The organism is Sporosarcina sp. E16_8, from assembly GCF_017347095.1.
Classification (GTDB): Bacteria; Bacillota; Bacilli; order Bacillales_A; family Planococcaceae; genus Sporosarcina.
This window is the reverse complement of the sequence record NZ_JADPRZ010000003.1, coordinates 170,982-279,626: the sequence shown is the minus strand read 5'-3', so window position 1 is coordinate 279,626 and position 108,645 is coordinate 170,982. Positions and strand designations below refer to the sequence as shown.

The window sequence follows — 108,645 nt, the reverse complement described above, 5'->3', positions numbered from 1 at the left end:
AAGGGCTCAAAAGTCTGCAAGCTCGTTATGAAACCCTGCGTTATTTATCTTAATTGAACCGCCGTATACCGAACGGTACGTACGGTGGTGTGAGAGGTCGGGAGTTAATCACTCCCTCCTACTCGATTGGTTCTATAAGTGGTAATGGGGAACTCCTCCAAATAAACTCCGGCGCTTTCGCTCGGTTTATGCAGGTATATACATATTTAACGTATATAGGGGAATAATAAAGTCCGATACTGCGGATGAGTTGGAATGAGGAGATTCGACGTCAAGGCCTTGGGGACCTATATGATTGGTAGGCGATGTTATATGCTCGGTCGTTCGTAATATATGATTGGTAGGCGAGATATATGCTCGTTCGTGGGAAGTTTATGATTGGTAGCCGAGGTAATATGCTTGGTTGGTGAAAATGGATATGGTGGTAGTAGTTTCATTTTTGTTCTAACTAGTCATCGATTTGCCATTTGAGAGTTGCGGCTAAGAACGTCGCTACGGCTTTTCTGTTTCTTTTTTGAACAACGACTTGTACAATGGTAGTAGTAGCTAGTTGAAAGGGGTAATCATTTATGGAAGAAAAAGTGACGTTGTTAGTAGTAGACGATGAGGAGAGGATCCGTCGTCTGTTGAATATGTATCTTACTCGTGAAGGGTATGAAGTCGAAGAGGCTGTCGATGGTGCGGATGCACTCGAAAAAGCGCTTGTGAATAATTATGATTGTATTTTACTTGATTTAATGATGCCTGAAAAAGATGGATTAGAAGTATTAGAAGAACTAAGAGAAAAGAAAATTATGACGCCTGTCATGATGCTAACGGCAAAAGGCGAAGAGGCAGACAGAGTAACTGGTTTTGAGTCGGGTGCTGATGATTACATAGTGAAGCCTTTCAGTCCGAGAGAAGTTGTTCTACGGGTTAAAGCAATTCTAAGAAGGTCTGTGACGTTTCCAGGTGCCGCTTCATCATCTACGTCGAAGGACTTGGTCGTCTTCCCTCAATTAACGATAGATCACGATGCACACCGGGTCACAGCTGAAGGAGAAGAAGTGGGGCTGACTCCGAAAGAGTATGAATTGCTCTATTTTCTTGCGAAATCACCTGACAAAGTATTCGATAGAGAGCAGCTGTTAAAAGAAGTGTGGCACTATGAATTTTTCGGCGATCTTCGTACAGTAGATACGCATGTCAAACGACTACGTGAAAAGCTAAGCCGTGTATCTGAACAAGCAGCAAAAATGATTGTTACGGTTTGGGGAGTCGGTTACAAGTTCGAGATTCCTAATGAATAGAATTTGGAATTCAATTGTCGGGAAGCTATGGGCAACCATATTGCTTCTCGTTTCTTTTGTATTGTTTATTGTTACTGCATTGCTCCTCGAATTCCTTGACAACTTCCATACACAACAGGCCGAGGAGTCATTGCGAAGGGAAGCAACGACAATTGGGAAAATTGTTAACGACCATGAAAGTGAATCTTCGATGAAACTGATTATTGATGACATTCTTGACGATGAAACGAATGCGATGATTGTCGATTCTAATGGGGAAGTTACGCATTCATTCAATAACGGATTGAACACAGATAGAATAGAGAGTAAAGTGCTCTACGAATCCATGTTTTACGCAAATCAAAAAAAGAAAACTCCGGTTGTTAAAGAGATGATTTTACCTTCGATCAATGAAGAAAATGTCATGGAGCAATACCTTGTACTCTCCTATCCACTTGAAAAAGGGCAGCAACTTGGCAGCTCGGTTATCATTTATCAAAGCCTTGAAGCCGTCCATAGGACAACAGAAAGCACAACACGTATCGTATTCTTGTCAGCATTTATTGCTTTTATTTTAACGACATTTTTCGCATTTTTCCTGTCAACGAGAATTACTTCCCCTTTACGTGGATTGAGGCAGGCAGCATTTGAATTATCGAAAGGGAATTTCGATACAAGATTGCCTGTTATGCAAAATGATGAAATTGGTCAGCTTGCAACTGCATTTAATCAGATGGGGAGACAGCTTAAATACCATGTTGAACTTATTAATCAGGACAAAGAGCAGCTTTCAAGCATCCTTACATCTATGACTGATGCTGTCATTACATTCAATCGAGATTACACAATCCTGCTAAGTAATCCACAAGCTGAACAGCTATTGCAAAATTGGTATTTTAAAAACGGAGCACAAGAGGGCAATCGCCACATACCGCCGGCGATTTTTCATATGCTTGAGCATGTTATATCGTTTTCCGAAGAAGTCGAAGACGAATTGGAATTAGGCGGGCAGTTCTATGGGATTTCTATCAGTCCATTGTATAGCGGAAATAGTATTCGCGGGGCGGTTGCTGTCTTACGTGATATGACAGATCAGCATAAACTGGAGAAACTTAGATCCGATTTCATCGCAAACGTTTCCCATGAACTTCGGACGCCGATATCTATGCTTCAGGGCTACAGTGAAGCAATTATTGACGGCGTAATAACAAGTGATGAAGAACGCGATGAGATGGTACAGATCATACACGATGAATCGAAAAGAATGGGTAGACTCGTGACGGATCTTCTCAATCTGGCAAGAATGGAATCAGGCCATATGCGACTTTACAAAGATGATCTATCGATGATTCCATTCCTCGACCGGATAGTTAATAAATTCATGCAAGTTGCTCGTGAAGCAAATGTCGATTTGTCTTTCGACTTCACGGAAGATACAGAACTCATTTCGAATGTAGATGAAGACCGTATGGAGCAAGTCTTTACGAATTTAATTGACAATGCAATCCGTCATACGCCTGATGGGGGAAGTGTTAAACTAGGAATACAAAAACAAATTGATATGATTGAAATAACAGTGACAGATACAGGTGTTGGAATTCCACAAGATGATTTGCCATATATCTTTGAACGTTTCTACAAAGCAGATAAAGCGAGAACTAGAGGGAAGGGCGGAACGGGTCTCGGCCTCGCCATTGCCAAAAGTATTATCGACTCACATGGCGGCAAGATTATTGCAACAAGAGGTAACACTGAAGGAACGATTTTCAGTTGCATATTGCCCTTAAAAAAGATGTAACTTAATAGCTTGAAATACGACTAATTGATAGAACGGGGGGATTTCATGAACGACTCCGTTTTCCACCGGCTTTATGAACAGTACCACCAAGATGTGTTCAAGTTTCTTATCTATTTGACAAGAGACCGTGACCACGCTGAGGACCTCATGCAAGAAGTGTATGTGAGGGTACTACGTGCATATGTCGGTTTTGAAGGGAAAAGTTCGGAAAAGACATGGCTTTTTTCAATTGCCAAAAATGTCGCGATTGACCATTTTAGAAAAAATACAGTGCGTAAAAAACATCTTTTCGATAAATTCGACTGGGAAAAGAGTGAGCTCGTATCGACGGGAATCCTCCCTGATGAACTCGTAACACTCAGCGAAGAGATGCAAGAGCTATTACAGGCGCTTAACACGTGCACAGGGGATCAAAAAATGGTCATCATCATGCGTTATTTCCAGGATCTTTCCATAGCTGAAACGGCCGAAATACTTGGCTGGACAGAGGGGAAAGTGAAAACGACACAACATAGGGCAATCAAGGCACTGCAAAAGAAATTGAATGCACTTCCGACAGAAGGGGGGAAACTAAATGACCCACAAAAATTGGAACGACAACAAGATTGAAAAACTCCTAGGTGATATGCCTGACGTATCTGATAATCGTCCAATGTCGGAAATACTGGCACGGCTGAAGGCAGATGAACGGCTGAACGCACCGCGCCGTGAAAAATCGAAGAAGTGGATGCCAGCACTTGTCGCTGTGGCTGCTTTGCTCGTTATTGGCCTGTTGGTGCCTTCTATGCTTGGTCAAAATGAAGTGTCAATGAAAGACCAAAGTGCCGAGAGCAAAATGATGAGTGAAGATTCCGGTTCCCCAGCAAGAGGCGCTAAATTGGAAAATGAATCGATTACTGAAGAAAAAACGGAAATGGGCACAATGGATAGATCCTCTACTATGATGGCATCTGAAACAGGGGAGACACACCATTTTGCTGTCTACTCCGAAGATGTTATCGATAGTACACTATTCCACTTAGGTCTTGCGGGTGATCAAGCTTTAAGTATCCCCGTTACATTTATCATTCCGAATAGTCAAATCGAAGAGGATTTTGGTTTTTTGAAACCAACGAGTTATGATTTGTATGAAAAGTATGCAGATCGTATTGACGAAAGTGCACTTGGTTTTCAAGAGTATCATCCTTATAAAGGCGACATAACCGTTGATAATCTTCTAATTATCCACCAGCTGCCGAAAGACCATGGTTATGACATAGCTTCAGCTTCGATGGAAGTATATCTAAACTCTTTACAAGATACGTTTTACGGCTATCAGGAGGTCCGATTTGAGAACGAGGATGGAACTGCGACCATGTTCTCTGAAGCGGGTCAACCGAGCACGCCGATGATTTTGAAGAGTGGTCGTACTCATATTAATTACTATATGTTTGAACAACAAGATGGACAGCAGTTTTTATCATCGAACTTTTCACAGCCGCAGCCATCGCTAACCGAGGCATTGCAGCAGATGAAAGTAAAACCAAATGATGTTTTTCAACCAGTCATTCCAAGCACTATAGATTTTGAAGTAGAGATAAATGACAAATTGACAACCGTCAAATTTGCCAAACCGCTAGATTTGGACGCAATGGAGCCGGAAAAAGCGATGCAAATGGTTGAGGGAATGCTCCTAACAGCAGCTAGTTTTGGTGAACAGCTTCAATTTGAAGGTGTCGTCCAAGAAGAATGGAACGGTTTTAACTTCAATCAGCCCTTACCGGTGCCGCTTGGATCTAATCCGCTTGAACTATCATTAAAGTGAATCACGTCTGTTGATTAACCATTTATTTGCATAAAATACTGGTGAGAAGGGCTTGATAGTCTCTTTTTTTACTTGACCATTTCCGGTCCGCTTTCGGCTAACTATTCATGACAGATTTACTGAGGGGTCTTAGTGTGGCTAGAAGTGACTTTGTCACTTCTAGCCACACTCTTTTCAGTCATCCTGTTGTGAATAGTTGCCTGTCGCATCCCTACACATCAAGACATCCGGGTAACGGTATAGTAGTCATTCAATCCAAAGTAATCCAAATGCAACTATATACGTAGCACTGTGTAATCAAGTTATTTGCTGGTTACTTTGGTTAATCAACAGACCTGAAAGTGGATAGGTAGCGCTTTGTAAACACTCTTGTTTACAAAGCGTTTTTTTTTGGATACAATAGAGTTGTAACAAAATATTGATTCATCTTCGGGGCAGGGTGTAATTCCCGACCGGCGGTAAAGGAAAGTCACTTTCCAAGCCCGCGAGCTTAACAGCTGATACCGGTGTAAATCCGGAGCCGACAGTATAGTCTGGATGGGAGAAGGTGAAGGTACGGCCATCTTTTTGTGTTGTCTACAAAAAGAGGTGCTTATTTAAATGTGGGTTAAAAGAGAAAGCAATAGTCTCTTTTCTACTCTCTATTTGAGTATACCTTTCCAATCCCTCGAGCTTATTTGCTTTTGGGATTTTTTGTCGACGTATATAGGATGGAACGGCCTTTCCTCTTTTGAAGTGAATCGCAAAAGGAGAGAGGAACAAATGACTAACAAAAAGTTGAGAAAAATGATTCTCATCGCTATGCTAGGGAGTATTGCAACAGTTTTGATGCAGTTTAATTTTCCGTTACCTGCACTACCTGGATTCTTGAAAATTGATTTCAGTGAGATTCCAGCGGTTTTGGCATTAATGACGATGGGCCCTGTGGCAGGTATTGCGGTCGAACTGCTTAAAAATATCATGCATTGGTTCATGTCAGGCAGCCCGACAGGCGTTCCTGTTGGTGAAATTGCAAACTTCGCTACTGGTGTACTTTTCATTATGCCGATTTATTTTATCTTCAATAAATTCAAAACATCTAAAGGATTAGCTGGAGGCCTTATTGCTGGAACTGTCTCGATGGCTATCGGCATGAGTGTCTTGAACTATCTACTTTTTTTACCAATGTATACGTATTTTATGAATTTCCCAGCAATGGCAGGGAATGAGTTAGCTACTTTTATTGTTTTAGGGATTCTACCTTTTAACTTGATAAAAGGAATTATGCTAATGATTATTTCCATGTTGCTTTTCAAGAGCATGAAAAAATGGATTGCTCAACAACGCACCCAATTAGCTTCTTAAAAAAAGTATAACTATAATAGAAAAGGTCGTCCCGGTATTTTCCGGGACGACCTTTTCTGCGTTCTATATATGTTGTAATAAAGAATCCCATTAAATTCGCTACAGCGCTAAGGGATGCCACGAGCCATAAGCTAGGCAGCTCGCGCCAGTCTTATGGCTTTGGCTACCCCTTGAATGCTGCCTTCGCTCATTTTATATAGGTATTCATTTATTCAATGTATATAGTCAATCTTCGTATTTAAGTGCATCGCCATCAAATGGTGCATCAGCGGTTTTGATAGAATCGGTTGGACAGCCATCGAAAGCGTCTTCTAGATCTTCCATCAGTTCTTCTGGAACTTCAGCTGTTCCCATGTTATCATCGAGGATAACGTAAGCAATTCCTTCGTCATCATAATCGTATATATCCGGGGCAGCAGCTCCACACGCACCACACGCTATACATGTATCCTGATCAACGATTGTATATTTAGGCATAGTCTTTCTCTCCTCTTTTCTCCGTACAAACAATTTACTTCACCTTTCATTCTAATGATGTTGACAAGAGTTTTCAACAAAAAACATTTGTTAATCGGAGGAATTCAAAATGAAACTATCTTCAATACTATTAACCATCATAGGCAGAATAGACGGTGAACGTACAATCTATGCAGGACTTCACCTATTACGCGGCAAACGATCGGGACAAACACTGCAAGATGTTGAATATTATGGCCTGAAAGAATTCTTTGGAATAGTACCGAAACTGACAGCTGAACGATTCGATGAGGCGGCTAACCAATTAAGGGATTGGGGTTTCATCTCAACGATGGATGATTCCTTCGTCAAATTGACGGAGCAAGGTCGTATGGAAGCAGGAAAATCACCTACCTATAGATTTAACGGCTGGGATTATAGAGGTCGAGAAATGATCTTTTACGGAAGATTATCGCTCGCTGTGCAGACGGTTTCGAATTTCAAAGCAAAGCACAAGTCGTTCATGCCCGCTCAAAAAGACCGTGATATTCAATCTTTTGTTAAAATGCTACTACATAATCAGCGAATTAGTGATCCTGTATTTGCTGATGGCATCAGCGAGGAAATTCGACTATGTCTTACTCGAAGTGAAATGGATGAAAGACAAAAAATAATTATCACTCATCGCCTAAGTGGTTTCGGTCTGACAGGCTGGACATGGGATCAGTTAGCAGAAAAGTTGAAACTAAATCCATTCGACATCCGTCTATTATTTATAGAAGGCCTACATATGATGCTTGCTGTCATTATACCGTCTTCTGATTTGCCTTTTTTGCGAAAACTAGCTGATAGTGTCAAGGTTTCAACATATTTGACGGATTCATCTGTAAAAACGAAGCGGCTTTTCGATCGTGGCTTTTCTCTAGATGAAATTGTGACGGCGCGCAACTTGAAAAAGAGTACAATTGAAGATCATTTTGTAGAAATGTCTATTAATGACGCAGAATTTCCCCTAACACAGTTTGTTTCTGCGGAAGATGCAGAAGCAGTAGCTGCAAAAGTGAAGGAAATTGGTACCCGTAGACTTCGCTTGCTGAAATCTGAATTCGAAAAGCTCTCCTATTTTCAACTTCGTCTTATTTTAGGCGCGCGGACGGGAGGAGGGAACTAATGGCTATTCACAAATTATTAAAAGAAAGATTCGGTTTTGATCAATTCAGGGCAGGTCAAGAAGATGTCATACGAGACGTGATTGCAGGCAAGGACACAATTGCTATTTTACCTACAGGTATAGGGAAGTCACTTTGCTACCAATTACCTGCCTATGTATTTGAAGGTACAGTCTTAATCGTTTCACCACTCGTCGCGTTGATGGAAGACCAGGTGGCAATCATGAAAAGGAACGGCGAAAAACGGGTTGTTGCGTTAAACTCATTTCTTTCTTATGCTGAGAAAAAAAGGATAATGGGGGAATTAAGCCGCTATAAATTCATTTTCATATCACCTGAAATGTTGTTGCAAAAAAATGTCGCTGCTCATTTACGTAACATTCATTTGTCGTTAATCGTTGTCGATGAGGCTCATTGTATTTCTCAATGGGGATTTGATTTTAGACCGGATTATTTGCGACTAGGTGAATTTTTTGAAGGATTGAATCGACCGGGTATTTTGGCTCTCACGGCAACAGCAGATGATAAAGTAAAGGCTGATATTTGCCGGTATTTGCAACTTCGAATGCCTGCAATTCATCAACATTCGCTGGACCGCCCAAATATTTCTTATTCAATTGTCAAAGTCGATAATGGAAATATGAAAACGGATTGGATTAAGAACCGTATAGTAACAATGGCGGGACCTGGAATCATTTATGTTGCATCGCGCAAGCGGGCGGATGAACTATCTCTCCTTCTTCAGGAGGAAGGTGTTGCTGTGGCAGCTTATCACGCTGGCAAAGAGCAAGAAGATCGAGCGTTCATACAGGAACAATTTATCAATGGTGAAATTAGCTGGATATGTGCTACAAATGCGTTTGGAATGGGTATACATAAAGACGATATCCGTCAAGTGATTCATGAACATGTACCTCAAGCCATTGCGAGTTACATTCAGGAAGTGGGGCGTGCGGGACGTGATGGTGAATTATCGGCAGCGACGTTACTTTTTTCGTCCGATGATGAAGGAAGAACTCGCTTCATCATCCAAGATGATATTCCTCAAGAATGGGAAATCAAGCACTATGAAAGTCTTCTTACAGAGAATTACCCGCCTGCTGAAGCTGCTGAGCTGGCACGAATTAGCGAAACCGGAAAACGTGTCATAGACTACTATATCGAACGGATGCCGATTGAAGATGTCATTTTTAGGATGAATGAATTAATACGTGAAAAAGAGGAACAACTACAGATAATGCTTCGATTAGTTCATTCGGAAAGATGTATTCGAGAAGAGATTTTAGAATTTTACGGTGAGGCATGTGGAATGAAACCGAAGTATTGCTGTTCGGTTTGCGGAACAGCAGATGGTTTAATACTTAATGCACAAAAATCAATCGTTTCGGATAAACGATTGATGGATTGGGAGGAAAGGCTTACAGGGCTTCTTGGATAAAGGGTTCTTTGTCGATATAACGTAATTCAGCAGAAGTACACCTGCTAACCTCGGCGCAAATACACCAAGATGTATTTGATTTTTACGACAAAATTCGTCATAATGAAAGAATAGCACCATGTGATAGGAGAATGTAGCGATGAAAAATGATGATTATAAGACTGACTTTGAAGAGCACAGGAAGGAAATCGGTCTAGACGATGGTCATGACATTAGCAAGCTTCCATCGCGTAGCGAATTGCATAGGAAAGGTCGTAAGCCTAAAAAGAAATCCAGCCATACGATGATTAATGTTATTCTTGGTCTATTCACACTTATTCCGGTACTCATTTTAGTGTATATTATTTCAGATTTTTATACTCCGGGTGATCGTACGTCAGCAAAAGGTGGGGACACCGGCACACTCTTTGAAATGAATAGTGAGAAGCCAGTTGGAAACACTACTGTTGCTGATAAAGACGATGAAAAAAAAGCAACTAGTAAAGAAGAAGAAAAGAGTGCTGAGAAAACTGAACCCGAAGCAAAAGTTGAGGAGAAACCAGTTTCTAAACCTGTCGTGAATGTCAATCCAGCACCAGAAAAGAAACCAGAAGTAAAAGTAGAACCTAAGCCGGAGAAGAAACCGGAAGTAAAACCTGAGCCTAAGCCAGTAGCAAAAACCCATACGGTTGGCAGTAATGAAAACCTTTATCGTATTTCATTGAAATACTATGGTAACGGCGATGGCGTCGACAAGATTAAAAGTGCGAACGGTTTATCATCAAATGAAATCGGGGTTGGACAGACGCTAGTCATACCTTGAGAAATAGCAGTGTGAAAAAAGGCGAAGTGTAGATTCTTTGCCTTTTTCTTATGAATAGTAGGAAAGTGTAGGTTTTCGACACGGAACAGTGTCTAGCTCCTGCGCCTAGCCACTGGACCCGCACGAAGTGGGTTAGGCAGCGGAGAGGGACTTAAGAAGGCATCCCTCTTTGTTGCGATAGGAGGTCGCGATCTCAGGCTGCCTCCCTCTGTCGCTTCAGTCCATAAAATAAAGGCTAAAGTGCGCCTTTATCTTAAGGCCATCCGACGTACAGGACGTTCTAGTGCCAACGTTGCCACAGTACGTGACGAATTTAGTCGGCCACCGTTTTTCGGGTCTACCAAGGCTCTTGGGCTTTACTTAAGAAAGGTGGGCATGGTTACGGTTAATAAAATGATAGGATCATCGGTTTCACTGATGATTGGATTTTTAATATACATGTTTATGAGTGCTAGAAGACGGAATGTGGTTTACCATAACATGGATGTCTCGTCTGGCGGTCAGGTTGACAAAAAAATGTCGGTGTTTTTCATTTCGGATATCCATCGGCGTAAAATCGATGACAAGTTGCTTGAGAAAGTTCAATCTACCCATGAAATCGATATTGTCATCATCGGGGGCGATCTTGCCGAAAGAGGTGTACCCCTAACACGGATAGCTGAAAATATTCGTAAGTTAGCGCAATTGGGACCGCTGTTTTATGTTTGGGGTAATAATGACCGTGAAGTTGGCGAAGTAGAAATGAGAGAGCTTATTACCCGTTATGGCGGGAAAATCCTTGACAACGAGAGTGTCGCTGTTCCCGGGCACGCATGTTGGGGCATAGCTGGAACAGACGATCCATCAAGTCGTAATGTCGATATCGACTCGACTCTCCGTTTTGTTAATCAGTATGACAATATTATTTTGGTCACACATACGCCTTCGCTATTCAGGAAAGTGGAGCAGTTATATGAGCCTCGATTGATGCTTGCGGGGCATACACATGGCGGACAAATTCGAATCGGTAAATACGGTCTGCAGGAAAAAGGAGCGTTCCGATTGAAGAAGGGCAGGGCGAAGCTAATCAGCAATGGATATGGCACGTCTACGTTGCCGCTGAGGCTTGGTGCAGCGCCTGAATGCCACGTCATCGTCGTAAATTATGGAGAAAGTGTATAAAAGGAGTGTTTTAACTAAAATGATACAAAAAGATGTAATTGTTGTAGGGGGAGGTCCGTGTGGACTGTCGGCGGCAATAGAATTGCAAAAACAGGGGCTTGATGTTCTTGTTATCGAAAAAGGAAATATCGTCAATTCGATTTATCATTACCCGACGCATCAGACGTTTTTCAGTTCAAGCATGAAGTTATCTATTGGGGATATTCCATTCATCACGGCTATAGATAGACCGAAGCGTAATGACGCACTTGTTTATTACAGGAAAGTTGCGGAACTGAAAGAAATTCCTATCAATAGTTTTGAAAGGGTAGAGGATGTTACGAAACTAAGTACGGGATTCCATATTTTGACGGATAAAGAAGAGTATTTAGCAACCAATGTGGTAATCGCGACTGGCTACTACGACAATCCAAATAAACTCGGTATTGAAGGAGAGGATCTCCCCAACGTATTCCATTATTTTGAAGAGGCACATCCTTACTTCAGAAAAAAGGTCGTTATTATTGGAGGAAAGAACTCTTCAATCGATGCTGCTCTTGAATTGGAACGTGCTGGTGCGTTGGTTTCAGTTGTTTACCGTGGTTCCGATTATTCACCAAGTGTTAAGCCATGGATTTTACCTGGATTCGATAGCCTCGTTCGAGGTGGTGAAATTGCCATGCATTTTAATGCGGATGTCGTCAAAATTACTGAGGCTTCCGTCTCGATTGAAATTGCGGGGGAATTGTTTGAAATTGAAAATGATTATGTCTTTGCAATGATTGGCTATCATCCGGACCATACTTTCTTAAAAAAGGTTGGCATTTCGATTGAAGAGGAAAGTGGTCGTCCTTATTTCGATGAAGAAACAATGGAAACGAATGTCGAAGGGCTCTTTATTGCAGGTGTTATTGCTGCGGGGAATAATGCCAATGAGATTTTCATCGAAAATGGTAAGTTTCATGGTGAATTAATAGCCCATGAGATTGCATTAAAACAAAATGCCGTGAAATGAAAACAAGCTACTCTTCCACCTGATTCAAGCAGGAGGGAGAGTAGCCTTTTTTGTCGTCTAGGAAATTATGAAATTTTGTACTGTGGATAAGTTGTAACAAAGCGAATTTACGTCTAGACTCCAGCGTCTGGCCTCTGGGCCCATAAAACGTGGGGAGGGATTGAACTTCATCAAACCTACTTGTCGGGGCTGAACAGGCGCTTGCTCTATTGTTCTTAATATAAATAATTTTGGAAAGTTTAGGTTAAAGTTACCATATAAATTATATTGAAATTTATTGCGTAAGGTAGGTAAAATGGTAGAGGAGAGTTAAAAAATAGTGCTGACAAACACTAATTCACACGGAATGGTTGACGAGAAATGGTTTCGATCTTTTATAGTGTGAATAGGGCTGGATGATGAAACATTTATGGTCGAGCATCTTGGTGTATATGCATTTGAAGGAGAATATATCACAGCATTTTCACATCTGGTATCGAAAAAAGTGAAATTGACGTGTATTAATAGGGGGAAACGGAATGAAAATGTTGGCGCATCCGGTGACGGGTCATATAGTCCGTGAAAATGATTATGGAATGATACTCGATTGGCATAGGATCCGATTCATTGAGCTTGAAGATTGTAAGTTAATCGAAGCAAAAGGTGAATATAAAAAGATTGGAAAATGCGAAGGAGAACCATTTGAATCAGTTTTGACACACGAAGATTATTTCGATGGGAAATTCTTCATATATCAGATACATTAAATGCAGAAGGTTGTTAATGTCCTTCTCATTATAACTAAGCAGATTAGTTTAATGGGATCCACTCCATCTGTTTAATTGTATGCTAGCTCATGTATAGTGAGTGTACTTCAACCAATTGGCAGGTTAGTCGAAGTAATTATTGTTGTGTATTCATTTAGATTAAGGTTACAACACTAATGAGAACATATGTTTCTTGGTGGAGCCCTTGCCAATACGCAAACTGGTGAACAATAGATGTCTATAAAAGAAAGGACACAAAATGAAAAATATGAATTTTAGTGAAGTTGTAAACCGTTCTATACAGTTAAGGCAACTCTACCATCGTTTAGAACGACAATATCATGAAAAAGAATGGTCAGTAGAAGAAGATGCGTTAGCTTTCCTAACAGATGCTGGTTTGGTCGGTCGTCTAACAATGTCTCAATAGGGTCGTTGGTCAATAAATGGGGAAACTGAAACAGAACTTGAATATAAGATTGGAGAATGCATATGGTGGCTGATCAATTTGGCTGAACGCATAAATATCGATAGTGGTGTAGCATGGGAAAAATTCTTAGTCAAAACGGAAAAGAAATTAGGGGATTGAACTAATGGTATGTTAGTTCAATAAGAAGTTTACAGGTGGAGAGTAATTGGTCCTCTTCTTTGGCGAATTATCAACTTTATTATTTAACAGGGCCATGAAATAAAAACATAACAACAGAAAAAAGATGTGACCAGAAAAAATGGCTACATCTTTTTTTGATTTACATAAATTTGTTTGATGGTGTTTTTTTGTTATGAAATCACACGAACAAATCTATTTTCATAATAATCTATAGTTGCAGCATTTCCGTGTGTCTAACGATTTTTGGGCGTTAACTCATTCTAATTTTAACAAATCTCTAATTGGTTGAAATTCTTCAACAGAAAGAGGGATCCCGTTCCGATAGCTAATTAGAATAATTTGAAAACTAGTTGATGCTATACTAACGTGATTTTCGACAAATTGCATATCAACATCCTTTTTTCGTCCATGTCGACCGATTACAACTTCATACTGAACACAGTTCAAGCAATAGCTTTAAACGAGCTTTCTGGCCGCTGAGCCCGTGTTCGAAGCGTACGCCCATATCTTTCAGCATCTTTCCTCCGCCCTCGTACGCATAAATATCCTGCGCAATCCCGTTGAAGCATCGGGAAACTAATATAACTGGAAGGCCTTCAGAAAGTAGATGTCTGATTCCAACGACCAAATCAGGTGGGACGTTCCCTTGTCCGAGTCCTTCAAGTACGACTCCGTCATAGCCGAGAGAAGTTATCGAAACAAGCAAGTCGGATTCCATTCCGGCATAGATTTTAAACATGGCTACTTTTTTATTGATGGAGCCAACAGGCAGAAAAGTTCGTGATAATGGTGCATGGTGGAAATGAATGGCTGACTTTGTTACGATGCCGATGGGTCCGTATTGTGGACTTTGGAAGGTAGAGACACTGCTAGAATGTGTTTTAGTCACATTCGTCGCAGTATGAATTTCGTCATTAAGCACGACAAGTACCCCTTTACCATTTGCATCGTCTGATGCGGCAACTCTGACTGCTGACATCAGGTTATAGACGCCGTCCGATCCGATTTCATTGGAAGAACGCATTGCACCTGTTAAAACAATAGGAATATTGAAGTTCGTAGAGAGCTCTAGGAAATACGCTGTCTCTTCAAGCGTGTCAGTGCCATGTGTAATGACAATGCCATCAAAGGAATTATTTTTCATAAGACGGGAAATCAGTGCTTCGAGTTCCAGCATTCGTTCAGGTGTAATATGCGGAGAAGGTAAATTGAAAGCCTCTACTTCTGATATGTTTGCAAATTGCTGAATGTTGTCGATTTCTAATGCGAGAGGATTTGCCGCGCTTAACATAACGCCGCCGGTTTTTGTATCCAGTTCCATTGATATCGTGCCGCCTGTATGAACAAGTAGAATATTTTTCTTCATATGTAGTTCCTCCTTTTTAAGGGAAATCATGGTATAATATAGCGGAATGGGGGCCGGCCGATGTTCATATTATTCACTGTAGCGATTGCGCCGGGATTAGCGCTATTTAGCTATTTTTATTTAAGAAAACAGATTGCAAAAGAACCATCACTTACATTATTCCATACATTCATATACGGCGCTATCATGACTTTTCCGATAATGTTCATTCAACACGTATTTGAAGAGGAAAACATCTTCTCTAACTATTTCATTCGAAATGTTGTTTTTACGAGCGGGCTTGAGGAGTTTTTTAAATGGCTTATCCTATTACTAGCCATTTATAGGCATGTTGAATTTGAAGATGCATATGATGGAATCCTATATGGTGCAAGCGTATCTTTAGGTTTTGCGACGGTTGAAAATATTATCTATCTACTTGCATTTGGAGCGGATACCGCATTTTTACGGGCTTTACTGCCTGTTTCAAGTCATGCTCTATTTGGTGTAGTAATGGGCTATTATATTGGCCGAGCAAAATTTGCTGTAGAATCAAACATCAATATGTATTTGTTTCTAGCATTCCTAGCCCCGTATAGTCTTCACTTTATCTATAATGGAATCCTCACTGTAGACAATCTCTGGCTTTATCTGATTATCCCTTTCATGCTGTTCCTTTGGTGGTTCGGCTTAACTAGAGTTAAATATGCCCATACGTTCGCGATGCAACAATTTAGACGCAAAGCACGAACGAGCACGAAATGATTCAGCTTTTGCTGGATCATTTTTTATTTGTTAATAATATTAATAATTTTGGACAAACTATAGAAAAAGGAGGAATGAAAGTGAAAAAACTGGTAACACGTATGGTAATAATCATCTTGCTCCTTGGATGTGCATATGCAACCTCACCTGTACAAATAAAAGCATTCAGCTCTCAAAATGTCGCACGCGGCGCATTTGGAGACGATGTAATCGAGCTGCAGTCGCGGCTTCAGTATATTGGTTATTATACAGGGAAGATTGATGGGACATTCGGCTATGGAACCTATTGGGCATTGCGCAACTTTCAAGAGAAGTATGGACTTCCGGTAGACGGAATTGCAGGATTGAAGACTCGAAAGAAATTGGTGGATGCGTCACAGTATGATGAGAAATTCGTAAAAGATAATTTGAATAAAGGGAATAAGTTTACGTATTACGGAAGTAAACCGCTTTCATCTCAGGTGGGCCAAGGAGCAGGTAAAACAGAAAATGTTCAATTGCCCGCAAAATATTCGGATCAGGATCTCAAATTGATGGCGAACGCTGTCTATGGTGAGGCAAGAGGAGAACCTTACGAAGGGCAAGTTGCTGTAGCTGCAGTCATATTAAACCGGATTGAACATCCAGATTTCCCGGATACGGTTGGTGGTGTCATCTTCCAACCGCTTGCTTTCACTGCGGTCGCTGACGGGCAAATTTGGCTGACACCGAACGAACGGGCAAAGGAGGCTGTTCTTGATGCTATTAATGGATGGGATCCTTCCGAAAATGCAATTTACTACTTTAATCCAATTACAGCGACAAGCAAATGGATTTGGTCACGACCTCAAATTAAAAAAATAGGATTGCATATTTTCGCCAATTAATCAACACGCGAAAGCATTGAAAACTTGTGATAAAGGAGGGGAGGCGAAAGTTTCCGGAAACAACGAAAGTTTCCGGCGATATTTTGCCAAAATATGAAAAAAATGATTTTTGTATTAGTGTACTCGATAGCGGTACTTTCAATCTTTTCATACGGAAAAGCAGCTGAAAATGAACAACTATCTATCGCATTAAGTGGACAATACGCCAATAAAATGACAGATGCATCAAAGAAACTAGAAGAATTGGATACTGCGGTGAAAAAGACTTTATTGTTTAACGAGGCGGATGGCTCCTCAAAAGCACGCGATGACATTTGGCGTCTGTCATCCGATATTAAAAACTCTGTTTCTTCATTACCGTTGGATCCAAGCTTTTCGACATCGTGGATGAATTATCTTGGACGTCTTGGTAATTATGCAAAAGAAGCTGACCGAGCAGCCGATAACGTCGAATATCACCGGGTTATGGAGCTGGCATCTAAGAACCTTCGTTCAATGGCAGATGAGTGGCAAGTTGCAACTTCCGGCATGGTGAGTGGGAATTTATCGATAGACGGCTGGAAAAAGAGATTGGATGTTGCTGATTCGGGCCATGACTGGACTGGTATGGGTACCAGTGTAAAGCAGTATACGGAGAGTGATTTCCCACTGACGGCAAGTGAGTCCGATTCAATGAAGAAAAAAGATTTGAAAAATATGGCAGATCCAGAAGTGACACGTGAAGAGGCAATAGCTGAATTCAAAAAGATTTTCCCGCATCTGTCTAATGAAACAATCGGTGTAGAAATGAGTCAACCAGGCTCACCTTATCCGTTTTATCACATTCGTTTTGCTGAAGCTGAGTCAGTCGGTTATATTGACATCACGGAAAAAGGAGGTCATATCCTATCATTCCTTACAGAAAGGCCATTTGGTAAGGAAAGCCTTCCCTACGAAGATCTTAAAAAGAAAGCTGAAACGTTTTTGAAGGATGCAGGTTATAAGGACCTTGTTTACGAGGAAGCAAGGGAAAATAATACGGCGTGGCATATGGTGTTTGTCAGGGTAGAACCGGAATATGGGGCGAAAGTATTTTCAGATGTAATCCATTTAAAGATTGCAAAAGATAATGCAGGCATCGTCGGTCTGGATGCATCCGAGTATATTCGTAAGGAGAAGACCTCACGACAGCCGATAACTAAAAAGAATTGGAAAACATTTTTCCACTCGGGCGTCGATATTGTCAAAGAAGAGTATGCATATGTTGAAAATGATCGCTTAGAACAAAGATTAGCACATTATTTGACAGTCACGATAAATGAGAATGAGCAAATAGGCACATATGCTGTAATCGTCGATACGGAGACCTCGGAAGTGATAAAAACCGAGAAATTACAGTAAAATGAAGTGTAAATAGTCATTGGAATTTCCAACCCGTCATGACATAATAGTATTTATGTCTAGTGACACGCGCCGATAGCGCCTGAAGCTAGACCATATGATATAGGGATGGCAGGTGCTATAATATGCTACTTTCGGTTGGGACGATTATTGTTATCGATAAAGATTTTACAAAAGATAGCGAAAAGTTCAAAAGTAAAGTGGTTGATATAGGAGACGGGTTCATAATGATTGACTATCCAACCCATATTGAGACGGGACGGACAGCGTTTTTTATGGATGGCACGCAGTTGCTCGTTACATTCATAGACAGTATGAAAATGTCCTATGCTTTCCGGACTGAAGTGGGCGGCCGGTTTAATAAGGGAATTCCCATGATTAAATTATCTTATCCTGGCGATGAACAGCTTATCAAGATTCAACGACGTGAGTTTGTTCGGGTAGAATCAGCAATCGATATTGCAGTTGAGAAAGATGGACGTTTCACCCAGTATGTGGCGGCAGATCTTAGTGCGGGTGGAGCTGCTCTCACTCTGCTTAACCCCGATACATTCAATGAAGACGAGCTGCTATCGCTGACTATCGTGCTACCTTTCATGAACCGTGATATTAAATATGTTAATGCTGATGCAAGGGTTATTAGGGTTTGGGAGAAAGATGGCAGACATATTGCTTCACTGAAATTCGAGACAATCAATCAGGTTGAGCGTCAATATGTTATCCGATTCTGTTTTGAACGGCAGTTGCAAATGAGAAATGAAAAATAGAATCTAGTAGGGGAAAGTCTGTGTGAATAGGACTTTCCCCTTTTAAATTGTGCGGTTTTTGACAAGCTAACCAAGGCGCTTACGCTTTTCTTGTGATACAATATTGTCTAATTGACTACGGGGGTAGATGAAATGGCATTAGAAATAAGAATCGCAATTGATGGTCCGGCTGCGGCTGGAAAAAGTACAATTGCTAAAATTACAGCTGAAAAATTGGGCTATACGTATATCGACACAGGTGCAATGTATCGTGCACTTACGCATAAAGCGTTAGTTCGCAACATAAATACCAATGATGGAAAAGAACTTGAAAAGTTATTGGTGGAGACGGAAATTGTTCTTAGGCCGTCTATAAACGGCCAAGCGGTCATCGTTGATGGTAAAGACGTAACAGAAGACATCCGTTCACAATTAGTGACGGCTTCTGTATCCTCCGTCGCTACTCATATGGGTGTCCGTCAGCTGATGGTTGATAAACAGCGACAATTAGCCATTGGTGCAGGTGTTGTAATGGATGGGCGCGATATCGGAACAGCTGTCCTGCCGGATGCGGAATTAAAGATTTTCATGACAGCCTCTGTTGAGGAGAGGGCAATGAGACGTCATATAGAAAACGAAAAGCGTGGCTTTACAACATCTCTTGAGCAATTGAAAGCTGAAATTGCTGAACGTGATCGTGCGGATAGTGAAAGAGAAGTATCTCCACTCAGACAAGCGGATGATGCCGTTCTTATCGATACGACTTCGATGTCTATTACAGATGTGGCGGAAAAAATCATTGAACTTGCAGAAAAGAGGATGAACTTATGAACTTATATCCTTTAGGTAAAATTCTCTGCAGTGCAATCTTTTATCCGTTATATCGTATTAAAGTGATTGGTGCGGAGAACTTCCCGAAACAAGGAGGCGTTCTACTTTGCACAAATCACATTGATAATGTCGATCCTCCGGTTGTTGGCAGCACTTGTCCTAGACCTGTTCACTTCATGGCAAAAGAAGAGTTATTCAAAATGCCGTTGCTAAAAAGCATTCTTCCGAAAGTGAATGCATATCCTGTGAAACGAGGTATGAGTGATAGAGAAGCATTCCGGAATACATTGAAAATCCTCAAATCGGGGAAAGTTGTCGGGATGTTTCCGGAAGGGACGAGAAGTAAGACGGGTGAACTTGGTAAAGGGCTTGCAGGTGCTGGCTTCTTCGCGCTTAAGGGTGGCGATGCGGTAGTAGTGCCTTGTGCAATTATAGGGCCTTACAAAGCGTTTAGAAGATTGAAAGTTGTCTATGGCAAACCGCTCGATCTGACGACATATCGTGAAAATAGGACTTCAGCTGAAGACATGACAGAGGTCATCATGAGTGAAATTCAAAAACTTATCGAACAAAATAAATAAGATAAGGGTAATTTTTTGTTATTTTGAATAGATTCGCATAATATAGAAGTAGGATTCTTTATGAAGGAGGACTACATAATGACTGAAGACATTAACTTAGAAACAGCGAACATCCACAATGAAGGTGACCGTGTTACTGGGAAAGTGACTAAAATCGAAGAAAAGTCTGTGACAGTTGAAATTGCGGGAGCGCCATTTGATGGTGTTATTCCAATCAGCGAACTATCGAGCCTTCACATTGAGAAAGCTGAAGATGTAGTTTCAGAAGGTGACGAACTTGAACTGATTATCACAAAAGTGGAAGAAGATAATTATGTCCTTTCAAAACGTAAAGTCGATGCGGAAGATGCTTGGGGTTCTCTTGAAGAGAAATTCAATAATAAAGAAACAATCGAAACGGAAGTAAAAGACGTTGTTAAAGGCGGACTAGTTGTTGACCTTGGCGTACGTGGATTCATTCCGGCATCACTCGTTGAAGATTATTTCGTCGAAACTTTTGAAGAATATAAAGGCCGTATGATGACATTTAAAATTGTTGAAATGGATAAAGGGAAAAATCGTTTAATTCTATCTCATCGCGCAGTTATCCAAGAAGAAAAAGCATCACAAAAAGGTGAGGTTTTGGATAATCTTAAAGAAGGCGAAATACTGGAGGGAACTGTTCAGCGTCTTGCAACATTCGGTGCTTTTATTGATATCGGCGGCATTGATGGACTTGTTCATATCTCTCAACTTTCCCATGAACACATCGAGAAAGTCTCAGACGTTTTAAAAGAGGGCGACAAAGTGAAGGTGAAAATCCTTTCAATCGACCGTGATTCAGAACGGATTTCACTTTCCATCAAGGATACATTAGCTGGTCCTTGGGAAGGAATTGAGGAGAAGGCTCCTAAAGGATCGACGTTTGAAGGGATTGTGAAACGTCTCGTCTCATATGGTGCATTTGTTGAAGTGTTCCCTGGTGTCGAAGGCCTTGTTCATATTTCACGTATTTCCCACCAGCACATCGGCACTCCGCATGAAGTGTTGAAAGAAGGTCAAAAAATTAATGTTAAAGTGCTAGAAGTCAATTCGGATGATAAGCGTTTATCTTTGAGCATTAAAGATCTGATCGAAAAAGAAGACAATAACACTTACGTAAATTATGAGATACCAGAAGAAGCATCAGGTTTTTCACTGGGCGAGGTCATCGGAGATAAGCTGAAGAATTTTTCGACTAGAGACTGAGTAGGGTGAAATGATGTTTTATTTGCTAAATATGACTGGTTTGTTAACGTTGTGAACGAGAATTTGAATGGATGATGATGCCCATTATTGGGTATCATCATCTTTTTTTATTGGGAATTATTATGAATTTAGCCCGTGGGGGTATATGCTCGGTCGTGCGGCGATTATGATTGGGGTGATGTCCAAATCTAATCGTTTCCAAATTACTATGTTTTTTAGAAATTGTCATTGGGGTTGTCTAAATCGTTTCATATAATAATAGGAGTAGGTATTTTCTTGTCGGCGCGATGATTGGATTATTGGTAAGCGGCTTGTAATCCGGCGGCAAGACTTTAGTAAAGAAAGAAGGTGAATAATATGCCATATACAATAATAAACAACTACATTCCGGTGTCCCTCTATCCACTAAAAGCGACGTACCCGATGACACCGGAATACATCACCATCCACAATACGGCCAATGATGCAACGGCAATCAATGAAATTGCTTTTATGACGCGGAATACGACCGCGACGTCGTACCATGTGGCGATCGATGATAAACACGCAGTACAAGCCATTCCGTTTACACGCAATGGTTGGCATGCTGGGGACGGTGAAGGCGCGGGGAACCGTAAATCCATAGGAATCGAAGTCTGTTATTCGGAATCAGGTGGTCCAAGGTATGTGGAAGCGGAAAAAAATGCCATCGACTATATAGCACGCTTACTTAAGCAATATGGGTGGAATATTGATCGCGTGAAATGGCATCGGGATTGGAGTGGTAAAAAATGCCCTCATCGTATCATAGATGAAGGGCGTATGACTACCGTTCGTAATACCATCGCCAAACGCTTGGCAGAATTGAATACCCCGGCGCCACCAAAGGAGGATATACGCATGTTTAATCCGAGCTCTACAGCACTCAAAGTCGCTTACGAAGAATTCTTATCAGATGCCCTTAAAGAAGGATTGATTTCCGACAAATGGTTAACAGACTATAAGGCTGGCAAGTTGTCACTAGATGATGCACTTGCACTAAAAGTCATTATTGATCAGCGCAAGTGAGGTAATTAAGGTAGAAGAAACCAAAAGGCGGCAAATCCCTCAGGGACGGTCGTCTTTTTTATTTGTCATAAACAGAACGTTCGCTCCGTATGCTGGTGGTAAGGGAGGGAATGAGTGTGCGTAATCAATTGGTCAAATCCATGAAGTACAATGAGTCATTGAATATGATTTACATGGCGAAGGACGGTCAAATTAGTAAGCGCAGAATTAGGGTGCTGCAAGTAGGCGAGGTATCGTTTTGTGCATACTGTTTTCTTCGTAATTCCAATCGTGCTTTTAAAATAGACAATGTGCTGGCACTTGTTCCTATTATAGTGGAAGGAAATACGGTGATCTAGTTAAGGTTAAGCATTGAATGCGGTGTCTATACTGGGCGCCGAAGTGGATCTCTTTGTGCTTTTCCGCACCTGAGATTGTTCTGTATGAACTTTGGTAGCCAGTGGGTAGTGCCGCTGGCTGCCACAATTTGAAGGACAAAAATGGCATCAGTAACTGGCACGATGCGTTTTTTTGTCCGTTTGCCCGGAGATAATGATATACTGTCGTAGTGTGACAAAGACAGTGTTTACAGTTGTAAATGTGCCTGTTTAGACGAGTTAATGATTATTGTGTATAATATGCAGAAGATAAGCTGGAAGGATGTTAGATTATGAATAAACCAACTGTAGCGATCGTCGGTAGGCCGAACGTCGGGAAATCGACAATTTTTAACCGAATCGTTGGTGAACGAATTTCAATCGTAGAAGACGTTGCGGGTGTTACACGTGACCGTATTTATAGCTCCGCAGATTGGCTCGCACATGAGTTCAATCTAATTGACACAGGAGGAATAGATATTGGAGACGAGCCTTTTCTTGAGCAAATCCGATTACAAGCAGAGATTGCAATAGATGAAGCAGACGTTATTATTTTCCTTGTGAATGGTCGTGAAGGGGTAACAGATGCTGATGAGCAAGTTGCCAAGATATTGTACAAAACGAAAAAACCTGTCGTACTTGCTGTAAACAAAGTTGATAATCCAGACATGCGGGACATGATTTATGATTTCTATTCCCTTGGATTCGGAGAACCTTACCCGATATCCGGTGCACATGGCCTAGGTTTAGGGGATTTGCTTGATGCAGTAGCGAACGATTTCCCAGAACCAGGCGATGAAGAAATCGAAGAAGATGTCATACGGTTTTCGTTAATAGGGAGACCGAATGTTGGGAAATCATCACTTGTCAATGCGTTTTTAGGTGAGGAACGGGTCATCGTCAGTGACATACCTGGAACAACAATAGATGCTATCGATACGGCTTATGAATATGATGGACAGAAGTATAAGATTATTGATACTGCTGGTATGCGTAAAAAAGGAAAAGTGTATGAAAATGTGGAGAAATATGCTGTTCTTCGTGCACTAAAAGCGATTGACCGCTCCGATGTTGTTCTCATCGTTATCAATGGTGAAGAAGGCATACGTGAGATGGACAAGCGAATCGCTGGCTACGCAGAAGACGCAGGAAAAGGCGTTATGTTTGTTGTCAATAAGTGGGACGCTGTCGAAAAAGATGATAAGACGATGAATAAGTTTATTGCGGACATCCGAGATAATTTCCAATTCCTCGACTACGCTCCGATTTCTTTTGTTTCGGCAAAAACGAAACAGCGTGTTAATACTTTGTTTGAGAAAGTTAAAATTGTTAATGACAACCACGCACTACGTATTCAGTCGAGTGTCTTGAACGAAGTGATTGAAGATGCCGTTGCACGAAACCCGGCGCCTAATAATAAAGGACGTAGATTGCGTATTTATTATGCTACGCAAGTAGCTGTTAAGCCGCCAACTTTCGTCGTCTTTGTGAACGATGTAGAAATCATGCACTTCTCTTATGAACGCTTTTTACAAAACCGTCTTAGGGAGTCATTTGGCTTCGAAGGAACTCCAATCAGGATTATTACTCGGGCAAGAAGCTGATCGACGTTACGGGAGAAAGGATGTCTGTATGACATGAAAAAAGTTACTGTTATCGGAGCCGGAAGCTGGGGAACAGCGATTGCTTTTGTCCTTGCTGAAAATGGTCATGATTGCTTACTTTGGGCGAGGCGTTCAGACCAGTCCGCTGAAATTAACGAAAATCATACAAATAATTCATATTTACCGGGTATTTCGTTACCAACTAATTTGAAAGCAACATCAGATTTGGAAGCAGCGGCGATGCATAGCGATATTGTCATCATCGCCGTTCCCACAAAAGCAATTCGTGATGTCTGTACCGAACTGAATGCAATGGCAATCAGCCCTAAATTGATTGTCCATGTTTCAAAGGGTATTGAACCGGATTCGTTGAAGCGGATCTCCGAAATGATTTCGGAAGAGCTAGATTCCTCGAAAACGACGGCTATTGTCGTTCTATCAGGACCAAGTCATGCTGAAGAAGTTGTTCTGCGTCATCCGACGACAGTAACAGCTGCATCATTCGATTTGGAAGCGGCAGAAAAGATTCAGGATCTATTTATGAACCATTATTTCCGTGTCTATACAAATCCGGATATAGTTGGAGTGGAAATCGGAGCTGCGCTTAAAAATGTAATTGCATTGGCAGCCGGTATTTCTGATGGACTAGGATATGGCGATAACGCCAAAGCTGCGCTTATTACGCGTGGATTAGCGGAGATTTCAAGGCTTGGCGTGAAAATGGGTGCGAATCCACTTACATTTTCGGGTTTGACAGGTCTCGGCGATTTGATAGTAACATGTACGAGTGTTCATTCACGCAATTGGAAAGCGGGCAATATGCTCGGAAAAGGGAATAGTCTAGACGAGGTCGTATCAGGCATGGGTATGGTCATTGAAGGTGTTCGGACAGCTAAAGCGGCGCATCAGCTTGCAGCCCAGCATGGGGTCTCTATGCCGCTCACGGAGGCACTGTACTCCATACTGTTTGAAGGCGTACCGCCAAAACAAGCTGTGGACCAACTTATGAACCGTATGAAGAAGCAGGAAGTTGAAGATCTCTTCGGCAACCGTTGACTTTATAATTCGGAAAAGGTGGAAATCGCCTTCAGATTAAGTTGTCAGCTAGCTCCTGCACTCCTCGCGTATTAAAAAAGCCAGCACGTTGCGTATAAGCGGGGAGGGGGCTTCGGGCTGTGCTTCCTAGTACTCAATGGTCCTTGTCATCTTTCTTTTTGAAAACTGATTATACGAAAGGAGGACTTCCTTTGTCCTCGATGGATAAAATGTGGCTGTCGTTCTATGCAATGGGATTCATGGTTATTTCCATGGGTCTTATTTATGCGAGCCGGAATAAGCTGCAAAATAAAGTATTGAAATTCATATTTGCTATAGTAGCCTATTCTTTACTAATCTTCTCATTTTTAGCGATGATTTATCTCGTGTTTAATGGGCCGACAGGGGGGGCATGATGACTATTTCAGTAAAAAAAATCGGGCTATTCTTCCTATCTTCATTGGTTTTTGTTCTATCGGGATGTATGTACCCATCTGAAAAAACAACTGGACAGGAAATCCCGTATGCTGATCAATTGGAATCAATGCAAAAAGCGGTCGATGCTTATCAGCAAAATACGGGAGGATTATTGCCCATCAAAACACGTGACCTTGAAATCGATATTTACATCAAATATCCCATTGATTTCTCCAAAGTTGTACCAGCTTACACGGAAAAAATGCCTTCGAATGCATATGAAACGGGTGGGATCTATCAATATGTATTAATAGACGTTGAAACAAACCCGACGGTAAAGCTTATTGACTTACGTACAGCGGAACATATTCGTGATTTAAACCTAAGGAAAAACGTCAATGGCAGAGCTCCATTCAAGGAGTCCGTGGGTGATCATGTCTACGCTGTTGATTTTGAAGCAATGGGCTTTAAAGAGCCGCTGACGGTCCCTAGCCCCTATTCAAATGCAATCTTACCGATTGTTATCGGTGGGGATGGCATTTTTTACATTGATTACTCGATTGACTTAAACCGGATGTTGCAAGAAAAGCCCCAGACTGTAAAACCGGGAGAGGATATTCGTTTCCTATTAACGGATAACTATCCCGTTTTACCGGCCTATTCATTACCTTATACGGTGAATGAAGACAACGAACCAATATTCATGAAAAAATCAAATTGAAAAACGTTTCATGCCACGTGCATGAAACGTTTTTTTTTTACATAAACTAATATGCGCATCTAAAGGAGGACGATAGAATGAAAGAGGAATTATATGAAAATCTGGCTAGACGTACAGACGGTGATATATATATCGGTGTCGTCGGTCCTGTTCGTGTAGGGAAATCTACGTTCGTGAAAAGAGTTATGGAAGAAGTCGTTATTCCGAATATGACGGAAGCGTCGGATCGAATTCGTGCGCAGGATGAGCTTCCTCAAAGTTCACCAGGTTCAGTCATCATGACCTCAGAACCGAAATTTGTACCCGCCCAGGGGACTTCGGTATCTGTAGGAGACGGTGAGCTGAAGTTTCAAATCAGGCTTGCAGATTGCGTTGGCTATGTCATTGACGGTGTAAAAGGCTACGAAGATGAGAATGGCCCGAAACTGGTTCACACACCTTGGCATAACGAACCAATACCATTTGAAGAAGCGGCGCGTATTGGTACAGATAAGGTGATTCGTGATCATTCTACGATTGGTATTCTTGTTACGACGGATGGAACAGTAAACAATATTCCGCGGGCAGCAGCCCAAGTTGCGGAAGAGGAAATTGTTAATAAGTTGAAAGATATTGGCAAGCCATTTGTTATTGTTCTGAATTCTAAAATGCCGGCCAATGACAGGACGGTCTCATTAAGACAAGAGCTGCATGAAAAATATGGGGTTCCTGTCATTGCGATTAGTGCAGATCAGTTAAACGCACAGGAAATTCAACTTATTTTAAAAGAAGCATTATACGAATTTCCGATTTCTGATATTGAAATCCAAAAACCAGATTGGATGGAAGTACTCGGAAGCGAACATGAACTGAATGCCAACATCGACAGAGTGATAAATGAAGGATTTTTGGGTGTATCAAAAATTCGCAAGATACAGGAGTTGGCAGAAAGTTTAAAAGACGAAAAATATGTTAAGCATGCAGAAGTCATTGAAGTAGATGCTGGTAAAGGGAAAGCAATCGTGAAAATCTCTATGGATGAACAGGCTTTCCGTGAAATTTGTGAAGGGATTATGGGACAGGAAATCGGTTCGAAAAAAGATTGGTTGTTGTTTGTTCAGGAAGCGGCCAAAGCGAAAAAATCATACGACATGTACTCGGAAGCAATCGATACAGCTAGAAAACAAGGCTATGGAGTTGCTCTTCCAACAATTGAGGATTTCAATCCTTCCGCACCGGAACTCATCAAACAGAACAACTTTTTCGGCGTTCGCATGAAAGCAACAGCACCGTCACTTCACATTATTCGGGTTGATATGGAAGCTGAATTTTCTCCATTAATCGGCTCCGAATTTCATAGTCATCATCTATTAAAAGAATTAAAGAATGCTTATTTGCATGATAGAGAGGCTTTATGGGAAACACAGCTTTTCGGAACACCGCTTCATGAAGTTATGAAGGAAAGCATCCGCTTCAAAACAGCTTCCGTTCCGATGAAAGCAAGAAAACGTCTAAGAGAGACGATTGAACAGATGGTGAACGATGGAAATAAAGGCATGATTACATTTATCGTATAAAGGAAAAAGATCCGTCAAAAGCGGATCTTTTTCCGTTTTTTTAGCTAAAAGTGCATGAAATTAGCGATTACGCGATAATATTGTTGCATCAGGGATTTTCTTGTGATACTCTTTTTACAGTATTAGAAGCTAGCTAATGCCCTTTGAGAGGAGGTGAATGGTGTGAATAAAACAGAATTGATTACCTCTGTAGCTGAAGCAGCAGAACTAACTAAGAAAGATGCTACAAAAGCTGTCGAAGCTGTATTCGATACGATCCAATCTACTCTTGCAAGTGGTGAGAAAGTACAATTGATCGGTTTTGGTAACTTCGAAGTCCGTGAGCGCGCAGCTCGTAAAGGACGTAACCCGCAATCTGGGGAAGAAATCGATATCGCTGCAAGCAAGGTACCAGCTTTCAAAGCAGGTAAGGCGCTTAAAGACGCGGTAAAATAATCCTTAAGTTTACATAGAAGTCCGTCCGTCGTATCTAATTCATTAGATACTTGGGGCGGACTTCTTTCCATTAGCGGTACCAGTTACTGCCACTGCAAGTAGAGTGAACGAACTGTACGGAAATGGGCGAGTATGCTACTATTTTTGTTGGAATAGCTTTATTTCCGATTGGGAGGTTTTGAATGATGAATGTTGTCGATTATGAGAAAATAGAGAAGGCAGTTTCAATGATCCTTGAAGCAGTCGGTGAAGATCCTGAGCGTGAAGGGCTGATAGATACTCCAAAACGTGTCGCAAAGATGTATGCTGAGGTATTTGAAGGTTTGAATAAAGACCCTAAGGATTATTTTAAAACTGTGTTCCATGAAAATCACGATGAAGTTGTACTAGTGAAAGATATACCGTTCTACTCGATGTGTGAACATCATCTTGTTCCTTTTTTTGGGAATGCGCATATTGCATACATACCGCGTGATGGTGTTGTTGCCGGCCTAAGTAAACTGGCAAGAGCTGTCGAAACGACTGCCAGAAGGCCACAACTTCAAGAACGTATCACATCCACAGTTGCGGAAGCGATGATGGAAATGCTAAATCCTATTGGTGTATACGTAGTAATCGAAGCGGAACATCTGTGTATGACAATGCGAGGCATCAAGAAACCAGGTGCGAAGACAGTGACTACGGTTGCGCGTGGTATTTATGAACATGACGATGTGAAACGGGCTGAGATCCTATCACTTATTAAGATGTCTTGAAGCCTTTGCGAGTAACGCCTTTTCTATGATATGATAAGACCATAAAAGAATAGACAGGAGAGGTGAAAATGACACAAACCGACTATATCGTTATAAAAGCGAAAGAAGACGGCGTGAACGTAATCGGTCTGACACGAGGGAACGATACGAAGTTTCATCATACGGAGAAATTAGACCGTGGTGAAGTGATGATCGCACAATTTACTGATCATACGTCAGCGATGAAAATACGTGGCAAAGCTGACGTTCATACCGCATACGGTGTCTTGTCAAGCGAAGGGAAAGACTAATTCGCATTTGACACACTTTTCCGTAGGCGTCTTTGAATGGAGATTCGACGATGGAAACCCAAAAAATTAAACTGCATATCGAAAATTATATAGGTGAAGTAGAGAAAGCAATTAGCGAGCCGATCGTGGATAGGGATGTTGGTCGAATAACAATCGACCCTGTAAAAGCCTTTATTCTCCTGTTACCAATGTTGAACGGGGAAAGGTGGAACAATCGTTTTCATACTGCGTCAATAGCGGTCGGCGCTGTTCATGCTGCTTTTGATGCACATGATTCAATTAATGTGTATGACGCTACCTCAAAGCAACAACAACTTACTGTTTTGTCGGGGGATTATTTCAGCGGAATCCATTATCGGCTACTTGCATCTCTGCCTGAATTTGGTTTCATCCGTTCCTTGTCTGAAACAATCGGACAAATCAACGAGACGAAGACGATTTTTCACGATCAATTACCGGATGGACCTGAAAATTTGATTGAAACAGTTAGAATCATCGAAGCGGGATGTATAACTGATTTTTTATATACATTTGGATTTGCACAATATGTCCCGCTTGCCAGTGCAGCATTATCGCTTCTATGGTTTGACGAGGGGAGCGCTGATTGCAATTCTATTTTGGATAAGCGTTCGCGCCGGACAATGAATGCTGCTGATGCGAATCATGCGATTTTTCAGCTTCATGCTGAAATGCAGATGGCGCTTGAAGCAGCTGATTATCTTCAGCCCTTTTTACAGCGCAAAATTCGTAACCTGGTGACACCGTTAATTGGTAAACTGAATTGAAGAAAAGAGGTATAACTCTTGTCGATATCAAAAGAACAGAAAGTTCACACCGTTTTCGAAAAAATATCCGTTGATTACGATAAAATGAATTCCGTGATCAGTTTCAACCAACATAAGAAATGGCGTGATGACATCATGTCACGTATGAACGTCCATGAAGGCGCTCGTACGCTTGACGTGTGTTGTGGAACTGCCGATTGGACAATCGCCATGGCGGAGGCGACAGGTGCCACTGGGCATGTTACAGGTCTTGACTTTAGTGAAGGTATGTTAGAAGCCGGCCGACCGAAAGTTGCAGCATATCCAACAATTACGCTTGTACAAGGGAATGCGATGGAATTACCTTTCCCTGACGATTCGTTTGATTTTGTTACAATTGGTTTCGGATTGCGTAACGTACCGAATTATTTAACCGTTTTAAAAGAAATGAACCGTGTCTTAAAGCCGGGTGGAATGATTGCATGTCTAGAAACTTCTCAATCTGAACTTCCGGGCTACAGGCAGTTATTCCGATTTTATTTCAAATTCATCATGCCCATTCTTGGGAAAATATTTGCGAAAAGTTATAAAGAATATTCATGGCTTCAAGAATCGGCAGATGATTTTCCAGGGATGAAACAACTTGCTCAGCTATTCACGGAAGCAGACTTCACTGGAGTATCTTTTAAGTCATACAGTGGTGGAGCAGCGGCTGGTCACGTGGGATATAAACAATAAAGACAGCAGGGGAAGGTAATCGTTTTGGAGAAATTGAAGTTATTGTCGCTTTATGGTGATTTCCGGAAGGATCTCGCTTATATAGAAAAGGAACTTGAACGATCCCTCAATTCATCTTCCCCCATCATTCGGCAAGCGTCACTACACCTGCTTCGTGCGGGTGGAAAAAGGATTCGACCTATTTTTGTTATCCTGTCTTCCAAGTTTGGCAACTATTCGTTGGAGGATGTGGCAAAGGTTGCTGTGTCACTTGAGCTTGTCCACATGGCATCTCTTGTTCATGATGATGTTATCGATGATTCAGATATGCGTCGTGGTCTTGAAACAGTGAGGGCACGTTGGGATAACCGAATTGCGATGTATACGGGGGACTTCATTTTTTCACGTGCACTTACATCGATAGGCGAGATTGAAATTCCTGCTGTTCATCAGCTACTTGCAGAGACTATGCTTGAAATTTGTAAAGGTGAAGTCATCCAAATTGATCATCAGCGAAAAACCAATCAGACGATACGGGATTATTTGCGGCGCATTAAACGAAAGACTGCACTTCTCTTATCATCCAGTTGTGAGCTCGGCGCTCTTGTTTCAGGAGCTGACCCTGCGAATGTAAAGAAATTGCGTCGCTTTGGTTATTTTGCGGGCATGGCTTTTCAAATTGTCGATGATATTCTTGACATTACATCGACGGATGAAGAACTTGGAAAACCGGCAGGCAGTGATCTGTTGAATGGTCATCTGACATTGCCCATCCTATACATAAAAGACGATGTTAATTTCCAACCTTATATGAAGCGGTCGTTTGACGGGACCTTAACGGAATCAGATCGTGAAGAAATGTTGACCTATATTCGCGGTACAGAGGCCATTCAGATGGCACAAGCTGTAAGTGATTTGTATTTGCAAAAAGCAATGGATGAAATAAGTGCGCTGCCAGATGGTGATGCAAATGCTAAAAAGGCATTCATGCAAATTTCTGCTTTCATTGGCAGACGTAAGTATTAGTGCTTTAACAGTTGAAAAATCAGGCATCGGATGGTACGATCGAAAAGGAGAAATCCTGATACATATATTAAGAAGGAGTGTTAACTATGGAAAAAACATTTTTAATGGTTAAGCCAGACGGCGTTCAACGTAATCTAATCGGTGAAATCGTGGGTCGTTTCGAAAGTAAAGGTTTCCAACTTGTAGGCGCTAAGCTTATGACAATTTCACAAGAACTTGCTGAGCAACACTACGGCGAACATAAAGAGCGTCCTTTTTTCGGCGAGCTTGTTGATTTCATCACATCAGGTCCTGTATTCGCAATGGTTTGGGAAGGCGAAAATGTCATCTCAGTTGGCCGTCTAATGACTGGCGCAACAAACCCGAAAGAATCTGCACCTGGAACAATCCGCGGTGACTTCGCTGTTACTGTTGGTAAAAATATCATTCACGGTTCAGATGCTCCAGAATCAGCTGTTCGTGAAATTGGTCTTTTCTTCAAGGATGAAGAACTTGTAACTTACGACAAATCAATGAACAACTGGATCAATTAATTACCTTAAACAGCCGTGCGAATTTCGCTCGGCTGTTTTTGTACTTTCGAAATGGGCTCCAATCCGTTATAATAGTAAGAATATATGAACGGGGGAACGCTAATTGCCGGATTATGCTGTATTCATTGGAAACGTTAAGAAAAAGACGGGTATCGATCTGTCACTGTATAAAGAAGCACAGATGAAAAGAAGGCTCACTTCTCTATATGAAAAAAGAGGATACCGTAATTTTATAGATTATTATGAAGCTATACATAATGACAAAGAGCTACTTGAGGAATTCCTTGATCGGATGACCATCAACGTTTCAGAATTCTACCGCAATGCACAGCGATGGGACGTGCTGGAAAAGAAGATTTTCCCCAAGCTCCTTGATCGAAATAAAAAACTGAAGATTTGGAGTGCTGCCTGCTCCACAGGCGAAGAACCCTATTCTATAGCACTTGTTTTATTAACTCATGTGCCACTGCGAGATATATCAATCTTGGCGACAGATCTCGATGTAGGCGTCATTGAACGGGCGAAAGTCGGTTTATACCCTGAAAGAGCTTTGAAGGAAGTGCCTGCCCCAATCGTGAAACAGCACTTTGTCAATGAAGGTCATTTTTATCAGGTGAAGGATGACATCAAACGGACCGTGACTTTTAAACAGCAAAACTTGTTAGAAGACCGGTACGATACGGGATTCGATTTAATTGTCTGCCGCAATGTAATGATTTATTTTACAGAGGAAGCGAAAAATCAGATTTACACCAACTTCTCCAAGTCGCTGAAACAGGGTGGAATTCTTTTTGTGGGTAGTACAGAGCAAATATTCAATCCTTCAAAATACGGATTAGAATCGGAAGATACGTTCTTTTATAGGAAAATTTAAAATATCCGGATAACTTTCCGGATATTTTTAATATAAACATATAGTCAAAAGCATCTTACTTTGGTAGAGTGCTATAAAACGAATGTTAATCCATTCGTCGGAGGAGGAAATTAAATGAGGTACTTCACAGCTGGTGAATCACACGGTCCGCAATTAACAGCAATCATTGAAGGGCTACCTGCCCAAATGGAATTGACTGCTGAAATGATTAATGGGGAACTTTCGAGACGGCAAGGTGGACATGGGCGCGGGAGACGCATGCAAATAGAAAAAGATCAGGTTGTCATTTCATCAGGTGTCAGACACGGTAAAACACTTGGTTCGCCGGTTACGTTGACGGTTGTTAACGATGATTGGAAACATTGGACCTCGATTATGGGGGTAGAGCCCCTTGCAGACGATGTGAAGCCAGAAGATGTAAAACGACAAATAACGCGTCCCAGACCAGGCCATGCAGATCTTGTGGGCGGTATGAAATATGGTCATCGGGATCTGCGAAACGTCTTAGAACGATCGTCCGCGCGTGAGACAACGATGCGTGTGGCAATCGGTGCGGTCGCAAAACAGTTCCTTCGCGAACTCGGTATCGAAACTGTCGCTCATGTAACAGAAATTGGAGGATTCACAACAAATCCAGATACATATGCAGAAAAAGGGACGGAAGAGCTCCGCAACATCATCGAGAATGACCCTGTCTACTGTGCAGACCCTGAGGCTTCGAAACTGATGGTCCAAGCCATTGATGACGCCAAAGGACGTGGTGACACGGTGGGAGGCGTTGTAGAAGTGGTCATTGAAGGATGTCCACCAGGAATTGGGAGCTATGTCCAATTTGATCGGAAGATGGACGGTAAACTCGCAGGAGCGATGATGAGCATCAATGCGTTTAAGGGCGTTGAGATTGGACTAGGATTTGAAATGGCAAAAATGCCAGGCAGTAAAGTGCATGATGAAATAGCTTGGAGCGAAGAACAGGGCTATTTCCGTAAATCAAACCGCTTGGGTGGCCTTGAAGGCGGAATGACGACGGGTATGCCGATTGTTGTCAGGGGCGTTATGAAACCTATCCCGACTTTGTACAAACCACTTGAAAGTGTTGATATTGATACGAAAGAACCGTTTGTTGCAACTATCGAACGCTCGGACCCTTGTGCGGTACCCGCAGCTTCTGTTGTGGCAGAACATGTCATTGCAACTGAAATGGCAAAAGCCATCATGGAAGAATTCCGTTCAGACACGATGAACGGCCTCAAAAAGGACATTGAAGAATATAGACGGTATGTAAAGGGGTTTTAATTATGGGGAAACTTACAGTTACTGTCCGGGACCATCACTATAACGTCCATATAGGTCAAGATACGTACAAACTATTTGCCACAGAATATGCTGAACTTCTAGATACTGTTGACCGAATTGCTATCATTGCGGATGAACGGGTTGCGGCTATCTATTTGCCGATGCTAGAAAAGGCATTGGAGTCTGTAAACTGTGAAATTAGTGTAAAAACAGTCCCTGCCGGAGAAAGCTGTAAAACCTCCGCTGTGTACGTCGATTGCTTATCTTTTTTGTTGAATGAAAAATTCACAAGAGATTCCCTTCTAATCGCTTTTGGTGGAGGCGCATGCGGTGATCTCACTGGTTTCGTCGCTGCGACATTCATGAGGGGGATTAGGTATTTGCAATGCCCTACAACAATCTTGGCGCATGACAGTGCAGTGGGAGGCAAAACGGCAATCAATATGCCAGAAGCGAAAAATATGGTCGGCTCTTTTCATCAGCCAATCGGAGTTCTATTCAACACGGAGCTCTTCGAATCGCTTCCGCCTCGAGAAATCAGATCGGGCATGGCGGAATTGTTGAAACATGCGCTTATTTCAGATGTGGAATGGACGCTCAAGTTATTGTCTACCCCTTCATTTTCTCAACCAAGCATTGAGTGGTTATCGCACGAACTGTTACGGGGAATCGAAGTTAAAGCGAAAATCGTCTCACAAGATGAATTTGAGCATTCAACTCGAAAGTATTTAAACTTCGGTCATACATTCGGCCATGCTGTAGAAGGTGTATGTGGATTCGGTGGTTTAAGCCACGGAGAGTCGGTTATGATCGGCATGGCATACAGTCTTATATTAAGTGAAAGTCATGGCGGGGTTGATGAACCGTTGACAAATCGCTTCATCCAATTTGCAAATACGCATGGCTATACATTCCAACCGGTTCATGACTATGAATTTGATGTATTTATGAATTATATGGAAAAAGATAAAAAGGTCTCTTTCGGTAAGCTGAATTTTGTTTTGCTTGATGGTATCGGAAAACCCTATATAAAAGAACTGTCAAAAACACAATGTGAACAAACATTCGAACAATTGAGGCGGAGGACGAAAGGGGATGGGGCGAAATGATGGTAAGAGGATTAAGGGGAGCAACGACAGTCGAAAATGACGTAGAACAAGCCGTTCTTGAAGCGACGCAAGCATTGGTTGAAGAAATGGCGATAGAGAACAGTATTTTGCCTGGGGATATCATTTCGGTACTTATCTCTACGACAACGGACATCAAATCGACTTTTCCTGCAAAAGCAGTTCGATCGATTGATGGATGGATGTACGTTCCGGTCATGTGTACGCATGAAATGGACGTTCCGGGGGCAATGCCATTATGCATCAGAGCACTTATGCATGTGAATACTGATATTCCGCAACGTTATGTTAAACATATTTATCAAAAAAACGCAGTTAAGTTACGACCGGATTTACAAAAGTAACTCATATCTATTGACCGGAGGGAATTTTATGAACTGGAAAAAAGCGCTTGATAGTATGCAACCTTATAAACCAGGCAGATCGATTGATGAAGCAAAACGTATATACGGTCTGAATGATGTTGTAAAACTTGCTTCAAATGAAAATCCGTATGGCTGTGCACCATCCGTCAGAGACTATTTGACATCAGCAGCAATCCAGCATGAAATGTATCCGGACGGCTATGCGGGTGGATTACGTAAGAAGCTTGCAGAGAAACATGGAGTTGACGAAACATCATTGTTATTCGGAAATGGCTCAGATGAGATCATTATGATTATTTCAAGGGCGCTCCTTGGTAAAGGAGTAAATACGGTTATGGCGGCACCGACATTCCCGCAATATGCCCATAATGCGAGAATCGAAGGGGCCGAAATCCGTGAAGTACCATTGAAGGATGGACAACATGATTTGGAAGGATTCTTGGGAGCTATCAATGGCGATACGGCTGTTGTTTGGCTGTGCAATCCGAATAATCCGACCGGGAATTTGATTCCTAGTGATGCTTTAAAGAGTTTCCTTGAACAAGTTTCAGAAAATAGCCTAGTCGTTCTTGACGAAGCATATTTCGAATACATTACTGACTCTGAGCATATCGACTCAATTTCATTGCTAGAAGAATTCCCAAATATCATTATTTTGCGGACGTTTTCCAAAGCATACGGATTGGCGGCCTTTAGAGTTGGCTATGCCGTTGGTCATCCGAAGGTCATTTCTAATCTCAATAAAGTGCGAAGCCCGTTCAATAATAACTCACTAGGTTTAGTAGTAGCGGAAAAAGCGCTTGGAAATGAAGCATTCATCGAACAATGCCGTAACCTGAATCATGAACAAAGGCAACGGTTTACACAGTACGCTTCTGACAACAACCTGCATTTATTTGATTCTGAAACGAATTTTGTATTAATTGCAGTGCCAACTGATGCAGATGATGCTTCAGAAAAGCTTTTGCAACAGGGATTCATCGTTAGAAGTGGCAATGCACTTGGAACTCCGGGCTATATAAGGGTGACGATTGGGTCTGAAGCTCAGACTAGCAACTTCTTCAAGGCATTTGATACATTGTTGCAATCCAGGGGTTCAGCCGTATGAAACCGAATGTCGCGATAATTGGACTTGGACTGATTGGTGGTTCGCTCGGGCTTGCCTTGAAACGTAACCCTGATCTGCAAGTAATAGGGTACGACCGATCCTTCAGTACGTTGGAGCAAGCATTCCGTAGGGGAATCATTGATACAATTGCCACGTCCATTGAGAACGCATGTGAACATGCGGATGTCATCATTTTTGCCACGCCGGTCAATACGACGGTTGCAATGATGCATCAAGCAGTCAACTGGAAATTAAGAGCTGACGTCATTATGACGGATACGGGCAGTACAAAAGGTCCAATCATGGATGCCGCAAGACAATTGCTTGAACGTGGAATTACGTTTATTGGTGGCCATCCAATGGCGGGCTCTCATAAAAGTGGGGTAACTGCTGCTAAAGAGCATCTATTTGAAAATGCGTATTACATATTAACACCAGATTCACAAACAGACAGCGCAAAGGTCGAGCAGCTCCGCATTCTACTCGGTCCAACGAAAGGTAAAATTGTCGTGCTCGATTCTGAAGAACATGATCGGATGACGGCAATCGTTAGCCATTTTCCGCATCTTGTCGCTTCTTCCCTCGTTGGAAGGCTGTCAGCACAACAAGAAGAGCAACCGTTTGTTAAAAAACTTGCGGCAGGCGGATTTCGCGACTTGACTCGAATTGCATCTGCAGATCCAATCATGTGGCGTGATATTACGACGCAGAACAGGGAAGAGTTGTTAAAGCAGCTTGACGGATGGCTTGAAGAGATGGAAAATGTTCGAAATATGCTAAAATCGAATGACCCCGACGAAATATATGATTATTTTGCAGGGGCGAAACAGTTTCGAGACGACTTACCGATTACGTCTCAAGGTGCATTCTATATGACATTTGATTTGCATATTGATATCCCGGATCACCCTGGTATCATTTCGGAAATCACAAAAATACTCGCGGATGAACGAATCAGTTTAACGAATATCCGAATCGTTGAGACGCGGACAGATGTCTTTGGAATTCTTGTTATAAGCTTCCAAACTACTGATGACCGGGAACGAGCAAAATCCGCACTTTCCAAAACAATGAATTTTAGTATGTACATAGTTTGAATGGGGGGCTTTTCTTGGTGGAGACGAAACTAGTGGAGTTCAATAAACCAAAATTGAAGGGTAATGTGGTAGTTCCAGGTGATAAATCGATATCGCACCGGGCTGTGATGCTCGGTTCCATCGCTGAAGGTAAAACGCAAATTACCGGATTCTTGGACGGAGAAGATTGCCTGCGAACAATTGATATTTTTCGACAACTCGGCGTATCAATTGAAAGGGATGGCACTAACGTATCAGTAGATAGCCCTGGAATGCAAGGATGGCAAACGCCTTCTGAGGATCTTTATGCAGGTAATTCAGGGACGACAGCACGTCTAATGCTTGGAATACTCGCAGGCTCAACTATCAAGTCCGTTTTGACAGGAGATGAATCGCTGTCAAAGCGTCCAATGAATAGAGTTACACTACCCTTGTCGTCCATGGGGGCTTCTGTAGTAGGAGAACCAGATGGCAATCTACTACCGCTTACCATTACGGGTGGACCGCTTTCTGCAATAGAATACGACATGCCTGTTGCCAGCGCTCAAGTAAAATCGGCTATTCTGTTTGCTGGTTTGAATGCGGAAGGGACAACTGTTATTAGTGAGAAGACAGTTTCGCGCGATCATACTGAACGTATGCTACTTCAATTTGGAGCAGAAGTTCAGGTGGATGGAACTAACGTTAGTGTCAAGGGCGGAAATATGCTCCGGGGCAAGAATGTGTTAGTGCCAGGTGATATTTCATCAGCTGCCTTCTTCATGGCTGCAGCTGCAATGATTAAGGGAAGTTCTGTTACGTTTACGAATGTCGGGCTTAATCCTACAAGGACAGGGATATTGGATGTGCTTACGAATATGGGTGCATGTGTTGAAATCCTTGAAGAAGTTAACGGAGCCGGCGAACCGTATGGTACTGTAAAAGTATCCTACGAAGGATTGCATGGTACTGAAATCAGCGGTGACTTAATACCAAGGCTCATCGATGAGCTGCCTGTTATCGCTTTGCTCGCAACGCAGGCAGAAGGAACAACAGTTATCAAAGACGCCGGGGAACTACGGGTCAAAGAGACAGATAGAATTGCCGCAGTAACATCAGAGTTGAAAAAGTTGGGAGCAAATATCGAAGCGACGGACGATGGGATGATCATTCATGGACCTACGGAACTCTCAGGTGGCACACTTGATTCTTACGGTGATCATAGATTAGGCATGATGGCGGCAATTGCAGCACTTGTCGCGTTAGATCCAATTCAAATTGAAGATCCGTCGTGCATAGCTATTTCATATCCAGGATTTTTCAGGGACTTGGAAAAGCTCGTTGTTTCGATAAATGTAAAACGATAACAGCTTGATGTATACATTTTGAAAGTTCAGGTGAAAATATGGGACAGTTAGAAGAAATTGAACGAACTATTTTAGAAGGTGATGTAGAAGTACTCACCGGTGTCATTGATCAGTTAACGGGGTCGACCGATTTTGATTTGCTCTATGAAGCGGCAGATTTATTTGCTAGTTACGGATTCATGGGAGAGGCTGATCGTCTTTTTGAAACGCTGCGACTTCATTTACCAGATGAGGCCCAGTTGAAAATTGATCGTGCCGGTACATTACTTGAGCTTGGGGAAGAGGATGAAGCGCTTCTTCTTCTCACCGATGTGGGTCCGGAAGACGAGGAGTATGTTCAAGCGCTTTTAGCGTTAGCGGATTATTACCAGATGTCCGGAATGGCAGAAGCAGCTCTTTCGAAGATTAAGGAAGCTCATGAACTTGTACCGGAAGAGCCCGTCATTCGGTTTGCGTATGCGGAATTGCTCCTTGATTCTGGGAAGTACGGAGAGGCTACACGGATGTATCTTGATTTGAATGATGAAACGGATGAAATCGGCGGCATTCGCATTGTTTCTAGGCTTGCGGAAACATATAGCGCAGGTGCTGCTTATGAAGAAGCAATACCTTACTACGAAGAAATGCTACAAGATAATACCTTGCCAGATACACTTTTCGGGGCGGCATTTGCCTACTTCCAAAGTGGCAATGCAGAAAGAGCGGTCACATTGCTCGACGATTTAATTGAAATGGATCCAGATTATTTTTCTGCCTATATGCTGGCAGGACAGTCTTTGTCAGTATTAGGTGAGGACCAAAGAGCTTACGACATGTTCAAAGACGGAATCCGCAGAGACGAATTTGATAAGGAACTGCAATTGACCGCTGGGAAATCAGCATTGAAATTAGGTATTCCAGAAAAAGCGGAAGAACATTTGAAAGAAGCATTGGCACTCGATCCCGAATACATTGATGCACTTATTACGCTTGCGTCGCTGTACAATGAGAGAGAACAAAGCCCTGAATTGCTCGATCTACTTACGTACTCACAAGATAATCAAGTCGACATTCCTTTATTGGATGCGTTTATGGCCTATGCGTACGAACGTGAAGAACAATATGACGATGCATACACATCCTATGGTAAGGCATATATTGGGATGAAGGATGACCACGATTTTCTTGGGAACTTCGCCAAATTCCTGCTTGAAGAAGGAAAACGTGATGAAGCCCTCAAAATAGTCAAAGAATTGGTTGAGATTGATCCTGACGATGAGAATTGGAGAGCTTTTCTGGAAGCACAAAATGACGAGGAGGTGTGACATGACGGCCATGGTTCCTGTCGCTGCTAAAAAGGACTTTGTGCGATGGTTCTTAAAGCGCTACAAATTGAAGCGCCGTGAATGTGTGTGGATTTTAAATTACCTTCTTAGCCATGAACAACTACTACAAAACGTTCACTTTACGGATGAAGCACATTACTGTCCAAGGGCAATGGTGATGTCAACGACTGGTTCAGAGAGCATTCCGTTCCGCTTTTATAAAGGGAACTTAATGACCGCTGATGCCGAGAAATCGTTCCATGATTTAAGACTTCATCCAGATGATAAGATGTATATACAACTTAATTTTTCGAACAGCCATACTTGTCCGGAATATGCAAGTGTTCGGGAGGAAAACCCTTTTCTTCCGGATTATTTACAAGTAAGCGAGGGTGACCGAGAAATTGCCGAGAAATTGCTTGAGGAAAGTGCTGCTTTGATGACCGTTGATATGCTTATGAAAAGAGTAGATGAAGCCCTTGACACAAATGACAAGGAACGGTTTATCGCATTATCTGCACTGTTGAATGACATGAAGGTATCGAAGAACTAACGACTCCCCCAATTTGGTGGAGTCCTTTACTGATTTTTCAAGGAGGTAATTTTGCAATGAACTGGACTGCACAAGATATGGATACATATTTGCAACAGATAGAATATATCGATACACTTATTGTACCCTTACTTAAAGTAGAGACAACGCCGGGGGATATGAAAAGAAGTGCGTCATCTTCAGAGTTTCTGATGCATCTTACGATGTTCATTGAAACGCAATTCAAAGGGCGTATGATGCTGATGCCACCATTTGCTTATACGACGTCAACGGATTTGACGGAGATGGCTGCAACGCTATCCCGCGACCTCTCGGTAGCCCCATTTAAACACGTTTTCTTCTTGACGACTGACTCTGCCTGGACAAGCATTAAAGTAGATGGTGAAGTAATCTGGCTGCCGTCGATTCCGCTTGAAAACATGGATCCACAATTAAGAAAAACCATTATTGAGGATCAACTTCGACAAGCCTTACCACGCTTCATGGAAAAGTGGTCGGAGCAATAAAATTCGATATTTGTTCACAAACTTTCATCGGTTCGGAAAGCAGGATTGAATTTCCTTTAGTATTGATATATCATAGATATGTCCTAGTATTACAATTAGCAAAAGAATGTCCGTTGGACTGACCTTTAAGTAAGAGGAGGGAAAATAATGAGCAAGAAAGTGTCAAGACGCCAATTCATGAGTTATACACTTATGGGTGTTGGTGGATTCATGGCTTCAGGTATGTTGATGCCGATGGTCCGTTTTGCAATCGACCCTGTCTTGCAGAAGAAAGATGAAGGAGACTACATCCTAACTCCGCAAAAATTCGATGAGCTTACGGAAATGCCGGTTCGTGTCGATTTCACTATCAAAGATCGCAAAGATGCCTGGTATAAATCTGACGTGTCAAACACTGCTTGGGTTTATAGAGAAGGCGATACGGTCATCGCGCTTTCTCCTGTTTGTAAACACCTTGGTTGTACGGTGAACTGGGGCGGCGATGAAAACCATTCAGACCAATTTTTCTGTCCATGTCACGCAGGACGTTATATGAAAAATGGTGAGAACGTAAAAGGAACACCACCGCTCGGACCGCTTGACGAATTTGACGTGAAAGTCGAAGACGGATTCGTGTATCTTGGAAAAACAAAACCGAACACATTAGTTTAAAAATGTAAGGGGGTACGACCGAAGTGCTAAATAAAATTTATGATTGGGTTGACGAACGGTTGGATATCACCCCGATTTGGCGGGATATCGCTGACCACGAAGTACCTGAGCACGTAAACCCTGCACATCACTTTTCTGCATTCATCTATTGTTTCGGAGGACTGACATTCTTTATTACTGTCATCCAGATTCTTTCTGGTATGTTCCTTACAATGTATTACACACCGGACATTGAAAATGCATGGAAATCCGTTTATTACCTTCAAAATGAAGTAGCATTCGGTGAAATTGTGCGTGGGATGCACCACTGGGGAGCGTCACTTGTTATCGTTATGATGTTCCTACATACGCTGCGTGTATTCTTTACAGGCTCTTATAAGAAACCACGTGAACTTAACTGGGTTGTCGGGGTAATGATCTTCGGCGTCATGCTCGGCCTTGGTTTCACTGGATATCTATTACCATGGGACATGAAAGCATTGTTCGCTACGAAAGTAGGAATTGAAATTGCGGCTTCAGTTCCGTTCATCGGTGAATCAATTAAAGTGCTCCTTGCAGGAGACTCAACGATTCTTGGTGCACAAACATTAACACGATTCTTTGCGATTCATGTATTCTTCTTACCGGCTGCTTTGCTTGGGTTGCTTGCAGCACACTTTATCATGATCAGAAGACAAGGTATTTCAGGACCGCTATAAGATTTAATGCAGTCCAACGATTTTAAAAAGGAGGGGACATTATGCAACGCGGAAAAGGGATGAAATTTGTCGGAGATTCGCGCATTAAGGCTAATAACAAGATGCCGAACGTCCCGAAAGATTACTCAGAATATCCGGGTAAAACGGAAGCCTTCTGGCCTAACTTCCTCTTGAAAGAATGGCTGATTGGTGCCGTTTTCCTTATTGGATATTTAATATTGACAGTTGCTCATCCGTCCCCGCTTGAACGTCAGGCGGACCCGACGGATACGATGTATATGCCGGTTCCAGACTGGTATTTCCTATCTATGTATCAATTGTTGAAGTATCAGTTCGCTTCGGGACCGTTTAATATTATTGGTGCTATTATCATGCCGGGTCTAGCATTCGGCGCATTGATGCTTGTTCCATTTATGGATACTACAAAGGAACGCCGTCCGTTTAAACGTCCGCTTCCTACTGCATTCATGCTTCTTTCATTCGCAGCTTTGTTCTACCTGACTTGGGAATCATACGTGAACCATGACTGGGATAAACAGAAAATACAAGGTGCGATTGTTGAAGAAGTTGAATTCGACACAGAATCTGAAGGCTATCAAATCTACGCTGGGGCGAGCTGTATTGGTTGTCACGGTGATGCATTCCAGGGTGGATTAGGTAAGCCGTTAGTAAATACAGGTCTTACTGCTGATGAAATCGTGACAATTGCGCACGATGGACAAGGCGACATGCCTCCTGGAACTTGGGAAGGCTCAGATGAAGATTTACAAATACTTGCCGAGTTTATTGAAGGCTTGAAAAACTAGTAACAAAAAAGAGTCAGGAAACTGACTCTTTTTTTATTACTTTGGAAATAAAATAGTTCTAGGCATATGGATAATCTACGAAAGACGATATTCCACGTCCAGACTCCAGCGCTTTTCGGGGCTGAACAGGCGTTTTAACTTTTGTTGATACATATTACGTTACTTTGGAGAGGTGCCCATGGGTTTATTTATACAGAAGATTTGGCTCGTCCTATCTCATAAATCATTTCTTTGGATTCTGTTATTTATTAACTTGAGCGGCACGGTATTCGGCTATGATTGGTATATGTGGCAACTTAAAATCACGGAGCCAAAGTTTTGGGTTTTTGTGCCGGATAGTCCCACGGCAAGCCTGTTTTTCACGCTTGCCATCATCGGCTGGCTAATCGGTAGGAACTTTAAGCTAATTGAAGCGCTCGCGCTTATAACGCTTGTTAAATACGGTTTATGGGCTGTCGTTATGAATCTCCTGACGCTTGCCGAGACAGGTTCAATTGGATGGATGGGTTGGATGCTTATCGGCTCCCATTTTGCGATGGCGCTTCAGGCAGTATTGTACAGCCCATTGTATAGGTTTTCACTTATCCATATTGTGATTGCGGCAGTTTGGACACTGCATAATGATGTCATCGATTATGTTTATGGCCAAATGCCGATTTATCTGGATTTGATGAAACATATGGATCATATCGGTTACTTCACATTTTGGTTATCCATCGCCTGCATTTTGCTTGCTTATTGGGTATGGAAGAAGAGATCGAACACTGTCATATGGTAATAGTAAATAGTTGCGGATGAAGTGAGACCGTTATAGAATTAGTCATATAGAGAAAAGAGAGGAAGTTGACTATGTTCTGGATTTACTTAGCAGCAATTATAGCATTGCCACTTTACGCTCAATTCAAAGTGAAAAGCACATACAAAAAGTATTCTAAAGTGCGTTCTACATCTGGAATGACAGGTGCGGAGGTCGCGCGTCTTATCCTTGATCAAAATGGATTACAAAATGTGCAAGTAGTTGAAAGTCAAGGGTTTCTGACTGATCACTATAATCCGCTTACGAAGATTATTGCATTATCCACACATAATTTCCGTGAGGCATCTGTCGCAGGAACAGCAATTGCGGCACACGAAGTCGGTCATGCTATACAGGATAAGGAAGCCTATTCATTTCTGCGTTTCCGTCACCGTTTAGCACCAGTCGCGAGTATTACTTCCAATGCATCTTGGGTTTTCATTATGATTGGTATCATTTTCTCAAGCATGAATTCCTTGCTTGGAATCGGTATCGCGCTGCTAGCAGTCGGAGTTCTGTTTCAAGTAGTTACTTTGCCGGTTGAATTTAACGCATCTACACGTGCGATGAATCAGATTGTTACACTTGGTATTATTCGCAATGAAGAAGAAAAAAGCGCGAAAAAAGTATTGAGCGCAGCGGCGATGACTTACGTTGCAGCAACTGCTGTTGCAGTACTTGAACTGGTTCGTCTTATCCTGATTTTTAGGGGCAGGGACTAAGTAGATTAAAAAAATCCGTCCTCAGAATTTTGAGAGATGGATTTTTTTTCGGGTATATTTAATAGAAAAGAAAGTCACACGTGTTGAGTAAGCAACAGCGACCAGAAAACAACTAAATCAAACACTAGGCGCTCCGCGTATAGTTTCTATAGATCTTTTTCGGTAATCGTATGATTGTCGTTCATCCGTCGCTCGCCAAAGGCAATGCTACACGGGGAGCTAAAGCTTTATGTGACGAGAAAATAGTTGGCTTCTTATCTAGAAAAAGGCCGAAAAAGATACAATTATGGCTGCTAACTCCTTCTTTATAATTTTTCTTTTTTAATTTAAGGAAGTGTTAATTTCTATAGGCTATTTCATGATAACGAGTTTGGTTTTGCTAAAAGTAAGTAAGGAACACATTGTAGAAAATGAAAAAGTGCCCGAAATTGTATCTTCGGGCACTAGTAAATACTGTGAAAAGTCCTCTATTCTTTTTTTAAAAACAACTGCAGTTTTCCCTTGAACGTTGTGGGCACGCGATAGGCAACTACTAACAATAGGATTACCAAGTAGGAATGAACTGCAGTTCCACCCTTGTCCCTCGGAATAATTGTTGGCTGAACAGAGAGACGAAAAGATACTAGTCCAATTGAAGACTTTTGCGCCTACCTGACCAGTATCTTATACAAGAAAATGGTCAATCAACAGACGTGAAAGAAAGTGTAAAATCTTCATCTAAAGCAGGGACTAAGACGGCGGCTTCAGCTTTACTTATCGCTCAAGCGGCCGTTTTTGTTCATCCAGCGTAAAGCCTTCCCCCATGACGTCGTGAACATCGGTGAGTGAAACGAAGGCGTGCGGATCGACTGACGTGATGATGTTTTTCAAACGGACAATTTCATTTCTTCCGACGACACAATAGAGAATTTCGCGATCAGATTTTGTGAAATGACCGTAGCCTCTGAAGACGGTGACGCCGCGGTCCATTTCTTGTGTGATTTTAGTAGCGATCGCGTCTTGCGAATCAGAGATAATGAAAGCGCCCCTAGCTGCGTATGCACCCTCTTGAACGAAGTCGATGACACGGGCACCAACAAACAGCGCAACAAGCGTGTACATCATCGAGCGGTGGTCAAGATAGACAGCCCATGAAACGAGAATGACAAGCGCATCGAATAGAAACATTGTTTTTCCCATACTCCATCCGATGTATTTGTGGGCCAAACGTGCGATAATATCTACACCGCCAGTTGTTCCACCGTATCTAAAGATGATACCGAGCCCAATGCCAATAAATACTCCTGCGAACAAGGCAACAAGGAACATATCGTCTTTTAGATGGATATCGATTTGATAAATCATGAAGACTTTAAGGAAGACAGAAACAGCAACTGTGCCGATGACTGTATAGACAAACACTTTTTTACCTAACAGCTTCCAACCAATAATAAACATTGGAATGTTTAAAATAAGGTTCATAATTGCTGGATCCCATTTGAAAGCGAACAGGAGAATCAGCGTTATTCCTGTAAAACCACCTTCGGCAAGTTCGTTTTGAATATTAAAATGGACGAGACCGAAACTGAAAATTGCAGCACCGAGAATAATGAAAAAAATATTTTTGAATTTGATCCCGTCGAGCATGTAGCGCACACCTTTCTTTTTAGAGCAATAGAACTATTATCAGCTATAATATTTATTTTGACAATAGTGTTATTAATTTATACGATGGTAAAGGGAGTTGACACAAATGGAGCAATCGCAGACGATGGAAAAGCTACAACAAGAAGTAGATTTGTACATAAATAGTTTTATAGAAGGTTACTTCCCCCCGATGGAACTGATTGCCAGGTTGACTGAAGAGCTTGGAGAATTGTCGAGAGAAGTACAGCATGTATATGGCATGAAAAAGAAGAAATCGAGCGAAGCGATAAAATCACTGGAAGAAGAAACAGGAGATCTGCTATTTGTTCTTGTGTGTTTCGCCAATTCACAGGGAATTAGTTTGGAAAAGGCACTTTTAACCGTTCTTGATAAATTCAAGGAACGCGATGCTGACCGCTGGACAAAAAAGGAGGAAATGATATGACGATAAAAGTTGCAATTGCAGGAGCACGTGGCCGATTGGGGAGCGCGGCGTTAACTGCAATTATGAAAGCCCCAAATATGGAAATGGTTGCTGTTCTCGATTATAAGTATGAAGGGCAGTATTTACACGGAACTGAAGTAAATGACAATCCAGCCGGAATTCCGATTTATACATCCTTAGAAAGGTTGGCTGCCGCCAACAAGCCAGATGTACTTCTTGACGTCACAGATCCAGATGCCGTTTTCAAAAATGTACATGATGCCATCACACTTGGAATCCGACCTGTCGTAGGAACATCTGGGCTTTCTAAGGATAATATTGCACTTTTAACAGATTTAGCAGCTAAAAACCAGATTGGCGGTATCATTGCACCTAACTTCTCAATCGGAGCGGTATTGATGATGAAGTTTTCGGCCATTGCAGCGCGTTACTTAGGTGATATTGAAATACTGGAAATGCATCATGATAACAAAGTAGATGCTCCGTCAGGAACGGCTGTAAAAACAGTTGAAATGATTAGCGAGGTCAGGGACTCACATAAACAAGGACATCCAGATGAAAAAGAACATCAAGCAGGTGCACGTGGAGCGGATTTCGAAGGTATGAAAATACATAGCATCCGATTGCCGGGTCTACTTGCACATCAGCAAGTGCTTCTTGGCGGTGAAGGTGAATTGTTAAGTATTCGCCATGATTCCTTCGATCGAAAATCATTTGCGCCAGGAATTCTCATGGCAATACACAATGTCATGGAGAGGCAAGACCTTGTTTACGGACTTGAAAATATCATTGATTAATATTGGAAACTTATTACTGTAAATCGAGAGGGGTCTTGTGATTGGAAAAATTGAAAGTCGGTGTAATTTGCTACCCATCACTCGGAGGCTCCGGAGTAGTAGCAACCGAACTTGGAAAAATGATGGCAGATAAGGGCCATGAGATGCATTACATTACATCGAGTAAGCCGTTCAGGTTTCTGGACGCACACCCAAACATACAATTCCATGAAGTGAAAATCGATGGCTACGCGGTGTTTAAATATCCGCCTTATGATATTGCCCTTGCCAACCGTATTGCGGAAGTGATTGAAACAGAAAAACTCGATCTTCTTCATGTCCATTATGCTGTACCTCACGCGGTGTCGGCGGCACTTGGTAAAGACATGGCTAATTCCACGATTGGCGTCATCACGACGTTACATGGAACAGATGTAACTATTCTTGGACATGATCCGGGGTTGCGTAACACAGTGCGTTATGGAATCGATAAATCTACGATTACGACAGCTGTGTCCGAATCGCTTCGGCTCGAGACGTTGGAATTGATTGAACCGAAAAAAGACCTAGTAACTATTTATAATTTCATAGATGAAAATAAATACCGTCCGGTCGATCCCGGAACACTGAAAAGTGATTTTGGAATTGAGCCGAATGAAAAAGTGATTATTCATATTTCGAATTTCAGGAAAGTGAAACGAATTCCTGATATTATTGAAAGTTTCAGAGGCGTATTGAAAGAAGTCGATGCAATACTACTTCTTGTCGGGGATGGGCCTGAAAAAATGGAAATGGAAGCGCTTGTTAATGAATTAGGTTTGCAGGACCAAGTTATTTTTACTGGAAAACGGGACGACCTACCTGAACTTCTGGCCATCAGCGATGTCATGTTTCATTTGTCAGAAAAAGAGGCGTTTGGCCTTGTTTTACTGGAAGCGCTCGCTTGCGGATTACCTTCGGTTGCGACAGATGTCGGTGGAATTCCGGAAGTGATTGAAGATGGTGTCAATGGTTTTCTTGTCCAAGTTGGTGACGTAAATGCGGCAACGGAAAAAGCCTTGCTATTACTAAACGACGATTGCTTACATGCTACATTCAGCGAAAATGGTCTGGCAACTGCGGCAGACAAGTTTCATTCATCAACAATCGTTGATCAATATGAAAAACTTTATTATGAAGTGGCGGGCAATAAATGAAGACATCATTCGGAACTGCGCCGAGCCGCGAAGTTATCCGTACCCTTGAAAATGCGGGATATGAAGCTGTTTTTGTCGGAGGTGCGGTACGAGATTACCTATTAGGGAAAATGGCGACGGATATCGACATTGCAACTTCTGCGGAACCTGAAGAAGTAAAAGTAGTATTTCCTATAACTGTGGATATTGGTACAGCACATGGTACTGTCCTTGTGTTGAAGGATGGTGAACCGATTGAAGTGACTACTTACCGAACGGAGGGAACGTATACAGATCATCGTCGACCGGATGAAGTGCGTTTCGTCAAATCCTTAGAGGAAGATTTGCGGCGACGAGATTTCACGATAAATGCGCTTGCCATGACAAAAGATGGTGAGCTAATCGATTTGTTCGGTGGTAAAGCGGATATGGCTGATCGAATCATTAGGGCTGTAGGTAATGCAGCAGATCGGTTTAACGAAGATGCTCTCAGAATGTTCAGAGCTATCCGTTTTACGGCTGTCCTTGGCTTTGATATAGAGGAACAGACATTTAAAGCGATTCGTGATAATGCTGAGCAAATTCGTTACATATCCGTAGAACGACTAAAAGCTGAAATGGATAAATTATTTGCAGGAGATAATCCCGCGAAAGCGTTCTGCAGCATACAAAATACAGGACTAAATTTACATCTGCCTCTTTTTCCAACAGACATCGAAAAACTCAACCGGACTGTGCCATTCGAATCAGCGGTGGAAGGTTGGGCTTGTTTTATGATTGCAGGCAACTTTTCATCGTCGGATGTTGCTAGGGCGTATAAATTGTCGAACGTCGAAAGAACATTTCTATCAACCGTAAAAGATGCGTACGCAAATCGAATGAACCGTCAATTTACACTTGATGATTATTATAACTACGATCTGGCTGCTTTAATTACAACAGAAAAGATATTCCAATCAATTCACAATATTGGAGAAGCAATGTCGTCCACAGAAATTAAACAAATAAAACAATCACTACCGATTCAGTCCTTAGCAGATTTATCTGTGGACGGGAAAAAACTGATGGAGTGGACGAGTCAAAAGGGCGGCAGATGGATCGGTGAATGGCTAGGGGAAATCGGAAAAGCTGTCCTGCATGGGACATGTAAAAACGATCCAAACGACATAAAGGACTGGTTTCTATATGAATTCAATCGTGAAAAATGAATTATTGAAAAGACTGTTCGAAGCAGAAGGCGAACCCGTCTCAGGACAAGAAATTGCTGATCAATTCGGGTTATCAAGAACTGCCATTTGGAAATATGTAAAAGAACTCGAAAAAGATGGCTACGTGATTGGGACGATCCGAAAAAAGGGGTATTATCTCATCGAATCACCAGACCGGGTGAACGAAGCAAATGTACAGAAATATTTAACGACAAAAAATTATGGGCGGCACATCCATTATTTCGAAACGTGTAAGTCTACGCAGTTCATCGCGCATGATGAAGAACAAAACGGCGCGGCAGATGGAACTGTTGTTATAGCAGAAGAACAAACTGCTGGAAGAGGTCGTATGGCGCGTCCATGGAGCTCTACAGCGGGTAAAGGGATTTGGATGAGCGTTATTACACGTCCAACACTAACGCCGCAACAAGCTCCACAGATGACGTTAGTTGCAGCGGTCGCCGTAACACGTGCCATTCAAGAAATGACAGGAATCGATCCTGATATAAAATGGCCGAATGACATCCTGGTTAAAGGAAAAAAAGTGACAGGGATTTTAACGGAGCTTCAAGCAGACCCTGATCAAGTAAAGGCAGTCATTCTAGGAATTGGCATGAATGTTAATCAGGACGAATCAGATTTTCCAAAGGAACTGCATGGCATAGCTACATCACTTAAAATGTTAACGGGGGAGCATATCGATCGTTCACAATTGATTGCAAAAACGCTTGGATTTCTCGAAATATATACTGACCTCTATGTAAAACATGGTTTTGGTCCAATCAAGATGCTATGGGAAGGCTACTCCAATACGACTGGGAAGCGTATTCGGGCAGTTTTGCTCAATGAAACAATTGTGGGGACAGCGCTCGGTATTTCTGAAGAAGGTGTACTGGAGCTTAAGCTTGATGACGGAACAATCCGAGGCATCTATTCGGCAGACATCGAACTTTCAAATTGATCCCGTAAAAGCCCGAATGGTTAATCTTCAATCTGTGAGGGATGAAGAAACCCCCCTCTGATTGAAGATTAACTTTATCGCTATACATGTAACTTTCAATTTGTTATAGTAGTTTCGAAGGGCGGTATCTAGTGTGAACTGCACCTGTTAGAAACTTAGGTAAACTTAAAATTCAATATGATCTGCCTTGATCTTTACTAAAAGACAGGGACGGAGGAAACCATCACAAGATGATACAACCCTTCTGTCCATTTTTTTGGCGCAGAAGGGTTTTTATATCCGGTTTCTTCTCAAAAGAGAGGGGAATAATAAAATGAAAAGCACAGTTGATTTTATCAAAATGAAAAAGGCCAACGAGAAGATTGTTATGCTGACGGCTTATGATTATCCGTCTGCAAAACTTGCAGAAGAGGCGGGAGTCGATATTATTCTCGTTGGAGACTCACTCGGCATGGTCGTTCTTGGCTATGATTCGACAATCGCGGTTACGACGGATGACATGATTCATCATGGTAGCGCGACTAGAAGAGGGGCGAAGGAGACGTTTCTTGTTGTTGATATGCCGTTCGGCTCTTATCATGGCAGCGTAGACAGAACGTTAACTGATGCTGTCCGTATTTTTCAACAAACAGGTGCTAATGCATTAAAGCTTGAAGGAGCAGGGAATGTGGTCGATACGATTCGTCTGCTAACTGGAACGGGAATTCCGATTGTGGCACATCTTGGTCTATTGCCTCAGTCTGCATCCGTTGCAGGCGGTTATAAAGTACAAGGGAAGACGGCTGAAGCAGCTCAGCAACTTATTGATGATGCACGTGCATGTGAAGCTGCTGGAGCATTTATGATTGTCTTGGAATGTATTCCTTATCAGCTCGGGGAACAGGTCGCTGCCTCAGTATCGATACCGATTATTGGTATTGGTGCAGGAGCAGAGACGGACGGTCAAGTGCTTGTTTACCACGACACTGTGAAGTATGGCAGTCATCACGTTCCGAAATTTGTTGAGGCGTTCGCGGATGTCGGAACAGTTATCCATGAAGGCTTAAAAAAATATGTGGCGTCAGTGAAAGATGGTTCATTCCCAGCAGAACGTCATCGTTTTACCATGAAAGAGGAAGAATTAACGGCGTTATACGGAGGCAAAACGGATGGCAATTGAAATGGCGGTCGTTCACTCGATTGAGACGCTACAAGGTATGATTGACCGTACTAAACGCGAAGGTCGTACAGTCGGTTTCGTGCCAACGATGGGGTTTTTACATGAAGGTCATCTGACGCTTGTGAAGCAGGCAAGAGAGCACAATGATATCGTTGTTATGAGCATTTTTGTCAATCCTGCACAATTCGGTCCTGGAGAAGATTTTGAAGCCTATCCGCGTGATACAGAACGTGATGCAAGTCTGGCTAATGAGGCAGGGGTCGACATTTTGTTCATGCCGTCGCCGGAAGAAATGTACCCGCAAGACGGTGGCATCCGCATCTTGCCAGGGCCTCAGTCAAAAGTGCTTTGCGGAGCATCTCGTCCCGGTCATTTTGATGGTGTTCTGAAAGTTGTCTTGAAACTATTTAATATCGTTGACCCAGACCGTTCGTATTTTGGTATGAAAGACGCGCAGCAACTGGCGATTATTGAGACATTTGTTCGTGACTATAACTTGAGAACGTCAATTGAGCGGGTTCCTATTGTACGCGAGCAAGATGGCCTTGCGAAGAGTTCTAGAAATGTCAATCTTACCGAGATGGAACGTGCGGAGGCGCCAGTTATCAAGCAAGCACTTAAAAAAGGTGTTTTGTTGTTTAATGAGGGTGTCTCGGCCGATGAAATTGAACGGGAAATCACAGCTTTCATTACGGGAAATAGTTCGGGTATAATGGATTATGTTTCGCTGCTATCTTATCCAGCGCTTACAGAATACGATGGTTCTTCAGACGATGCGATTCTTGCATGCGCTGTGAAATTCGGGAAAACAAGGTTAATAGATAATACAATTATGTCAACAAAGGATGGTTATCATGTTCAGAATGATGATGAACAGTAAATTACACCGTGCAACTGTAACAGAGGCTGATTTAAACTATGTAGGCAGCATTACGATTGACGCTGATCTCCTCGACGCGGCAGGTATGTTGCCAAATGAGAAAGTGCACGTAGTTAATAACAACAACGGTTCACGCTTTGAAACGTATATAATTGCAGGGGAACGCGGGAGCGGTGTTATATGCGTCAATGGGGCGGCGGCGCGTCTTGTGCAGCGTGGCGATATCATTATCATCCTCTCTTACGTCTATTTGACGGATGAAGAAGCGCGTACGCATGAACCAACCGTGCTTATCATGGATGAAAAAAACGGTGTGAAAGAAGTTATTCGTGAAAAGCAAGGCATGACTATTTAATTTAAGGGGCTCATTTTGAATCGCTACGCATGATTCCGAATGAGCCTTTTATAATTTTTTACCAATCTATATAGGCTTTGTACCGACTCTAAAGCCTGAATGTGATACAATTTGCAGTAGTATGTTAAACAGGAAGTTGATGATTGAATGCACAACAAAACGTATGCAGTCGTCGATCTTGAAACAACCGGCCATTCACCGGCTAAAGGGGATCGGATGATTCAAATCGCGATTGTGTTTATAAAAGATGGGGAAATTGGAGAAAAGTACGTCCGCTTTGTAAATCCAGGACAAAAAATCCCAACTTTCATCCGTCAATTGACGGCTATTTCCGAAGAAGATGTGAAAGATGCACCATTTTTTGATGAAATCGCAGCAGAAGTCGCCCACCTATTGGAGGGGACGGTATTTATAGCACATAACACTGATTTCGACTTGTCTTTCCTCCAAAGTGAGTTTGCAAGATGCGGAGTTGGTAAGTGGATAGGGAAGAAAATCGACACGGTAGAATTGTCTAAAATCATAATCCCATCCGCTCCAAGTTACAGGCTACAAGACATTACTGAAGAGCTAGGGATACCGCTGGGATCTGCTCATCGTGCTGATGATGATGCAGAGGCGACTGCAAAACTGTTTCTCATTTGTATGGCTAAATTGCATACATTACCAGAGGATACGTTGAATCTTCTACACCGTAGATCATTTCGGTTGAAATCTGATCTTTCGACACTTTTCTACGAGGCGCTAAAAATGGCAAGGACGAAAAAAACAAGCGCGAATTATTCGTTTTTCCGCGGAATCCCCTATCGAAACATGCCGATTACGGGGGATAACCACTTTGACCACCCCGCGTATCCAGTTGGCAATCAGGAGAAAACAGTTCAATTGAAAAAAGCCTATCCTGATTTCGAACGAAGGGAATCGCAGTTTGGATTTATGGATACAGTGTGGCAAGCAATGTCCGGACAATCTGAAATTATTGCTGAAGTGCCAACTGGAATCGGGAAAACCATGGCTTATCTCTTGCCGGCAGCTATTCATTCAATCGCGGCGGGAAAACCTGTGGTCATTAGCACATATACCAATCATCTTGCTGATAAAATCATGGATGAAGAACTACGTAAAGCACGAATAATACTTGGGTTCGATGTAACGGCAACCATATTGAAAGGTAGAGAACAATACATTTCACTTGGTAAATTCGAGGAACTGCTACGAATTGCTGATGAGTCGTACGATGAAACATTTGCCATCATGCAAACCCTTGTCTGGCTTACGGAAACCGTGTCAGGTGATTTAGAGGAACTGAATGTATCAGGTGGAGGACAGCTGTTTGTTGACCGAATTCGAAAGCGGTCCAATTTGCTAGCACATGATGAACAAGTCGCAGATTATCATTACAAGTTGCTCGAAAGATGTGGCCATTCGAATTTAATCATTACAAACCATTCAATGCTCCTTTCTGATATGAATAGAGAGCAAAAGATTTTCAATTCACTCGCTGGGCTCATTGTAGATGAGGCACATCAATTTGTTCAAGCGGCAACATTTATGAATGAAACCGTATTTTCCTACACGAATTGGAAGTATGTCATGGGGCAGATTGCATCTGATGCGACAGGACAACTGTTGCATCAGGTTGATCAGCTCAATAGTCAATTCGGAACAGATCAATTACGCAGAAGAGCACAGCTGGATTCAGCATTCGTTAAGTTTTTGACATTGTTTGATTACGCAGTAGCTAACTTGACAGCATTTAACCCTGTAAAGCGTAAGAAGCAACAGGGAAACAGGATCATTTTTTCGTTAGCTGAACTGAACTATGGAAGAATTGATTTTTCAAAAGTTGCTGAAGCGATGTCGGATTATATTCGTCAAGCTGAATCGTTCACAAGTGGTTTAGCAATTCACGTTGACAATATGACGGGGAATGAGCAGGCAATTCTTTCAGAATGGAATTTTTGGGTCCGTGAAATGACCATAAAAGCGGGCGAATGGGTTGAAGTCTTTGTAGATGATAATTCGGATGACTACACGGTTTGGATGGAAAAAGATATGCGGAGTATTCCAGGAAGCCTAACCGTGATCAAACGTTCACTAGATGGATCTAAACTGATTCGTGCGTTCATTGACAGGCTTAAGGATGAAAAAACGGGTATTGTGTGGACGTCTGGGACTCTTGCTATTCCAGAGAATGATCGTTTCATTGCAAGACAACTAGGTATCGCAGATTCAATACCACTATTAACATTTGATGCGCCTGCCCATTTCTATGAGGGAGCGGAAGTATTCATTGTTAACGATATGCCTGACATCCAGCAAGTCAGTCAATCGGATTATATTGAGGCCGTCACAGACGCAGTCGTCCAGACAGTCATGGCGACTGGTGGTAGGCTCTTCGTCTTGTTTACTTCACAAGATATGCTTAGAAAAACCTATGACCTAATATCAGAAAGTCAGCAGCTAGAGGATTATGCGTTGTTTGCGCAAGGAATCAGTTCAGGTAGTCGGATAAGATTATTGAAGTCTTTCAGGCAGTTTACAAATTCCGTCCTATTTGGAACGAACAGTTTTTGGGAAGGTGTAGACGTACCTGGGGATGCGTTGGCTGCAGTTATCGTCGTCAGGTTGCCGTTTTCATCTCCAGAAGAGCCGGTTTACAAGGCGAAAGCGGCTAAGCTGACGGCTTCAGGGCTAAATCCATTCACTGAGTACGCCTTACCAGAAGCGGTTATGCGATTACGGCAAGGTTTCGGCAGACTCATTCGTTCATCTTCAGATAAGGGTTTTTTCATTATATTGGATAGGCGGATTGAAACAAAGTCGTATGGCCAGCGCTTCTTAGAGGCATTTCCAAATGTGCCTGTGAAAAAAGTGTCACTCGAACATATGGTTAATGAACTCGAAAATTGCTATAATGAATAGGTATCTTAATGGAAGCGAGTCATAATGATTCGGAAAAAACATTTTTACGACGTACAGGACGTGAAGAGTTATGCTGAATTGGATCAAATTCATTGTCGTCTTCCTTTTAATGTTAACTTCAGTCATCACGGTCGCGGTTTTAGTTAATGCCGAAAAACCTTTTTCCGCTGCTAAAAAGACAGCAATCGATACTGCGATTCAATCAGGACAGGTCACTTCGGTAAGTTCTGCTGATGTCTTCAATGGGACAGTTCCGACTGTAACGGTATTCGGTGTTGACGGGGATGGCAAAGAAAAAGCGGTTTTTGTTGATGGGAAATCGAAAGATGGTTTTAAAGAAGTGAAGTTAACGGATGGGATTTCGGCAGAAAAGGCTGTTGCAAACGTCAAAAAGGAACTGGATGTAAAAAAAATTCTTCATGTCAAGCTAGGGCTAGAGGAAGAAGGACCTGTTTGGGAAGTTGCTTTTAAAAGTGATAACGGAAAACTAAATTATGTTTATGTGTTTTTCGAGAACGGTCAATGGTGGAAACGAATATTGAATCTCTAAGGGAGCGATACAATTGACGAAATCATTAGCATCCAGGGTGAATACTCTTTCACCATCAACGACGCTTGCCATAACGGCAAAAGCGAAAGAAATGAAAGAATCAGGTATAGATATAATTGGTCTTGGTGCGGGAGAGCCTGATTATAATACGCCTACTAACATTATTGAAGCTGCCTATAAATCAATGATAGAAGGCAAGACGAAATATACGCCTGCAGGTGGTCTGCCAGCACTAAAAGACGCCATCATTCAAAAGTTACAAAAAGACCAGGAATTAGACTATTCTAGAAAAGAAATTATGATTGGGATTGGTGCAAAGCATGTACTATATACTTTGTTTCAAGTCATGCTCAATCCGAACGATGAAGTTATCATCCCATCACCTTACTGGGTCAGCTATCCAGAACAAGTAAAGTTAGCAGGCGGAGTTCCCGTACATATCGAAGGAACCGCAGCAGCCAAGTTTAAAGTGACAGCGCAGCAAATTCGTGACGCGGTTACACCTGAAACAAAAGCGGTCATCATCAATTCGCCGGGGAATCCGACTGGTATGATCTACTCAAGAGAAGAATTGCAGCAAATTGCCGACGTTTGTCAAGAAAAGGACATCTGGATTATTTCGGATGAAATTTACGAGAAGCTTGTATATGGCAGGGAAAAACATGTATCCATTGCACAGCTTTCCGATGACGCAAAAAAACGGACATTACTCATTAATGGCGTATCCAAATCACATTCAATGACTGGCTGGAGGATTGGTTATGTTGCGGGTGATTCAGAAATTGTTAACGCAATGACAGATCTTGCAAGTCACTCGACGTCAAATCCGACGACAACATCCCAGTATGCGACAATCGAGGCCTATACCGGGCCGCAAGATGCAGTTGAAACGATGCGTAAAGCGTTTGAGTCTCGTTTGGAACAGGTCTATCCGCAACTATCTGCTATTCCTGGATTTAACGTGATTAAGCCGCAAGGCGCTTTCTATCTTCTTCCGGATGTATCAGAAGCTGCTAAGAAAACGGGGTTTGCGAATGTTGATGATTTTGCTGCAGCATTATTGACGACAGCAAATGTGGCTGTTATTCCTGGATCTGGTTTTGGTTCTCCAGATACCATTCGGTTGTCTTATGCAACATCAATCGAATTAATTGAAGAAGCAATTCGACGTATTCATGCATTTGTAGAAGAAAATTGGAAAGAATAAGAAAAGCGTAAGGCACAACCTGGAGCTAGACATCTTTTCTTGTCGTAAAACTTATACTTTCATGTCTTTTAAAAAATAGAGAAGTTTAACTTTCGGAGGTTATTATGAAAACAATCATGATACATGAAATGCCAAACCACGCAGGTGAAACAGTTCGTATCGGTGGCTGGCTTGCCAATAAACGCTCTAGCGGAAAAATTGCTTTCCTGCAGCTGCGTGATGGTTCAGGATTCGTCCAAGGAGTCGTAGTTAAAGAAGTTGTAGGCGAAGATATTTTTGCAAAAGCCAAATCAATGACACAAGAAAGCTCGCTTTATATTACAGCAGAAGTAACTGTAGATGAGCGCTCAACATTTGGTTATGAACTACAAGTCAAAGAGATTGAAGTCATTCATGAAGCAATCGATTATCCAATCACGCCAAAAGAACACGGCACAGAGTTTTTGATGGATCACCGTCATCTATGGCTCCGGTCGCGTAAACAGCATGCGGTTATGAAAATCCGCGACGAAGTGATTCGTGCAACGTATGAATTTTTCCACATGAACGGCTTTGTTAAAGTAGATCCTCCCATTTTGACAGGTTCTTCTCCAGAAGGGACATCTGAACTGTTCAAAACGAAGTATTTTGATGAGGACGCATTCCTTTCGCAATCCGGTCAGCTTTACATGGAAGCTGCAGCTATGGCACTTGGAAAAGTGTTCTCTTTTGGACCGACATTCCGTGCGGAAAAATCAAAAACACGCCGTCACTTGATTGAGTTTTGGATGATTGAACCAGAAATGGCTTTCGTCGAGTTTGAAGAAAGTCTGGTCATTCAGGAACAGTTTGTGACGCATGTTATTCAATCAGTACTACAAAACTGTCCAATTGAACTAGAAAGACTTGATCGCGATTTGTCTAAGCTTGAAAAAATCCAAGCACCATTCCCACGTATTTCATACGACGATGCTATCAAATTCCTGAATGAAAATGGCTTTGATGACATTAAATGGGGAGAAGATTTCGGAGCGCCACACGAAACGGCAATTGCTGAAAGTTATGATATGCCAGTATTCATCACTCATTATCCAATCGGCATCAAACCGTTCTACATGCAACCACATCCAACAAGGGACGACGTTGTCTTATGTGCAGATTTGATTGCACCTGAAGGTTACGGAGAAATCATTGGTGGATCTGAGCGTGTTCATGACTATGAGCTGATGAAACAACGAATCAAAGAGCATAATCTTGATGAATCTGCTTATGAATGGTATTTGGACCTTAGTAAATACGGGGCAGTACCGCATTCAGGATTTGGACTTGGACTTGAACGTACGGTCGCTTGGATTTCCGGTGTAGAGCACGTACGTGAAACGATTCCGTTCCCACGTCTTTTAAACAGATTGTACCCTTAATACCTAAGTAGAAGAGAGGAGTTCGGACATGCAACACGAAGAACGGCTCCGAATTTGGATTGAGCAGGGGAATGTGAACATTTCCCAGCTCTTTTTTCACAATTATAAAAGTCTTGGGATCAAAGATTTGGATGCAATGCTGATCATGCATATGACAGCATACAAATCTGAGGGTAATCATTTTCCAACCCCGAGCGAGTTTGCAAGTCGTATGGATTTAACTGAAAATGAAGTGTCCATGGTTTTACAACGTTTAATGCAACATGGTTTACTCCGAATTGGTCAAAGTGAGGATCAAAAAGGGGTTTTACATGAAAACTTTTCATTGCAGCCTCTATGGGATCGATTAGTCGACCATATTGCGTCTTCAAAGAATGAGGCTGAGGAAGAGACCCATAAGAACGCGGAAGGGGAAATTTTTTCGCTGTTCGAACAAGAATTTGGACGCTTTCTATCACCAATGGAGTGCGAATCAATCACGATGTGGCTAGATGATGATGGACATACAGTCGAAATTATTCGCGCAGCATTAAAAGAGGCTGTCATAGCACAAAAATTAAGTCTCCGGTATATCGATCGGATTCTTTTTGAGTGGAAAAAGAAAAATGTTAAGACTTTGTCTGATGTTGAACGTCAAACAAAGTCATTCCGGACAGTCGGGGCACATCCGTCACAGCAACCAGAAAAAACTGTGTCGGTAAAGCGTGTACCTTTCTATAATTGGCTGGAAGAACGGGATTAGGTGGGAGTACATGCTGACAAAAAAACAGTGGGAATTTTGCCTTGAACAATTTGGCAAAATGTTTCCGGATGCACATTGTGAACTGGTGCACGACAATCCTTTTGAATTGACAATAGCGACGCTACTATCTGCCCAATGTACAGATGTTCTCGTTAATCGAGTGACGGCGGAGCTGTTTAAAAAATATAAAACACCTGAAGATTATCTAGCGGTTGATGTCGAGGAACTACAGACGGACATCAGGTCGATTGGGTTATTCCGCAATAAGGCAAAAAACATTCAAGCCCTAAGTCAAATGCTTATTGATAATTTTGATGGGGAAGTGCCGGCTAATAGAGACGTTATGATGACATTGCCAGGCGTCGGCCGTAAAACGGCGAATGTTGTCGTATCGAATGCATTTGGCGTACCCGCCATTGCCATCGATACACATCTAGAGCGTGTAGCGAAGCGACTTGGTATGAACAGGTGGAAAGACTCAGTGTTAGCTGTTGAAGAAAAAATCATGCGCTGGACACCAATAGAAAAATGGACAGATACGCATCACCAAATCATTTTTTTCGGGAGATACCATTGTAAAGCGCAAAACCCTGGATGTAATGTCTGTCCACTCCTGCCATTATGCAGGGAAGGGAAGAAAAGGATGAAAGCAAATGCCAAGTGAATTGAACCGTATCAATAAAGAGCTACTAGCACCTTATTTTGATCAATGGGGAACAGTACGCGACCAGGTTGAAGCTTTTTATGACCAAAAAGATCATCAAGCAGTTGAGTTGATGAATGTGGCAATAGAAAATTATAGTGAATTACTTGAGCACGGTGGGAAAGAGTTTGATGACCGTAGAGGAAAGACTGTTTATATATTGATGCCGCTGAATGGCGAAGAACGTTTTGAATTTGTGAAAGATAGGATATCGAGCCATTACGCATATATTCAACTGGATGCACTCTTTACAGAAACAAAAAAGAAAGTTGCAAGACTTTCGATACAGAAGAAATGAAGAGTGCAAGTGCCAGGAGCTTTACATGATAAAAAAGCAGAATCCCGAATGCCAATCAGGCATCCGGGATTCTGCTTTTTAGATTATGGAAAGGGAATCACGGGGGCCCACTAGTACCATCATCAGTTGTGGTTCCATCTGATTCGGTGCCTGTTTCTGGTGGTACCGTGGTGCCGGTACCGTCATCAGGAGTAGTGCCGTCGTTACCGTCGTTACCATTGTTACCGTCGTTACCATTGTTACCATTGTTGCCGTTGTTGCCGTTGTTACCATTGTTACCATCGTTCCAGTCTCCGCTATCAGGATTTTCAGTATCAATTTCTTCATCAGGTATTGGGACTTCATCAACAACATCTTCAATCTGAACGGTTGTAGTTGCTGGACTGCTTACCAGGTCGTCAAGTTTGGCAACGACTGAGAACGTGTAAGTCCGGCCTGCTTCGGCGCCTGCGAAAGTAACTGACATGTCAGAAGTTGTTGTCATTTCTTGCATATCGCCGCCATCAACGCCTACTAATACGGTGAACTCTGCAGTGCCTACTATAGCTTCTGAAACTGGAGCGTTATGGGACCAGTTCAAATCAATTGAGTTCGTTTCTGCATTATAGTGGGCAGCCAAACTATTTGGTGCTTCAAGTTCAATAATTTCCTCTTCAGCGACTTCCACTGGGGCAGTCCCTTTGACGAATAGTTCTGTGCGCTTCCTGTTACTTGGTGTCGTCCGACTTGCTAAAAGAAGTGGATTTGAACCGTATTCAATCGTCGCTTCCTCTACGGAGCCAGGTTTTTGGAATCGAGAGGTATCTTTTCCTGCAGAAATATCACTCATAACCATACGGAACAGATTCTGAGGGACATATCTCCCTTTATCGAAAGTGGTGATAGGAGTTGCATATTTCTCATAACCGCCCCATACGGCAATTGTATAATCTGTCGTATAGCCGGCAAACCATGAATCGGGAACGTCTGAATTTTTCAAGCCATTTTTCGAAATTATTTCAGATGGATAGTTTGTTGTTCCAGTTTTCCCGGCAATATCCAGACCTGAAATAGCTGCTTTTGTTCCTGTTCCGGCTGTTAATACATCGCGCAAAATATCCGTTACCATATAGGCGGTCGAATCTTTCATGACCGTATTAGAATCGGGTATCATTTTACGATCTGTACCATCCCTGAAAATAATTTTCTTAATAGTATGCGGTTTTGTGTAATTTCCACCATTACCAAATGCAGAATAGGCTCCTGCAATCTGAAGAGTAGAAAAATCATATTCTCCGCCGCCAAGTGCGTTGGAAGAATTCAATTTGTCAAATGGAAGTCCGAGTCCTTTGGCAAAAGCACCTGCCTTTCCAGTACCGACTTCTTCAAATACTTTTACTGCAGGAATGTTTCGAGATTTATATAATGCTTCCCGAATAGTCATTGTCCCTTGGTATTTGCCATCAACGTTTCGAATTGCTTTGTTTGTTCCTTTATAGTTGTAAGGCTCATCTACGACTGTATTTCCGGTTGACCAGCTAAAGTTCTCGATGGCTGGGCCGTAGGAGAGAACCGGTTTAATCACCGATCCGGGTTGACGTTTTTGGTCTGTAGCAAAGTTCCAGTCAGTTCCAGAGTAATTACGTCCTCCACCGACTGCAACGATTGCACCGGTTTTCGTATCAAGGACAGTCATTCCGGCTTGCATTTTTTCAGATTCATATAACTCGTCGGTGTTTAATGCTTTTTCTACAGATTGCTGAGCTGCAGGATCCAAATTCGTTTGAATTTTTACGCCTTCAGACAGCAGGTGTGACATACCGGCATCTTCCAATTCGGAGAGCACGAGATCGACGTAAGCCGGGTATTTTGTGTTGCTAACCTGTCTTTTATCGTCAGCGAGTAATGTTCCTGTGACTGGCATCGCTTTTGCTGCTTCCATTTCAACTTTAGTGATTTTTTTATGCTGGTACATGAGCCCAAGAACGATATTGCGTCGTTTTTTAGCACGTGCCGGATTTTTATAAGGATTATAACCGTTTGGACTTTGCGGAAGTCCTGCCAACATAGCGACTTCGTGTAATTCAAGTTCATTTAGATTTTTGCCGTAAAAATATTTGGAAGCTGTTCCAAATCCATAGTTATTTCCGGACATCAGAATCTTATTAAAGTACATTTCAAAAATTTCTTCTTTTTCATATTTGCGTTCAAGCTGGAAAGCGAGCCATGCTTCTTGCGCCTTCCTTTTTAACGTTTTCTCTTCAGACAGGAATGAGTTCTTAATGACCTGTTGGGTAAGCGTACTCGCTCCTTGAGAACCGAATCCACTTCTGAAATTCGCGATGACTGCACCGCCAAGCCTCCAAAAATCCATCCCGTGGTGGGAATAGAAACGGACGTCTTCAGTTGCAAGTATTGCATTTTGCATCGGGTCCGGGATTTCGGCGTAGGGGACGAATTCTCTTTTTTCAGCGCCTGATTTCATGAAGGCATCGCCGTTGATATCAAGAAAATCAGATGATAAGGGGTCTTTCAATAGGTTTTCATCGAGATCAGGTGCAGAACTTGCATAAAAAGCGAACAAGCCCGCGCCGCCAATCAGTATGGCAACTCCCATGGCGACGATTGCCAGAACTATCTTCTTAATGATGCCTTTTCCCTTATTCGTCTTTTTAGCCTTTTTCTTTGTGCGTTCCGCTTCAATTGATTTTCGCCGTCCAGCTCTTGAATTTATATTATCGCTCATACTTCTTCCTGCCTTTCAATTGCATTGTTTGATGTCGTTGTCATGATAGACACCGCTTTTAAATAATCGAGCCTTGGATTGAATCGTGGTAGAATCTCCAAAGACATGGCCTCAAACTCTATAAGTGTGATCGATTTTCTTCCGCCTGTCTTCATTCTTTCCCAATATTTCTCAAAACCACCATAGGGGACGATGAAATAGCGGTCAAGCGAAGTGAATTTGACAATAAAGAAAACGACTCCACCTTGCTTTGACACAGATTGCATATGTTCCACCTGATGGTCATGAATATTTTGTAACGGAAAAGATGTCGCACTCTTTGTTTCTTTTGCTTCGAAATCAATATATTTCCCTTGCCATACCCCATTAAAGTCAGTTGTAGACGGCGTCCGAAAATAGGCTTCTGTAATGACAGCGGCACTTCTTGCCGGATAATTCACGTTTACGACTTGGATTGGAACGGGTTTTTTATGGATGACAGCGATGCCGCGACTCAAATAGAACTCATTCGTTTCATTCAATTCATCTTCCAATGACTTGCCTCGGTTACTGAATGATAGATCGACTTTTTTTTGAATGCTATTTCTTTGAACAGCTACATATTTTTTGCCATTCGGATAGCGTATTGTCATAGGTACCACCTCGCATCTCACTATCATACCATAAGCATTGGACGGATTAGGGATGGGAAAGTTGCAATCCGTTGTCCAGATATTGAACAAGCTTAATTGTATTCAATAAATCGGAAATGCTTAATTATCATGTAGGGCGTTAGAATGTGGAAATATAGATGATGATAGATAGTCTGCACGTAATAAATGGAGTGTTCTTCCAACGCCGCTTTGTCGCTTGGTGATGGCATCACGTAATAAGCTCAACAAGTAGGAGGGATTGAACTGTATCCCTCCTACTTTTCGGGGCTAAACGGCGTCTTGCGCTTTTGTTCACGTCTAGACTCCAGACGCCAGCCCCTCGAGTCGCTTCAGAATTGATGACAAAGGCAAAGAGCGCCTTTACCATCAATTCCTATAGCAGGGAGGGATTGAACTGTATCCCTCCTACTTTTCGGGGCTAAACGGTGTCTTGCGCTTTTGTTCTTGGAAAGATGACCTGTTCCTACAGTCTAATACCTCACCCAGCTTAACCCAGTAGTACCTTCACCTGCGTGTACACCTACACAGACACTGAGAGGGAGTACTTGCACTTTTAAGTTTGGAAATTCCTGCAATAGCTCTTCTTTCCAGCTTTCAGCGTCATTTGGATTGTTACAGTGGATCACGGCGATTTCCGGAACGGTGCTTTTTTTCATGTCACTGCGCAGCAAATCAGTCACATTTTTTTTAGCTCGTTTATTGGCACGAACTTTTTCTTTCATCACGGGTTTTCCATCATCAAACGAGATGATGACTTTAATATTTAGCAAATTACTTAAAAATGCTTGTGTTCCAGAGACACGTCCGCTTTTATGGAGCTGATTCAGATTTGCAGGTATAAAGGATAATTTGGAATCTTCTGTTATTTTTTTGATGGCTGCAACGACTTCTTCAACGTCATGCCCATTGTTTAGTAGTTCATTGCCAATTTCAATCATTTTGATCATCGGATAGGATCCGATTTTCGAATCAATAGGATAAACCTTGAAATCTACCATTTGCGCAGCCGTCTGCGAGCTGTCAAACGTACCGGATAAGCCACTAGAAACATGCAAGGCAATTGCGCAATCATATCCTTGTTGCTGTAGTTTTTCGTAAAGGGTGACCATTTCGCCAATAGCAGGTTGGGAGGTTTTGGGATGAGTTTTTGCAACACGTAATTTGTCATAAAACTCTTCCTGTGTCATATCGACTGTTTCTCTAAAAACACCATCTGCAAATACGACACTCAACGGTAAAATATGTACGTTATGTTTTCGGATAAAAGATTCGTCTAGCTGTGCAGCCGTATCAGTAATCCATGCGATTTTCATAGTCATTAAAAAGTTCTCCCTTTATGATGCGAATTTTAGCGTTAACACAAGCTATCTATTATCGCTAATGTACACTACAGGTGAAAGGAGCACTAGTATTAGTTGTCATATAAAGACGGAAATTTAATTTTGGTGACATAATTTGAACATAATTACAAGTCTCAATGACTTTATAATGAAGGATAGTCATTCCGAGGAATATACGTTCCTATGAATTTGGTACATCCCGGTCATATCTGCTAAAATAAAAGAAACGTCCGGAAAGGGTGTATTATTATGAACCTACAACAAAAGACTGAAACGCTACTTGCTGTTTGTAAGGAATGTTTCGAGCGCCATGCGCAGATGAGAGAACTTGATCGGGAACCCGATTTTTTCATAGAAGTTAAACCATATGCAGATCAATATCATACGTTGCTCGATGAATGGACTGAGGAAGTGTCTGAATTCATCAAGACAGCCAAGCCGAAATATGTTCATCCAATTCAAATTGAAACACTGACTGACTCCATGAAGCAATTCATCGTTCAGTCATTTTACCAAAAGACGGGCAAAAAACGTTTTGTCCTATCGATTAATTCTGCTGAATATACATTGAAAACAATTATGGACGCACTACGTCTTGAGCAAGAAGGCAATGTACGATGATAAAGAAAATGGCGGTTCACGAAGTGTTAGAAAAACTGCGTACTGACCCTTCATTTTCCGACAATGTCATCCATACTAAAACGATTGCCGGGAAAGAGGCAATTTACGCTGAATTTCCTGAAAAACTCCATCCATCGATTATTAAAGCACTTGCATCAAAAGGAATTGATAAATTATATAGCCATCAAAGAGAAGCGTTCGACTTGGCGTCATCCGGAAATTCATTTACTGCCGTTACACCGACAGCTTCCGGAAAATCCCTTTGCTATCATTTACCCGTTATGCAAAGCATCCTCGAAGATGATACATCGAGAGCCATTTATTTGTTTCCAACAAAAGCGCTTGCCCAAGATCAGCTAGCAGATCTCCATGAGCTGATTGAAGCGAGTGGGGAAACAATCCTCAGTTATACATACGACGGGGATACTGCGCCTGGGTTACGCTCTAAGGTTAGAAAGTCCGGTCATATCGTGCTAACAAATCCCGATATGCTCCATTCTGGCATTCTGCCGCATCATACAAAATGGGTGTCGTTATTCGAGAACTTAAAATACATTATCATCGATGAATTGCATACGTACAAGGGTGTTTTCGGCAGTCATGTTGCACATGTGCTGCGAAGGTTGAAACGAATCTGCAATTATTATGGCAGTGATCCAGTGTTCATCTGCACATCTGCGACAATTGCAAATCCGCAAGAACTAGCGGAGTCATTGATAAATGCGGACATGCAAGTAATCGTCAATAATGGAGCACCAGCAGGAAAGAAACATTTTGTCTTCTATAATCCACCTGTCGTCCATCCGACATTTGGTATCCGAAGAAGTGCCGTTCTTGAAGTGCGAGATATCGCCGCGCTTTTATACCGGGAAGGCATTCAAACGATTATTTTTGCGAAAAGTCGGGTGCGGGTTGAAATGCTTGTCACGTATATGAAAGCATTGACGAAGAAGAAACTATTTGATGAAACAGTTATGGGGTATAGGGGAGGTTATCTACCTTCAGAACGCCGGAAAATTGAAAAAGGGCTTCGAGATGGAGCCATCCGTACGGTAGTCAGTACGAATGCACTCGAACTTGGCATTGATATTGGGCAACTGCAAGCGTGTATTATGACGGGCTACCCGGGAAATATTGCGAGTGCATTTCAACAGGCAGGGCGTGCAGGAAGGCGGCAGGATGAGGCTCTTATTATTTACGTCGCCCAGTCTTTGGCTCTCGATCAATATATTATTGAACACCCTGATTATCTTCTCGGCCAATCACCCGAAGAAGCACGGATTCATCCGGATAATATGTTCATCTTAATGGATCATCTAAAATGTGCTTCTTTTGAGCTGCCATTTACTTCGACAGAAACATACGGTGAATTCGAAGTACAGGACCTACTTGCATTCCTTGAAAGTGAAGGGGTTTTGATTAAGACAACAGACAAATGGCATTGGATGACAGACAGTTTTCCGGCAAGTGAAGTAAGTCTTCGCTCCGCATCACAGGAAAATGTCATCATTATTGATAAAACCTATCCGAAAGAAACAAAGGTCATAGGGGAGATGGATCGTTTCAGTGCGATGACGCTTCTCCACGAAGAGGCAATTTATATTCATCAAGGAACTCAGTTCCAAGTCGAGCAATTGGATTGGGTTGAAAAGAAAGCCTATGTCACAGAAGTCGACGTAGATTACTTCACAGATGCTAATCTTGCAGTGGAACTGAAAGTAATGAATGAAGATATTGCTGAACAGTTCGGAGCTAACAAGGCCGCTTATGGTGATATTGCTGTACTTGCAATCCCGACGATATTTAAGAAAATCAAATTCGATACACATGATAATATCGGTTCAGGTCCGATTTCATTACCTGCGGAAGAATTGCATACGTCTTCTACATGGTACACATTCGATATACCTGAAGGATGGACGGGCGCCGGACTGACGGATGCGATGACGGGTGCAGCTTATGCAATCCAATCATTTATCCCGTTATTCGTCCGTTGCGATAAAACGGACATCCATGTTATTCCGCAAGTTAAAGCTGTTCATACTGGCAAGCCGACTATTTTCATTTACGACAGTTACCCAGGCGGGATAGGTCTGAGTGAAAAGATCTTCGAACGGTGGGACGAGCTGTTGCAGAAAGCAGCCGATCATGTGTCCACCTGTCGCTGTGAGTCGGGTTGTCCGGTTTGTATCGGTGCGCAAGAGGCTGGTATGGGCATGAAAAAGGATGTCGGATCCCTTCTTCAGACACTAGCGGGAGGGGAACGCAATGTCATATGAACAGAAGCTGATGCAAATGAAGAAGTTGCTGAAAAAAACTACTACTAAAGTGGTAGCTGAAGATGTGCCCAAAGCTCTAAAACCCGTTGCAAAAGTACCTTCCTATGAACAACAGTGGCTTGATGCCGGTTTAACGAAAGCCGTGAATAAACACGGCATTGTCTATAAACGGATTGTTGAATACGACACTGACCATCAGCATGGAAACATTGTTCTATCGGGTTTGAAGTCAACAATCGATAAATGGAAGAAGTCCGGTGAAGTGCATCCACTGTCGCCGGACTTTTCAAAACCACTTGTTTTCTTTGATACAGAAACGACAGGTTTAAAAGGTGCAGGCACTCTGATATTTCTGATGGGTTTCATTGAGCAGACGGCATCGTCTTTTAAAATGACACAGTATGTCCTTCCGGGTCCTGATCACGAAGCGGCCTTCTTATATGAATCGGGGTTATGGGAAAAGCTGTCGACACTCGTTACGTATAATGGTAAAAGTTTTGATATCCCCATGGTGGAAACGCGGTGGACGATGAACCGTAAAGAGTTGCCGCCACTTCTCAAGCATACCCAAATCGATTTGCTGCACGGTTCTAGGCGCATATGGAAAGGTGAGATGGCAACGTTTAGACTTCCTGCAATTGAGGAGGAACAACTCGGTTTTTTCCGGGAAGGAGATATCCCGGGGCATATGGCGCCAATCATCTACCAAGACGCAGTGAAAAATGGTCGCGCGGAACTATTAATGAAAGTACTCGTCCATAATGAATGGGATATCCTTTCATTGGTCGCACTTTATATACGGTCAACAGATCTGCTATTGAAGAATGATGTCCGAGAATCGGCCGTTACCCATACGAATATTGGAAAGTGGTTTAGCGATTTAAAGTCGTATGACCGTAGTAAACAAATCTTTGAAAGTGTAATTGCCGAGTATGGGATCAATCACCCGGCGACACATTTCCACTTTGGGTTCATCTTGAAAAAAGAACAGTCTTACAATGACGCGGTCTCTTCATTCAAGATAGCTGCAACAGGTCTTACCGGGCGTGAGCGAATTATTGCATTAGAGGAATTAGCGAAGCTTTACGAGCATAAGCTGAAAGAGTTAAACAAGGCACTAGACTCTACTGAAGAGGCGATTAGGCTCTTGAAGGTGGATTCTTACTTAACAGCAAGTTTTCGGATACGTTCGCAAAATGATTTCTTGAAAAGGGAAATAAGAATAACCAGAAAACTATTTCCCGGGCAAGCGCACAAATCGACAAAAAACGGCTGAAAATTGGCTTTAGTAAGACAAGCTCGGATAACATATGGTATAATCAAACGTATGTAAACAGAGACGGAAGGGCGATTTTTCATGGACATTAAATTAGAAACAAAAACGATTCTTGAGAAGGAATTCAAAACGGGCCTTCGCGGCTATAATCAGGAAGAAGTAGATCTCTTTCTTGATGATATTATTCATGACTATGAAGCTTTTAAAAAGACGATTACAGAATTGCGTACTGAAAATGAACGCATGCAAAGAGAACTTGAATCTGTACAAAAACGCCCTGCAGCAGGAAGTGTTGGGACGACGAACTTTGATATATTGAAGCGTATTTCAAATCTAGAAAAGCATGTTTTCGGAAGTAAGCTCTTCGATCAAGAATAATATATTGTAAATGAAACATAAGTACGGTATACTAAAAATATCATAGTGGAATTTAGGTAATCGCTGCAACATCCTATGTTGTAGAGGAAAGTCCATGCTCACACGGATCTGAGATGACTGTAGTGTTCGTGCTCGGCGAAAGAATAAGCCGTGGCTTCGCGTATAACGCGTTGACGGCGGGAATAAATCCTAAGTCTTCGGATATGGATGAGGTTCCCTGAACAGTGCCACAGTGACGTAGCTGGCTCGGAAACGGGTCAGATGGAACGCGGTAAACCCCACGAGTGAGAAACCCAAACTATGGTAGGGGCACTCTTCCGAAGGAAATGAACTGAAGGAAGAGACAGGTGTAAACCTGTAGATAGATGATTACCACCCTTAGTACGAGGCGCAAGCCGTTTGAGTACACGGGAACAAAACATGGCTTATCGAATTTCCTATGGTATTATTTTTAAATTGATTGCTCTCCAATAAGATGGGGAGCTTTTCTTTTTGAAAATTAAAGTGTGAAAAAAACATGGTTTTATTGGCAATGCTATAAATAGTTAACCCTTGATGAATTCATAGAAATGATTGATGGTATAGAATTGGAGTTGGAAATGCATGACTGAATTTAAATTAGTAGCAACATCTGCAATGGGGCTTGAATCGCTTGTGGCAGATGAAGTAAAAGCACTTGGTTTTAAAACGACTTCGGAAAATGGGAAGATTTATTTTCAGGGCGATGAATTGGCGATTGCAAAAACGAATCTATGGCTCCGAGTAGCGGACCGTGTTCGTATTGTTGCGGGTGAATTCGAAGCTACGACGTTCGATGATTTATTTGAACAGACAAAAGCGATTCCATGGGAACGTTTTTTGCCAGTTGATGCAGAGTTTCCAGTTGCAGGTAAATCAGTGAAATCTACTTTGTACAGTGTACCTGATTGCCAAGCAATTGTAAAAAAAGCGATTGTTGAACGCTTGAAAATTGCTTATAAGCGTGTTGGTTTTTTTGATGAATCAGGTCCTTTATTTAAATTAGAAGTATCGATTTTAAAAGATAAAGTAACATTGACGATCGATTCAAGCGGAACGGGACTACATAAACGCGGATACCGTCTCGCGCAAGGGGATGCACCGTTGAAAGAGACGCTTGCAGCAGCACTTGTGAAAGTGTCACGTTGGAATCCAAATCGTCCTTTCGTTGACCCGTTTTGTGGTTCAGGTACAATCGCAATTGAAGCTGCGATGATCGGGCAAAACATTGCTCCCGGATACAATCGTGAATTCTTAAGTGAAGAGTGGCCATGGATCAATAAAAATATTTGGGATCAAGTTCGCGAAGAAGCGGAAGACCTCGCGAAATACGACCAACCACTTGATATTTCAGGATTTGATTATGATCCACGAATGATTAAAGTGGCACAAGAGAATGCGGCGGGAGCTGGATTCATGGATTTAATCAAGTTTCAAACATGTGACGTACGGGACTTGACTTTAGAGGGCTTGAACGGAGTTATGGTTGGGAATCCTCCATACGGTGAACGACTTGGTGAGGTAGAAGAAGCTGAAGAAATTACGCAGGAACTTGGCCGAATAATGAGAAACTATCCGTCATGGTCTGTTTATATGTTGTCTTCATTGGAAAATTATGAAAAAATGTACGGACATAGAGCGACGAAAAAAAGGAAATTATTCAATGGTTTTATTCGAACTGATTTGTATCAGTATTGGGGCCAACGTCAATAATTGATAGAATGCGGAAGAGGGAAACTCCTCTTCCTTTTGCATGTAATAAGGAAGGGGTAAACGATGAGTAGCAAGATGCCATTCCCATTATCAAAAGATAAAACGTTCTATGAGTCAATGAACGACTGGATAGGGGATACGTTATACGATGAATTGACTGAAAAAGGATTTGAATGTCGTGATGAACAAATCTATATGGCGTTCCAAATCGAACAAGCACTGAAAGAAAAGAAAGTCCTTTTTGCGGAAGCTGGTGTAGGGACAGGTAAAACAATTGCTTATCTACTTCCTGCAATCGCCTATGCTCGCTATACTGGAAAACCGGCTCTCATTTCATGTGCGGATGAGACACTTATCGACCAACTTGTAAAAGAAGATGGGGATATCCGGAAAATTAGTGAAGCACTCGGTCTTAATATCGATGTACGCCTTGCAAAATCACGTGACCAATATTTATGCTTGAAACGTTTGGAAGAAGCGGGTAATACGATTGACGAAGATTATGTTGATGTTGTGGCAGATGAACTTCCTGAATTTGTTTATGGCGCCGCTTCATTGCAATCAATTGTTCCATACGGCGAACGTTCGGATTATCCGAACTTAAGCGATGAAGAGTGGAAAACTGTGAACTTCAATCCAATCCAGCAATGTGCTGCGTGTGATGTCCGTAATCGATGTGGGCAGACCCTTCACCGAAATCATTACCGTGAATCTGTAGAGCTCGTTATTTGTTCACATGATTTTTATATGGAGCATATCTGGACAAAAGAATCACGTAAAAGACAAGGACAGTTACCTTTATTACCGGAACCATCAATGATTGTCTTTGATGAAGGCCATCTTCTTGAGTATTCAGCTCAGCGTGCTTTGACATATGAGGTACAAAACAGTACCTTGCTAAATCTGCTTGAACGAATTATGGTCGATGGAATAAGAGAGTCGACACTTCAACTGATGGAGCGCCTAATTGATTCGCATGAAGCATTTTTCAAATTGCTCGACGCGCTTGCGGATAAAACGGAAAATGAACGGAAAGCGATTGAGAAGACGCCTGAACTTCTGGGAATAGGAAGAGAAGTTGTCAAAATCTCGAATGCGCTTCTTGAAGAATTTGTTTTTGAGGGTGAACTCTATATCATTCCGGCATATGATTTGAGAATGGTCGAGGAATATCTCGATCAATACATTTACTCAATGGACCTCTTTACCTCTCAAAATGATGCTGTCGATTGGCTTGAGGGGCGTGAAGGCGAATCCACACTGGTTATCATGCCACGTCTAGTGACAGATATTTTAAGAGAGAAACTGTTTTCATCCAATATACCAATCGTCTTTTCATCCGCTACATTATCAGTTGGCGAAACGTTTACTTATTTAGCAGACGGTCTTGGTATCCAAGATTACCTGTCTTTCTCTGTGGAATCACCATTTGATTATGATGAAGTGATGGAAGTATTTGCGACGGATGTAGAGGCCGGTGGGAAAGCAAAACGAGCGCTTGAACTTTTAGAAGACGGAGGTCAAACGCTGATTCTCTTCAAGTCAGAACGAGCGATGAATCATTTCAAAGAGCGTGTTCCTGCCGAGTGGCAGGACCGTATCGCTTTCGAAGGTGAACGAGAATTATCTTCTATCGTACGTGACTTTCAACAGAAGAAAATACCTGTTCTATGCTCTTATCATTTATGGGAAGGGCTCGACATTCCTCAAGATGCATTAACGCGTGTCATTATTTACGATTTGCCATTACCACCATCGGATCCTTTGTTCGACGCGAGACGCCAGCATGCCAAGGATCCATTCCGTGAAGTAGACTTACCGTTTATGCTGCTAAGACTACGCCAAGGTGCAGGACGGCTCATACGGACTTCTGCTGATTCTGGAACGGTACATTTATTGCTTGAAGGTAAAGAACAGGAAATGAAAGCTGAAATCGAAGGTATTTTCCCTGTGAAAATGAAAATGACGGTTTAACTATAATGTTTAAGGCTCTCCTGGTATTTGGAGAGCCTTTTCATATATCTTTTTGGAAATACTTCCATTTAGTTTCACCGTGGTTATGAATTTCTTGTGGAAATAATTGAGCATTGAAGAAAGGGTTGCTTAATTCTTGTGAACGTTGTTAAGCTTCGTGAGAATGTTCCCTAGTGTTTAAAATTCTTCTATACATGCCAAAGCTGAGTTACATTTTAATTATACAAATACATAATGAAATCATCGTTAGTATCAATCGTAGCCAATAAAATATCACGAACGTCCACATTCATTATCTCTAATTTGTTTTTCAGCCATGTAGTGTCTTTAGCAGATTTTTGTAATCCTTCCAAGTCAATTTTGCCTTCTTTAATAATAATGCTAGGAATAGAAAATCGTTCTGTTTTTAAGTGTAAGTCTTTGGGTGTTACTGGCCGTAGTTGCGGAGATAAGAAAAATGAAATGGTACCATCCGGCTCCCAGAGGGCTAGAGAGATTTTATGGACCTCTTCGATTTTTTCTTTTCTTGCTTCTGACAATAGGTGATCGACAGTAATTCTTGCCTTACCTAATCCTTTATACATAATTTCACCGTTTTTTATCAGAGGAAAAGGAGATGGTTCAATCCATTTTCTAAACAGGCTCACTTTCAAGCTGACATATACACCAATTGAATATAAAATAACCAAAACCGCTGTCGTAAGTAAGGACCCTTTCATGCCTAATTGTTCGTCAGATAATGGGTGTGCAAGGATATTACCTAAAATTAAAGCCATTGTGAAATCGAGCAGTCGTAACTGGGCAATGGATCGACGTCCCATAAGTTTGGCTGCGAAAAGTAAAAAGAAATAAGAAATAATTGCACGTAGAACCCACTGGATAGTTGTAAGTGATTCCTGCCCATGAAAAAAATCCATATATATCCATACCCCATTTCTGGTCTAATTCTTCTCGTAATTATTATTTCCCAAAAGATAATTATTATGAGTCAGAATGAGGCTTACAAAAATAGAGTGAGTCATGCATATGTATTATGGGTTTCTACATTAACTAACTTTATTATTTCGATACATTTTAATCACCAAAATAAAACTGAACTCCTTTAGGAAACTATATGAGTTGCCCGAATTATGTTAAAGTAAAGACCAATATAGTTAATGAGGAGGAATAGATTTGTCTACAGAAGAGAAATTCATAGCGTTGCTAAAGAAAATGAGTGCATACTCAGAAGCCGTTTCAATCATGTATTGGGATATGAGAACAGGAGCACCGAAAAAAGGAATTCCAGCAAGATCGGAAGCAGTCGGTACGTTATCAACAGAACTATTTAAAATGAGTGTCTCAGAGGAAATGGGTAGCTATCTCGTGGAACTTGGCAATAGGAAAGACACACTTAACCCGATTTTGTTGAAAACAGTTGAAGAAATGAATAAGCAATACGACCTAAGCAAAAAAATTCCGGCGGAGGAATACCGTGAATTTGTCGTTCTGACATCTCAATCGGAATCAGCATGGGAGGAAGCAAAAGAACAAGCTGATTTTGACACGTTTCTTCCGTATCTTGAGAAAATTGTTGCAATGACTAAAAAGTTCATCGGCTATTGGGGCGAGAAAGACGGCAATGCGTACAATACATTGCTCGATCAATACGAACCGGGGATGACAACAGTTATCATTGATGAGGTATTCGGCCAATTAAAAGAAACAATCGTGCCGCTCGTGAAGAAAATTTCGGAATCAGCTATACAACCTGATACATCATTTTTATTCAAAAAATTTCCGAAAGAAAATCAGAAAGCATTTAGCCATGCTATATTGACGCAACTTGGCTATGATTTTGATGCAGGCCGTTTGGATGAAACTGTGCATCCATTTGCAACAGGGATCAATATTGGCGACGTTCGAATTACGACTAAATACGATGAAAACGATTTCCGTTCCGCCGTTTTTGGAACAATTCATGAATGTGGACATGCACTTTACGAGCAAAATATTGATCTAGAACTTGAAGGGTTACCTGTTGCAGATGGTACTTCGATGGGGATTCACGAATCGCAGTCATTGTTCTATGAACAGTTTGTCGGACATAATGAAAACTTTTGGACATACAATTTTGATTTATTAAAGAGTCAATCACCAGAACAATTCGAGGGCGTAACGCTTGAAGATTTCCTTCGTGCGATCAATGTGTCAAAACCATCGCTTATACGGATTGAAGCAGACGAACTGACATATCCGCTTCACATTATGATTCGTTATGAAATCGAAAAAGGGATTTTTAACGGTGATTACGAAGTGAAAGACCTGCCCGAAATTTGGAATGATAAATATGAGGAATACCTAGGTGTCCGTCCAAAAAATAACGGCGAAGGTGTTTTACAAGACGTTCACTGGGCCGGCGGATCTTTCGGTTACTTCCCGTCATACGCACTTGGCTATATGTACGCGGCACAATTGAAGGCGGCAATGTTAAAAGACCTACCTAATTTCGACGAGCTTTGTGGGAATGGTGATTTTGGGCCGATTCTTGACTGGTTAACGGAACATGTTCACAAATATGGCAAGATGAAACAGCCCCTTGAAATTATTAAAGATACGACGGGCGAAGGCTTGAATGCTAAATACTTAGCGGATTACTTGTCTGAAAAATATACAAAATTATATAACCTATAATAATTGAAAACAGTCCCGTCAACCCCCAAGAATCCGGGGAAGGGACTGTTTTTAATGAACTTTAATTTTCATCGACGGTTAACAGAACAGTTAACATTCCTCCACCATCAATCTTGACGGGTAATATAAATGCCTGTTTGAAGCCGTAAAATTTCGTTGCCCCTGTCATAACAGTAGGAGGGGAAATATCGAGTATAAGGCCGTCTTTTTCCAGTATCATACATAAGTTTCCAGCAACCATATTGCCAAGTTCACCTGTAAATGATTCAATCATTTCGCCTTCGATTGACATACCAAACATAGCTTGGCCAATCGTATTAATGGCGTCTAAAGATGCATCAATAATGAGTCTTCCTTTTATACCGCCAACAAGGCCAATCAAGACGCTTATCTCTTTTTGTTCAAAGGGTTGAACTGTAATCGACGGAGGAAGAACGTCCAATTTGACCGGAATAACAGTTGTCAGTGAAGAAATTGTCCCATTTAATATCATTTGTACATTCTTCGATGTGCTCATTTAAGCTTCCGCCTTTCTGAAATATAACGATAGGTCAATTATATCATGACAAAAGGTAGAATAAACAAAAAACGACAAAATATGCACAGGAAAATTTGTTGATAATTCGAACGCCGATAAATGGTATGATAAAAAGAGTAATTGATGAAGGGGTCGAAAGATAAATGCCAGAAATAGATAACCTATTACAACATGCCGCTACATACGGACTAGTTTTCAAAAAAAATGATGATGAAGACCGCTTTAAGAAAACGGCGTTATTCGCCAAAAAACTCATAGACAAAGAATATACGATTGGATTTGCGGGTCATTTTTCTGCAGGTAAATCGTCGATGATCAATGCGCTAACAGGTCACGATTTGCTGCCGTCAAGCCCGATACCGACGAGCGCTAACATTGTAAAAGTGCGGAAAACTGAAACAGATTTTGCTATAATTCATCATACGGACGGTACCGCAGTGAAATACGGCGGGCACGGATTTCCGGCTGCTGTTAAGTCGTTTAGTAAGGATGGTGCTGCCGTTTCGCTAGTTGAAATTGGTCATACGGAATCGAAATTACCGGAAGGAATCACTGTTATGGATACGCCTGGTGTGGATTCAACGGACGATGCCCACCGTCTGTCAACAGAATCCGCACTGCATCTCGCGGATCTCGTCTTCTACACGATGGATTACAATCATGTGCAATCAGAGTTGAATTTCCGTTTCACGAAAGAATTGATGCGTTACAACGATAACGTCTATTTGATTATCAACCAAATTGATAAACACCGTGACAGCGAGTTGTCGTTTGTGGACTTCAAAAAATCGGTTGAGGATTCATTTAAAATGTGGGGTGTCGTGCCTAAAGGTATTTTTTATACGTCATTGAAGGATTTAACGCACCCTCATAATGATTTTAGTGATGTTAAAGCGATTGTTGACGGTTCAATGGAAAACTGGGAAGAGCGATTCGTCGATAACGCCGAGATGACGTTAGCCAAACTGAAAGATGAGCATAGCCAATTTTTATCTGATGAAATTGCTGAACGGAAAAATACGTTTTCCGAAATTGTTTCTGAAGATGAATGGACGAAGCAAGATGAACTTGTAGAAGAGGCTTTAGAATCAAAAAAAATGCTGAAACTTCTCTCGGGGGATACGTTTTCTTCGACATTTGAAAAGGAACGAAATGACCTATTGCAGGGTGCGGCAATTACACCATATGAAACACGTGAACTGCTGAAAAACTATTTGGAATCACTGTCGTCTAGATTTAAGGTGGGTATTTTATTCGGTGCGAAAAAGACGGCGGAAGAAAAGGCGCGGCGCAAAGATGCACTTGCTGACAATATGGGCAAACTTGTGCATGCTCAAATTGAGGTCCATCTAAAGACACTGATGAAAAAGTCGCTGAAAGAAGCGGGTATCTTAACGGATGAGCGATCACTTATGATTGATGAAATCAACTTAACGATCCCATTTGCTGATATAGAAAAAGAATTTAATGTATCTGATATCATAACTGGGGACACCGTTCTCAACTATTCTGAACGCATGAGAACAACGATTCAAGCTGCATTTCGGCGAATGACCGAGGATTGGAAACATGCGATGTCCCAAATTGCATTAGCAGCGGGGAATGACAACACCGGAATTCTTGAGCAAAAAGTGTACCGATTGGATGAGAAATTGCATGCAATCCAACAGGTCGGTGAAGTGGAAGTCCAATTGGCGAATATCGAACATGTTAGTGCGGGCTCGACTATGGAAGTCGATGCACTTCTTCAACAGTGGAAAGTACAGAAAACGCTACAATTAGTTGAATTCAACGATGTGAAAGAAGTGCTTATTCCAGAGGATAATCTAGATCATACGGCAGAAATCGAACAAGTTCAACGAGAAGTAATTACTTCAGATTCGGATTCAGTGGTTAAGCACGCAATTCATATCGCGAATTCGGTTGAATCGATTCCGGGTTTTCTGGAAACAGCAGACTATCTTCGTAAAAAAGCTGACAGACTGGATGGACAAGAATTCACTGTTGCGCTATTCGGTGCGTTTAGCGCAGGGAAATCATCTTTTTCCAATGCATTAATTGGCGAAAACGTCTTACCGGTTTCTCCAAACCCAACTACTGCAGCCATCAATCGAATACGTCCGATTTCAGTAGGAAAAGAAGATAAAACGGCCGATATTCTATTGAAAACAGAAGAGCGGATGGTGGAAGATGTTTCCCGCTCCTTTGAAGCACTTGGTGTCGTCGCGGCATCATTGACTGATGCTTACCAAAAAGCAGATGATGCACTAAATACAGAATTAACGGATGAAAGCATGCATATTCATAAAGCATTTATTGCCGCATTTAAAAGAGGATACCCTCTTTATCGTGAAGCACTTGGCACAATTATTAAAGTGGAGCAGGAAGAATTCGTTAAATTTGTTGCCGAAGAAGACCGAAGTTGTTTCGTCGAATCAATCGACTTCTACTATGATTGCGAATTAACTAGAAAAGGAATCACTCTGGTGGATACACCTGGAGCTGACTCGATTAATGCGCGTCATACCGATGTTGCATTTGAATATATCCGAAATGCAGATGCGATTCTTTTCATCACGTATTATAATCATGCGTTTGCGAGGGCAGACAGGGAGTTCTTAGTTCAGCTTGGTCGGGTGAAGGATGCATTCGAGCTTGATAAGATGTTTTTTGTTGTCAATGCAATTGACCTTGCATCTGATGTGGAAGAAGCGGAAGCAGTCAAAACGTTCGTTGGGGATGAACTTCGGAAATTTGGTATCCGTAATCCTAGAGTTCATGGCATTTCAAGTTTACAGGCACTCGAAGCCAAAGTTGATAATCGGATGGATCCGTTTATGGCACCTTTTGAAGAAGAATTTCATCATTTCCTCGAAAACGATCTGAAAGGACTTGCTGTTCAGGCGCTCGAAGAAGAGGCATTAAAAACGATTGAACGACTTTCATCACTTATTAGCCGGACAGAAACGAATCGAACACGTAAGGCGGAAAGATTGGACGAATTGAACAAACTTGAAGGGGAAGTGCGTCAGCATTTCGCACATAAATTTACGCAAGTGCTAACAAAAGCGACTCATGATGAATTAAGCGAACTTGTCTATTACATTTTACAACGTGTATTTCTACGTTTCGGTGATTTCTTTAAAGAGGCGTACAGTCCATCTGTTTTCGTTAACAATTCAGCAGACCGGGCATTGAAGGGCGCACTTGCTGAAACTGTGCAGATGATTGGATTTGATTTGACCCAAGAGCTTAAAGTGACGAATTTGCGGATGCTGAACTTTATGAAAAAGCAGTTGACTAATCGGCAGCGTTTAGAAATTTCAGGATTAACTGACAAGGATAGCTCCATTGCGCCTTCGCCATATGAACCGGAAGACGCTGACATGTTGTCTTTCGGAACTCCATACACTGATTCGAATAACTATGGAAGTGTCAACAGATTGTTCAAAAACCAAAAGGCCTTCTTCGAAAAGGGAGAGCGCGAAGTATTGAAAGCTCGATTGGAAGAATTGTTGAAGGCAGATGCGTCAATTTATCTTGGGCTTGAAAAAGAACTTCTTGAAAAGTGGGCAGACCGTTGGATTGACAGTGAAGCGGAAGGGCTCAGACAGCACTTGCTAAAAGAGAGTTTGAATCAGATTGCCTCTGAGCGAACACTTCTTCAAGGGACGGAACAACTAAGCGAATGGCGTACAGTGTATGAGAAACTACAGACTGAGGAGTGGGTTTGATTGGCTAAAGTTTTTGTTTCGATAAAAGATATTGATCATGCCCAATTCAAATGGGTAGATACACGTTTTTCATTGCAGGATGCGGATGAAGGCAAGCAGAAATACACAAAAAGCCATGTAACAGGTGCAGTTTACTGGGATCTTGAACGCGATTTGTCCGACATGACGAAATCGGAAGGGAGACACCCAATGCCTGATAAATCGGCATTAATAGAGCTGTTCAGAACGAGTGGATTCTCAATTGATGACCAAATAATTGTTTATGATGACGGTGGAAGCCCTTTTGCGACTCGTGCGTGGTGGTTATTGCAATATGCTGGATTTAAAAGTTCATTTATCGCACTTGAAGGATTCGAGGCAATGACAGAAGCGGGTTTCCCTGTAGATAATCGCACAACGGGGCCCCAGCGGACTTTAGTATCTCCCCAGTGGGATGAAACTATCTATGCCCCTAGGCAATTCGTGGAAGAAACAGTAGCCGGAAAAACAGCGAGTGTCCTGCTAGATGCCCGCTCAGCGGAGCGTTACCGGGGAGACAATGAACCAATCGACCCGATTGCCGGACGAATTCCGGGAGCGCTGAACTTTGACTGGGAACAACTGAGAAAAGAAGGCATCTTCAATTTGGATGTTGCTGTAAAAGAGCAATTGCACACTGTTGTTAAACCTGCAGCTGAGGTAACGGTTTATTGTGGTAGCGGCGTGACGGCAGCACCACTATATGCTTTGCTCAAGCACAACGGTTATGAAACTGCCCGTCTGTATGTCGGAAGTTATAGCGACTGGATTTCACAAAAAGAGGGCATAGTCGAAAAAGATTGACTAGACTAATTAGAATAACATCCAGGAGGCTTACAAATGCATTATGCACTGCTTGGTGACATACATTCCTCTAAAGAGGATTTAGAAAAAGTACTCGCGGATATCTTGGAGAAGTGCCCGGAAGCAGTCCGTGTTGGAACGGGCGATCTGTTTGAATGCATAATTAGTAAAAGGGATATTACGAATCAGAAGTTTACAAAACTTGAAGAGGTTATGATCATTCCGGATGGGTTTAACGAGCTGTTAACGTTTATATCAGTTAGTGGAAATCAGGAAGACCGGATTTTGATGATTACCGAAACGGATGATCCGCTTCGAGGAAAATTGGGAACGATGCCGGAAACGCTTGACATTTCAACAGCTAAAATAATCCATGGTCATCAGTGGATATGGGGTGGTGAACCATGGGCGCTCATTCATGCGGAAGTGAATGAATCTCTAGTGTTTTATGGACATAGTCACACGTCCAAACTGTCCCGAAATAGCGTAATTGAAGAAATTGAATTTGGAATTCCATATGATGTAAGTGGTGACAAGGTCCTCGTGAATGTAGGGGCGGTCGTCATAGATCGAGAATGGGTGCTGTATGATTTGCAAGCGAATACCGTTACTTTTATGAAAGTCTAACCAAAAAGACTGAACAGGCAATTCCTTGTTCAGTCTTTTTTGTGAATAGCTTCTCGTGCAAGTGCGTCTGCAGCCCGGTTTTCTACATCGGGAATCCATTTAATGAAAAAGAAGTCAAACGTGTTTGCGATATCAAGAATTTTTCTCAGGTATTCTTTATGCGATTCATTTTTCACGAATTGCTTTTCAACCGCCATGACAACGATTTGGGAATCCGAACGGGCAGACACCATGCCAGTTGTCAGTTTAGACGTCTCTTCCATACCGCGCAAAAGCGCTTGAAATTCAGCAGTATGATTATCTGTCGGTTCAATTTTTTCGGATAATCTCAACATATGACCTTCACCTTTTATGAAAATGCCGATACCGCTTTTCCCGGGATTACCTGCACTTGCACCGTCTACGTACAACTCAATCATTTATTTACACCTCGATTTAATTGGATTGTTGCACCAGTGTTCAGATAGTATTAGAATGAATGAGTCGTGTAATTTGGAGGTAATCGTTATGAATAAAACAATCATTATGAATGAAATCGATGGAATTCTGGATGCCTATTGCGATGGCTGCTTCCTGAAAACACAACTGTCAAAAGACAAAGGGAAGTCGGGATCACATAAGTTTTGTATTACCGTGTGTACAATCGGGGAACAACTTCGGTTTTTAGGTCAGGAAATGAATAAAACCACAAAATAATATCCCGCTGGAAACTGCGTCAGCGGGATTTTGTGTTCGATCATTCATCTCCAAGTTTTAAGACATTCGCTGCCTGAGGACCGCGATTCCCTTCGATGATTTCGAAGGAAACGGATTGTCCTTCATCAAGCGTTTTAAAGCCTTCAGATAGAATACCGGTAAAGTGGACAAACACATCTTCCCCGTCATCCGCTTCGATGAAACCATAGCCTTTATCATTACTGAACCATTTGACTTTTCCCTGGTACATGTACATTCCTCCTCGGCGATTCGATGTCCCATCCATTAGGTGCATGGATGCATTAACTATACATGAATCGACATTGTGCGTCAACGATATGCCTAAATATTCAGACGCCTTTTACCAAAAAAAAACTTATTTATAGGAGTGATTATATGATGAAAACGATTGAAAAATGCACGCAGATAGTCGTTGATATATACAATAAGTTCGATGCAAGTCATGATTTCGCTCATATCGAACGGGTTATGAAAAATGCGGAGGGGATTTTGGCCAAAGTGCCTTCAGCGAATGTGGAAGTTGTCCGTCTTGCTGTCTTGTTACACGATATCGAGGATGCTAAATATAAATCAGATGACAATCCATCCGTGCTAGAAATTTTACAGGCGATTGGTGTTGATGATGAATTAGCTGGGAAAGTGTTTGCGTGTATTGACAGCGTGTCGTTCAGTGGGGGTAATGCGTTGGGCATCACGTCCATCGAAGGAGCGATTGTTCGCGATGCAGACCGGCTTGATGCAATTGGTGCCATTGGGATTGCACGCACATTTGCGTTTGGTGGTGCAAGGGGAAGGAAGCTGTACGATACAGACGAGATGGTTCGTGATAATATGTCTGAAACAGAATACCGTAGCAAAGAAACGGCTTCAGTTACGCATTTTCATGAAAAGTTGTTGCTGTTAAAAGAGTTGATGGTGACAGAGGAAGGAAAGCGACTCGCGGAGCAGCGACATGACTATATGGTAGGTTTTTTGAAGCAGTTAGATCTTGAAATCAGTTCTCATATCGGTTGAATGAATCCATTAAATATGGCTTTGGCTCGTACCTCGGTGTCAGTAACTGGCACCGAGTCCAGGCTCTATAAATTGTGGAGTATATTTGTGTCAAGCAATCTTTTCATAGTATCATAATGATATTGGATATCTGATGATTCGGTTACTTTTTAGCATCAAAGTAAATTATATGCGTAAAATAGATTACATTAAGGCGGGGGAGCCAATGTTCAAAATCAAGGACGGTCAGCTATTCAAAGTTATCAAAGTAATGCTTCCGCTCATGTTACTAATTTTAGCCATCTATGAAATTCAGCAAACAGCACGTAGCGTGGACTTAGGGATACTTCAGAATGAAGTGAGTCAACTCCATCCATGGAGACTTGCACTAATAGTACTTGTTTCCTTTTTCGCTGTCACACCTATGTTTTTCTATGATATTGTCTTGGTGAAGTTACTGGGAATTAAAATGAAAACAAGGAAATTAATGCGGCATTCATTTATTGCTAATACGTACTCAAATCTTATTGGATTTGGTGGACTTGCGGGTTTGATGCTCCGCAGTTATTTCTATTCGAAACATAAAGAGGAGAAGGAGGGGGTGTTAAAAAGCATTGCCTCCGTCACGCTCTTCTATTTAACGGGAATTTCACTGTTAGCATGGATTGTCCCCATCTTTTTTTTGGACTTTCCGCTTCTTAGGGAAACAAAGTGGCTATTTATTGCAATAATTATTGTCAGTTTATATGTTCCGTTTTTTGTGGGTATTTATTTGATCCGTTATAAAAAAGTAAATGCTTCCCTGTTGAATGGTAAAGTTGCTGTGCAGCTGATAGCAACATCAGTAGTCGAATGGATTGCTGTTTTTCTAGTGATTTGGTTTTTGACCTTTATGTTGAATATTCCAATTGAACTTTCGTCATTAATTCCAATTTTTTTGATTGCATCTTGCGCAGGGATAGTAAGCATGATCCCGGGTGGAATTGGTTCATTTGACCTTGTTTTTCTGTGGGGCACCCAAAGCGCAGGAATTTCTGATGAAAAAGTGCTCTTCTTACTTATTTTATATCGAATGGGTTACTTTGTTCTGCCGTTTCTATTCTCCTCTCTCTTATTCATACAAGAATATTGGGAACGGTGGAATCATTCATGGGATGATTTACCGAATAATGTTTTTCGAAAAATTAGTCATACGCTGTTAACGATTTTGGTATTTGTATCTGGAATTGTGTTACTGCTTTCTGCATCCGTTCCTGGCATTTTGAATCGATTGAAAATTGCACAAGATTTTTTGTCTTTACCAATTATCAACATATCACACCAGTTGACTGTCGCAGCCGGTTTCATTCTCTTAGGGCTGTGCAGAGGGATTAAATATAAAGTTAAAAGGACGTATAAGCTCGCAATTATTGTCCTAATAAGTGCAGCTCTATTTTCAGTTTTTAAAGGATTTGATTATGAAGAAGCCATCTTTTTACTCATTGTAACGGTTTTGCTAGTTGCGTCAAAAAGCCAGTTTTACCGAGAGAGTTATGTTTTAACATGGGGTATAGCTCTTTTTGACCTAGCTGTCGTGACAATAATTACTACGATGTATGTATTCATCGGCTATTTGAACTTACCCTCCTCAAAAATTCATATCCCAACTGCATTGCGTGACTATATCATAACGGATTACCGGGACTTATTTTACAGTGCGATTATTGGAATACTTATAGCTTTTGTCATTTTATTCATTGGACATATGATTCGCAAGCCGAAGATGATGGAAATGGAATCATCTATTCATCAAGAACAGAAGATAAAAGATCATCTTGAGCGCTATTCAGGGACTGAGTTTTCTCATCTAATCTTTTTACATGACAAATATGTATTCTGGAATCAAGACAATACAGTTCTATTTTCGTATCAAGCGTATGCAGATAAAATTGTTGTGCTTGGCAATCCGGTTGGATTAGAAAGTAGTTTTTCGTCTGCAGTCGAAGAGTTTCTGGGAACGGCAGATCAATACGGATATACACCGGTCTTTTATGAAATCAACAATAGAATCCTTCCTTCTTTACATGAGCATGGATTTGGCTTTTTTAAGCTTGGAGAGGAAGCGCTTGTCGATTTGAATAGTTTCACATTTACAGGAAAGAAGATGAAAGGATTTAGGGCTGTTAAAAATAAATTTGAAAGAGAGAACTTTTCAGTTGAATTAGTAAATCCACCTTTTTCGTCAGAAATGATAAATGAATTAGAAGAAGTATCAATGAAGTGGCTACAGGGAAGGGCAGAGAAGGGATTTTCTCTTGGCTTTTTCAATGAACGATATCTAAACACTTCACGTGTCGCTATTTTAAGGGATGAAGAGGGGATTATAGGCTTCGCAAGCTTGATGCCAATGTATGATAACGATGAACGGATTTCCGTGGATCTTATGCGTTTCAAGCCAGGTTCTCCGTCTGGAACAATGGATTTCATATTCCTATCCTTATTCGAATGGGCAAAAGGAGAGGGGTATAGCGTATTTAATATAGGAATGTCGCCGTTATCGAATGTCGGTCAATCAAAGTATTCCTTTTTAAGCGAAAAAATTGCAGCTCAAATATTTTTACATGGCCAATACTTTTACCATTTCAAAGGACTAAAAAATTTCAAGTTGAAGTATGCGGATTTTTGGGAATCGAAATACGTCGCCTACCGTAAAAAGTCCTCCTTGCCGTTTACGATAGCACAAATTACGTTGTTGATTAGTAAAAAGAGAACTTGAAGTACGTTTGTTTATTGATGTCTTACGGGGAATAGGTAGAAGCCTAAGCCCAAATAATTCCTTTATATTTTGTAGATAGTACGTTTGTAAAGGGACGATTAAATTGACGAATTCAAGAGATTTTAACAGTGGTTACGGTGGGCAACATGGCCACCCGGGTCACGGCGGATATCTAGGTTATCCCATTTATGGGTATTACTAACAAACAACTCTTTAGGAACAGCGGGACTAATTTGTTTAGAAAAACGAACATATGAATACGAGTATAAACTGGGCGAAGGCACCTAGCCAGGGGTAGCAGAAGCCCTAATACTGGCAACATATTTACGCAAAATAAAACTACCTGACACCAATATCCGGTGTCAGGTAGTTTCATTGTTTTATCTAAATTCTACTTGGCTAGGTCAGCTTAAAATTCAAGTTGTTTTGCAATATAATCTTTCACTTCTGAAATTGGCATACGGGTTTGTTCCATTGAATCGCGGTGACGAACTGTCACTTGACGATCTTCTTCAGAATCAAAGTCATACGTAATACAGAACGGTGTTCCGATTTCATCTTGACGGCGGTAACGTCTGCCGATAGACTGTGCGTCATCATATTGGACGTTGAAATGTTTACGCAGTTCCGCGTAGACTTCATCCGCACCCTCTGCTAGTTTCTTCGATAGTGGTAGAACCGCAGCCTTTACCGGAGCAAGCGCGGGGTGGAAACGAAGAACAGTACGCTTGTCGTCACCTTCTAGCTCTTCTTCAGCAAATGCATCACAAAGGAATGCAAGTGTTACACGGTCCGCACCAAGTGAAGGTTCGATACAATAAGGTACAAATTTCTCGTTTGTGATAGGGTCCAGGTAGTGGAAATCCTCACCTGAATGCTCCATATGGCGGTTCAAATCGAAATCAGTCCGGTTCGCAATGCCCCATAATTCACCCCAGCCGAATGGGAATTTGTACTCGATGTCAACAGTCCCTTTCGAGTAATGGGAAAGTTCGTCTTCATCGTGTTCACGTAAGCGCATATTGTCTTCTGTCAAACCAAGGTTCAATAACCATTGCTTCGAAAATTCACGCCAGAAAGCGTACCATTCCATGTCTTCGCCAGGCTTACAGAAGAATTCAAGTTCCATCTGTTCAAACTCGCGTGTACGGAATGTGAAATTTCCAGGTGTAATTTCATTACGGAAACTTTTCCCGATTTGTCCGATACCAAAAGGCATTTTCTTTCTCATTGAACGCTGTACGTTTTTGAAGTTTACGAAGATACCTTGTGCTGTTTCAGGACGAAGGAAAATTTCATTCGCTGATGAATCGGTCACACCTTGTGATGTTTTAAACATCAAGTTAAACTGGCGAATATCTGTATAGTCCATAGCGCTACAAGTAGGGCAGACAACGTTATGTTCATTGATAAGTTCTGCCATTTTATCGAAAGATAGGCCATCGACAACCATTTCGATACCTTTTGCATCGAGTGCATCTTCAATTAGTTTGTCTGCACGATGACGTGTATTACATTTTTTACAGTCAATCATCGGATCGTTGAAGTTACCGATATGACCTGAAGCTTCCCATACTTTCGGATTCATGAGGATAGCTGCGTCAAGACCGACATTATACGGCGATTCTTGAATGAATTTCTGCCACCAAGCTTTTTTGATATTGTTCTTCAATTCGATACCAAGCGGACCATAATCCCATGTATTCGCGAGACCTCCGTAGATATCAGAGCCTGGAAAAACAAAACCTCTTTGCTTTGCTAAGTTAACGACTTGTTCCATTGACATAATAAATCCCTCCAATTTTTAATCAAATACGCCTTGGCGGATTTGTGTCCAGATTTTGAATTGAGCTTGTGCCCGCAGGACGCGGGTATGCAACCTTTGCCGCAGGATGCGGCGAACTTAGGTTGCCTTTCCATTCCCCTCAAAATCTGTGACATCCGCCGGAGGCTTTAATTTGTTTCAGCGGGGGCCTTATGCTGAAATAAATTAAAAAGCACCCATCCCTGGACATATGTCCAGGGACGAGTGCATGATTACCCGCGGTTCCACCCTAATTGGCTGTTTGAACAGCCCTCTTTAACAGTACATTAGCTCCAGGTTGCCGTTTCATGTCGATACGGGCTTTCACTATCCCCGCTCGCTTCCATTTGACATTACTCATAGACCTATCTTCGCTTATTCAATTCTCCCTTAGTTTAGCATGGTTCCGCTTTCTTCGCAATAGCGCGCGTCTTCGTATATAATAATCAAGGATAAACAATTGAACGCTTAGGGCGGTGACATATATGGAACTGAATAAGCGTCAGACGGAGATCTTTGAAATCGTAAAAGCAGATGGCCCAATCACTGGCGAACAGATCGCGGAGCGGCTCAAGCTAGCGAGGGCTACAATCCGTCCTGACTTAGCTATTTTAACTATGGCTGGCTTTTTGGATGCAAGACCTCGAGTAGGCTATTTTTACTCGGGAAAAAGACCTGCCCAATCGGTTGCTGACAGTATGACCGGTATGAGAGTACGTGACTTCCAGTCAATTCCGGTCGTTGTGGAAGAAAACATTTCGGTTTATGATGCGATTTGCCAGATGTTCCTGGAAGACGTTGGAACATTATTCGTCGTCGATCAATCTTCATTTCTTACTGGGGTCCTTTCTAGAAAAGACTTACTAAGGACGAGTCTTGGGAACAATGAATTGGAGAAAATTCCGGTCCATGTGATTATGACGAGAATGCCAAATATTACGTATTGTGAAAAGCAAGATACGCTTCTTCACGCGGCGAAGAAAATGATAGACAAACAAATCGATTCGCTACCTGTTGTCATTGACAATGGGGGGGGACTTGAAGTTGTTGGCAGGGTTACAAAAACCAATATTACCGCAGCCTTCCTTTCACTTGCGGATGATCACGAATTATGAGGGGGATACTATGAGAAAGCTAACTTTGTTCATCGTTTCCGACTCAGTCGGGGAAACTGCCGACCTTGTCGCAAAAGCAGCGGCAAGCCAATTCAGGCAAGGGTTAGAAACTATATTAATTAAAAGATTTTCACATGTAGAAGACGAATCGCAACTTGATGAAATAGTCTATTTAGCGAAACAGCAAAATGCAATCATCATCTATACGCTTGTAAAAAGCGCAATGTGTCAAAAACTACAACAAGAATGTCAAACTAAAGAAATTCAGTGCATCGATCTTCTTGGTCCTATTATCGAACAAATTGGCATGAAACTTGGTGAAAAGCCATTGGAAGAACCAGGACTAGTACGGCAACTTGATGAAGATTACTTCGAAAAAATTGAAGCAATTGAATTCGCCGTTAAATATGATGATGGCAGGGATCCACGGGGTATTTTGAGAGCGGATATTGTTCTAGTTGGCGTTTCACGAACGTCGAAAACACCATTATCGCAATACCTTGCGCATAAACGCTACAAAGTGGCGAATGTTCCACTAGTACCCGAAGTGGAGCCACCGGAAGAACTATATATGATTGACCCCGCTAAATGTTATGGACTTGTCATCTCACCAGAAAAATTAAACTTTATCCGCAGAGAACGTCTCATCGCACTTGGTTTAAAAGATGATGCAAATTATGCGCGAGTTGAACGGATTGAAGCCGAAATTACGCATTTTAATAATGTCGTCTCGAAAATCGGTTGCAATGTTATCGATGTAACAAACAGGGCCGTAGAGGAAACGGCAAATGTTATATTAAGTGAAATTACGAATCGTCATCCTTAAGCAGGAAGTGGTAAATACCGTTAATCTCGAGGTTAACGGCTATTTAAAACGAAGAAACAGGGATGTAGAAGGACCGACCGCTACTACGGGTTGGTTCTTCTTTTGCGGATGAAGAAAAAATATTGAATATGAGGTTTATATGGAGATAAAGCTTTGCTTTTAGTGTAGTATGAAAGATTCCGAGCATAATCGAAAATAATTTGTCGAAAATGAAGGATTTTTGAATACTATCTCGAATTTAATCATGATAGAGTGGTTGGTGACAGGATGACGAGAATACCAGAAGAGACTATAGAAGCCGTCCGATCAAAGACTGATATTGTAGATTTAATTGGAGAATATGTGCAACTTACAAAAAGAGGGAAGAACTGGTTTGGGCTTTGCCCGTTTCACGATGAGAGCTCACCTTCATTCTCTGTTACCGAAGATAAACAACTCTTTCATTGTTTCGGTTGTGGCGCTAGTGGAAATGCAATTACCTTCATTATGGATATTGAAAATAGTCCCTTCACCGAAGCGGTTGTAAAACTCGCTGAACGAACAGGTATTGAAATCGATGCCGCAGTGAGTGAGGGGTCTGGAGTAAAGCCGCACAACGAATTTAAATCTATGATTGAAGCGCATGCACTTGCTGCAAACTTTTATAGTCATCTACTCTTGAATACTGTAGAAGGTGAAGAGGCACTCGAATATCTTGAAAAAAGAGGGTTTACAAGAGAGAGTATCGAAAAATATGGAATCGGGTGGTCGCTTAATGATAATGAAGCGCTATCGAGTCTCCTAAAGCGAAAGAGTTTCGATATGAGGGATATGGAACGAGCTGGACTTTGCATCATGAAAGACGATGGTACAGGCTATTTTGACAGATTTCGAGCACGTATCATGTTCCCGCTTCATGACGACAATGGAAACGTTGTAGCATTCTCTGGAAGAATACTTTCCAGTTCAAAACAGGAAGCTAAATACCTAAATAGTCCTGAAACCCCGATATTCGAAAAAAGTCATATTCTGTACAATTTTCACAATGCACGTCTTAACGTCCGGAAAACGGGTAAAGTAATACTGTTTGAAGGATTTATGGACACGATAACGGCTGATCGTGCGGGTGTGGTGAATAGTGTTGCTGTAATGGGCACATCTTTATCAGATACACATTTACTGAAATTAAAAAGAATTGCTAAAGATCTTATCATTTGCTGTGACGGAGATAATGCTGGATGGGAAGCAGCAAAACGATTCGCAGACATGGCCACTCAAAAAGGGTTGGATGTTAAAATCGCGTTGTTGCCTGGAAAGATGGACCCCGACGATTACATCACAGAGCACGGCGGTGATGCATTTCGCGAAAAGGTTATCGGTAATCCCCATTCATACATGTCATTCATAATGGCATATGCGAAGCGATCAAAGAACTTATCTTATGAAAACGATGTGTTGCAATATATCCATGAAGTATTGGAAGAATTAGCGAAACGTTCATCGCCAGTAGAGCGGGATCTTTATTTTCGGCAGCTTTCAACAGTGACGGGTGTGTCAATCGAAGCCATTAATCAGCAGTTTATAAAAATGGCCGGTAATCATGCGAAGAAAGCAAAAGCAGAACCGAAGCATGGGGAAGCTATGCGTCCCCAACCTGCTGTTCCAATCAGAAAGAAGACGGGTACAGAGCGTGCAGAGCGATTGTTGCTCTTTCACCTGCTAAGTGATGGGGAATTGTTTGATCGAATACGATTGGACAAGCAAAACTTATTTGTTCGAGAAGACTATGTTGCCATCTTCATTCGGCTCGCGGGGTTTTATGAACAACATGGAATACCTGATTTTCACAGGTTTGCGGAATCGTTGGAAGACCGAGAACTTAGGAAAATCGTCTTAGAATCTGCAATGGTGGAAAGGGATCCTGAACACGCAGCGGAAGAAATTGCTGATTGTATCAGTCACCTTGAAAAATATAAAGTTAGTTTGACAATCCATGCAAAGATTCATGAATCGAAAGAAGCAGAAAAAATAAATGATCATACCCGGGCGCTGGAGCTGGCCAGGGAAATTATACAGCTCCGGAAATCATTGACGACGTTGTAGTCGTCTTCCGGTGTACTTAGGAGGAACGGGTAAGATGAGTAAAAAAGAGCAAGCAGAAGATATGGAAATTGAAATGACTGTTGAAGAAGTGAAGGCAAACCTGTTGGAGGCCGGAAAGAAAACAGGTGAACTTACGCTCGATGAGGTAACTGAAAAGTTATCTGTATTTGAAATGGAACCTGAACAGTTCGAAGAATTCCTTGATTTGATTGAAGTACAAGGAATTGAAATGGATCGCAAAGCCGATGAAGAAGCCGGCGATGAGGGCAAAGTAGTAGCAGAAGAAAAGTTCGATTTAAATGACCTCAGTGTCCCGCCAGGTGTTAAAATCAACGATCCGGTGAGAATGTACTTGAAAGAAATTGGTCGTGTTGATTTACTGACAGGTGCGGAGGAAGTTGAACTTGCAATTCGTATTTTGGATGGCGATGAAGAGGCGAAAAAGCGGCTTGCAGAAGCCAACTTGCGTCTAGTCGTTAGTATTGCAAAACGGTATGTTGGACGTGGCATGCTGTTCCTTGACTTAATTCAGGAAGGGAACATGGGGCTCATTAAGGCAGTCGAGAAATTCGATCATACGAAAGGCTTCAAATTCAGTACGTACGCAACGTGGTGGATACGTCAGGCAATCACTCGTGCAATCGCGGACCAAGCCCGTACAATTCGGATTCCTGTTCATATGGTCGAAACCATCAATAAATTGATCCGTGTTCAGCGTCAATTGCTACAGGATCTTGGTCGTGAACCTTCTCCAGAAGAAATTGGAGAAGAGATGGATTTAACTGCTGAGAAAGTACGTGAAATCCTGAAAATCGCACAAGAGCCTGTTTCACTCGAAACGCCAATTGGGGAAGAAGACGATTCTCATCTAGGGGATTTCATAGAAGACTCCGAGGCTCAATCACCATCTGATCATGCAGCGTATGAGTTATTGAAAGAACAATTAGAAGACGTACTCGATACGTTGACAGACAGAGAAGAAAACGTACTTCGTCTACGATTTGGTCTGGATGATGGTCGTACAAGAACGCTTGAAGAAGTAGGTAAAGTATTCGGCGTTACCCGTGAACGAATTCGTCAAATCGAGGCAAAAGCATTACGCAAACTACGCCACCCATCTAGAAGTAAACGACTAAAAGACTTTCTTGAATAAAAAAGGCATCGGCATAATTTGTGCCGATGCTTTTTTCCCTGTTAAAAAACTGAGCTGTTAATTGGCGCTCTCTGATTTACCTTACACTTTTCAAGGAGTGATTATTGCTTATGAATCCACAGCGAAAACGGATGATTATTTCGGAAATAAAATATTGGAAACAGAATAAATTGTTGCCTGAGCATTACTGTGATTTCCTTATCACTCTCTATACCCAGGGGGGGGATGAAAAGGTAGTGAAGTCTACCGAGGCGATTCTTGTCAAGGAAAAAAAGAAATTGAATCGGATTATTAGTATGTTTTCTATACTAGCGGTAATTGTTAGTGGGGCCATGTTTGTGTTTGTCCAATACCCAGAATTGACAATCACCTTGGCGGCTGTTGTTTCGTTCTTATTTCTCTTATTGACGATAAGTAAATCGATTATTAAAATTGGTGTTGCACCTGTTTTATACATATTGGCCTCATTGATGTTGCTGTTAATGTCATTAAAGTTATGGGTCATCTTCTTCGAAGGACACACAATGTTACTAATCGGATTACTTATATTGAACTGTGCGCTCTGGCTATTTGCAGGACGCATGCTTAAATTGCAGTATTTCACAATCTCAGGTTCGGCAGGACTACTATTAATCATCGTATTTCTATTTGTTTCGTTCTGAATTCTCCTATTCTTTTAATAATAGTTGTGAAAACGATAGACAATTCGTTATAATTGAAATTGTAAGCGTTCACAACAAAGGGGATGAAGATGTTGAATTTCGATTTGACTGAAGAACAACAGATGATTAAAAAAATGATTAGGGAATTCGCAGATGAAGTTGTTGCACCAGGTGCAATCGACCGCGACCGGACAAAAGAGTTTCCAGTAGAGGTGTTTAAACAGCTATCCGAAATGGGAATGATGGGTTTACCGTTTTCCGAGGAATATGGGGGCGGAGGAGCCGACACAATAAGTTTCGCAATTGTTACGGAAGAACTGAGCCGTGCATGTGCGTCAACGGGAATTACATATTCGGCGCATATTTCATTGGGGGGAGCACCGCTTAACCTATTTGGCACTGAAGAACAGAAACATACGTATTTGACGCCAATTTGTACTGGGGAATCGTTTGGAGCGTTTGGATTGACAGAATCGAATGCGGGTTCGGATGCGGGGGGAACGCAAACGACAGCAAAAGTAGATGGGAACGATTACGTCATCAACGGTTCTAAAGTGTTTATCACAAATGCGAGCTATGCCAAGCACCTTGCAATTACCGCTATCACTGGGACTGAAGGCGGAAAGAAAGAAGTCAGTGCAATTATCGTACCGACTGATGCAGAAGGCTTCACGGTTATTGATAACTATGAAAAAATGGGCCTTAATGCTTCTAATACAACAGAACTCGTGCTTGACAACGTTCGCGTACCGAAAGAGAACCTGCTAGGGACTCAAGGTAACGGTTTCAGACAGTTCCTAGTAACGTTAGACGGTGGGCGTATCGGAATCGGTGCTATGGCGGTAGGAATCGCTCAGGCGGCATTTGACCGTGCACTCCGCTACTCTAAAGAACGGAAGCAATTCGGTAAAACGCTTTCTGAATTCCAAATAACACAATTTAAGCTGGCGGATATGGCGATGAAAATTGAGCTTGCGCGCAATATGGTCCATAAAGCAGCGTGGCTGAAAGATCAAGGGCGTCCATTCTCAAAAGAAGCTTCCATGTGTAAACTATATGCATCGGAAATTGCTATGGAAGTAGCAAGTGAAGCAATTCAGATTCATGGTGGATATGGCTATATGAAAGAATATGAAGTCGAACGCTATATGAGGGATGCCAAGCTTCTTGAAATTGGAGAAGGGACTTCGGAAGTCCAAAGAATGGTCATTGCCAGACTAATTGGGTGTTAAAGAAAAAAATGTGTACACCTGTAGCGAGCTAACAATAAAATGTTTGTCGAAATTGTCACAAACACCGAAAAGATCATCGATAACTCTTTCAGTTTCCCATTGAATACAGTACAATAATAGTTGTGTACTGTATTCATTACAGAATAGATCCTGATAAAGGAGGGTAATTCAATGGGTAAAAATCCAATAATTCCTTATATCCTTATTTTTGCGCTTGGAATCGGTCTTATTTTCTTCATGTCCCTTTATGGGCTTGAACAGAAAAATGAAATCGCTGAACAAGGCGAAGAGGGAAAAACTGAAGAAGCTCCAAGTTCTGCGGAATTTGATGCTGAAGCAGTTGCTCAAGGGAAATGTATAGGCTGTCACGGTGGAGACCTTACGGGCGGAATGGGACCAGCATTAGCTGGAACTACTCTATCTAAGGATGAAATTAAAGGTATCATTTTAAATGGTGCTGGTGGCGGAATGCCAGCAGGACTCGTTAAAGATGATGCCGAGTTAGATGCTATGGCAGACTATATTTTATCACTTAAATAATCCGCAATTAGGAAGAGCTGTCAGTTAACAGAGCATTTCTGTCGACTGATGGCTTTTTCTATTTTCTAAGTTGAGCAATTGGGTACTTATATAAACAAAGCGAAGGTGCCATTCCCTTGCGCCGTAGCGAAATGAATGGGTTTCTTTATTTCAACATATATAGTGTAAAGTGCAAAATAAGACAAAATCCAATATAATTAAAGTATTGAAAGGCGGCGTTAAATTGAATTCCGAACGATTATCTAACAGATTAAAGACAGTTGCTTCTTTCGTTGACGAGGGTGCAGTCGTTGCAGATATCGGCAGTGACCACGCTTATTTGCCATGTTTCCTCATCCGTACAAAAAAAGTAGAGAAGGCAATTGCAGGAGAAGTAGCCAAAGGGCCTTATGAATCTGCGGTTAAAAATGTACGCCGTGAAGGTTTTTCAGAGGTAATTACTGTACGTATGGCAGATGGTTTGTTTGCTATTGAAGATAATGATGCTGTCGATACGGTGACGATCGCGGGGATGGGCGGACCGCTTATCGCGACTATTTTGGAAAGTGGCAAAGAGCGTCTATCTCAAGTGAAGCGAATCATTACGCAACCGAATATCTATTCAAGGGCAATCCGTGAATGGGCCATTTCAAACGCGTGGGTAATAATAAATGAACAAATTTTGAAAGAAGACGGCAAAATATATGAGATTATCGTGATGGAAAAAGGACAAGCATCGTATGGCGAACTGGAATTGATGGCGGGACCTTTGTTGTTAACTGCAAAAAACGAGGTATTCATTGAAAAGTGGGAAAGTGAATTGTCGGAATGGAATCGGGTACTTGATTCTCTTGGAAAAACAACTGAAACAGCTGCAATAATAACGAAAAAAGAACAGTTGACACGTCATATTGAGTTAGTTGGAAAGGTGTTGGCAACGTGAAAATAGTGAATGGCCATGAAATTATTACGCTATTTGAAAAGTGGTCTCCAAAACGTTTTGCAATGGATGGTGATCCAGTCGGACTTCATATCGGGCAATTGAATCAAACTGTAGAAAATGTGCTTGTTACATTGGATGTAAATGAAGAGGTGATTGATGAGGCAATCCGATATGGTGCCAACCTTATCATCGCGCACCATCCGCCAATTTTTAGACCATTGAAAAGTCTATTGACGGACACGCCGCAAGGGAGCATGATCGAAAAATGCATTAAAAATGATATTGCTGTCTATGCGGCACATACAAACCTTGACGTTGCTCCGGGTGGCGTGAATGATATGCTCGCTGAAAAACTAGGTTTAGTTGACACGGAAATAGTTGAGTCGACGTATTCTGAGCCGCTATATAAACTGATTGTATTCAGCCCTTTAACACATGCGGATGAAGTTAGACAAGCGCTAGATATAGCTGGCGCTGGTGCAATTGGCGATTACGTCGGATGCAGTTTTAGCACATCAGGTATCGGGCGTTTCACGCCCGTTGAGGGAGCTGAGCCGTTTATAGGTGAAGTCGGCAAAGGTGAGGAAGTTGAAGAGATAAAAATCGAAGTGATTCTCCCGGGACCTATTCGCAGTAAGGTGATAAAAGCGATGCTAAAAGCCCATCCATACGAGGAGCCTGCGTTTGATATAGTTGCACTTGAGCAACAGTCAAACGAATATGGTCTAGGCCGTATTGGGAAACTTCGGGAAAAGACGACACTTGGACAATTCGCTGAACTTGTAAAAGAAACTTTCGATGTTCCAGCGCTTCGATTTGTTGGCGATCCAGACAAGGAGATTCAAAAAGTTGCGGTGTTAGGCGGAGATGGTAATAAATATATAGGGTCTGCTAAACGAAGTGGAGCGGATGTTCTAGTAACAGGTGATTTGTATTACCACGTTGCCCATGATGCACAAGCAATGGGGATTGCTATCATCGACCCGGGTCACAACATTGAGAAGGTTATGATTCAAGGTGTTGCGGACTATATGCAGGCAGCTTGCGCGCAGGCCGGCTATAATGTGTCGTTTATCGAATCGGAAATCATCACGGAACCGTTTACTTTTATTTGATGACTTATGAGAACAAAAGCGCAAGCGCCTGTTCAGTTCCTACAATTCTGAAGTGACGGAGAAAGGTAAATTAGGATTGCGACATCCTGTCGCAATAAGGAGGGATGAAATTCAATCCCTCCCCACTGCATGACTCACGTCGTATGGGACCAGAAGCTAGGTGTAAAATCTTTACGTTACAACTTATCTACATTACGAGAATTTATAATTTCCTATTTGACGAAAAAACCAGCCTCTATAATGAGAGGCTGGTTCATATAAAAGATAAGAATATGTTTTTCGACCCAGAACAATGTTTAGCTCCAGGCGTCTTAAGTTATTCTCAAGTGGTTGTATAGGGTTCAATTCGTTCCACAGGTGTAGGGTTTTTAATCTTCGGCAGGATTTTTTCCAAAAGGAATTTCCGCTCTGGAAGATGTGTAGAAGGATCTTCTGGATTAAACTTCTCTAGGAATGCAACCACTTCACGGACGATCAATGTTGGTGTCGAAGCACCCGCCGTGACAGATACAGTTTCGATACCTTCCAACCACTTGACGTCCAGTTCGGAAACATCCGAAATCCGGTACGATGGAGTGTTGGCGATTTCGACAGATACTTGTGTCAGGCGGTTCGAGTTGTTACTCTTCGGATCACCTACGACGATAAGAAGGTCTGATTCTCCTGCTTGTTGTGCGACTGCTTCCTGCCTTACTTGAGTGGCAAGGCAAATTTCCTTATGAACTTCGATATGTGGATATTTCAGTTTGAGAGCGTCCATAATGTGAACAACATCCCATTGGCTCATTGTAGTTTGGTTTGTGACGAGCAGTTTAGCATTCTGTACGGTGAGTTTTTCGACATCCTCAATCGTTTCTATCAAATGTACTGCGTTAGGAGCTACGCCGATTGCACCTTCTGGCTCTGGATGATGTTTTTTCCCAATGTAAATAATGTCGTAGCCTTCTGCAGTCTTTTCCCCAATCAGGTCGTGGGTTACAGTTACATCGGGACATGTTGCGTCAATCGATACAAGACCTTTTCGTTTCGCAAGTTCCCGCACTTCAGGTGAAACACCATGTGCTGTGAAGATAACTGTGCCCGTTTCAACTTTTTCAAGAATCTCTAGACGATTTTCGCCATCAATTGTAATGATGCCATCTTCTTCAAACGCATCTGTTACATGTTTGTTATGGACAATCATTCCCAATATATAAATGGGTCTCGGCAATGTTTTGTCGAGTGCCGCATTTCTAGCGATGATCATTGCATCGACAACCCCGTAGCAATAACCTCTAGGGGTAATCTTTAATACTTTCATGCCTTTTCACTCCTCTAATAGGATCTATCATCTATTATAACGGAGTTGGACGGCGGATTCAAAATTATCGAATGGGTGGCTGGAAGATGCGAGGGGCTGATAGGCCAGATGCAACATTAGCAACCGACCGTGCGGCTCCTATCCCTCCGCCTACTGGTAAACTAGCGGCACCGGCTACTGGAAGTGATTGAAAGCCTTTGTACAATCGCCACATTGCAGGCAAGTTTTGAACCATTGGCGCGAATTGTTGGACCATGGGTGCGAATTGCTGGGCCGTGTTTAAGAATTGGTTTGCCGTTTGCATATACGATTCCATTTTTGATGGAATTGGCTGCTCTCCTTGACCACCCATAGGCCCGCCTTGTGGATTGTTTTGCGGGCCATTCATTGGAGCACCTAATGGATTATTCTGTGGACCATTCATGAATGGGTGCATAGGTGCCTGCAATTGCTCCATTTGAGGAGGAGGTCCGAAGTTCATTTGTCCCATGGAAGCCGGTGGCGGCTGTTGTCGCGCGAATGGATAAAAGGATTCATATCTCATAATTATCTCCTTTCAATTAATCAGAATGGACTTTCACATAGTATACTATGCGAAAATCGCATACGGCGGAACGAAATCGTGTTATAATAGGTGTACATTAGGAGGGTTACAAATGTCTAAATTTACAGACTATCAATTTAAACCGTTTTTACGGGAAGCAATCGGGAGGCTCGGCTTTGAAAATCCGACACCGATCCAAAAGGAAATCATACCGCTTATCCTGAAAGGTACGAATGCAATCGGACAAGCACATACAGGAACGGGTAAATCTCACAGTTTCCTTATACCGATTTTACAACGTACTGATGCAGCTGTTGATGAACTGCAAGCGGTTATCACAGCTCCGACAAGAGAGTTGGCGACGCAACTGTACAATGAACTTGCGAAGATGACAGAAGGCACAGATGTGCGAAGTTCACTGCTCATAGGTGGTACGGACAAGCAACGGTCTATCGGGAAATTAAAATCGAATCCACATATTATTGTTGGAACACCAGGACGAATTAGCGATATGTCCGAAAATGGGGCACTTGTTATTCATACCGCGAAAATTTTGGTGATAGATGAAGCGGATCTAGCATTCGACATGGGCTTTATCGAAGATATCGATAAGTTCGCAGCAAAAATGCCTGCTAAACTTGAAATGTACGTATTTTCAGCGACGATTCCGGAAAAGCTAAAACCATTCCTAACTAAATACATGGAATCACCTGTTCATGTGAAAATTGGTGAACGTAGACCATTGACGGAAGGGATGCACTATTCCCTTGTTCCTGTTCGCAGTATGAGTAAAAAGAAAAAGTTGTTGCAAGTAATGGAAGGTATCAATCCTTATTTGGCAATCATCTTTATGAATACAAGACAAAATGCTGAAGGACTTGCAACTTTCCTTGCAGAAAGCGGCTTTAAAGTCGGAAGAATTCACGGAGATTTAACACCGCGTGAGCGAACACGGATGATGAAACAAGTCCGTGATCTAGAATTCCAATATATCGTAGCGACAGACCTTGCAGCACGCGGAATTGATATTCCAGGTGTCAGTCACGTTATTAACTTCGAACTTCCAGATGACCTTGAATTTTTCATTCACCGCGTGGGACGTACTGCACGTGCTGGGCTTAAGGGAACGGCAATTACATTGTATGAGCCTTCTGAAGACGATAAAGTAGTCAGAATTGAAAAGATGGGTATTCCTTTTGTCCATGAAGAAGTGAAAAATGGTGAGTGGGTTGAAGTAAAAGAGCGCCATTCAAGACGAAATCGAGTAAAAGAAGTAGATGATATTGACCGTAAAGCAATTTCATTCGTTCCAAAACCGTCAAAAGTAAAACCAGGCTACAAAAAGAAAATGGCTCAGCAGGTAGAGAGCTTTAAAAAGAGAGAAAGGAGACTGAAACGTAAAAAATGACAAATGATAAGCCATTATTGCTTGGCTCCCACGTTTCGATGAGCGGCAGCAAAATGCTGCTAGGCTCAAGTGAGGAAGCTGCAAGTTACGGAGCAACTACATTCATGATTTATACCGGCGCACCCCAGAACACACGGAGGAAGCCGATTGAGGAACTGAATATAGCAGCAGGCCATTTGAATATGGAGGACAATGGACAGTCGAATATCGTCGTCCATGCACCGTATATTATTAACATTGCTAATACGTTTAAGCCTGAGACATTCAGACTTGGTGTCGACTTTCTGCAAAGTGAGATTGAACGCACAGCTGCACTTGGCATTGACCAGATTGTACTTCATCCAGGCGCACATGTTGGCGCGGGTGTTGATCTAGGAATTGCAAAAATCATCGAAGGACTAAATGAAGTGCTTTCCCAGGACTATCCAGTTCGCATTGCTCTCGAAACGATGGCAGGGAAAGGGACTGAATGCGGTCGTAACTTTGATGAAATTGCGGCAATTATCGACGGTGTCACACATAACGAACGTTTATCGGTTTGTTTCGATACTTGTCACGTTCATGATGCGGGCTATGATATAGTCGGTGATTTTGAAGGTGTACTAAACGAGTTCGATAAAATTGTGGGAATGGACAGAATATCTGTTATTCATGTCAATGATAGTAAGAATGAGCGCGGTGCAATGAAGGACCGCCATGAGAATATAGGTTTCGGTCATATCGGCTTTGAACCACTTTCTTATATTGTTCATCATGAGGCATTCCAATCGATTCCTAAAATACTTGAAACACCTTTTGTAGGTTTGGATCCAAAGAAGAAATCGGCACCTTATAAATTTGAAATAGAAATGTTTAAAGCAAAATCTTTTCAACCGGAAAAGATTGATCTGTTAAGAATTTAATAAGGAAATCCCGCCTGCAAGGTATATGTGCAGGCGGGATTTTTACGTAAACAGGCGCTTACGAGTTCTTATTTAATGGAGTCTAAATACTTCTTGAAAAGGACGTCAGTTTTTTTATCACCAATAGCTCCACGGATTTTAGTGATAAAGGTTTCAGGAATACCCGTAAAAAGCCAATGGAAAGAAATTTCATCAAGCAATGGACGTAGTGCTCTTATTTCTGTTTTTGAAAAGTCAATTCCGTATTGCTTGGCAATGATTATCGCTTCATCATCGCTTTTCGATTTGACTTCATTCACTAGTTGCGCGAAATCCACTGATAATTCCCTCTTTCTTAAATGGTTGTATCCACTCGTGTCATGGTTTATAATTTGACGAGTGAATCGGAATGATTCCTGTTTCAAGGAAAGGATAGTAAAATGACAACTAATCTTATTCAATTGGACGATGTAAGTTTCAAATATGAACAGTCAATCGCCCTTGATCATATTTCTCTCGAGGTAGGAGAGGGTGAGTTTTGGGCACTAATAGGGCCGAATGGTTCTGGTAAATCAACACTCATCAATATTATTCTTGGTCTCTTACAACCAACCAGTGGCTCGGTAAAACTTTTTGGTTCGGATATAGAATCATTTAAGCATCGGGAACGAATTGGCTATGTTTCACAGAAATCCAATGCGTTTAACTCGGGTTTCCCAGCAACCGTTCTTGAAGTTGTACGGAGCGGATTGACTAGGAAAGTAGGAATGTTCAAAAGCTTTTCGAAAAAAGATGAGCAGCGAACGCTGGAAGCGCTTAGCATCGTCGGTATGGACAGTTTCGCAAAACGGAATATGGGGGAGCTCTCTGGTGGCCAGCAGCAGCGTGTGTTCATAGCAAGAGCACTTGCAGGAGAACCAGAACTACTTATTATGGATGAACCGACAGTTGGTATTGACCAGCAAAATGTCGCGTCGTTTTATTCTATGCTGAATACATTAAATCGTGAGCATGGAATTGCAATCTTGCTTGTAACACATGAAATTGACCTCGTTACTGATCTAGCAACCCATGTGGCTTGTTTGAACCGAACGATTCATTTTCACGGTAAACAATCTGATTATAAAAAGATGGAAGATGATGACGTTTCTAGATGGTATGGACACCCTGTTCGCCGCGTCCACCAGCACAAGGATGAGGTGGAACAATGATTAATGATATTTTATCGTATGAGTTTCTGCAAAATGCATTTCTTTCCGGCTTAATCATCGGTATCATAGCACCTTTACTAGGCTTGTTTATCGTCGTCAGACGTCTTTCTCTTATCGCAGATGCGCTCAGTCATGTTGCACTTGCCGGAATCGCTGGAAGCCTCTATTTAAGCCAGCAAGTACTCTTCTTTGCTGCGCTGAACCCAGTTTACCTTGGGATTGCATCCGCTGTAGGCGGGTCACTGCTGATTGAAAAGTTGCGGGGGGCATATCGTCATTATGAAGAACTTGCAATTCCGGTTATTTTGTCGGCAGGCATTGGCCTTGGTGCTATTTTCATCTCCTTATCGGAAGGCTTCGGCTCTGATCTGATTGGCTATTTATTCGGCTCGGTGTCAGCGGTTAGCAGACAGGATCTTTTAGTGGTTATCGTCATTGCAATCATTGTTATCGCCTATATCCGATTTCTCTATAAAGAACTATTTGCCTTGTCATTCGACGCGGAGTATGCTAAAGTTTCTGGAATTAATTCGCGCTATATCCAGATGGTGTTCATGATCATTGTAGCGCTTGTCATTGGGGCATCTATGCGGATTGTCGGTATTTTGCTTGTGTCGTCACTTATGACGATTCCGGTAGCGGCAGCTATCCAACTTGCGAAGAGTTTTAAGAGTGCAATGATCTATTCTATTATCTTTGGCGAGTTAGCAGTTATCATTGGGCTTGTTTCTGCCTATCATATGGATATTGCTCCGGGAGGAACGATTGTCATCACATCGATAGTTATTTTGTTAGTGGTGCTCGCTTGGAAGAAAATACAGGGCGGACGTAATGCTCGTATAGTGAAGGGGGAGTTGGTATGACACTCGATGAGGCATGGCGGATTCTTCAGGAAAATCAATTTAAACGGACGAAAAATAGAGATACAATTTTACAGTTTTTTTCGAATAAAGACCGGTATTTAACAGCTCTTGAAGTAAAGAATTTCATGGCAGACGATAATCCGGGAATAAGTTTCGATACAATTTATCGAAACTTGACGACGTTTTCTGAACTCGGCATTCTGGAAGAAACTGATTTGAACGGGGAACGCAATTTCCGGATGCAGTGTGATCCCGGCGTCCACCACCATCATTTCATCTGTACAGCATGTGGCAAGACGCGCAGCATTCCACATTGTCCAATGGAAATGATTACTGTCAATTTACCGGACTATGAAGTGGAAGGACATAAATTCGAAATCTACGGAAAATGTCCACTATGCGTGGAAAAATGAAAAACGGTGTGGAACTCTATCATAAGAGTTTCACACCGTTTTTTGACTTAGAATAGTGTTTAGTTCAATGCGTCAGCCGCTCGGAGGCCCACTCAACATTGCCTCTACTTAGGCTGAAGGTTCTCCTCGAAGGCTATCCAGCTAAGTGGCAAGAAGCACCACGTCACTGGATCGACTTATGCCTGTCGCGGGTCTTGAGGATGTAGGTCATGCAGTGGGGAGGGATTGAACTACATCCCTCCTTGTAGCCTTCCTTTGCTGGCGCTACTTAAGCTGCGTTCCTTTTAGACGTATTCCGCTATTCTTAGTTAAATGAAGGTTCTTCTATAGGAAATAAATTTTTGATCAAATTATTCGCTTCTTGCCAATCGTAGACACGAATGACGCCTTTAGGAATCGGTTTCCGGTTATAGGGTGTGTCAAATAGTATGACAGGAATGTTGAGTTCTTCATGGATTTCAACCGCGTTGTCATGCTTGTCTTCAAAGAATGCATGAACACCGAACTTTTTCGCCGTTTCAATTTTATAATGACTTCCGACAAGTTCGATATGATCATATGGGATTTCCTGTTGTTTGAACCAGTCTAGTGTGGAGTTATAGACATGATGGCCACGTGCAGAAATGTAATACAGTTCAAACTGTGTTTGCCAGTTGGTTAATGTTTCTTTTGCATATTGTTGTGCGGGAGAAGATTTGTAAATATGCGCCTCCGCACTTCTATACCACTCGTAGAAGGCCTTTTCATCTACCATAAATGCTTTTGTTAAGTCGTATTCTTTAATATCATCAAGGACAAGATTGCACCCGAATTGCTCATTGATGTGCGGCAATAGAGAAGTGGGGCATGTTACTGTACCGTCAATGTCGATGCCGAAGCGGAGGTTTCTCATTCCGCTGTCTCACCCTGCAGGAGAAGTTCTTCTTGTCTTTTCTTTTCGAAATATTCTTCCGCAAGTTTGTCGATTTCGATTTTTAACTCTTCAACCATCGTTGCTTCCGGTACTTTGCGAACAGTTTTCCCTTTCATGAAGAGAAGACCTTCGCCACGTGCGCCTGCAATTCCGATATCCGCTTCACGTGCTTCGCCGGGACCGTTGACCGCGCAGCCGAGCACCGCAACTTTTAGTGGGGCTTTAATATGTGAAATATATTCTTCGATTTCATTTGCAATCGTAATAAGGTCAATTTCAATCCGTCCGCATGTTGGACAAGAAATGAGTGTAGCTGCGTTAGAAGAAAGGGCGAATATTTTCAGTAACTCGCGTGCCACTTTAACTTCTTGGACAGGATCAGCACTCAGAGATACGCGCATCGTGTTGCCGATGCCTGCTGATAAAAGGGTGCCGAGACCTGCCGAGCTCTTAATAGACCCTGAAAACAATGTCCCAGACTCTGTAATGCCGAGGTGTAATGGATAATCGAATGCTGCCGCGGCTTTTTGATACGCTTCGACTGCTAAATTTACATCGGAAGCTTTCAATGACACGATGATGTCATGAAAATCGAGGTCTTCCAATATTTTAATGTGATGCAGAGCACTCTCTACCATTCCGTCGGCAGTCGGATAGCCGTATTTTTCAAGAATTTTTTTCTCAAGTGAGCCAGCGTTGACACCAATTCGAATCGGAATGCCTTTTGCTTTCGCTGCATTGACGACAGCTTCGACTTTCGCCTGTCTTCCTATATTACCAGGGTTAATCCGAATTTTGTCTGCCCCTTGTTCAATAGCGATCAAAGCCAGTTTATAGTCGAAATGGATATCGACAACAAGAGGGATATTGATACGCTTTTTGATTTCACCAATGGAATAGGCAGCGCGCTCATCTGGACACGCAACACGGACAATTTGGCATCCGGCATCTTCTAGGCGCAAGATTTCTGCGACCGTTGCTTCGACGTCATGTGTCTTAGTCGTTGTCATACTTTGGATGAAAAGTTCGTTACTTCCGCCGATTGTTAGGTTACCAACTCGGACAGGACGTGTGTTTTTTCTGTTTATCATAGCATTCATTTATATTCGCTCCTTAGTCGGCCTTAGCCTCATAACTATAACTATTTTAGCAATCTTCATAGCAAAAAGACAAGGGACAACCCTTATCGATTAGACTCTATGCATTTTTCAGTTTGCAAAAGGGTAAGCGGAAGTACGATTTTCTCGCCTCCGATAATCTGTTGATTTTGAAGATGTGGGTTCAGCGAATAGAATGAAGACAATCTATCAATGAAGCTAGATTCGGGATCGGGATACAGTGCGAACAGTGTTTCAATAGTATCTCCATCAACTGTTGTGACAGGTATCGTCTTCACTTGTTCTTCTTCACATGTAGGCTGTTCTTGAGCAAAAGAAGCAAGCGGGATTGTGCCTTCCATTAAATCGAGTCGGATGAAATGAACGGTTACGAATAATAAGGCTGCGAGTAGTAGTATTCTCATGGAAATTCCCCCTTTCGCCACTATATGCACGAAAAGGGGAAGTATTCATCGAGGTATTCTTGGATAGTACTTAGCTGCAGC

108 protein-coding genes, 1 other RNA gene and 1 riboswitch (1 of these 110 cut by a window edge) are annotated in these 108,645 nt (G+C 41.9%); of the genes, 91 read left to right on the top strand and 18 right to left on the bottom strand.

Features of this window, described 5'->3' with window-relative positions; all coding sequences use genetic code 11:
* The first annotated feature begins 569 nt into the window (after positions 1-569).
* From I2484_RS04775 to I2484_RS04755, 5 genes are all read left to right on the top strand, one after another.
* The gene (locus I2484_RS04775; protein ID WP_207149882.1) at positions 570-1,289 is read left to right on the top strand and encodes a response regulator transcription factor; all 720 of its coding nucleotides are present in this window, start codon (positions 570-572) and stop codon (positions 1,287-1,289) included.
* A complete protein-coding gene (locus I2484_RS04770) occupies positions 1,282-3,066 on the top strand; it encodes an ATP-binding protein (protein WP_207149881.1) in 1,785 nt (594 codons plus the stop codon). The genes I2484_RS04775 and I2484_RS04770 overlap by 8 nt, the downstream gene beginning before the upstream one ends.
* Before the next feature lie 45 nt (positions 3,067-3,111).
* Entirely contained in the window at positions 3,112-3,675 is a 564-nt protein-coding gene (gene sigX, locus I2484_RS04765) for an RNA polymerase sigma factor SigX (RefSeq protein ID WP_207149880.1), read from the top strand.
* Entirely contained in the window at positions 3,641-4,870 is a 1,230-nt protein-coding gene (locus I2484_RS04760) for a hypothetical protein (protein WP_207149879.1), read from the top strand. Before sigX ends, I2484_RS04760 begins: the two co-directional genes overlap by 35 nt.
* Positions 4,871-5,291: 421 nt before the next feature.
* A riboswitch (FMN riboswitch) is annotated at positions 5,292-5,423 on the top strand.
* 209 nt (positions 5,424-5,632) lie between these two features.
* Positions 5,633-6,214, top strand: a complete 582-nt coding sequence (locus I2484_RS04755) for an ECF transporter S component (protein WP_207149878.1) — start codon at positions 5,633-5,635, stop codon at positions 6,212-6,214.
* A gap of 225 nt (positions 6,215-6,439) precedes the next feature.
* On the opposite strand, the gene I2484_RS04750 is transcribed toward I2484_RS04755, so the two are convergent.
* The gene (locus I2484_RS04750; RefSeq protein ID WP_067210431.1) at positions 6,440-6,691 is read right to left on the bottom strand and encodes a ferredoxin; all 252 of its coding nucleotides are present in this window, start codon (positions 6,689-6,691) and stop codon (positions 6,440-6,442) included.
* Between the two features lie 109 nt (positions 6,692-6,800).
* Between I2484_RS04750 and I2484_RS04745 the strand changes: the two genes are divergently transcribed.
* From I2484_RS04745 to I2484_RS21360, 7 genes are all read left to right on the top strand, one after another.
* A complete protein-coding gene (locus tag I2484_RS04745) occupies positions 6,801-7,841 on the top strand; it encodes a YpbB family protein (RefSeq protein WP_207149877.1) in 1,041 nt (346 codons plus the stop codon).
* Positions 7,841-9,277, top strand: a complete 1,437-nt coding sequence (locus I2484_RS04740; protein ID WP_207149876.1) for a RecQ family ATP-dependent DNA helicase — start codon at positions 7,841-7,843, stop codon at positions 9,275-9,277. Before I2484_RS04745 ends, I2484_RS04740 begins: the two co-directional genes overlap by 1 nt.
* A 139-nt stretch (positions 9,278-9,416) precedes the next feature.
* Positions 9,417-10,079, top strand: a complete 663-nt coding sequence (locus I2484_RS04735; protein WP_207149875.1) for a LysM peptidoglycan-binding domain-containing protein — start codon at positions 9,417-9,419, stop codon at positions 10,077-10,079.
* Between the two features lie 375 nt (positions 10,080-10,454).
* Entirely contained in the window at positions 10,455-11,240 is a 786-nt protein-coding gene (locus I2484_RS04730; RefSeq protein ID WP_207149874.1) for a metallophosphoesterase, read from the top strand.
* 19 nt (positions 11,241-11,259) lie between these two features.
* Positions 11,260-12,234 carry a YpdA family putative bacillithiol disulfide reductase gene (locus I2484_RS04725; protein WP_207149873.1) on the top strand — a complete coding sequence of 325 codons (975 nt, stop codon included), beginning with the start codon at positions 11,260-11,262 and terminating at the stop codon, positions 12,232-12,234.
* A gap of 518 nt (positions 12,235-12,752) precedes the next feature.
* Entirely contained in the window at positions 12,753-12,980 is a 228-nt protein-coding gene (locus I2484_RS04720; protein WP_207149872.1) for a hypothetical protein, read from the top strand.
* Positions 12,981-13,239: 259 nt separating this feature from the next.
* Complete coding sequence (locus I2484_RS21360) at positions 13,240-13,407, top strand: nucleoside triphosphate pyrophosphohydrolase family protein (RefSeq protein WP_255551088.1); 168 nt, start codon at positions 13,240-13,242, stop codon at positions 13,405-13,407.
* A gap of 607 nt (positions 13,408-14,014) precedes the next feature.
* On the opposite strand, the gene I2484_RS04710 is transcribed toward I2484_RS21360, so the two are convergent.
* On the bottom strand, positions 14,015-14,953 hold the full coding sequence (locus I2484_RS04710; protein WP_207149871.1) for an asparaginase: 939 nt from the start codon (positions 14,951-14,953) through the stop codon (positions 14,015-14,017).
* 60 nt (positions 14,954-15,013) lie between these two features.
* Between I2484_RS04710 and prsW the strand changes: the two genes are divergently transcribed.
* The 36 genes from prsW (at position 15,014) to I2484_RS04530 (ending at position 45,812) form a co-directional block, all read left to right on the top strand.
* Positions 15,014-15,697, top strand: a complete 684-nt coding sequence (gene prsW / locus I2484_RS04705; RefSeq protein WP_207149870.1) for a glutamic-type intramembrane protease PrsW — start codon at positions 15,014-15,016, stop codon at positions 15,695-15,697.
* Between the two features lie 74 nt (positions 15,698-15,771).
* Positions 15,772-16,563 (top strand): spore cortex-lytic enzyme, encoded by a 792-nt coding sequence (sleB, locus tag I2484_RS04700; protein ID WP_207149869.1) that lies wholly within the window; start codon positions 15,772-15,774, stop codon positions 16,561-16,563.
* A gap of 93 nt (positions 16,564-16,656) precedes the next feature.
* Positions 16,657-17,943, top strand: a complete 1,287-nt coding sequence (locus tag I2484_RS04695; protein WP_207149868.1) for a PepSY1/2 domain-containing protein — start codon at positions 16,657-16,659, stop codon at positions 17,941-17,943.
* Positions 17,944-18,068: 125 nt separating this feature from the next.
* Positions 18,069-18,710 carry a flagellar brake protein gene (locus tag I2484_RS04690; protein WP_207149867.1) on the top strand — a complete coding sequence of 214 codons (642 nt, stop codon included), beginning with the start codon at positions 18,069-18,071 and terminating at the stop codon, positions 18,708-18,710.
* 132 nt (positions 18,711-18,842) lie between these two features.
* Positions 18,843-19,520 (top strand): (d)CMP kinase, encoded by a 678-nt coding sequence (gene cmk / locus I2484_RS04685; protein WP_207149866.1) that lies wholly within the window; start codon positions 18,843-18,845, stop codon positions 19,518-19,520.
* Positions 19,517-20,101 (top strand): lysophospholipid acyltransferase family protein, encoded by a 585-nt coding sequence (locus I2484_RS04680; RefSeq protein WP_207149865.1) that lies wholly within the window; start codon positions 19,517-19,519, stop codon positions 20,099-20,101. The genes cmk and I2484_RS04680 overlap by 4 nt, the downstream gene beginning before the upstream one ends.
* Before the next feature lie 78 nt (positions 20,102-20,179).
* A complete protein-coding gene (gene rpsA, locus I2484_RS04675) occupies positions 20,180-21,328 on the top strand; it encodes a 30S ribosomal protein S1 (protein WP_207149864.1) in 1,149 nt (382 codons plus the stop codon).
* Between the two features lie 357 nt (positions 21,329-21,685).
* Positions 21,686-22,375 (top strand): peptidoglycan recognition protein family protein, encoded by a 690-nt coding sequence (locus I2484_RS04670; protein WP_207149863.1) that lies wholly within the window; start codon positions 21,686-21,688, stop codon positions 22,373-22,375.
* Positions 22,376-22,491: 116 nt separating this feature from the next.
* Positions 22,492-22,713: a transcriptional regulator gene (locus I2484_RS04665; protein ID WP_207149862.1), complete on the top strand. Its 222-nt coding sequence runs from the start codon at positions 22,492-22,494 to the stop codon at positions 22,711-22,713.
* Positions 22,714-23,024: 311 nt separating this feature from the next.
* Positions 23,025-24,335, top strand: coding sequence for a ribosome biogenesis GTPase Der (der, locus tag I2484_RS04660; RefSeq protein WP_207149861.1), 1,311 nt, complete (start codon positions 23,025-23,027; stop codon positions 24,333-24,335).
* Between the two features lie 33 nt (positions 24,336-24,368).
* Positions 24,369-25,391 carry an NAD(P)H-dependent glycerol-3-phosphate dehydrogenase gene (locus tag I2484_RS04655; RefSeq protein WP_207149860.1) on the top strand — a complete coding sequence of 341 codons (1,023 nt, stop codon included), beginning with the start codon at positions 24,369-24,371 and terminating at the stop codon, positions 25,389-25,391.
* Positions 25,392-25,591: 200 nt separating this feature from the next.
* Positions 25,592-25,786 carry a DUF2768 domain-containing protein gene (locus I2484_RS04650; RefSeq protein WP_481886374.1) on the top strand — a complete coding sequence of 65 codons (195 nt, stop codon included), beginning with the start codon at positions 25,592-25,594 and terminating at the stop codon, positions 25,784-25,786.
* Positions 25,786-26,508 (top strand): hypothetical protein, encoded by a 723-nt coding sequence (locus tag I2484_RS04645; RefSeq protein ID WP_207149858.1) that lies wholly within the window; start codon positions 25,786-25,788, stop codon positions 26,506-26,508. The genes I2484_RS04650 and I2484_RS04645 overlap by 1 nt, the downstream gene beginning before the upstream one ends.
* A 77-nt stretch (positions 26,509-26,585) precedes the next feature.
* Positions 26,586-28,064 (top strand): stage IV sporulation protein A, encoded by a 1,479-nt coding sequence (gene spoIVA / locus I2484_RS04640; RefSeq protein ID WP_207149857.1) that lies wholly within the window; start codon positions 26,586-26,588, stop codon positions 28,062-28,064.
* Between the two features lie 162 nt (positions 28,065-28,226).
* Positions 28,227-28,499: an HU family DNA-binding protein gene (locus I2484_RS04635; RefSeq protein WP_067210384.1), complete on the top strand. Its 273-nt coding sequence runs from the start codon at positions 28,227-28,229 to the stop codon at positions 28,497-28,499.
* A 185-nt stretch (positions 28,500-28,684) separates the two neighbouring features.
* Positions 28,685-29,254, top strand: a complete 570-nt coding sequence (folE, locus tag I2484_RS04630; protein WP_207149901.1) for a GTP cyclohydrolase I FolE — start codon at positions 28,685-28,687, stop codon at positions 29,252-29,254.
* 68 nt (positions 29,255-29,322) lie between these two features.
* Positions 29,323-29,544: a trp RNA-binding attenuation protein MtrB gene (gene mtrB / locus I2484_RS04625; protein WP_067210381.1), complete on the top strand. Its 222-nt coding sequence runs from the start codon at positions 29,323-29,325 to the stop codon at positions 29,542-29,544.
* Between the two features lie 50 nt (positions 29,545-29,594).
* A complete protein-coding gene (locus I2484_RS04620) occupies positions 29,595-30,329 on the top strand; it encodes a heptaprenyl diphosphate synthase component 1 (RefSeq protein WP_207149856.1) in 735 nt (244 codons plus the stop codon).
* Between the two features lie 18 nt (positions 30,330-30,347).
* The gene (locus tag I2484_RS04615; RefSeq protein ID WP_207149855.1) at positions 30,348-31,046 is read left to right on the top strand and encodes a demethylmenaquinone methyltransferase; all 699 of its coding nucleotides are present in this window, start codon (positions 30,348-30,350) and stop codon (positions 31,044-31,046) included.
* A 24-nt stretch (positions 31,047-31,070) separates the two neighbouring features.
* Positions 31,071-32,051 carry a polyprenyl synthetase family protein gene (locus I2484_RS04610; protein ID WP_207149854.1) on the top strand — a complete coding sequence of 327 codons (981 nt, stop codon included), beginning with the start codon at positions 31,071-31,073 and terminating at the stop codon, positions 32,049-32,051.
* 86 nt (positions 32,052-32,137) lie between these two features.
* A complete protein-coding gene (gene ndk / locus I2484_RS04605) occupies positions 32,138-32,584 on the top strand; it encodes a nucleoside-diphosphate kinase (protein WP_207149853.1) in 447 nt (148 codons plus the stop codon).
* 103 nt (positions 32,585-32,687) lie between these two features.
* The gene (locus tag I2484_RS04600) at positions 32,688-33,458 is read left to right on the top strand and encodes a CheR family methyltransferase (RefSeq protein WP_207149852.1); all 771 of its coding nucleotides are present in this window, start codon (positions 32,688-32,690) and stop codon (positions 33,456-33,458) included.
* A gap of 114 nt (positions 33,459-33,572) precedes the next feature.
* Complete coding sequence (gene aroC / locus I2484_RS04595; protein ID WP_207149851.1) at positions 33,573-34,754, top strand: chorismate synthase; 1,182 nt, start codon at positions 33,573-33,575, stop codon at positions 34,752-34,754.
* 2 nt (positions 34,755-34,756) lie between these two features.
* Positions 34,757-35,863 carry a 3-dehydroquinate synthase gene (aroB, locus tag I2484_RS04590; RefSeq protein WP_207149850.1) on the top strand — a complete coding sequence of 369 codons (1,107 nt, stop codon included), beginning with the start codon at positions 34,757-34,759 and terminating at the stop codon, positions 35,861-35,863.
* A complete protein-coding gene (aroH, locus tag I2484_RS04585) occupies positions 35,863-36,225 on the top strand; it encodes a chorismate mutase (protein ID WP_207149900.1) in 363 nt (120 codons plus the stop codon). Before aroB ends, aroH begins: the two co-directional genes overlap by 1 nt.
* Positions 36,226-36,253: 28 nt before the next feature.
* Positions 36,254-37,354 carry a histidinol-phosphate transaminase gene (gene hisC / locus I2484_RS04580; RefSeq protein ID WP_207149849.1) on the top strand — a complete coding sequence of 367 codons (1,101 nt, stop codon included), beginning with the start codon at positions 36,254-36,256 and terminating at the stop codon, positions 37,352-37,354.
* On the top strand, positions 37,351-38,451 hold the full coding sequence (locus tag I2484_RS04575) for a prephenate dehydrogenase (RefSeq protein WP_207149848.1): 1,101 nt from the start codon (positions 37,351-37,353) through the stop codon (positions 38,449-38,451). The genes hisC and I2484_RS04575 overlap by 4 nt, the downstream gene beginning before the upstream one ends.
* Positions 38,452-38,468: 17 nt before the next feature.
* The gene (aroA, locus tag I2484_RS04570; protein WP_207149847.1) at positions 38,469-39,776 is read left to right on the top strand and encodes a 3-phosphoshikimate 1-carboxyvinyltransferase; all 1,308 of its coding nucleotides are present in this window, start codon (positions 38,469-38,471) and stop codon (positions 39,774-39,776) included.
* 38 nt (positions 39,777-39,814) lie between these two features.
* Entirely contained in the window at positions 39,815-41,080 is a 1,266-nt protein-coding gene (locus I2484_RS04565) for a tetratricopeptide repeat protein (RefSeq protein ID WP_207149846.1), read from the top strand.
* 1 nt (position 41,081) lies between these two features.
* Positions 41,082-41,633 carry a ReoY family proteolytic degradation factor gene (locus I2484_RS04560; RefSeq protein ID WP_207149845.1) on the top strand — a complete coding sequence of 184 codons (552 nt, stop codon included), beginning with the start codon at positions 41,082-41,084 and terminating at the stop codon, positions 41,631-41,633.
* A 56-nt stretch (positions 41,634-41,689) separates the two neighbouring features.
* Complete coding sequence (locus I2484_RS04555) at positions 41,690-42,139, top strand: DUF2487 family protein (protein ID WP_207149844.1); 450 nt, start codon at positions 41,690-41,692, stop codon at positions 42,137-42,139.
* Between the two features lie 144 nt (positions 42,140-42,283).
* Positions 42,284-42,790 carry a QcrA and Rieske domain-containing protein gene (locus I2484_RS04550; protein ID WP_346014154.1) on the top strand — a complete coding sequence of 169 codons (507 nt, stop codon included), beginning with the start codon at positions 42,284-42,286 and terminating at the stop codon, positions 42,788-42,790.
* A gap of 23 nt (positions 42,791-42,813) precedes the next feature.
* Positions 42,814-43,488, top strand: a complete 675-nt coding sequence (gene qcrB / locus I2484_RS04545; protein WP_186671094.1) for a menaquinol-cytochrome c reductase cytochrome b subunit — start codon at positions 42,814-42,816, stop codon at positions 43,486-43,488.
* A 41-nt stretch (positions 43,489-43,529) separates the two neighbouring features.
* Positions 43,530-44,294: a menaquinol-cytochrome c reductase cytochrome b/c subunit gene (locus tag I2484_RS04540; RefSeq protein ID WP_207149842.1), complete on the top strand. Its 765-nt coding sequence runs from the start codon at positions 43,530-43,532 to the stop codon at positions 44,292-44,294.
* A gap of 178 nt (positions 44,295-44,472) precedes the next feature.
* Positions 44,473-45,072, top strand: a complete 600-nt coding sequence (lhaT, locus tag I2484_RS04535; protein WP_207149841.1) for a lipoprotein heptaprenylglyceryl N-acetyltransferase LhaT — start codon at positions 44,473-44,475, stop codon at positions 45,070-45,072.
* 71 nt (positions 45,073-45,143) lie between these two features.
* A complete protein-coding gene (locus tag I2484_RS04530; RefSeq protein WP_207149840.1) occupies positions 45,144-45,812 on the top strand; it encodes a zinc metallopeptidase in 669 nt (222 codons plus the stop codon).
* A 753-nt stretch (positions 45,813-46,565) separates the two neighbouring features.
* Here the strand turns inward: I2484_RS04530 and I2484_RS04525 are convergent.
* Positions 46,566-47,438 (bottom strand): YitT family protein, encoded by an 873-nt coding sequence (locus tag I2484_RS04525; protein ID WP_207149839.1) that lies wholly within the window; start codon positions 47,436-47,438, stop codon positions 46,566-46,568.
* A 106-nt stretch (positions 47,439-47,544) separates the two neighbouring features.
* Between I2484_RS04525 and I2484_RS04520 the strand changes: the two genes are divergently transcribed.
* From I2484_RS04520 to I2484_RS04450, 15 genes are all read left to right on the top strand, one after another.
* On the top strand, positions 47,545-47,883 hold the full coding sequence (locus I2484_RS04520) for a nucleotide pyrophosphohydrolase (protein ID WP_207149838.1): 339 nt from the start codon (positions 47,545-47,547) through the stop codon (positions 47,881-47,883).
* Positions 47,880-48,680 (top strand): 4-hydroxy-tetrahydrodipicolinate reductase, encoded by an 801-nt coding sequence (gene dapB / locus I2484_RS04515; RefSeq protein ID WP_207149837.1) that lies wholly within the window; start codon positions 47,880-47,882, stop codon positions 48,678-48,680. Before I2484_RS04520 ends, dapB begins: the two co-directional genes overlap by 4 nt.
* Positions 48,681-48,721: 41 nt before the next feature.
* Positions 48,722-49,855 (top strand): N-acetyl-alpha-D-glucosaminyl L-malate synthase BshA, encoded by a 1,134-nt coding sequence (gene bshA, locus I2484_RS04510; protein WP_207149836.1) that lies wholly within the window; start codon positions 48,722-48,724, stop codon positions 49,853-49,855.
* Positions 49,852-51,042 (top strand): CCA tRNA nucleotidyltransferase, encoded by a 1,191-nt coding sequence (locus I2484_RS04505; RefSeq protein ID WP_207149835.1) that lies wholly within the window; start codon positions 49,852-49,854, stop codon positions 51,040-51,042. Before bshA ends, I2484_RS04505 begins: the two co-directional genes overlap by 4 nt.
* Positions 51,020-52,003, top strand: a complete 984-nt coding sequence (locus I2484_RS04500; protein WP_207149834.1) for a biotin--[acetyl-CoA-carboxylase] ligase — start codon at positions 51,020-51,022, stop codon at positions 52,001-52,003. Before I2484_RS04505 ends, I2484_RS04500 begins: the two co-directional genes overlap by 23 nt.
* A gap of 313 nt (positions 52,004-52,316) precedes the next feature.
* Positions 52,317-53,162 carry a 3-methyl-2-oxobutanoate hydroxymethyltransferase gene (gene panB, locus I2484_RS04495; protein WP_207149833.1) on the top strand — a complete coding sequence of 282 codons (846 nt, stop codon included), beginning with the start codon at positions 52,317-52,319 and terminating at the stop codon, positions 53,160-53,162.
* A 1-nt stretch (position 53,163) separates the two neighbouring features.
* Complete coding sequence (gene panC, locus I2484_RS04490) at positions 53,164-54,042, top strand: pantoate--beta-alanine ligase (RefSeq protein WP_207149899.1); 879 nt, start codon at positions 53,164-53,166, stop codon at positions 54,040-54,042.
* The gene (panD, locus tag I2484_RS04485; RefSeq protein WP_207149832.1) at positions 54,017-54,397 is read left to right on the top strand and encodes an aspartate 1-decarboxylase; all 381 of its coding nucleotides are present in this window, start codon (positions 54,017-54,019) and stop codon (positions 54,395-54,397) included. Before panC ends, panD begins: the two co-directional genes overlap by 26 nt.
* A gap of 147 nt (positions 54,398-54,544) precedes the next feature.
* Entirely contained in the window at positions 54,545-57,322 is a 2,778-nt protein-coding gene (dinG, locus tag I2484_RS04480) for an ATP-dependent DNA helicase DinG (RefSeq protein ID WP_207149831.1), read from the top strand.
* 70 nt (positions 57,323-57,392) lie between these two features.
* Positions 57,393-57,872, top strand: coding sequence for a cell wall elongation regulator TseB-like domain-containing protein (locus tag I2484_RS04475; RefSeq protein ID WP_207149830.1), 480 nt, complete (start codon positions 57,393-57,395; stop codon positions 57,870-57,872).
* Positions 57,873-57,885: 13 nt separating this feature from the next.
* On the top strand, positions 57,886-59,079 hold the full coding sequence (locus I2484_RS04470) for a pyridoxal phosphate-dependent aminotransferase (protein WP_255551075.1): 1,194 nt from the start codon (positions 57,886-57,888) through the stop codon (positions 59,077-59,079).
* A gap of 104 nt (positions 59,080-59,183) precedes the next feature.
* On the top strand, positions 59,184-60,479 hold the full coding sequence (gene asnS, locus I2484_RS04465; protein ID WP_207149829.1) for an asparagine--tRNA ligase: 1,296 nt from the start codon (positions 59,184-59,186) through the stop codon (positions 60,477-60,479).
* 28 nt (positions 60,480-60,507) lie between these two features.
* Positions 60,508-61,221 (top strand): DnaD domain-containing protein, encoded by a 714-nt coding sequence (locus I2484_RS04460; RefSeq protein ID WP_207149828.1) that lies wholly within the window; start codon positions 60,508-60,510, stop codon positions 61,219-61,221.
* 10 nt (positions 61,222-61,231) lie between these two features.
* On the top strand, positions 61,232-61,885 hold the full coding sequence (nth, locus tag I2484_RS04455) for an endonuclease III (protein ID WP_207149827.1): 654 nt from the start codon (positions 61,232-61,234) through the stop codon (positions 61,883-61,885).
* Entirely contained in the window at positions 61,875-62,222 is a 348-nt protein-coding gene (locus I2484_RS04450; RefSeq protein ID WP_207149826.1) for a YpoC family protein, read from the top strand. Before nth ends, I2484_RS04450 begins: the two co-directional genes overlap by 11 nt.
* Positions 62,223-62,319: 97 nt before the next feature.
* On the opposite strand, the gene I2484_RS04445 is transcribed toward I2484_RS04450, so the two are convergent.
* From I2484_RS04445 to I2484_RS04435, 3 genes are all read right to left on the bottom strand, one after another.
* Complete coding sequence (locus I2484_RS04445) at positions 62,320-64,947, bottom strand: penicillin-binding protein 1A (RefSeq protein ID WP_207149825.1); 2,628 nt, start codon at positions 64,945-64,947, stop codon at positions 62,320-62,322.
* Positions 64,944-65,579 carry a Holliday junction resolvase RecU gene (gene recU / locus I2484_RS04440; protein WP_207149824.1) on the bottom strand — a complete coding sequence of 212 codons (636 nt, stop codon included), beginning with the start codon at positions 65,577-65,579 and terminating at the stop codon, positions 64,944-64,946. Before recU ends, I2484_RS04445 begins: the two co-directional genes overlap by 4 nt.
* A 491-nt stretch (positions 65,580-66,070) precedes the next feature.
* Complete coding sequence (locus I2484_RS04435) at positions 66,071-66,919, bottom strand: DegV family protein (protein WP_207149823.1); 849 nt, start codon at positions 66,917-66,919, stop codon at positions 66,071-66,073.
* 270 nt (positions 66,920-67,189) lie between these two features.
* On the opposite strand from I2484_RS04435, the gene I2484_RS04430 reads away from it, so the two are divergent.
* The 7 genes from I2484_RS04430 (at position 67,190) to I2484_RS04400 (ending at position 75,199) form a co-directional block, all read left to right on the top strand.
* Positions 67,190-67,561: a YppE family protein gene (locus I2484_RS04430; RefSeq protein ID WP_207149822.1), complete on the top strand. Its 372-nt coding sequence runs from the start codon at positions 67,190-67,192 to the stop codon at positions 67,559-67,561.
* Positions 67,558-69,840 (top strand): DEAD/DEAH box helicase, encoded by a 2,283-nt coding sequence (locus I2484_RS04425; protein ID WP_207149821.1) that lies wholly within the window; start codon positions 67,558-67,560, stop codon positions 69,838-69,840. Before I2484_RS04430 ends, I2484_RS04425 begins: the two co-directional genes overlap by 4 nt.
* Positions 69,830-71,116: a ribonuclease H-like domain-containing protein gene (locus I2484_RS04420; protein ID WP_207149820.1), complete on the top strand. Its 1,287-nt coding sequence runs from the start codon at positions 69,830-69,832 to the stop codon at positions 71,114-71,116. Before I2484_RS04425 ends, I2484_RS04420 begins: the two co-directional genes overlap by 11 nt.
* A gap of 81 nt (positions 71,117-71,197) precedes the next feature.
* On the top strand, positions 71,198-71,494 hold the full coding sequence (gene gpsB, locus I2484_RS04415; protein ID WP_207149819.1) for a cell division regulator GpsB: 297 nt from the start codon (positions 71,198-71,200) through the stop codon (positions 71,492-71,494).
* Positions 71,495-71,542: 48 nt separating this feature from the next.
* An RNA gene (rnpB, locus tag I2484_RS04410) (RNase P RNA component class B) lies at positions 71,543-71,927 on the top strand.
* Between the two features lie 170 nt (positions 71,928-72,097).
* A complete protein-coding gene (locus tag I2484_RS04405) occupies positions 72,098-73,225 on the top strand; it encodes a THUMP domain-containing class I SAM-dependent RNA methyltransferase (protein ID WP_207149818.1) in 1,128 nt (375 codons plus the stop codon).
* Positions 73,226-73,288: 63 nt separating this feature from the next.
* A complete protein-coding gene (locus I2484_RS04400) occupies positions 73,289-75,199 on the top strand; it encodes an ATP-dependent DNA helicase (RefSeq protein WP_207149817.1) in 1,911 nt (636 codons plus the stop codon).
* A gap of 215 nt (positions 75,200-75,414) precedes the next feature.
* Here I2484_RS04400 and I2484_RS04395 read toward each other — a convergent pair whose 3' ends face one another.
* A complete protein-coding gene (locus I2484_RS04395) occupies positions 75,415-76,116 on the bottom strand; it encodes a DUF421 domain-containing protein (protein ID WP_207149816.1) in 702 nt (233 codons plus the stop codon).
* Positions 76,117-76,372: 256 nt separating this feature from the next.
* Between I2484_RS04395 and I2484_RS04390 the strand changes: the two genes are divergently transcribed.
* On the top strand, positions 76,373-77,872 hold the full coding sequence (locus I2484_RS04390) for a carboxypeptidase M32 (RefSeq protein WP_255551072.1): 1,500 nt from the start codon (positions 76,373-76,375) through the stop codon (positions 77,870-77,872).
* A gap of 61 nt (positions 77,873-77,933) precedes the next feature.
* Here the strand turns inward: I2484_RS04390 and I2484_RS04385 are convergent, their stop codons facing one another.
* On the bottom strand, positions 77,934-78,389 hold the full coding sequence (locus I2484_RS04385; RefSeq protein ID WP_207149815.1) for a chemotaxis protein CheX: 456 nt from the start codon (positions 78,387-78,389) through the stop codon (positions 77,934-77,936).
* Between the two features lie 164 nt (positions 78,390-78,553).
* Here I2484_RS04385 and I2484_RS04380 point away from each other — a divergent pair, with 164 nt between their 5' ends.
* From I2484_RS04380 to I2484_RS04370, 3 genes are read left to right on the top strand one after another with little or no spacing between them, the layout of a single operon-like run.
* On the top strand, positions 78,554-82,144 hold the full coding sequence (locus I2484_RS04380; RefSeq protein WP_207149814.1) for a dynamin family protein: 3,591 nt from the start codon (positions 78,554-78,556) through the stop codon (positions 82,142-82,144).
* On the top strand, positions 82,145-82,966 hold the full coding sequence (locus I2484_RS04375) for a sulfurtransferase (RefSeq protein ID WP_207149813.1): 822 nt from the start codon (positions 82,145-82,147) through the stop codon (positions 82,964-82,966).
* A gap of 36 nt (positions 82,967-83,002) precedes the next feature.
* A complete protein-coding gene (locus tag I2484_RS04370; protein WP_207149812.1) occupies positions 83,003-83,593 on the top strand; it encodes a metallophosphoesterase family protein in 591 nt (196 codons plus the stop codon).
* Between the two features lie 29 nt (positions 83,594-83,622).
* On the opposite strand, the gene I2484_RS04365 is transcribed toward I2484_RS04370, so the two are convergent.
* On the bottom strand, positions 83,623-84,012 hold the full coding sequence (locus I2484_RS04365; RefSeq protein WP_207149811.1) for a ribonuclease HI family protein: 390 nt from the start codon (positions 84,010-84,012) through the stop codon (positions 83,623-83,625).
* Positions 84,013-84,100: 88 nt separating this feature from the next.
* Here I2484_RS04365 and I2484_RS04360 point away from each other — a divergent pair, with 88 nt between their 5' ends.
* Entirely contained in the window at positions 84,101-84,289 is a 189-nt protein-coding gene (locus I2484_RS04360) for a zinc-finger domain-containing protein (protein ID WP_207149810.1), read from the top strand.
* A 40-nt stretch (positions 84,290-84,329) separates the two neighbouring features.
* Here the strand turns inward: I2484_RS04360 and I2484_RS04355 are convergent, their stop codons facing one another.
* On the bottom strand, positions 84,330-84,539 hold the full coding sequence (locus I2484_RS04355; protein WP_067210265.1) for a cold-shock protein: 210 nt from the start codon (positions 84,537-84,539) through the stop codon (positions 84,330-84,332).
* 149 nt (positions 84,540-84,688) lie between these two features.
* Between I2484_RS04355 and I2484_RS04350 the strand changes: the two genes are divergently transcribed.
* Both I2484_RS04350 and mprF read left to right on the top strand, forming a co-directional pair.
* Positions 84,689-85,324, top strand: a complete 636-nt coding sequence (locus tag I2484_RS04350) for an HD domain-containing protein (protein WP_207149896.1) — start codon at positions 84,689-84,691, stop codon at positions 85,322-85,324.
* A 205-nt stretch (positions 85,325-85,529) separates the two neighbouring features.
* Positions 85,530-88,058, top strand: coding sequence for a bifunctional lysylphosphatidylglycerol flippase/synthetase MprF (mprF, locus tag I2484_RS04345; protein ID WP_207149809.1), 2,529 nt, complete (start codon positions 85,530-85,532; stop codon positions 88,056-88,058).
* A gap of 409 nt (positions 88,059-88,467) precedes the next feature.
* On the opposite strand, the gene I2484_RS04340 is transcribed toward mprF, so the two are convergent.
* Positions 88,468-89,847: a glycine--tRNA ligase gene (locus tag I2484_RS04340; RefSeq protein WP_207149895.1), complete on the bottom strand. Its 1,380-nt coding sequence runs from the start codon at positions 89,845-89,847 to the stop codon at positions 88,468-88,470.
* 500 nt (positions 89,848-90,347) lie between these two features.
* Here I2484_RS04340 and ccpN point away from each other — a divergent pair, with 500 nt between their 5' ends.
* The 9 genes from ccpN to I2484_RS04295 all read left to right on the top strand — a co-directional run bounded on the left by ccpN (position 90,348) and on the right by I2484_RS04295 (position 99,509).
* Complete coding sequence (gene ccpN / locus I2484_RS04335) at positions 90,348-90,977, top strand: transcriptional regulator CcpN (RefSeq protein WP_218627915.1); 630 nt, start codon at positions 90,348-90,350, stop codon at positions 90,975-90,977.
* Positions 90,978-90,987: 10 nt separating this feature from the next.
* Positions 90,988-91,803, top strand: a complete 816-nt coding sequence (locus I2484_RS04330) for a pyruvate, water dikinase regulatory protein (RefSeq protein WP_207149807.1) — start codon at positions 90,988-90,990, stop codon at positions 91,801-91,803.
* 267 nt (positions 91,804-92,070) lie between these two features.
* Positions 92,071-93,885, top strand: a complete 1,815-nt coding sequence (gene dnaG, locus I2484_RS04325) for a DNA primase (RefSeq protein WP_207149806.1) — start codon at positions 92,071-92,073, stop codon at positions 93,883-93,885.
* A gap of 34 nt (positions 93,886-93,919) precedes the next feature.
* Positions 93,920-95,038 (top strand): RNA polymerase sigma factor RpoD, encoded by a 1,119-nt coding sequence (gene rpoD, locus I2484_RS04320; protein WP_207149805.1) that lies wholly within the window; start codon positions 93,920-93,922, stop codon positions 95,036-95,038.
* 110 nt (positions 95,039-95,148) lie between these two features.
* Complete coding sequence (locus tag I2484_RS04315; protein WP_207149804.1) at positions 95,149-95,700, top strand: hypothetical protein; 552 nt, start codon at positions 95,149-95,151, stop codon at positions 95,698-95,700.
* A 92-nt stretch (positions 95,701-95,792) separates the two neighbouring features.
* On the top strand, positions 95,793-96,932 hold the full coding sequence (locus I2484_RS04310) for an acyl-CoA dehydrogenase family protein (RefSeq protein ID WP_207149894.1): 1,140 nt from the start codon (positions 95,793-95,795) through the stop codon (positions 96,930-96,932).
* A 171-nt stretch (positions 96,933-97,103) separates the two neighbouring features.
* Positions 97,104-97,472 carry a cytochrome c550 gene (gene cccA / locus I2484_RS04305; protein WP_207149803.1) on the top strand — a complete coding sequence of 123 codons (369 nt, stop codon included), beginning with the start codon at positions 97,104-97,106 and terminating at the stop codon, positions 97,470-97,472.
* 223 nt (positions 97,473-97,695) lie between these two features.
* Positions 97,696-98,394 (top strand): tRNA (adenine(22)-N(1))-methyltransferase, encoded by a 699-nt coding sequence (locus I2484_RS04300; RefSeq protein ID WP_207149802.1) that lies wholly within the window; start codon positions 97,696-97,698, stop codon positions 98,392-98,394.
* Positions 98,391-99,509, top strand: coding sequence for a Nif3-like dinuclear metal center hexameric protein (locus tag I2484_RS04295; protein ID WP_207149801.1), 1,119 nt, complete (start codon positions 98,391-98,393; stop codon positions 99,507-99,509). The genes I2484_RS04300 and I2484_RS04295 overlap by 4 nt, the downstream gene beginning before the upstream one ends.
* Positions 99,510-99,831: 322 nt before the next feature.
* Here the strand turns inward: I2484_RS04295 and I2484_RS04290 are convergent, their stop codons facing one another.
* Both I2484_RS04290 and vrrA read right to left on the bottom strand, forming a co-directional pair.
* The gene (locus tag I2484_RS04290; RefSeq protein ID WP_207149800.1) at positions 99,832-100,809 is read right to left on the bottom strand and encodes a 4-hydroxy-3-methylbut-2-enyl diphosphate reductase; all 978 of its coding nucleotides are present in this window, start codon (positions 100,807-100,809) and stop codon (positions 99,832-99,834) included.
* A gap of 64 nt (positions 100,810-100,873) precedes the next feature.
* Positions 100,874-101,353, bottom strand: coding sequence for a VrrA/YqfQ family protein (gene vrrA / locus I2484_RS04285; protein ID WP_207149799.1), 480 nt, complete (start codon positions 101,351-101,353; stop codon positions 100,874-100,876).
* Positions 101,354-101,465: 112 nt separating this feature from the next.
* Between vrrA and I2484_RS04280 the strand changes: the two genes are divergently transcribed.
* Entirely contained in the window at positions 101,466-102,761 is a 1,296-nt protein-coding gene (locus I2484_RS04280; RefSeq protein ID WP_207149798.1) for a DEAD/DEAH box helicase, read from the top strand.
* Positions 102,758-103,663, top strand: coding sequence for a deoxyribonuclease IV (locus tag I2484_RS04275; RefSeq protein ID WP_207149797.1), 906 nt, complete (start codon positions 102,758-102,760; stop codon positions 103,661-103,663). Before I2484_RS04280 ends, I2484_RS04275 begins: the two co-directional genes overlap by 4 nt.
* Positions 103,664-103,731: 68 nt before the next feature.
* Here the strand turns inward: I2484_RS04275 and I2484_RS04270 are convergent, their stop codons facing one another.
* Positions 103,732-103,980, bottom strand: coding sequence for a hypothetical protein (locus I2484_RS04270; RefSeq protein ID WP_207149796.1), 249 nt, complete (start codon positions 103,978-103,980; stop codon positions 103,732-103,734).
* Between the two features lie 102 nt (positions 103,981-104,082).
* Between I2484_RS04270 and I2484_RS04265 the strand changes: the two genes are divergently transcribed.
* From I2484_RS04265 to I2484_RS04255, 3 genes are read left to right on the top strand one after another with little or no spacing between them, the layout of a single operon-like run.
* Complete coding sequence (locus tag I2484_RS04265; protein ID WP_207149795.1) at positions 104,083-104,853, top strand: metal ABC transporter ATP-binding protein; 771 nt, start codon at positions 104,083-104,085, stop codon at positions 104,851-104,853.
* On the top strand, positions 104,850-105,716 hold the full coding sequence (locus I2484_RS04260; protein WP_207149794.1) for a metal ABC transporter permease: 867 nt from the start codon (positions 104,850-104,852) through the stop codon (positions 105,714-105,716). The genes I2484_RS04265 and I2484_RS04260 overlap by 4 nt, the downstream gene beginning before the upstream one ends.
* Entirely contained in the window at positions 105,713-106,129 is a 417-nt protein-coding gene (locus I2484_RS04255; protein ID WP_207149793.1) for a Fur family transcriptional regulator, read from the top strand. The genes I2484_RS04260 and I2484_RS04255 overlap by 4 nt, the downstream gene beginning before the upstream one ends.
* 304 nt (positions 106,130-106,433) lie before the next feature.
* Here the strand turns inward: I2484_RS04255 and I2484_RS04250 are convergent, their stop codons facing one another.
* The 4 genes from I2484_RS04250 to I2484_RS04235 all read right to left on the bottom strand — a co-directional run.
* Positions 106,434-107,021 (bottom strand): 5' nucleotidase, NT5C type, encoded by a 588-nt coding sequence (locus I2484_RS04250; protein WP_207149792.1) that lies wholly within the window; start codon positions 107,019-107,021, stop codon positions 106,434-106,436.
* Complete coding sequence (ispG, locus tag I2484_RS04245) at positions 107,018-108,142, bottom strand: flavodoxin-dependent (E)-4-hydroxy-3-methylbut-2-enyl-diphosphate synthase (protein WP_275956871.1); 1,125 nt, start codon at positions 108,140-108,142, stop codon at positions 107,018-107,020. The genes I2484_RS04250 and ispG overlap by 4 nt, the downstream gene beginning before the upstream one ends.
* Before the next feature lie 83 nt (positions 108,143-108,225).
* Positions 108,226-108,564 carry a hypothetical protein gene (locus I2484_RS04240; protein ID WP_207149791.1) on the bottom strand — a complete coding sequence of 113 codons (339 nt, stop codon included), beginning with the start codon at positions 108,562-108,564 and terminating at the stop codon, positions 108,226-108,228.
* Between the two features lie 45 nt (positions 108,565-108,609).
* Positions 108,610-108,645 carry the final stretch of a DUF1189 family protein gene (locus I2484_RS04235; protein WP_207149790.1) on the bottom strand. The gene runs 468 nt beyond the window's last position, so the window shows 36 of its 504 coding nt (coding positions 469-504); its start codon lies beyond the right edge, outside the window; it ends in the stop codon at positions 108,610-108,612.

Coding starts and splice junctions, on each gene's coding strand:
- I2484_RS04775 (WP_207149882.1), top strand. CDS start 570: ATGGAAGAAAAAGTGACGTTGTTAGTAGTAGACGATGAGGAGAGGATC.
- I2484_RS04770 (WP_207149881.1), top strand. CDS start 1,282: ATGAATAGAATTTGGAATTCAATTGTCGGGAAGCTATGGGCAACCATA.
- sigX (WP_207149880.1), top strand. CDS start 3,112: ATGAACGACTCCGTTTTCCACCGGCTTTATGAACAGTACCACCAAGAT.
- I2484_RS04760 (WP_207149879.1), top strand. CDS start 3,641: ATGACCCACAAAAATTGGAACGACAACAAGATTGAAAAACTCCTAGGT.
- I2484_RS04755 (WP_207149878.1), top strand. CDS start 5,633: ATGACTAACAAAAAGTTGAGAAAAATGATTCTCATCGCTATGCTAGGG.
- I2484_RS04750 (WP_067210431.1), bottom strand. CDS start 6,691: ATGCCTAAATATACAATCGTTGATCAGGATACATGTATAGCGTGTGGT.
- I2484_RS04745 (WP_207149877.1), top strand. CDS start 6,801: ATGAAACTATCTTCAATACTATTAACCATCATAGGCAGAATAGACGGT.
- I2484_RS04740 (WP_207149876.1), top strand. CDS start 7,841: ATGGCTATTCACAAATTATTAAAAGAAAGATTCGGTTTTGATCAATTC.
- I2484_RS04735 (WP_207149875.1), top strand. CDS start 9,417: ATGAAAAATGATGATTATAAGACTGACTTTGAAGAGCACAGGAAGGAA.
- I2484_RS04730 (WP_207149874.1), top strand. CDS start 10,455: ATGGTTACGGTTAATAAAATGATAGGATCATCGGTTTCACTGATGATT.
- I2484_RS04725 (WP_207149873.1), top strand. CDS start 11,260: ATGATACAAAAAGATGTAATTGTTGTAGGGGGAGGTCCGTGTGGACTG.
- I2484_RS04720 (WP_207149872.1), top strand. CDS start 12,753: ATGAAAATGTTGGCGCATCCGGTGACGGGTCATATAGTCCGTGAAAAT.
- I2484_RS21360 (WP_255551088.1), top strand. CDS start 13,240: ATGAAAAATATGAATTTTAGTGAAGTTGTAAACCGTTCTATACAGTTA.
- I2484_RS04710 (WP_207149871.1), bottom strand. CDS start 14,953: ATGAAGAAAAATATTCTACTTGTTCATACAGGCGGCACGATATCAATG.
- prsW (WP_207149870.1), top strand. CDS start 15,014: ATGTTCATATTATTCACTGTAGCGATTGCGCCGGGATTAGCGCTATTT.
- sleB (WP_207149869.1), top strand. CDS start 15,772: ATGAAAGTGAAAAAACTGGTAACACGTATGGTAATAATCATCTTGCTC.
- I2484_RS04695 (WP_207149868.1), top strand. CDS start 16,657: ATGAAAAAAATGATTTTTGTATTAGTGTACTCGATAGCGGTACTTTCA.
- I2484_RS04690 (WP_207149867.1), top strand. CDS start 18,069: ATGCTACTTTCGGTTGGGACGATTATTGTTATCGATAAAGATTTTACA.
- cmk (WP_207149866.1), top strand. CDS start 18,843: ATGGCATTAGAAATAAGAATCGCAATTGATGGTCCGGCTGCGGCTGGA.
- I2484_RS04680 (WP_207149865.1), top strand. CDS start 19,517: ATGAACTTATATCCTTTAGGTAAAATTCTCTGCAGTGCAATCTTTTAT.
- rpsA (WP_207149864.1), top strand. CDS start 20,180: ATGACTGAAGACATTAACTTAGAAACAGCGAACATCCACAATGAAGGT.
- I2484_RS04670 (WP_207149863.1), top strand. CDS start 21,686: ATGCCATATACAATAATAAACAACTACATTCCGGTGTCCCTCTATCCA.
- der (WP_207149861.1), top strand. CDS start 23,025: ATGAATAAACCAACTGTAGCGATCGTCGGTAGGCCGAACGTCGGGAAA.
- I2484_RS04655 (WP_207149860.1), top strand. CDS start 24,369: ATGAAAAAAGTTACTGTTATCGGAGCCGGAAGCTGGGGAACAGCGATT.
- I2484_RS04650 (WP_481886374.1), top strand. CDS start 25,592: ATGGATAAAATGTGGCTGTCGTTCTATGCAATGGGATTCATGGTTATT.
- I2484_RS04645 (WP_207149858.1), top strand. CDS start 25,786: ATGACTATTTCAGTAAAAAAAATCGGGCTATTCTTCCTATCTTCATTG.
- spoIVA (WP_207149857.1), top strand. CDS start 26,586: ATGAAAGAGGAATTATATGAAAATCTGGCTAGACGTACAGACGGTGAT.
- folE (WP_207149901.1), top strand. CDS start 28,685: ATGAATGTTGTCGATTATGAGAAAATAGAGAAGGCAGTTTCAATGATC.
- mtrB (WP_067210381.1), top strand. CDS start 29,323: ATGACACAAACCGACTATATCGTTATAAAAGCGAAAGAAGACGGCGTG.
- I2484_RS04620 (WP_207149856.1), top strand. CDS start 29,595: ATGGAAACCCAAAAAATTAAACTGCATATCGAAAATTATATAGGTGAA.
- ndk (WP_207149853.1), top strand. CDS start 32,138: ATGGAAAAAACATTTTTAATGGTTAAGCCAGACGGCGTTCAACGTAAT.
- aroC (WP_207149851.1), top strand. CDS start 33,573: ATGAGGTACTTCACAGCTGGTGAATCACACGGTCCGCAATTAACAGCA.
- aroB (WP_207149850.1), top strand. CDS start 34,757: ATGGGGAAACTTACAGTTACTGTCCGGGACCATCACTATAACGTCCAT.
- aroH (WP_207149900.1), top strand. CDS start 35,863: ATGGTAAGAGGATTAAGGGGAGCAACGACAGTCGAAAATGACGTAGAA.
- hisC (WP_207149849.1), top strand. CDS start 36,254: ATGAACTGGAAAAAAGCGCTTGATAGTATGCAACCTTATAAACCAGGC.
- I2484_RS04575 (WP_207149848.1), top strand. CDS start 37,351: ATGAAACCGAATGTCGCGATAATTGGACTTGGACTGATTGGTGGTTCG.
- I2484_RS04565 (WP_207149846.1), top strand. CDS start 39,815: ATGGGACAGTTAGAAGAAATTGAACGAACTATTTTAGAAGGTGATGTA.
- I2484_RS04560 (WP_207149845.1), top strand. CDS start 41,082: ATGACGGCCATGGTTCCTGTCGCTGCTAAAAAGGACTTTGTGCGATGG.
- I2484_RS04555 (WP_207149844.1), top strand. CDS start 41,690: ATGAACTGGACTGCACAAGATATGGATACATATTTGCAACAGATAGAA.
- I2484_RS04540 (WP_207149842.1), top strand. CDS start 43,530: ATGCAACGCGGAAAAGGGATGAAATTTGTCGGAGATTCGCGCATTAAG.
- lhaT (WP_207149841.1), top strand. CDS start 44,473: ATGGGTTTATTTATACAGAAGATTTGGCTCGTCCTATCTCATAAATCA.
- I2484_RS04530 (WP_207149840.1), top strand. CDS start 45,144: ATGTTCTGGATTTACTTAGCAGCAATTATAGCATTGCCACTTTACGCT.
- I2484_RS04525 (WP_207149839.1), bottom strand. CDS start 47,438: ATGCTCGACGGGATCAAATTCAAAAATATTTTTTTCATTATTCTCGGT.
- I2484_RS04520 (WP_207149838.1), top strand. CDS start 47,545: ATGGAGCAATCGCAGACGATGGAAAAGCTACAACAAGAAGTAGATTTG.
- dapB (WP_207149837.1), top strand. CDS start 47,880: ATGACGATAAAAGTTGCAATTGCAGGAGCACGTGGCCGATTGGGGAGC.
- I2484_RS04505 (WP_207149835.1), top strand. CDS start 49,852: ATGAAGACATCATTCGGAACTGCGCCGAGCCGCGAAGTTATCCGTACC.
- I2484_RS04500 (WP_207149834.1), top strand. CDS start 51,020: ATGAATTCAATCGTGAAAAATGAATTATTGAAAAGACTGTTCGAAGCA.
- panB (WP_207149833.1), top strand. CDS start 52,317: ATGAAAAGCACAGTTGATTTTATCAAAATGAAAAAGGCCAACGAGAAG.
- panC (WP_207149899.1), top strand. CDS start 53,164: ATGGCGGTCGTTCACTCGATTGAGACGCTACAAGGTATGATTGACCGT.
- panD (WP_207149832.1), top strand. CDS start 54,017: ATGTTCAGAATGATGATGAACAGTAAATTACACCGTGCAACTGTAACA.
- dinG (WP_207149831.1), top strand. CDS start 54,545: ATGCACAACAAAACGTATGCAGTCGTCGATCTTGAAACAACCGGCCAT.
- I2484_RS04475 (WP_207149830.1), top strand. CDS start 57,393: ATGCTGAATTGGATCAAATTCATTGTCGTCTTCCTTTTAATGTTAACT.
- asnS (WP_207149829.1), top strand. CDS start 59,184: ATGAAAACAATCATGATACATGAAATGCCAAACCACGCAGGTGAAACA.
- I2484_RS04460 (WP_207149828.1), top strand. CDS start 60,508: ATGCAACACGAAGAACGGCTCCGAATTTGGATTGAGCAGGGGAATGTG.
- nth (WP_207149827.1), top strand. CDS start 61,232: ATGCTGACAAAAAAACAGTGGGAATTTTGCCTTGAACAATTTGGCAAA.
- I2484_RS04450 (WP_207149826.1), top strand. CDS start 61,875: ATGCCAAGTGAATTGAACCGTATCAATAAAGAGCTACTAGCACCTTAT.
- I2484_RS04445 (WP_207149825.1), bottom strand. CDS start 64,947: ATGAGCGATAATATAAATTCAAGAGCTGGACGGCGAAAATCAATTGAA.
- recU (WP_207149824.1), bottom strand. CDS start 65,579: ATGACAATACGCTATCCGAATGGCAAAAAATATGTAGCTGTTCAAAGA.
- I2484_RS04435 (WP_207149823.1), bottom strand. CDS start 66,919: ATGACTATGAAAATCGCATGGATTACTGATACGGCTGCACAGCTAGAC.
- I2484_RS04430 (WP_207149822.1), top strand. CDS start 67,190: ATGAACCTACAACAAAAGACTGAAACGCTACTTGCTGTTTGTAAGGAA.
- I2484_RS04425 (WP_207149821.1), top strand. CDS start 67,558: ATGATAAAGAAAATGGCGGTTCACGAAGTGTTAGAAAAACTGCGTACT.
- I2484_RS04420 (WP_207149820.1), top strand. CDS start 69,830: ATGTCATATGAACAGAAGCTGATGCAAATGAAGAAGTTGCTGAAAAAA.
- gpsB (WP_207149819.1), top strand. CDS start 71,198: ATGGACATTAAATTAGAAACAAAAACGATTCTTGAGAAGGAATTCAAA.
- I2484_RS04405 (WP_207149818.1), top strand. CDS start 72,098: ATGACTGAATTTAAATTAGTAGCAACATCTGCAATGGGGCTTGAATCG.
- I2484_RS04400 (WP_207149817.1), top strand. CDS start 73,289: ATGAGTAGCAAGATGCCATTCCCATTATCAAAAGATAAAACGTTCTAT.
- I2484_RS04395 (WP_207149816.1), bottom strand. CDS start 76,116: ATGGATTTTTTTCATGGGCAGGAATCACTTACAACTATCCAGTGGGTT.
- I2484_RS04385 (WP_207149815.1), bottom strand. CDS start 78,389: ATGAGCACATCGAAGAATGTACAAATGATATTAAATGGGACAATTTCT.
- I2484_RS04380 (WP_207149814.1), top strand. CDS start 78,554: ATGCCAGAAATAGATAACCTATTACAACATGCCGCTACATACGGACTA.
- I2484_RS04370 (WP_207149812.1), top strand. CDS start 83,003: ATGCATTATGCACTGCTTGGTGACATACATTCCTCTAAAGAGGATTTA.
- I2484_RS04365 (WP_207149811.1), bottom strand. CDS start 84,012: ATGATTGAGTTGTACGTAGACGGTGCAAGTGCAGGTAATCCCGGGAAA.
- I2484_RS04360 (WP_207149810.1), top strand. CDS start 84,101: ATGAATAAAACAATCATTATGAATGAAATCGATGGAATTCTGGATGCC.
- I2484_RS04355 (WP_067210265.1), bottom strand. CDS start 84,539: ATGTACCAGGGAAAAGTCAAATGGTTCAGTAATGATAAAGGCTATGGT.
- I2484_RS04350 (WP_207149896.1), top strand. CDS start 84,689: ATGAAAACGATTGAAAAATGCACGCAGATAGTCGTTGATATATACAAT.
- mprF (WP_207149809.1), top strand. CDS start 85,530: ATGTTCAAAATCAAGGACGGTCAGCTATTCAAAGTTATCAAAGTAATG.
- ccpN (WP_218627915.1), top strand. CDS start 90,348: ATGGAACTGAATAAGCGTCAGACGGAGATCTTTGAAATCGTAAAAGCA.
- I2484_RS04330 (WP_207149807.1), top strand. CDS start 90,988: ATGAGAAAGCTAACTTTGTTCATCGTTTCCGACTCAGTCGGGGAAACT.
- dnaG (WP_207149806.1), top strand. CDS start 92,071: ATGACGAGAATACCAGAAGAGACTATAGAAGCCGTCCGATCAAAGACT.
- rpoD (WP_207149805.1), top strand. CDS start 93,920: ATGAGTAAAAAAGAGCAAGCAGAAGATATGGAAATTGAAATGACTGTT.
- I2484_RS04315 (WP_207149804.1), top strand. CDS start 95,149: ATGAATCCACAGCGAAAACGGATGATTATTTCGGAAATAAAATATTGG.
- cccA (WP_207149803.1), top strand. CDS start 97,104: ATGGGTAAAAATCCAATAATTCCTTATATCCTTATTTTTGCGCTTGGA.
- I2484_RS04290 (WP_207149800.1), bottom strand. CDS start 100,809: ATGAAAGTATTAAAGATTACCCCTAGAGGTTATTGCTACGGGGTTGTC.
- vrrA (WP_207149799.1), bottom strand. CDS start 101,353: ATGAGATATGAATCCTTTTATCCATTCGCGCGACAACAGCCGCCACCG.
- I2484_RS04280 (WP_207149798.1), top strand. CDS start 101,466: ATGTCTAAATTTACAGACTATCAATTTAAACCGTTTTTACGGGAAGCA.
- I2484_RS04275 (WP_207149797.1), top strand. CDS start 102,758: ATGACAAATGATAAGCCATTATTGCTTGGCTCCCACGTTTCGATGAGC.
- I2484_RS04265 (WP_207149795.1), top strand. CDS start 104,083: ATGACAACTAATCTTATTCAATTGGACGATGTAAGTTTCAAATATGAA.
- I2484_RS04260 (WP_207149794.1), top strand. CDS start 104,850: ATGATTAATGATATTTTATCGTATGAGTTTCTGCAAAATGCATTTCTT.
- I2484_RS04255 (WP_207149793.1), top strand. CDS start 105,713: ATGACACTCGATGAGGCATGGCGGATTCTTCAGGAAAATCAATTTAAA.
- I2484_RS04250 (WP_207149792.1), bottom strand. CDS start 107,021: ATGAGAAACCTCCGCTTCGGCATCGACATTGACGGTACAGTAACATGC.
- ispG (WP_275956871.1), bottom strand. CDS start 108,142: ATGAATGCTATGATAAACAGAAAAAACACACGTCCTGTCCGAGTTGGT.
- I2484_RS04240 (WP_207149791.1), bottom strand. CDS start 108,564: ATGAGAATACTACTACTCGCAGCCTTATTATTCGTAACCGTTCATTTC.